Annotated in this window: 103 protein-coding genes and 3 pseudogenes (1 of these 106 cut by a window edge); 59 read left to right on the forward strand and 47 right to left on the reverse strand. The window is 70.7% G+C overall.

Annotated features, from left to right (window positions below; genetic code table 11):
- The first annotated feature begins 858 nt into the window (after positions 1–858).
- From ACGF7U_RS16910 to ACGF7U_RS16920, 3 genes are all read left to right on the forward strand, one after another.
- Positions 859–1464, forward strand: a complete 606-nt coding sequence (locus tag ACGF7U_RS16910; protein ID WP_393107466.1) for a LuxR C-terminal-related transcriptional regulator — start codon at positions 859–861, stop codon at positions 1462–1464.
- 142 nt (positions 1465–1606) lie between these two features.
- Positions 1607–2185, forward strand: coding sequence for a response regulator transcription factor (locus tag ACGF7U_RS16915; protein ID WP_393107468.1), 579 nt, complete (start codon positions 1607–1609; stop codon positions 2183–2185).
- A gap of 243 nt (positions 2186–2428) precedes the next feature.
- A complete protein-coding gene (locus ACGF7U_RS16920; protein WP_393107470.1) occupies positions 2429–2875 on the forward strand; it encodes an OsmC family protein in 447 nt (148 codons plus the stop codon).
- 100 nt (positions 2876–2975) lie between these two features.
- Here the strand turns inward: ACGF7U_RS16920 and ACGF7U_RS16925 are convergent, their stop codons facing one another.
- The 5 genes from ACGF7U_RS16925 to ACGF7U_RS16945 all read right to left on the reverse strand — a co-directional run bounded on the left by ACGF7U_RS16925 (position 2976) and on the right by ACGF7U_RS16945 (position 8342).
- Positions 2976–3758: a DUF899 domain-containing protein gene (locus ACGF7U_RS16925; RefSeq protein WP_393107472.1), complete on the reverse strand. Its 783-nt coding sequence runs from the start codon at positions 3756–3758 to the stop codon at positions 2976–2978.
- A gap of 199 nt (positions 3759–3957) precedes the next feature.
- Positions 3958–5199 carry an RNA polymerase sigma factor gene (locus tag ACGF7U_RS16930; protein WP_393107990.1) on the reverse strand — a complete coding sequence of 414 codons (1242 nt, stop codon included), beginning with the start codon at positions 5197–5199 and terminating at the stop codon, positions 3958–3960.
- Between the two features lie 71 nt (positions 5200–5270).
- A complete protein-coding gene (locus tag ACGF7U_RS16935) occupies positions 5271–5621 on the reverse strand; it encodes a YciI family protein (protein WP_393107474.1) in 351 nt (116 codons plus the stop codon).
- 347 nt (positions 5622–5968) lie between these two features.
- Positions 5969–7144 (reverse strand): erythromycin esterase family protein, encoded by a 1176-nt coding sequence (locus ACGF7U_RS16940; RefSeq protein ID WP_393107477.1) that lies wholly within the window; start codon positions 7142–7144, stop codon positions 5969–5971.
- A 232-nt stretch (positions 7145–7376) separates the two neighbouring features.
- The gene (locus ACGF7U_RS16945) at positions 7377–8342 is read right to left on the reverse strand and encodes a LuxR C-terminal-related transcriptional regulator (RefSeq protein WP_393107479.1); all 966 of its coding nucleotides are present in this window, start codon (positions 8340–8342) and stop codon (positions 7377–7379) included.
- 149 nt (positions 8343–8491) lie between these two features.
- Here ACGF7U_RS16945 and ACGF7U_RS16950 point away from each other — a divergent pair, with 149 nt between their 5' ends.
- Positions 8492–12523: a S8 family serine peptidase gene (locus ACGF7U_RS16950; protein ID WP_393107481.1), complete on the forward strand. Its 4032-nt coding sequence runs from the start codon at positions 8492–8494 to the stop codon at positions 12521–12523.
- A gap of 155 nt (positions 12524–12678) precedes the next feature.
- On the opposite strand, the gene ACGF7U_RS16955 is transcribed toward ACGF7U_RS16950, so the two are convergent.
- Positions 12679–13155, reverse strand: coding sequence for an anthrone oxygenase family protein (locus tag ACGF7U_RS16955; protein ID WP_393107483.1), 477 nt, complete (start codon positions 13153–13155; stop codon positions 12679–12681).
- Entirely contained in the window at positions 13148–14167 is a 1020-nt protein-coding gene (locus ACGF7U_RS16960) for a hypothetical protein (protein ID WP_393107485.1), read from the reverse strand. The genes ACGF7U_RS16955 and ACGF7U_RS16960 overlap by 8 nt, the downstream gene beginning before the upstream one ends.
- 768 nt (positions 14168–14935) lie before the next feature.
- On the opposite strand from ACGF7U_RS16960, the gene ACGF7U_RS16965 reads away from it, so the two are divergent.
- Entirely contained in the window at positions 14936–15184 is a 249-nt protein-coding gene (locus tag ACGF7U_RS16965; RefSeq protein ID WP_393107487.1) for a hypothetical protein, read from the forward strand.
- Positions 15185–15277: 93 nt separating this feature from the next.
- Here ACGF7U_RS16965 and ACGF7U_RS16970 read toward each other — a convergent pair whose 3' ends face one another.
- Positions 15278–16243, reverse strand: a complete 966-nt coding sequence (locus tag ACGF7U_RS16970) for an NADP-dependent oxidoreductase (protein WP_393107489.1) — start codon at positions 16241–16243, stop codon at positions 15278–15280.
- 93 nt (positions 16244–16336) lie between these two features.
- Here ACGF7U_RS16970 and ACGF7U_RS16975 point away from each other — a divergent pair, with 93 nt between their 5' ends.
- Positions 16337–16936, forward strand: coding sequence for a TetR/AcrR family transcriptional regulator (locus ACGF7U_RS16975; protein WP_393107491.1), 600 nt, complete (start codon positions 16337–16339; stop codon positions 16934–16936).
- 120 nt (positions 16937–17056) lie between these two features.
- On the opposite strand, the gene ACGF7U_RS16980 is transcribed toward ACGF7U_RS16975, so the two are convergent.
- Positions 17057–17932, reverse strand: a complete 876-nt coding sequence (locus tag ACGF7U_RS16980; protein WP_393107493.1) for an alpha/beta fold hydrolase — start codon at positions 17930–17932, stop codon at positions 17057–17059.
- Between the two features lie 84 nt (positions 17933–18016).
- On the opposite strand from ACGF7U_RS16980, the gene ACGF7U_RS16985 reads away from it, so the two are divergent.
- Positions 18017–18577, forward strand: coding sequence for a CGNR zinc finger domain-containing protein (locus ACGF7U_RS16985; protein ID WP_393107495.1), 561 nt, complete (start codon positions 18017–18019; stop codon positions 18575–18577).
- Between the two features lie 390 nt (positions 18578–18967).
- On the opposite strand, the gene ACGF7U_RS16990 is transcribed toward ACGF7U_RS16985, so the two are convergent.
- Positions 18968–20191 (reverse strand): glycosyltransferase, encoded by a 1224-nt coding sequence (locus ACGF7U_RS16990; protein WP_393107497.1) that lies wholly within the window; start codon positions 20189–20191, stop codon positions 18968–18970.
- A 125-nt stretch (positions 20192–20316) separates the two neighbouring features.
- On the opposite strand from ACGF7U_RS16990, the gene ACGF7U_RS16995 reads away from it, so the two are divergent.
- From ACGF7U_RS16995 to ACGF7U_RS17015, 5 genes are all read left to right on the forward strand, one after another.
- On the forward strand, positions 20317–21021 hold the full coding sequence (locus tag ACGF7U_RS16995) for a TetR/AcrR family transcriptional regulator (RefSeq protein WP_393107500.1): 705 nt from the start codon (positions 20317–20319) through the stop codon (positions 21019–21021).
- A 173-nt stretch (positions 21022–21194) separates the two neighbouring features.
- Positions 21195–22151 carry a DMT family transporter gene (locus ACGF7U_RS17000; protein ID WP_393107502.1) on the forward strand — a complete coding sequence of 319 codons (957 nt, stop codon included), beginning with the start codon at positions 21195–21197 and terminating at the stop codon, positions 22149–22151.
- Entirely contained in the window at positions 22148–23641 is a 1494-nt protein-coding gene (locus ACGF7U_RS17005) for a leucyl aminopeptidase (RefSeq protein ID WP_393107504.1), read from the forward strand. The genes ACGF7U_RS17000 and ACGF7U_RS17005 overlap by 4 nt, the downstream gene beginning before the upstream one ends.
- Complete coding sequence (locus ACGF7U_RS17010) at positions 23638–24021, forward strand: RidA family protein (protein ID WP_393107506.1); 384 nt, start codon at positions 23638–23640, stop codon at positions 24019–24021. The genes ACGF7U_RS17005 and ACGF7U_RS17010 overlap by 4 nt, the downstream gene beginning before the upstream one ends.
- Positions 24018–24917: a PhzF family phenazine biosynthesis isomerase gene (locus tag ACGF7U_RS17015; protein WP_393107509.1), complete on the forward strand. Its 900-nt coding sequence runs from the start codon at positions 24018–24020 to the stop codon at positions 24915–24917. The genes ACGF7U_RS17010 and ACGF7U_RS17015 overlap by 4 nt, the downstream gene beginning before the upstream one ends.
- A 158-nt stretch (positions 24918–25075) precedes the next feature.
- Here the strand turns inward: ACGF7U_RS17015 and ACGF7U_RS17020 are convergent, their stop codons facing one another.
- Positions 25076–25438, reverse strand: a complete 363-nt coding sequence (locus tag ACGF7U_RS17020; RefSeq protein WP_393107511.1) for a MerR family transcriptional regulator — start codon at positions 25436–25438, stop codon at positions 25076–25078.
- A gap of 57 nt (positions 25439–25495) precedes the next feature.
- On the opposite strand from ACGF7U_RS17020, the gene ACGF7U_RS17025 reads away from it, so the two are divergent.
- On the forward strand, positions 25496–26665 hold the full coding sequence (locus ACGF7U_RS17025) for an MFS transporter (protein WP_393107513.1): 1170 nt from the start codon (positions 25496–25498) through the stop codon (positions 26663–26665).
- 309 nt (positions 26666–26974) lie between these two features.
- On the opposite strand, the gene ACGF7U_RS17030 is transcribed toward ACGF7U_RS17025, so the two are convergent.
- Together ACGF7U_RS17030 and ACGF7U_RS17035 are read right to left on the reverse strand one after the other, a co-directional pair.
- Complete coding sequence (locus tag ACGF7U_RS17030) at positions 26975–28042, reverse strand: MerR family transcriptional regulator (RefSeq protein ID WP_393107515.1); 1068 nt, start codon at positions 28040–28042, stop codon at positions 26975–26977.
- Positions 28043–28285: 243 nt separating this feature from the next.
- Positions 28286–28807, reverse strand: a complete 522-nt coding sequence (locus tag ACGF7U_RS17035) for a GNAT family N-acetyltransferase (protein ID WP_393107517.1) — start codon at positions 28805–28807, stop codon at positions 28286–28288.
- A gap of 49 nt (positions 28808–28856) precedes the next feature.
- Between ACGF7U_RS17035 and ACGF7U_RS17040 the strand changes: the two genes are divergently transcribed.
- On the forward strand, positions 28857–29435 hold the full coding sequence (locus ACGF7U_RS17040) for a helix-turn-helix domain-containing protein (RefSeq protein ID WP_393107519.1): 579 nt from the start codon (positions 28857–28859) through the stop codon (positions 29433–29435).
- Between the two features lie 175 nt (positions 29436–29610).
- Here ACGF7U_RS17040 and ACGF7U_RS17045 read toward each other — a convergent pair whose 3' ends face one another.
- Positions 29611–30783, reverse strand: coding sequence for an MFS transporter (locus ACGF7U_RS17045; protein WP_393107521.1), 1173 nt, complete (start codon positions 30781–30783; stop codon positions 29611–29613).
- A gap of 48 nt (positions 30784–30831) precedes the next feature.
- On the opposite strand from ACGF7U_RS17045, the gene ACGF7U_RS17050 reads away from it, so the two are divergent.
- The 3 genes from ACGF7U_RS17050 to ACGF7U_RS17060 all read left to right on the forward strand — a co-directional run bounded on the left by ACGF7U_RS17050 (position 30832) and on the right by ACGF7U_RS17060 (position 33933).
- The gene (locus tag ACGF7U_RS17050; RefSeq protein ID WP_393107523.1) at positions 30832–32247 is read left to right on the forward strand and encodes a PLP-dependent aminotransferase family protein; all 1416 of its coding nucleotides are present in this window, start codon (positions 30832–30834) and stop codon (positions 32245–32247) included.
- Positions 32248–32267: 20 nt separating this feature from the next.
- Positions 32268–32504, forward strand: a complete 237-nt coding sequence (locus ACGF7U_RS17055; protein WP_393107525.1) for a hypothetical protein — start codon at positions 32268–32270, stop codon at positions 32502–32504.
- A 277-nt stretch (positions 32505–32781) separates the two neighbouring features.
- Positions 32782–33933, forward strand: coding sequence for an epoxide hydrolase family protein (locus tag ACGF7U_RS17060; protein WP_393107527.1), 1152 nt, complete (start codon positions 32782–32784; stop codon positions 33931–33933).
- A 112-nt stretch (positions 33934–34045) separates the two neighbouring features.
- Here ACGF7U_RS17060 and ACGF7U_RS17065 read toward each other — a convergent pair whose 3' ends face one another.
- Entirely contained in the window at positions 34046–34951 is a 906-nt protein-coding gene (locus tag ACGF7U_RS17065) for a LysR substrate-binding domain-containing protein (RefSeq protein ID WP_393107529.1), read from the reverse strand.
- A gap of 86 nt (positions 34952–35037) precedes the next feature.
- Between ACGF7U_RS17065 and ACGF7U_RS17070 the strand changes: the two genes are divergently transcribed.
- Positions 35038–36360 (forward strand): aspartate aminotransferase family protein, encoded by a 1323-nt coding sequence (locus ACGF7U_RS17070; RefSeq protein WP_393107531.1) that lies wholly within the window; start codon positions 35038–35040, stop codon positions 36358–36360.
- A 232-nt stretch (positions 36361–36592) separates the two neighbouring features.
- Here ACGF7U_RS17070 and ACGF7U_RS17075 read toward each other — a convergent pair whose 3' ends face one another.
- Complete coding sequence (locus ACGF7U_RS17075) at positions 36593–37243, reverse strand: formylglycine-generating enzyme family protein (RefSeq protein WP_393107991.1); 651 nt, start codon at positions 37241–37243, stop codon at positions 36593–36595.
- Between the two features lie 264 nt (positions 37244–37507).
- On the opposite strand from ACGF7U_RS17075, the gene ACGF7U_RS17080 reads away from it, so the two are divergent.
- A complete protein-coding gene (locus ACGF7U_RS17080) occupies positions 37508–37987 on the forward strand; it encodes an SRPBCC family protein (protein WP_393107533.1) in 480 nt (159 codons plus the stop codon).
- Between the two features lie 127 nt (positions 37988–38114).
- On the opposite strand, the gene ACGF7U_RS17085 is transcribed toward ACGF7U_RS17080, so the two are convergent.
- Both ACGF7U_RS17085 and ACGF7U_RS17090 read right to left on the reverse strand, forming a co-directional pair.
- Positions 38115–38936 (reverse strand): Ada metal-binding domain-containing protein, encoded by an 822-nt coding sequence (locus tag ACGF7U_RS17085; protein ID WP_393107535.1) that lies wholly within the window; start codon positions 38934–38936, stop codon positions 38115–38117.
- Positions 38933–39514 carry an RNA polymerase sigma factor gene (locus ACGF7U_RS17090; protein ID WP_393107537.1) on the reverse strand — a complete coding sequence of 194 codons (582 nt, stop codon included), beginning with the start codon at positions 39512–39514 and terminating at the stop codon, positions 38933–38935. Before ACGF7U_RS17090 ends, ACGF7U_RS17085 begins: the two co-directional genes overlap by 4 nt.
- A gap of 217 nt (positions 39515–39731) precedes the next feature.
- Here ACGF7U_RS17090 and ACGF7U_RS17095 point away from each other — a divergent pair, with 217 nt between their 5' ends.
- The 3 genes from ACGF7U_RS17095 to ACGF7U_RS17105 all read left to right on the forward strand — a co-directional run bounded on the left by ACGF7U_RS17095 (position 39732) and on the right by ACGF7U_RS17105 (position 41638).
- The gene (locus ACGF7U_RS17095) at positions 39732–40235 is read left to right on the forward strand and encodes a methylated-DNA--[protein]-cysteine S-methyltransferase (RefSeq protein WP_393107539.1); all 504 of its coding nucleotides are present in this window, start codon (positions 39732–39734) and stop codon (positions 40233–40235) included.
- Between the two features lie 13 nt (positions 40236–40248).
- A complete protein-coding gene (locus tag ACGF7U_RS17100) occupies positions 40249–40974 on the forward strand; it encodes a 2OG-Fe(II) oxygenase (protein WP_393107541.1) in 726 nt (241 codons plus the stop codon).
- A 190-nt stretch (positions 40975–41164) separates the two neighbouring features.
- Positions 41165–41638, forward strand: coding sequence for a hypothetical protein (locus tag ACGF7U_RS17105; protein WP_393107543.1), 474 nt, complete (start codon positions 41165–41167; stop codon positions 41636–41638).
- Here the strand turns inward: ACGF7U_RS17105 and ACGF7U_RS17110 are convergent.
- Together ACGF7U_RS17110 and ACGF7U_RS17115 are read right to left on the reverse strand one after the other, a co-directional pair.
- Positions 41607–43145, reverse strand: a complete 1539-nt coding sequence (locus ACGF7U_RS17110; protein ID WP_393107544.1) for an FAD-dependent oxidoreductase — start codon at positions 43143–43145, stop codon at positions 41607–41609. The two genes, ACGF7U_RS17105 and ACGF7U_RS17110, sit on opposite strands and share 32 nt — an antisense overlap.
- Positions 43146–43336: 191 nt before the next feature.
- Positions 43337–44143 (reverse strand): SDR family NAD(P)-dependent oxidoreductase, encoded by an 807-nt coding sequence (locus ACGF7U_RS17115; RefSeq protein ID WP_393107546.1) that lies wholly within the window; start codon positions 44141–44143, stop codon positions 43337–43339.
- A gap of 31 nt (positions 44144–44174) precedes the next feature.
- On the opposite strand from ACGF7U_RS17115, the gene ACGF7U_RS17120 reads away from it, so the two are divergent.
- Complete coding sequence (locus tag ACGF7U_RS17120; protein WP_393107548.1) at positions 44175–45791, forward strand: MFS transporter; 1617 nt, start codon at positions 44175–44177, stop codon at positions 45789–45791.
- Positions 45792–45868: 77 nt separating this feature from the next.
- Here the strand turns inward: ACGF7U_RS17120 and ACGF7U_RS17125 are convergent, their stop codons facing one another.
- The 3 genes from ACGF7U_RS17125 to ACGF7U_RS17135 all read right to left on the reverse strand — a co-directional run bounded on the left by ACGF7U_RS17125 (position 45869) and on the right by ACGF7U_RS17135 (position 48832).
- Positions 45869–46459 carry a LysR substrate-binding domain-containing protein gene (locus tag ACGF7U_RS17125; protein ID WP_393107992.1) on the reverse strand — a complete coding sequence of 197 codons (591 nt, stop codon included), beginning with the start codon at positions 46457–46459 and terminating at the stop codon, positions 45869–45871.
- A gap of 251 nt (positions 46460–46710) precedes the next feature.
- A complete protein-coding gene (locus ACGF7U_RS17130; RefSeq protein ID WP_393107550.1) occupies positions 46711–47655 on the reverse strand; it encodes a hypothetical protein in 945 nt (314 codons plus the stop codon).
- 202 nt (positions 47656–47857) lie between these two features.
- Complete coding sequence (locus ACGF7U_RS17135) at positions 47858–48832, reverse strand: GlxA family transcriptional regulator (RefSeq protein ID WP_393107552.1); 975 nt, start codon at positions 48830–48832, stop codon at positions 47858–47860.
- Positions 48833–48932: 100 nt separating this feature from the next.
- On the opposite strand from ACGF7U_RS17135, the gene ACGF7U_RS17140 reads away from it, so the two are divergent.
- Entirely contained in the window at positions 48933–49859 is a 927-nt protein-coding gene (locus ACGF7U_RS17140; RefSeq protein ID WP_393107554.1) for an NADP-dependent oxidoreductase, read from the forward strand.
- 445 nt (positions 49860–50304) lie between these two features.
- Here the strand turns inward: ACGF7U_RS17140 and ACGF7U_RS17145 are convergent, their stop codons facing one another.
- Entirely contained in the window at positions 50305–50991 is a 687-nt protein-coding gene (locus ACGF7U_RS17145; protein WP_393107556.1) for a TetR/AcrR family transcriptional regulator, read from the reverse strand.
- A gap of 329 nt (positions 50992–51320) precedes the next feature.
- Between ACGF7U_RS17145 and ACGF7U_RS17150 the strand changes: the two genes are divergently transcribed.
- From ACGF7U_RS17150 to ACGF7U_RS17170, 5 genes are all read left to right on the forward strand, one after another.
- Positions 51321–52757, forward strand: coding sequence for an MFS transporter (locus ACGF7U_RS17150; protein WP_393107558.1), 1437 nt, complete (start codon positions 51321–51323; stop codon positions 52755–52757).
- A 1158-nt stretch (positions 52758–53915) separates the two neighbouring features.
- Positions 53916–55112: a serine hydrolase domain-containing protein gene (locus tag ACGF7U_RS17155; RefSeq protein WP_393107560.1), complete on the forward strand. Its 1197-nt coding sequence runs from the start codon at positions 53916–53918 to the stop codon at positions 55110–55112.
- 366 nt (positions 55113–55478) lie between these two features.
- A complete protein-coding gene (locus ACGF7U_RS17160; RefSeq protein WP_393107562.1) occupies positions 55479–57317 on the forward strand; it encodes an ABC transporter ATP-binding protein in 1839 nt (612 codons plus the stop codon).
- Between the two features lie 5 nt (positions 57318–57322).
- On the forward strand, positions 57323–59023 hold the full coding sequence (locus ACGF7U_RS17165) for an ABC transporter ATP-binding protein (RefSeq protein WP_393107565.1): 1701 nt from the start codon (positions 57323–57325) through the stop codon (positions 59021–59023).
- A gap of 396 nt (positions 59024–59419) precedes the next feature.
- Entirely contained in the window at positions 59420–60310 is an 891-nt protein-coding gene (locus tag ACGF7U_RS17170; protein ID WP_393107567.1) for a LysR family transcriptional regulator, read from the forward strand.
- An 85-nt stretch (positions 60311–60395) separates the two neighbouring features.
- Here ACGF7U_RS17170 and ACGF7U_RS17175 read toward each other — a convergent pair whose 3' ends face one another.
- A complete protein-coding gene (locus ACGF7U_RS17175) occupies positions 60396–61223 on the reverse strand; it encodes an NAD(P)H-binding protein (protein ID WP_393107569.1) in 828 nt (275 codons plus the stop codon).
- 129 nt (positions 61224–61352) lie between these two features.
- The gene (locus ACGF7U_RS17180; protein ID WP_393107571.1) at positions 61353–61757 is read right to left on the reverse strand and encodes a hypothetical protein; all 405 of its coding nucleotides are present in this window, start codon (positions 61755–61757) and stop codon (positions 61353–61355) included.
- 630 nt (positions 61758–62387) lie between these two features.
- On the opposite strand from ACGF7U_RS17180, the gene ACGF7U_RS17185 reads away from it, so the two are divergent.
- The gene (locus tag ACGF7U_RS17185; protein ID WP_393107573.1) at positions 62388–63614 is read left to right on the forward strand and encodes an MFS transporter; all 1227 of its coding nucleotides are present in this window, start codon (positions 62388–62390) and stop codon (positions 63612–63614) included.
- A gap of 435 nt (positions 63615–64049) precedes the next feature.
- On the opposite strand, the gene ACGF7U_RS17190 is transcribed toward ACGF7U_RS17185, so the two are convergent.
- The gene (locus ACGF7U_RS17190) at positions 64050–64595 is read right to left on the reverse strand and encodes an alpha/beta hydrolase (protein ID WP_393107575.1); all 546 of its coding nucleotides are present in this window, start codon (positions 64593–64595) and stop codon (positions 64050–64052) included.
- 378 nt (positions 64596–64973) lie between these two features.
- Complete coding sequence (locus tag ACGF7U_RS17195; RefSeq protein ID WP_393107577.1) at positions 64974–65606, reverse strand: MOSC domain-containing protein; 633 nt, start codon at positions 65604–65606, stop codon at positions 64974–64976.
- 147 nt (positions 65607–65753) lie between these two features.
- On the opposite strand from ACGF7U_RS17195, the gene ACGF7U_RS17200 reads away from it, so the two are divergent.
- The 3 genes from ACGF7U_RS17200 to ACGF7U_RS17210 all read left to right on the forward strand — a co-directional run bounded on the left by ACGF7U_RS17200 (position 65754) and on the right by ACGF7U_RS17210 (position 67765).
- Complete coding sequence (locus ACGF7U_RS17200; RefSeq protein WP_393107579.1) at positions 65754–66593, forward strand: helix-turn-helix domain-containing protein; 840 nt, start codon at positions 65754–65756, stop codon at positions 66591–66593.
- A 66-nt stretch (positions 66594–66659) separates the two neighbouring features.
- The gene (locus ACGF7U_RS17205) at positions 66660–67241 is read left to right on the forward strand and encodes a dihydrofolate reductase family protein (RefSeq protein WP_393107581.1); all 582 of its coding nucleotides are present in this window, start codon (positions 66660–66662) and stop codon (positions 67239–67241) included.
- A 182-nt stretch (positions 67242–67423) separates the two neighbouring features.
- The gene (locus ACGF7U_RS17210; RefSeq protein ID WP_393107583.1) at positions 67424–67765 is read left to right on the forward strand and encodes a DUF5713 family protein; all 342 of its coding nucleotides are present in this window, start codon (positions 67424–67426) and stop codon (positions 67763–67765) included.
- A gap of 157 nt (positions 67766–67922) precedes the next feature.
- On the opposite strand, the gene ACGF7U_RS17215 is transcribed toward ACGF7U_RS17210, so the two are convergent.
- Both ACGF7U_RS17215 and ACGF7U_RS17220 read right to left on the reverse strand, forming a co-directional pair.
- The gene (locus ACGF7U_RS17215; RefSeq protein WP_393107585.1) at positions 67923–68978 is read right to left on the reverse strand and encodes a winged helix DNA-binding domain-containing protein; all 1056 of its coding nucleotides are present in this window, start codon (positions 68976–68978) and stop codon (positions 67923–67925) included.
- Complete coding sequence (locus ACGF7U_RS17220) at positions 68975–69961, reverse strand: zinc-binding dehydrogenase (RefSeq protein WP_393107587.1); 987 nt, start codon at positions 69959–69961, stop codon at positions 68975–68977. Before ACGF7U_RS17220 ends, ACGF7U_RS17215 begins: the two co-directional genes overlap by 4 nt.
- Before the next feature lie 62 nt (positions 69962–70023).
- On the opposite strand from ACGF7U_RS17220, the gene ACGF7U_RS17225 reads away from it, so the two are divergent.
- From ACGF7U_RS17225 to ACGF7U_RS17235, 3 genes are all read left to right on the forward strand, one after another.
- Positions 70024–71103, forward strand: coding sequence for a helix-turn-helix transcriptional regulator (locus tag ACGF7U_RS17225; protein WP_393107589.1), 1080 nt, complete (start codon positions 70024–70026; stop codon positions 71101–71103).
- Between the two features lie 112 nt (positions 71104–71215).
- Entirely contained in the window at positions 71216–71422 is a 207-nt protein-coding gene (locus ACGF7U_RS17230; RefSeq protein WP_393107591.1) for a hypothetical protein, read from the forward strand.
- Positions 71423–71609: 187 nt separating this feature from the next.
- On the forward strand, positions 71610–72050 hold the full coding sequence (locus ACGF7U_RS17235; RefSeq protein ID WP_393107592.1) for a VOC family protein: 441 nt from the start codon (positions 71610–71612) through the stop codon (positions 72048–72050).
- A 557-nt stretch (positions 72051–72607) separates the two neighbouring features.
- Here the strand turns inward: ACGF7U_RS17235 and ACGF7U_RS17240 are convergent.
- Both ACGF7U_RS17240 and ACGF7U_RS17245 read right to left on the reverse strand, forming a co-directional pair.
- On the reverse strand, positions 72608–74665 hold the full coding sequence (locus ACGF7U_RS17240) for a glycogen debranching N-terminal domain-containing protein (RefSeq protein ID WP_393107594.1): 2058 nt from the start codon (positions 74663–74665) through the stop codon (positions 72608–72610).
- Positions 74662–75048 (reverse strand): SCP2 sterol-binding domain-containing protein, encoded by a 387-nt coding sequence (locus tag ACGF7U_RS17245; protein WP_393107596.1) that lies wholly within the window; start codon positions 75046–75048, stop codon positions 74662–74664. Before ACGF7U_RS17245 ends, ACGF7U_RS17240 begins: the two co-directional genes overlap by 4 nt.
- A 509-nt stretch (positions 75049–75557) precedes the next feature.
- Here ACGF7U_RS17245 and ACGF7U_RS17250 point away from each other — a divergent pair.
- The 5 genes and pseudogenes from ACGF7U_RS17250 (at position 75558) to ACGF7U_RS17270 (ending at position 80463) form a co-directional block, all read left to right on the forward strand.
- Positions 75558–75995, forward strand: coding sequence for a hypothetical protein (locus ACGF7U_RS17250; RefSeq protein WP_393107598.1), 438 nt, complete (start codon positions 75558–75560; stop codon positions 75993–75995).
- Between the two features lie 620 nt (positions 75996–76615).
- Positions 76616–76816, forward strand: a complete 201-nt coding sequence (locus tag ACGF7U_RS17255; protein WP_393107600.1) for a hypothetical protein — start codon at positions 76616–76618, stop codon at positions 76814–76816.
- A gap of 237 nt (positions 76817–77053) precedes the next feature.
- Positions 77054–78385, forward strand: a complete 1332-nt coding sequence (locus ACGF7U_RS17260; protein ID WP_393107602.1) for a serine hydrolase domain-containing protein — start codon at positions 77054–77056, stop codon at positions 78383–78385.
- A 400-nt stretch (positions 78386–78785) separates the two neighbouring features.
- Positions 78786–79636 (forward strand): annotated as a pseudogene (locus tag ACGF7U_RS17265) (IS5 family transposase).
- A gap of 62 nt (positions 79637–79698) precedes the next feature.
- Positions 79699–80463 carry a maleylpyruvate isomerase family mycothiol-dependent enzyme gene (locus ACGF7U_RS17270; RefSeq protein ID WP_393107604.1) on the forward strand — a complete coding sequence of 255 codons (765 nt, stop codon included), beginning with the start codon at positions 79699–79701 and terminating at the stop codon, positions 80461–80463.
- 18 nt (positions 80464–80481) lie between these two features.
- On the opposite strand, the pseudogene ACGF7U_RS17275 reads toward ACGF7U_RS17270, so the two are convergent.
- Positions 80482–80598 (reverse strand): annotated as a pseudogene (locus tag ACGF7U_RS17275) (IS5/IS1182 family transposase); the annotation flags it as partial.
- 373 nt (positions 80599–80971) lie between these two features.
- Positions 80972–81379 (reverse strand): MarR family winged helix-turn-helix transcriptional regulator, encoded by a 408-nt coding sequence (locus tag ACGF7U_RS17280; protein ID WP_393107606.1) that lies wholly within the window; start codon positions 81377–81379, stop codon positions 80972–80974.
- A gap of 100 nt (positions 81380–81479) precedes the next feature.
- On the opposite strand from ACGF7U_RS17280, the gene ACGF7U_RS17285 reads away from it, so the two are divergent.
- Both ACGF7U_RS17285 and ACGF7U_RS17290 read left to right on the forward strand, forming a co-directional pair.
- Positions 81480–82913 carry an MFS transporter gene (locus ACGF7U_RS17285; RefSeq protein ID WP_393107608.1) on the forward strand — a complete coding sequence of 478 codons (1434 nt, stop codon included), beginning with the start codon at positions 81480–81482 and terminating at the stop codon, positions 82911–82913.
- Positions 82914–83072: 159 nt separating this feature from the next.
- On the forward strand, positions 83073–83438 hold the full coding sequence (locus ACGF7U_RS17290; protein ID WP_393107610.1) for a helix-turn-helix domain-containing protein: 366 nt from the start codon (positions 83073–83075) through the stop codon (positions 83436–83438).
- On the opposite strand, the gene ACGF7U_RS17295 is transcribed toward ACGF7U_RS17290, so the two are convergent.
- A complete protein-coding gene (locus tag ACGF7U_RS17295; RefSeq protein ID WP_393108012.1) occupies positions 83363–85015 on the reverse strand; it encodes a hypothetical protein in 1653 nt (550 codons plus the stop codon). The two genes, ACGF7U_RS17290 and ACGF7U_RS17295, sit on opposite strands and share 76 nt — an antisense overlap.
- Here ACGF7U_RS17295 and ACGF7U_RS17300 point away from each other — a divergent pair.
- The 4 genes and pseudogenes from ACGF7U_RS17300 to ACGF7U_RS17315 form a co-directional block, all read left to right on the forward strand.
- Positions 84954–85178: pseudogene (locus ACGF7U_RS17300) on the forward strand (IS701 family transposase); the annotation flags it as partial. The gene ACGF7U_RS17295 and the pseudogene ACGF7U_RS17300 overlap by 62 nt on opposite strands.
- Positions 85179–85941: 763 nt before the next feature.
- Positions 85942–86775 carry a CPBP family intramembrane glutamic endopeptidase gene (locus ACGF7U_RS17305; RefSeq protein WP_393107612.1) on the forward strand — a complete coding sequence of 278 codons (834 nt, stop codon included), beginning with the start codon at positions 85942–85944 and terminating at the stop codon, positions 86773–86775.
- Entirely contained in the window at positions 86775–87929 is a 1155-nt protein-coding gene (locus ACGF7U_RS17310) for a sensor histidine kinase (protein ID WP_393107614.1), read from the forward strand. The genes ACGF7U_RS17305 and ACGF7U_RS17310 overlap by 1 nt, the downstream gene beginning before the upstream one ends.
- Positions 87926–88585 carry a response regulator gene (locus ACGF7U_RS17315; RefSeq protein WP_393107616.1) on the forward strand — a complete coding sequence of 220 codons (660 nt, stop codon included), beginning with the start codon at positions 87926–87928 and terminating at the stop codon, positions 88583–88585. The genes ACGF7U_RS17310 and ACGF7U_RS17315 overlap by 4 nt, the downstream gene beginning before the upstream one ends.
- A 309-nt stretch (positions 88586–88894) precedes the next feature.
- Here ACGF7U_RS17315 and ACGF7U_RS17320 read toward each other — a convergent pair whose 3' ends face one another.
- Entirely contained in the window at positions 88895–89767 is an 873-nt protein-coding gene (locus ACGF7U_RS17320) for an aldo/keto reductase family oxidoreductase (protein ID WP_366640442.1), read from the reverse strand.
- Between the two features lie 133 nt (positions 89768–89900).
- Between ACGF7U_RS17320 and ACGF7U_RS17325 the strand changes: the two genes are divergently transcribed.
- The gene (locus ACGF7U_RS17325) at positions 89901–90347 is read left to right on the forward strand and encodes a winged helix-turn-helix transcriptional regulator (RefSeq protein WP_393107618.1); all 447 of its coding nucleotides are present in this window, start codon (positions 89901–89903) and stop codon (positions 90345–90347) included.
- A gap of 850 nt (positions 90348–91197) precedes the next feature.
- Positions 91198–93420 carry a HelD family protein gene (locus ACGF7U_RS17330; RefSeq protein WP_393107620.1) on the forward strand — a complete coding sequence of 741 codons (2223 nt, stop codon included), beginning with the start codon at positions 91198–91200 and terminating at the stop codon, positions 93418–93420.
- Positions 93421–93784: 364 nt separating this feature from the next.
- Here the strand turns inward: ACGF7U_RS17330 and ACGF7U_RS17335 are convergent, their stop codons facing one another.
- Positions 93785–94465, reverse strand: coding sequence for a lytic polysaccharide monooxygenase (locus ACGF7U_RS17335; RefSeq protein ID WP_393107622.1), 681 nt, complete (start codon positions 94463–94465; stop codon positions 93785–93787).
- Between the two features lie 692 nt (positions 94466–95157).
- Between ACGF7U_RS17335 and ACGF7U_RS17340 the strand changes: the two genes are divergently transcribed.
- A complete protein-coding gene (locus ACGF7U_RS17340) occupies positions 95158–95739 on the forward strand; it encodes a hypothetical protein (RefSeq protein ID WP_393107624.1) in 582 nt (193 codons plus the stop codon).
- 290 nt (positions 95740–96029) lie between these two features.
- Entirely contained in the window at positions 96030–96479 is a 450-nt protein-coding gene (locus ACGF7U_RS17345) for a DUF1877 family protein (protein WP_393107626.1), read from the forward strand.
- Positions 96480–96671: 192 nt separating this feature from the next.
- Here the strand turns inward: ACGF7U_RS17345 and ACGF7U_RS17350 are convergent, their stop codons facing one another.
- Together ACGF7U_RS17350 and ACGF7U_RS17355 are read right to left on the reverse strand one after the other, a co-directional pair.
- Positions 96672–97550, reverse strand: coding sequence for an alpha/beta fold hydrolase (locus ACGF7U_RS17350; RefSeq protein ID WP_393107628.1), 879 nt, complete (start codon positions 97548–97550; stop codon positions 96672–96674).
- 575 nt (positions 97551–98125) lie between these two features.
- A complete protein-coding gene (locus ACGF7U_RS17355; protein ID WP_393107630.1) occupies positions 98126–98743 on the reverse strand; it encodes a hypothetical protein in 618 nt (205 codons plus the stop codon).
- A gap of 582 nt (positions 98744–99325) precedes the next feature.
- Here ACGF7U_RS17355 and ACGF7U_RS17360 point away from each other — a divergent pair.
- The 6 genes from ACGF7U_RS17360 to ACGF7U_RS17385 all read left to right on the forward strand — a co-directional run bounded on the left by ACGF7U_RS17360 (position 99326) and on the right by ACGF7U_RS17385 (position 103839).
- Complete coding sequence (locus tag ACGF7U_RS17360) at positions 99326–99763, forward strand: SRPBCC family protein (protein ID WP_393107632.1); 438 nt, start codon at positions 99326–99328, stop codon at positions 99761–99763.
- Positions 99760–100152, forward strand: coding sequence for a hypothetical protein (locus tag ACGF7U_RS17365; protein ID WP_393107634.1), 393 nt, complete (start codon positions 99760–99762; stop codon positions 100150–100152). Before ACGF7U_RS17360 ends, ACGF7U_RS17365 begins: the two co-directional genes overlap by 4 nt.
- A gap of 539 nt (positions 100153–100691) precedes the next feature.
- Positions 100692–101693 (forward strand): GlxA family transcriptional regulator, encoded by a 1002-nt coding sequence (locus ACGF7U_RS17370; RefSeq protein WP_393107636.1) that lies wholly within the window; start codon positions 100692–100694, stop codon positions 101691–101693.
- A gap of 202 nt (positions 101694–101895) precedes the next feature.
- Positions 101896–102432 carry a hypothetical protein gene (locus ACGF7U_RS17375; RefSeq protein WP_393107638.1) on the forward strand — a complete coding sequence of 179 codons (537 nt, stop codon included), beginning with the start codon at positions 101896–101898 and terminating at the stop codon, positions 102430–102432.
- Positions 102433–102847: 415 nt separating this feature from the next.
- Positions 102848–103084 carry a hypothetical protein gene (locus ACGF7U_RS17380; protein WP_393107640.1) on the forward strand — a complete coding sequence of 79 codons (237 nt, stop codon included), beginning with the start codon at positions 102848–102850 and terminating at the stop codon, positions 103082–103084.
- A gap of 509 nt (positions 103085–103593) precedes the next feature.
- Positions 103594–103839 carry a GNAT family N-acetyltransferase gene (locus ACGF7U_RS17385; protein ID WP_393107994.1) on the forward strand — a complete coding sequence of 82 codons (246 nt, stop codon included), beginning with the start codon at positions 103594–103596 and terminating at the stop codon, positions 103837–103839.
- A 306-nt stretch (positions 103840–104145) separates the two neighbouring features.
- On the opposite strand, the gene ACGF7U_RS17390 is transcribed toward ACGF7U_RS17385, so the two are convergent.
- The 4 genes from ACGF7U_RS17390 to ACGF7U_RS17405 all read right to left on the reverse strand — a co-directional run bounded on the left by ACGF7U_RS17390 (position 104146) and on the right by ACGF7U_RS17405 (position 106962).
- Positions 104146–104460 carry a chorismate mutase gene (locus ACGF7U_RS17390; protein WP_393107642.1) on the reverse strand — a complete coding sequence of 105 codons (315 nt, stop codon included), beginning with the start codon at positions 104458–104460 and terminating at the stop codon, positions 104146–104148.
- A 354-nt stretch (positions 104461–104814) separates the two neighbouring features.
- Entirely contained in the window at positions 104815–105294 is a 480-nt protein-coding gene (locus ACGF7U_RS17395) for an SRPBCC family protein (protein WP_393107643.1), read from the reverse strand.
- Positions 105291–105653, reverse strand: a complete 363-nt coding sequence (locus tag ACGF7U_RS17400) for a metalloregulator ArsR/SmtB family transcription factor (protein WP_393107645.1) — start codon at positions 105651–105653, stop codon at positions 105291–105293. Before ACGF7U_RS17400 ends, ACGF7U_RS17395 begins: the two co-directional genes overlap by 4 nt.
- A gap of 97 nt (positions 105654–105750) precedes the next feature.
- Positions 105751–106962, reverse strand: a complete 1212-nt coding sequence (locus ACGF7U_RS17405) for a sensor histidine kinase (protein WP_393107647.1) — start codon at positions 106960–106962, stop codon at positions 105751–105753.
- A gap of 35 nt (positions 106963–106997) precedes the next feature.
- On the opposite strand from ACGF7U_RS17405, the gene ACGF7U_RS17410 reads away from it, so the two are divergent.
- Positions 106998–107678, forward strand: coding sequence for a response regulator (locus tag ACGF7U_RS17410; protein ID WP_393107649.1), 681 nt, complete (start codon positions 106998–107000; stop codon positions 107676–107678).
- A gap of 130 nt (positions 107679–107808) precedes the next feature.
- Positions 107809–108822: a glycerophosphodiester phosphodiesterase family protein gene (locus ACGF7U_RS17415; RefSeq protein ID WP_393107651.1), complete on the forward strand. Its 1014-nt coding sequence runs from the start codon at positions 107809–107811 to the stop codon at positions 108820–108822.
- Positions 108823–108930: 108 nt separating this feature from the next.
- On the opposite strand, the gene ACGF7U_RS17420 is transcribed toward ACGF7U_RS17415, so the two are convergent.
- The 4 genes from ACGF7U_RS17420 to lanKC form a co-directional block, all read right to left on the reverse strand.
- A complete protein-coding gene (locus tag ACGF7U_RS17420; RefSeq protein WP_393107653.1) occupies positions 108931–110688 on the reverse strand; it encodes an ATP-binding cassette domain-containing protein in 1758 nt (585 codons plus the stop codon).
- Positions 110685–112412: an ATP-binding cassette domain-containing protein gene (locus tag ACGF7U_RS17425; protein WP_393107655.1), complete on the reverse strand. Its 1728-nt coding sequence runs from the start codon at positions 112410–112412 to the stop codon at positions 110685–110687. Before ACGF7U_RS17425 ends, ACGF7U_RS17420 begins: the two co-directional genes overlap by 4 nt.
- 71 nt (positions 112413–112483) lie before the next feature.
- Positions 112484–112603 (reverse strand): SapB/AmfS family lanthipeptide, encoded by a 120-nt coding sequence (locus tag ACGF7U_RS17430; RefSeq protein ID WP_013734295.1) that lies wholly within the window; start codon positions 112601–112603, stop codon positions 112484–112486.
- 6 nt (positions 112604–112609) lie between these two features.
- Positions 112610–114289 carry the 3' portion of a class III lanthionine synthetase LanKC gene (gene lanKC / locus ACGF7U_RS17435; RefSeq protein WP_393107657.1) on the reverse strand. Its footprint extends 927 nt past the window's final position, so only the last 1680 of its 2607 coding nucleotides appear in the window; its start codon lies beyond the right edge, outside the window; it ends in the stop codon at positions 112610–112612.

Here is a 114289-nt window from a genome sequence, read left to right on the forward strand (position 1 = left end):
GGGCCGCGGGGGGGGGGGGGGGGTGGGGGGGGGGGGGGGGGGGGGGGGGGGGGGGGGGGGGGGGGGGGGGGGGGGGGGGGGGGGGGGGGGCGGGCGCCCCGGGCCGGCGCGGGCGCCAGCCGCCGGCGGGAAGGTCGCCGTCCAGCTCGTCGGGGACGGTCCCCGGCAGGCCCCCGCGCCGGTGCCACGGTCGCGCGTCGGCGCCGTACCGCCGTCACCCTGACGCGTCGCGTCGGCGCGCCCAGCGCACGGCGCGGGCCGTCCGGCGATCCAGTCGGTAATCCGTCACCGGGCATCCACGAGCTGCGATCAGGTAATCAGGTCTTTACGATGTGTCGACGTTCCCGACAAGGAAGGTCGATGCCCAGTGCGTCGCCCGACGTTCCGCCCCCCGCCCGTCACCGTGCCGGAGGCCGTCCCCTCGCCGGGGCGGCGCGGGCTGCCGGTTGCCCGGTCGACCCTCCTGCCGGCGCCTCTGCCGGCAGGGTCCCCGTCCGGCCGTCCCGCGCCCGGCGACGACCGCACCGCCACCGTGGACGCCGGCGCGATCGGGTCCGGGCCGATCCTCGACGCGCAGTGGCCGACGACGGTCGGCCACGGCTTCGTCCCACCACCCGTGCCACCTGGCGACCGGCTGCCCGGGGCGAGCGTGCGCCCCGGCTGAGTCCCGGCGGACCCGCCCGCGCGGTCATCCGGCTCGTCCGGCCGCACCGCCCGGCGCGTGGTCACACGTGCCCGTGCCCGTCACTCGCCAGCCGACGCGTCACGGGCGGGACCCCGTCCGTCCACGCGGCCGGCCCGCGAAGTCCCGTCCAAGGGACCCGATCGCCACCGCGTACCCCAGATCGGAGCTCCGCGTTGATCCGCGTTGTCGTCGCCGAGGAGATGCGCCTGTTGCGCACCGCGCTGTGCGCCGCGTTGTCGAGCGAGGAGGAGATCGAGGTCGTCGCCGAGGTGGCCGGAACGACGGACCTGTCCGACGTGGTGCGCCGGCACCGGCCCGACGTGGTGTTGGTCGACCTGGCGTCGGACGTGCCGCAGCCGGTCGACGTCGTCGCGACCATCACCGAGGCGGGGCCGGACACGGCCGTGCTCGCCATGGGACGCCGGTGGAGCCCGGCGGTGGTCGGGGACCTCCTAGCCGCCGGGGTGCGGGGCCTGATCGGCAAGGACGCCCCGTTGGAGGCGCTGGTCGACGCCGTGCGGGAACTCGCCGCCGGCGGCAAGGTCATCGACGCGGAGGCCGCCGCGACGGCGCTGCGTCCGCCGTCCAGCCCGCTGACCCGCCGGGAGGTGGAGGTGCTGCGGGTGGCCGCCGAGGGTCTGCCGCTCAAGGAGATCGCCCGCAGGCTCTTCCTGGCGCACGGGACGGTACGCAACCACCTGTCGGCGATCATGCGCAAGACGGGTGCGCGCAACCGGATGGAGGCGGTGTGGCGCGCCCGCCGCGACGGTTGGATGTGACCGGTGGAGCCGGTCTGGCAGGCACCCCGTGCGCCTGTCTCCAGGAGGGGAGGTGCTCTCCGCTCGCCGAGCGATACCGATTGGTATGTGTTTGAATGCGGACGGTCCGTGATCCACCTGACGATGCTCGGGAAGGTCCACCGTGATCCGTACCCTGCTCGCCCTCGACGGTGCCCTGGTCCGCGGCGCCCTCTCGCTCGTCCTCGCCGCCGAGGAGGACATCAGTGTGGTGGCGGAGCTGGACCGGGGCGACGCGCTCCCACAGGCGGTGCGGGCGCAACGGCCCGACGTGGCGGTCGTGGACCTCGATCTCGTCGGTGGGAACGGGATGGCGGGGCAGTGCCCCCTGCTGGTGCTCGCGGACCGCCGCCGCGCGCGCAGCCTGCACCGGGTCCTCGCGCCCGGACGGACGGTCGGCGTCCTCGGCAGCGACGTCTCGCCGCAGCGGGTCGTGGACGGGATCCGACGGTTGGCCCGGCGGGAGTCGGTGATCGACGCGGATCTGGTGATGGCGGCGCTGACCCGGGACAGCCCACTGACCTCGCGGGAGACGCAGATCCTCGACCTGACCGCGGCCGGGGCGCCGGTGGTGGAGGTCGCCCGGGCGCTCGGCCTCGCCGCGGGGACGGTGCGCAACCACCTCGGGCGGATCGCCCGCAAGGCGGGCGCGCGGACCAGGGTGGAGGCGGTGCGGGTAGCCCGCGAGGCCGGCTGGATCTGACGGCGGTAGGCACGACAGAGGCAGGGCGGGGCGCCGGTGGTGTGGCGAGGTCGCCACGCCACCGGCGTCGCCGGGCCCGTGCCGGGGGCCGGGGCCGGTGCATCCCTGGGCGCTCCAGCCAGATCAGCCTCCGGGCGGTGGTGGACCACTGGTGGGCGCCCTTCCCCGACGGTTGCGGCGAGCGCCCGTCGGCCGGGCAGGCCGGTTTCCCAGGGACGAGAGGGCCTGGGTAGCGTGCCCGTCATGAGTGCGGACACCTTCCGCTCGGTCGAGATCGAGCGCACCAGCGTCGGACGGTACGTCGTGCGGAACGTCCGCGGCGGATCGATGTCGATGGGCACGGGCGAGGACGCCAGCTTCACGCCGGTGGAGCTGCTCCTGGCGGCCATCGGCGGCTGCACCGCGGTCGACGTGGACCTCGTCACGAGCCGCCGCGCCGAGCCGATCCAGTTCTCGGTCGAGGTCACCGGCGACAAGATCCGGGACGAGGCCGGAGCAAACCGGATGCAGAACCTCGAGGCCCGGTTCACCGTGACGTTCCCGGTGGGCGCGGACGGCGACCGGGCACGTGAGGCGCTGCCCCGGTCGTTGCGGCAGTCGCACGACCGGCTCTGCACCGTCTCCCGCACCGTCGAACTCGGCACTCCCGTCTCGATCGTCGAGGCTGCCGGCTCCGCCGGTGACGTCTGAAGGACGTCACCCGGCGGAGCCGGGCGGTGAGGCGTTCGATCATCAGCCCGGGCGCTGAGAGCGTGCCGACGCCGACGCCGACGCCGTCGACGGAGGCGGGTCAGTGGTGGTGGCCGTGCCGGCCGAGGGTCTCCACGGGGGTTGCGCCGGGGCGGGTCCACTGGGGCACGGGGCGGCTGGTCGGGCCCCAGGTGGCGTTTCCGTCCGCGTCCGTGCGCCAGTACCAGCACGCGTTGCGCCCCTCGGGCCAGCCCTCGGGGTTGTCCTCCCACGCCTCGCCGCGGCCGTAGGGCGTCATGTCGAGCAGGCCGAAGGAGCCGTTGACCGGCTCGTTGCCACGGCTTGTCGTGGAATAGGTGAGGAACGCGCGGTCGCCGTCCCGTAGGAAGCAGGTGATGGACCCCATGCTGCCGCCGACGGGGGCGTCCACGTCGCGCACCGAGTACCAGGGCTGGGTGTAGCCCATGAACTCGACGTAGGGGGCGACCTCGTCCCACCGGCCGACGGTCAGGATGGCGAACGAGACGCCGCGGGCGTTGAGGTAGGCGGCGTCCTTCAGGTGCCAGGCGGTGGTGGTGCAGCCCTCGCACTGTCCCTGGTGCGGAGCGCCGTCCCACCACATGTGCTTGTAGACCACGAGTTCGTCGCGGCCCTGGAACAGGTCGAGGAACGGGGTCGGGCCGTCGGGCCCGACGACCTCGACCGTCGCGTCGAGCTCGACCATCGGCAGCCGGCGGCGGGCCGCGGCGATGGCATCGCCCTCGCGGGTGTGGGCCTTCTCGCGGACCAGGAGCTCGTCGCGGGCGGCCTGCCAGGTGGCCAGGTCGACCACGGGCGGGCGGCCGGGCAGCGCGCTGGTCGGGGCGTCGGGCGTGGTCGTCATGGTGTCCTCCGTGGTGTCTCGTGCCAGGCGGCGTCGTACGACGTACTACGACACCGGGACAGACGCGGAACGCGGCCGAAACTCATCGCTGCGGGGGCCTCGGCCGATCCTGCACCCGCGGCGCTCGTCGGGAGGACGGGCGTGCGGTGTCCAGCCGAATCTCCCGGGGGATGCGGTGAGCGGGTTACGGACCGGCAGGTCAGCCGAAGGACTGCTGCCCGCATTCGGTGAGCCTGCGCCGGAGGAGGTCCCGTTCGGGTGCGGTGCCGGCCAGGTCGAGCGCCTCCCGGTAGGCGGCGGCCGCCTCGGCGTGACGGCCGGCCCGGTGCAGCAGGTCGGCCCGGGCGACGGTGTAGGGGTGGTAGCCGCGCAGCAGCGCCTCGTCGGCGAGCTCGTCCAGCAGCGCCAGGCCGGCCTGCGGGCCGTCGCGCATCGCCACGGCCACCGCCCGGTTCACCGCGACGATGGGGGAGTCGGTCAGTGCCAGCAGCACGTCGTAGAGCGCCACGATCTGGGGCCAGTCGGTGGTGGCCACGTCGGCCGCCTCGTCGTGCAGCGCGGCGATCGCCGCCTGCACTCCGTACCGGCCGGGCGGCCCGCCGGTCAACGCGGCCCGGACCAGCCCGATCCCCTCGGCGATCATGGCGCGGTCCCAGCGGCCGCGGTCCTGATCGTCGAGCAGGACCAGTTCGCCGTCCGGCCCGGTGCGCGCGTCGCGTCGGGCGTGGACGAGCAACATCAGGGCGAGCAGCCCGGCCACCTCCCGCTCGGTGGGCAGCAGTTGGCGCAGTATCCGGGCCAGCCGGATGGCCTCCTCGGCGAGGTCGACGCGTTGCAGCCGCGGGCCCGCGCTGGCCGCGTACCCCTCGGTGAAGATCGAGTACACCGCTTGCAGGACCCCCGGCAGCCGCTGCGGCAACTCGTCGGCGGGCGGCACCCGGAACGGGATCCGCGCTTGCCTGATCTTCTGCTTCGCCCGCGTGATCCGCTTGGCCATCGTCTGCGCCGGTACCAGGAACGCCCGCGCCACCTCGGTGGTGGTCAGCCCGGCCAGAAAGCGCAGGGTCAGCGCGCCACGGTCCTCCGCCGCCAGCGCCGGGTGCGCGCAGGTGAAGAACAGCAGCAGCCGCTCGTCCGGGAGGTCGCCGCCGGGCTCCGGGGGTGGGACCGGACCGGCACGGTCGGCCTCCGCCTGGAGGATGGCCAGCCGCGCCGCGTACGCCTGGTCGCGGCGCAACCGGTCGATCGCCCGGCGCCGCGCCGTGGTCATCAGCCACGCTCCCGGCCGGGGCGGAACCCCGTCGACCGGCCACGACGCCAGCGCCGCCTCGACCGCTTCGGAGGTGACCTCCTCCGCGAGGTCCAGGTCGCCGAAGCGGCGCACCAGGGCGGCCAGCAGCCGGCCGCGTTCCTCGCGGAACACCGCCGCCACCAACGCCATCGGCGTCTCGGGCGACGCCGCCGATGACCTGTCCGGCGCCGCGGCGCCGGCCGCCAGTGCGTCCATCGCGGTCAGGCCCCGAACTCGGCCACCGGCCGGATCACGACCGAGCCGTCACCCCAGGCGCCGGGGCAGCGGGCGGCCCAGTCCAACGCGGCGTCGAGGTCCGGCACGTCGATCACGTAGAAGCCGCCGAGCACCTCGCGCGTCTCGGCGAACGGCCCGTCGGTCACGATCCGCTGGCCGTCCGACCCGACCCGCACCGTCGTGGCGGTCACCAGATCGGCCAGCGACTCTCCGCAGACGAAGATGCCGGCATCCCTGACCTCCTTGTCGTAGGCGATCCAGTCCTCGACCGTGCAGCCGGTGTTCACACCGTTCCCGTCCACCGCGCCAGCATTGATCAACAGTAGGTACTTCACGATTTGTCTCCTGTCCGTCCCTGCCCTCGTGCGGCGGCGGCCGCACGCAATCTCTACGGACGAGACCCCGCCAGATGGACACCCCCGCCGGAAATAATCCACCCGGACCGCTCCGACTCCCGGCTGCGGAGCCCTCTCCCTCGTACCGCCCGCCAGCCGAGGGACCCGCGCGTGCCGATCGCGCACCTGCCCCCGCCTGCCGACACCGCCATCGCCGACCGTCCGTCCACCAGGATCCGTACGACCGGCGATCGCGTCACTGCCGTCGGCCAGCCTCACCGTCAGACCGCCCCCCGGCTCGGGGTCGTGACCTGTCTGTCGGCCCACACCGACGCGCACGCGCCCCGTCAACCCAGCGCACTCAGTCTGACAGCCCGCTTGAGGAAGACGACGCCGTCGATCATGTCGAGGTGTGCCGGGTCGAGCGGGAAGTAGGCGAAATCGTGGGAGACGCGGCGGGTGGGTTCCGTGACGGCCCGGGCCAGGCGGCGGGCGTCGACGAGACAGCGGTTCCACGGCAGCGTGGACAGGATGCCCTCGACGGTGTCCGGGGGCGGGGTGTCGTCGCCGGCCGTGCCGAGGGCTGAGGCCAGGAAGGCGTACCGGTCGCCCAGGTGCGTCGCGGTTATCGCCCCCGCGCTCCACCATTCCAGCTGTTGGTCGCCGAACGACATGGAGCTCCTGTTCCGCTGCAGGTGGAGATTGCTGGCGGAGACCAGTGCCGGGCCGTGCTCGGCGACCGCACGCAGGTTGGCGGCCATCAGCGCGTCCCGCAGGGCAGACAGCCGCGTCCACCGTGCCGGGGACGCGTCGGCCATCCAGTAGTGGTAGCGGAGCAGGCCGGTGGCGGTGCGCGCGTACAGTGCCGCCCGCGCCCTGTCCTCCGCGCTCAGCTGCGGTGCCTGCGTGTCCAGCAGCGCCACCAGGTCGTCGGCGACCAGCCGCAGCCGCTGGGCGTCGACGGACCGGCCGATCGACTGGGCGGGATCCATGGCTGCGGCCTCGGTCGACCACCGGTCGTCGGGGCCCAGCAGCGCATCGAGGGTTTCTCTGGTCACCACGGTGCGGGGGAGCGGGCCGTCGAGGAGGTCGTAGAGGGCGGTGAGCGCCTGACGCGGGCTCGCCGCCCAATACTCCAGCGGACCGTCGAACCCGAAGAACCGCAGCTTTTCGTCGTGCTCCTCGTTGTATGCCCGCATCCAGCGCACGAGCTCCCGGTTGGCCGGTGACGCGCCGAAGCCGTGGCTGAAGCCACGCTCCATGACGTCATCGAGGGTGCCCGCGCCCGTCCTGATGTAGCCGTCCACCACGAGGCCCCTGAGGCAGTCGCTCTCGATGGCGAACGACCGGTAGCCCTCGTGCTCGACCAGGTGCCGGAAGACCTCGTTGCGCAACTCGCCCAGCTCTTCGACGAAGTGCCGGGCCTCGCCCAGGCCGAGCAGCAGGGGGCGGGCGGGAAGCGAGCGGAGGAACGCCGAGACGCCCGCGCCATCGAGTGGCCGGGCCGAGTCCACGATATTCATTCCGTCAACGGTATCGTTGAACTCTCGGTTGAGACTTTCACCCAGAATCCTCGCGACTGGAGCGGACGAACCTTCAATCGGCGATGAACCGGCCGTGTCGGTGGACCCGGCCGGTGGTCCGGCCGCCGCACCGCACTCGGCCCTTGTCGAACGGCGGTGGCCGGCCGCGCCCCGCGTGATCCCATCGACGCGCGGGTGCCGCCGAACGACCCGTGGACGCCCGAAGGCGAGATCAGAGCCAGCCGCGGCGGACGGCCGCCACGCCGGCCTCGAATCGGGTCGTCGCCCCCAGCCGCTCCATCACCATGGCGATACGGCGGCGCGCGGTGCGTGAGCTGACCCCCAACTGCCGGGCGATCGCCTGGTCGGTCAGGCCGGCGCCCAGCAGCCGGGCGACCACCGTCTCCTGCTCGGTCAGCTCGTCGGCGCCGGTGCCGTGTGAGTCGGGCACGATGGGACTGGCGAGGGACCAGTGCGCCTCGAAGAGCGCGATCAGCGCGTCCAGCAGCGACGATCGGTGGATGATGGCGGCGGCTTCGGTCTCCACCGTGCCGGCGACGAGCATGATGACGCCGACCTGGTCGTCATAGACCCTGAGTTTGACCGGCACCGTCGGCAGGGCACGGGCCTGCTCGCCGAGCCGGACCAGCTCGGTGATGACGGCCAGTCGGCCCGGCAGTTCCAGTGCCGCGGTGTCGTAGATGGCCCGGATCTCGACGCCGGACTCAAGCAGCGGGCGCTCGACGCCGACCTCGTCGAACTCCCCGAACTGCTGGGTGTACGGGGGACGGTCGAAGGTCATGATCGAGGTTGTCGTCAGCCGCTCCAACTCGGACAGACGCAGGGAGATCGCGGCGGCGCCGACGACGGTCTCGATCAGCCCGGACGGGTGTGCCTGCAGGTTGCCGAGCCGGAAGTCGTCGACCAGCTCGGCCACGGCGGCGCGTGCCTGCGCCAGGCCGGCCCGGTGCTGGAAGATGAGCCTCTCGATGGTGGCTTCGGGCGACGCTGGCCGGTAGCGGCCCCGACCCGTGCTGCGGATCAGACCCAGCGACTCCAGCCGGGACAGCGTCCGGCCGAGCATGCGGGCTGTCGCGTCGAGCACCGTGGCGAGTTCGGCGGAGGACACCTCGGCGCGCCGCAGCACCGCTCGATACACCTGTTCCTCGAACGGGCTGATGCCCAGCGCCTCGAGCACCCGTCCTCCCCTGAGCGACCCGGCTCGCTGGCCAGATGTGGAACCTTCCACATTCGGCCAGCTCGAAGTCTAGACCACGATGATCACTCACGTTTGACTCTCTCCCACTGGGACGACCTGTTCGACCACGAGCCGAGGGAGCACCGAGGATGAGACGAACGTTCCATGGCCGATGGTTCGGGCCGGTACTGGCGGCCGTGACCGTCGGGGCCCTGACCGCGACGCCGGGCGCCGGCGTCGCCGCACCGGGACCCGGGGGCGACGCCGGCGCCGCCCGTGACGCGACGCCGGGTGGCGGCGTGCCCGTCGCCTTCGCCGGACCCGAGTCGACGTCGATCACGCTGATCACCGGGGACACGGTCGAGTACACCAGGTTCGGCGACGGCCGGGTGGCTGCGACGATCGACCCCGTCCCGGGCCGGGAGGGCGTGAGCTACCGCCTCCGCACCGCCGAGGACGGCCACTACTACGCGCTGCCCAGCGACGGGCAGGCGGCGATCGCCTCGGGGTTGCTCGACGAGCGGTTGTTCGACCTCACCTACCTGGCCGAGAACGCGTACGCCGATGCCAGTACCGCCGAGGTCCCGGTGATCGTGCGGTACGAGCAGGACATCTCGGCCGCCCGGCTCACCGCCAAGGCGAAGACCCTGCGCGGCGCCAGCAAGTCGCGGGGCCTGGACAGCGTCAACGGCGCCGCCGTGGCGGTGGCGAAGAAGAAGGCCAACGACTTCTGGCAGGACGTGACCGACCCGAGGTCCGGTCTGGAGAAGGTCTGGCTGGACGGCCGGGTCAGGGCGCTGGACGACGTCAGCAACGGGCAGATCGGCGCGCCGACCGCCTGGCAGGCGGGATACACCGGCAAGGGCGTCAAGGTCGCGATCATCGACACCGGCATCGACGACACCCACCCCGACCTCGCTGGCACGGTGGTGCGCGAGCGCAACTTCATCCCGGCCGGCCGCCCGGGAGGCGGCACGCCGGACGACGCCAAGGACGGCCACGGCCACGGCACCCACGTCGCCTCGATCGTCACCGGGTCGGGCGCGGCGTCCGCCGGCCGGTACCGGGGAGTCGCCGCCGGCGTCGACCTCGCCATCGCCAAAGCGCTCGACGACAACGGTGGCGGTACCGACTCGGAGATCATCGCGGCCATGGAGTGGGCGGCGGGTCCGCAGGACGCGGCGATCGTGAGCATGAGCCTGGGCGGCGGCGCGACGGACGGAACGGACCCGCTCAGCCTGGCGGTCAACGACCTCACCGCGAAACACGGCACGTTGTTCGTGATCGCCGCCGGCAACGACGGTCCCGGCGCCGGCACGGTCGCCGCACCGGGCGCGGCGGACGCGGCGCTGACCGTGGGCGCGGTCGACGCGAACGACCAGCTCGCCAGCTTCTCCAGCCGCGGCCCCCGCCTCGGTGACTTCGCGATCAAGCCGGAGATCACTGCGCCCGGGGTGAACACCGTGGCGGCCCGCGCGGCGGGCACCACGATGGGCACCCCGCTCAACGACCGGTACACCGCCGCGTCCGGCACCTCGATGGCCACCCCGCACGTGGCGGCCGCGGCGGCGATCCTGGCCCAGCAGCACCCGGACTGGACCAACAGCCAGCTCAAGACGGCGCTGGTCGGCAGCGCGGCCAGCGTCAGCGGCACCGTCTACGAGCACGGCGCCGGACGGCTCGACGTGGGGCGGGCGGTGACCCAGCCGATCACCGTCGACACGCCGAAGGTGTCCGGGCGATTCGACCACCCGTACACCGGCCAGACCCTGACCCGCACCATCACCTACCACAACGCCGGCAGCAGTCCCGTCGAGCTTGACCTGGACCTGTCGATGACCGGAGAGAACGGCAGCCCCGCCCCCTCCGGGTTCGCCACCCTCGATCGGGACAGGATCACCGTGCCCGCCTCCGGGTCGGCGAGCGTGACGCTCACCATGGAACCGACCGCCGGTGCCGCCGGCGTGTTCACCGGTCGGCTGCGCGCCCGCAACGCCGCCGGCAACCAGGTCGTCGTGCCGCTCAGCGCGCGGTTGGGGGCCAAGATGGCCACCCTGACCGTCCGCCTCGTCGGCCGCCCCGGGCAGCCCATCGAGCCCGCCGCCGCGTACACGGTCGGCGCCGTGATGCTCAACGACACCGACCCGAAGCTGGAGGGAGCGCCGCGCGGCTACACGAGCGACTGGAACGGCTGGCGGCGCGTCGAGGGGACGCAGGACACCTGGGAGGTGAAGATGCGGGTGGCCGAGGGCGGCGTCTACGGAGTCGAGACCATCGCCAACGACCGGGCGGCCGGCAGCCCGCCGAACTCGTACGTCCACACGAACCTGTTGTTCGAGCCCGAGGTCCCGGTGCCGGGCGACGCCACCGTGACGTTCGACCTTGCCGAGACGACCCCCGTCACGTTCCGGACCGAGCAGCCGAGCGTCCCGCACACCGCGAACTTCGCATGGGGCTACGTCGCCGCGTCCGGCCGTGCGTACAACGGCGCACAGACCGCAGCGGGTTACCTGAGCGCCGGCTACTACCGGGTGTCGCCGACCAAGCCGGGCGCCATCGGTAGGTTCTGGTTCTCGCCCGACGTCATCCAGATCGCGCCCCAGGCGCTCCTCGATCTGGGCGGCCGGCAGGGACCCATGCCCGCACGGTACGCCGACGACTACGGCAGCCTGCTCCAGCCGCAGGTGGCGGCCTTCGAGACCGACCGGCGTTCCCGGTTGGTCGGGGCGGACGTCCTGGACGCCGGAGGTGATGTCCGCGGCGCGCTGGTGTTCGTCCCGGCCAGGTCCCAGCAGGAGATGTTCGCCGCCACCGACGCGGCCATCGCCGGCCGGGCGGCGGGGCTGGTCACCGACATGACGCTGCCCACCGACCCGCTGAGGTACGACGAGATCGACCTGCCCGTGTTGATCGTCGACACCGCCACCGCGGGGAAACTGGCGGTGGCGGTCGCCGAGAAGGCCAGCCCGCCCGTCACGATCCGCGCCCAGATGCAGGCACCGTACGAATACAAGATCGTCCACTACTTCAACGACGGCATTCCCGAGTCGATGCCGCAACCCGCACGGGACGCGGACCTCGCTCAGGTGCGGGCGACCTACCACGCCGACCAGCCCGCCGTGAACGGGAGCCGTCGACCGCTGCCGGACACGGTGGAGGTCAGCCACGCCTACAACCCCTGGCAGTTCTTCTCCTTCAAGGCCGGCCACGCGTTCGTCGGCCGCACGACGCGGACCGACTACCACACGGTCACCGGCCCGGACGTGGTCTGGGACCGCACCCTCCACTCGGGGGACCTGGCCACCACCAGCCTGTACACCGTGGTGTCGAGCCGGGCCTTCAGCGCACCCGAGCGCAGCGAGGAGTCCTGGAACGAGCTGCGGATACCGGGCAACAGCCAGCGCGGGCCGGGGATCCGTCCGGAGATCTACCGGAGCCACGCCATGCCGTGCGACAGCTGCCGTACCGGCGACGTGCTGCGGATCCGCTCGCTGCACGCCGTCGGCGCCGGGCAGTACACCGACGCGGGCGACCCGACCCACCTCGCGCTGGAAGGCGAGCAGGCCGAGCAGGCCCGCCTCTACCGGCTGGACGCGATGGGCAACGCCACCGAGCTCACCCCGGCGTACGACGCGTACCAGTTGCCCTACTACACGCTGCCCGCCGAGGCGAGCACGTACCGGGCGACCAGCAGCTACAAGCCCGACCGGGTGGGCCAGCGGTACGGCAGGCAGATCGACACCACCTGGACGTTCCGCTCGCAACGCCCGACCACCTCGACGGTCCAGCAGCCGAACACCTGCCTGGAACACGTGCTGTACGGCAAGACCGACCCGTGTGTGTGGGAGCCGATGATCATGCCGAGTTACCAGCTCGGCCTGTCGGCGAACAACACCGCGCCCGTCGGTCGGCACGGGATCACCGTCAGCGCGCAGTCCGGGGCCGGCATCACGACGAAACTCGCCGGCGTGAAGATGTGGACCTCACCCGACGGCGGCCGGACCTGGAAGCCGGCATCGGTGAAGGCCGGGCCGGACCACACGTTCCAGGTCACGTACCAGAACCCGAAGGCGGCCGACACCACCAACGCGACCGTCAGCCTCAAGCTCGAGGCGTGGGACACCGACGGTAACCGGGTAGAGCAGGTCGTCCGCGACGCGTACGGGCTCACCAGGAACTGACAGCGACGGTGACCTGACCGACGCGCCGGGACAGCGCCCGGGCGACCGCCGGTTCACGGCGACGCTCGGGGCTGTCCCGGCTCGGGTCGCACGCCCTGCACGCGCGGGTTGCGGTACGCCTGACCTGGGAGGGCGCCTGCACCGCCTGCGGCAGGTCAGCGGGCCGACGCCGCCGTGACCCTGCGGGTCTTGTCTACGAGGACGATCAGCAGTACGAACGCCGCGACGGCGGTAGCGGTACGGATGTCGTGGTAGACCTCCCAGCGTTGCAGGATCTCGGCGTGGTCGGGCGGAAGCGAGGACGACCACGTCTTGATCTTTCCGTTGATGGGGACGTTTCCGAAGCGGGTGACGAGCAGGGAGGTGAGTGCGAGCACGCCCGCCGCGACGGCGTACCACCGGGCCGCGACGCGCAGTGTGATCGCGAGCCAGAACGAGCTGAGCAGGCTGACCGCCATCAGCGCCTGCATGAAGATGCCGTTCATGTACATGAGCGCTGTGCGGTATTGCAGGTGGACGTCCAGGGGGACCGCGTCGAAGGTGGGAACGACGGAGACGAGGGCGTAGGCGAACGCGCCGGCGAGCAGCCCGGTGGACAGCACGGCGAGTGCCTGGGCGATCCGGCTAGGCACTCTTCGCTCCGGACGTGTGGGCTTCGGCGAGGTCTGCTTCGATGTGGCCGACGGCGGCCATGGCCCCATAGGCGAGCAGGTAGACGGTGCAGTGGTCGGAGTACCGCCGGTCCGTTGCCCGCCAGGCGGCCACCTCGTCGTCGGTGAGGGCTTCCGGTAGGAGTCCGGCGAGGACGGCCAGGTGCGCTCCGATCCGTTCCTGTTCGGGCAGCCTCGACAGCGGCTCGTCCAGATGGCCGGCGTCGGCGGGGCGGCGGCCCCGATGCGCACTGATGACGTCACGTACGGCTTGGCAGGCCGCGGGGGTGAGCAGCCCGGCTCCCTGCCCGGCTACGGCGGCGAGGGTGGCGTACGCCGTGCCCGCCGGGGTGCCGTCGCCCCACTGCGGTGGTCGCCCTTCGGGCAGGCCGGCCAGCAGGGGCAGGCTGGCTCCGGGTGCCCGGTCGGTTCGCCATTGCCGGAACACCGGGGCGCCCTCGAAGGCCGGCTCGTCGGCGGGGTCCAGCGTGCCGGGCGTGAGTCCGGCAGGCAGCATGGCGAGCACCATGCGGTTGATGAAGTGGCTGATCAGTGCTGTGCCGAAATATTCGGCGACCGGTTCGTCGGGCAGGGGCGCGGGGGCGCCCGGGGTGGCGGTTGACCGGGCCCAGTCCAGCAGTGCCGCGTGCCGCGCGTCGGCAGGCGGTTCACCCCGGTCGACGGCGTCGGCCAGGTCCGGCCGGCCGAGAAGCCGCAGGGCGCCCAGCCAGGCGAGCGTGTCGTAGCGGCAGTGGTTCGCCTGTGACACGCCGAGCGCCACCAGCGTCTTGTCCAGGACGGGCGCGGCTCCGACGAGGTGCGCTTCGCGGGTGAGGCTCCAGCCGGCGGCAAGGACCTCCGGCGCAGGTGAGGTCATCCGCACGGCGGGGCCGATGCTGCTTGCCTCGGTGTCGGCCTGCTCGTAGACCCTGGCCACCAGTCCGTTGGCCCGCTCTGGCGCGACGGGAGTGACGTGCCGTACGTACGTTGACACTGTTGGTCCTTTCGATGGGGTGGGAGCTCGCAGGCGACCAGCGCTCTGTCGGTGGGCATCGGCGACGCAGGACTCCCCGGGGGCATTCCGGCCGGGTTTCTCGGTGGCGGGGCACTCGGCGGGCGAAGCCGTGGCAGCGAGCGGCGGCGGTCGCGCCGGCGGCACGGCTCCGGGCGTCTCGTCCCTGGCCGACTGTTCGATGTCGGCCAGCGCCATGCCCGGCCCGCGGCGGTGGCGGGGCGACGCGTCGACGCCGGAGCCGCTGCCGCCGCAGCCGTGACCACCGCGGCCCCCAGGGCGTGTCGTCGAGTCAGCTCACGCACGGAGGCCTCCCACGATCAGGTCGGCGTTCGCCGATGCCCAGATACTGGCCGCGAATCAGCCGCCGGTCGTCCCGCCGACGTGGGCACTTTCCTCTGCTGCGCCCGCGGTACGCGCCTCCCGTGTCCGCCGCACGTCTACTGCGTTCGCGGTACGCCGCCGCTCGTCCCCGCGGGCGACGTCGCCACGGAGGCGAACCGGTTGGGGCGCCCGCATGAGCAAGATCGCGGCCGGGGCCGGGCGGCGGGGACTCCCCGTGTGCGTGGCGGCGATGCTCCTGGTCGCCGGAGCCTCCGTCGGACCCGGGCGGATCGATCCGCGCCCGCTGGGCCACGTGCTGCTCGCGGTCGATGGGCCGGTCCTGGCCTGTCGCCTTCGTGGTCCTGGTGTCGCCTGACGGCCCCGGCGGGTGAGGCTTTCGCCCAAGGCGTCCCCGGGCCGGGTTGGGTGCTCGGCGACGAGCAGCATTCCCCGCACGGGCTCGAGCACATCGACAAGCCCCAGCCTAGACTCACCCGGCAGGTCGCCGAGCTGCGAGAGCAGCTCGGCGCTGCGCAGGGGGCACCAGTGACAGCCGTGCCGGACGTGCCGGTCGATCCACTGCCGTTCGTCCAGCCGCTCGCCGATCGACACGAGGTCATCCGGCAGCAGGATGTCCGAACGGTCGGTGCCGGCACGCGATTCGGCGTCGTCTAACGCATGCTGGAGTACGTCAGCTGTCACAGGAGGTGCGGTCCTCCGTGGATCGTCGGCGATCAGGTCGCCGGGAGGCGCCGATGGCAGTGTGTTTTACACGGTGACGACGAGCTTGCCGGTCGTGTGCCGGCGGACGAAGTCGACGCATGCTTGAGCGCCCTGGTCGAGGGTGTAGCGGCGGCCGATCGTGGCTCGTAGTTCTCCGCGGGTTGCCAACTCGCCGACATCGCGCATCCCGCCGAAGGTGCCGTCCATGTCCAGCACGAAGTGCAGACGGACGTCGCGGCCGATCCGCTCCTGCTGCGGTACGGGGTAGGTGATCGTGAGGAGGCGTCCACCCGGGCGGATGGCGCCAGCGACTCCGGCAAGGTGGTCACTCGGTAGGGTCAGGTTGAAGGCGACGTCGACGTCGTAGGGGTACCCGGACTCCGCGTACCCGATGGTCTCGTCGGCGCCGAGTGCTCGCAGCATGGCGGCGTCAGCGGTCGTCGCGGTGGCGATCACTCGCGCCTGCGCGGCGGCCAGCAGGGGGATCACGGCAGTTCCGACGCCGCCGGTCGCGCCGACGACCAGGACGGTCTCGCCGGGCCGCACTCCGGCGGTGGCCATCAGTGCGCGTGCGGTCAGGCCGACGGTGGGCAGCGCGGCCGCCTGCTCGATGTCGAGGCCCGCTGGGCGGTGCGCCAGGAACGGGGTGTCGGCCTCGAAGACCGCGTACTCGGCCAGCGAGCCGGTGCTCAGCGACGGCCGGGTCGCACCGGCCATCGCCCGCAGCGCCCGCGGCACAGCCTGACCGAAGATCTCGTCGCCCACCTGATAGGCCGTCACGCCGGCGCCGACCTCGCTGACCGTGCCCGCGAAGTCGTTGCCGGGCACGTGCGGAAACCCCAGCGGCACGACGTCGCGGAAGTCCCCGCTGGGCAGCCGGACGTCCGCCGGATTGATCGAGGCGGCGGCGATCCGGACCTGGATCTGCCCCGGGCCGGGCCGAGGCACCGGCACGTCCCCCACGGTGTACTGCTCGGGCGGTCCGTAGCCGGTCACGACGACTGCCTTCATGCGCTCCTCCAAAAAAACGGACCGGACGGTCATGTTATCGGTCGCGAAGCTAGCAACAAGCGGACCGCGCGGTCAACTTGTTAGGGTGGCGTCGTGACCTCGACCCGTCCGTTGCGTGCCGACGCCGCCCGCAACCGACGGCTGCTGCTGGCAGCCGCCGCCGACGAGTTCGCGGAGCGTGGCCTGGACGTCTCGGTCGCCGACATCGCCCGCCGGGCCGGCCTCGGCAAGGGCACCCTGTTCCGTCACTTCGCCACGAAGGACGAGTTGCTCGCCGCGATCGTCCTCGACCGGGTCGACGGGCTCAACGCCGTCGGCGAACAGTTGCTCGAGGCGGCGGACCCGGGCGCCGCGCTGCTGGAGTTCCTCACCGTCGCCGCGGCCCAACAACAGCAACGCGACCTGTCGTTCCTGCAGGAAGCCGGCGAACTGACCGCGGACGTCACCAGGGCCCGCGAGCAGATGTTCCGCACCGTGCACAAGCTTGTCGATCGGGCACGTGAACACGGCGCCCTGCGGGCCGACGTCACCGGCGCCGACGTCATCCTGCTGATGTGCGCACCCAACTACGTCACCAGCTACGTGCCGGAGGCCCCGACCGACCTGTGGCAGCGATACCTCGCCATCATCTTCGACGGCCTACGCCCAGAAGGCGCCCATCCGCTGCCGCACCCGCCGCCGCCCGCTCTTTGACGCCGCGGAGTTGCGGGGCCGCCTCGATGCCCGACAGCGATCACAGGCGGCGGCGGTGAACAGCACGGTCAGGCCGAGGTCGGTCGGCGGGGTGCGGGGCGGCGCGCATGCCGTGTCCGCCTAGCTCCAGGTGCGGTCCAGGAAGTCGGCGATGAGCGGCGCGACCTCCGGCAGGTGGTCTTCGAGGGCGAAGTGGCCGGTGTCGAGAAGGTGAAGTTCGGCGTCGGGCAGGTCGCGGCGGTAGGCATGGGCACCGGGCTCGGGGAAGAACGGGTCGTTGCTTCCCCAGGTGATGAGCGTGGGCGGGGTGTGCCTGCGCAGCCATGCCTGCCAGCGCTCGTAGCGCTCGAGGTTGGAGTGGTAGTCGAACGCCAGGGCCACCTGCGCCTCCTTGCGGCCCGGTAGATCCAGGAAGTGCTGGTCGAGGGTCCAGCCGTCCGGGGCGAGCGACTCGGGGTCGGCGACGCCGGTCTCGTACTGGCTGCGGGTGCCGGGCAGGGTGAGTAGGTCGCGGATGGCGTCCTCGGCGCCGGGTGTCTCGGGGCGCAGGGCGATGAAGTCCCGGGCGCCGTCCGACAGCCCCTCGGCATAGGCGTTGCCGTTCTGCACGACCAGTCCCGCGATCCACTCGGGGTGCCGCTCGGCGAGCCGGAAGCCGACCGGCGCTCCGAAGTCGAAGACGTACATCACGAACCGATCGAGTCCGAGCCGCTGGACGAAGCCCTCGGTGATGTCGGCGAGCCGGTCGAAGGAGTGGGTGAAGCCGTCGGGAGTCCGGGTGTGGCCGAAGCCGGGGTAGTCCGGAGCGATCAGCCGGTATCGGGAGCCGAGGGCGTCGATGAGGCGGCGGAACTGGTGCGAGGCCGACGGGAAGCCGTGCAGAAGCAGCAGCACCGGCGCGTTGGGGCGATCGGGGAGCGACTCGCGGTAGAAGACCTGGACGCCGTCGACATCGAGGTGGCGGTGGCGGGTGCGGGTGATCGGGAGGGTCGACATGCTAATGCCCTTCTGGTGCAGATATCCATTAGGAGTAGCAGTCGTCCGCCTAATGTGTCAACCCCGAGGTGTAGCATTAGCGTCATGGATCTCGTCCCCCTGACCGGGGAGCCGCTGGCGCTGGACCTGGTCAACACCCGCCCGGCCACCGGCGATCTGCTGGCCACCCCCGACGACCTGCGCGCCTGGCTGGGCCTCCAGGCCGACCGGCTACCGGAGGCGCGGGAGCTCGCCACCGAGCTCACCCCCGCGGACCTGGCCGCCGTCCATGCGGTCCGCGAGCACACTGCCCAGGCCGTCGATCATGCGCGCCGGGGGACGCCACCATCCGCGACCGCCCTGGAGTCCCTCAACCAGGCCCAGCGTGCCGCACCCGCCATCAGCGAGCTGGCCTGGAACGGCACCTCGGTCACGGCCGTCCGTCGACGCGCCGGTGGCGGCGGGGCGCGCCTGGCGGCCTGGCTCGCCGAGGCCGCCGCCGAGCTGCTGGCCGACCCGGCGGTCTCCAAGATCCGCCAGTGCGAGGCCGACGACTGCGTGATGCTGTTCCTGCCCGCCCACCCCCGCCGCCGCTGGTGCTCGGCCGCCCGCTGCGGCAACCGCGTCCGCGTCGCCCGCCACTACCAGCGCCACAGGCCCGCCTGAACTCACGCGTAGGCATACTCGGACTGGTCCGGCGATGTCGTCCTTGGCCATGGCAACCCAGATGCTCGGGTCAGGTTGCGTTGGTGAGGTTCGCGCCGGCCAGGTCCGCGCTGCTCAGATCGTATGAGTCAGATCCGCATCCTTCAGATTCACGTACGACCCGCGACATGCGCGCTGCAAATCCGCGCGGCGAGCGGGCGGGGACAGCGGGCCGACAGCCGGAGCCGACCACCCGAAGCCGCAGGCCCGAGCGGCCCGGTCCGATCTCGACGTCCGGGCGGCGACCCGCCGGAGGGCTGTCAGGTGCCGTGCATCGCAGGGGGAGCGCGGACGACGGTTCTCGCGTGGGTGGTGCGCGCGTCGGCAGGCGGCAGCCCCGACGCGCGGTGGTCACAGCCGACGGGCCTGCACGTCGTCGAGCCAGGCGAGGACGGGCGCAGCGCCATCCTCGTCTGCGAGGCGGCGGGCTACGGCCCGCGCGCGTTCGCGGTATGCGGGGTTGGCGACGGCCTCGCCGAGCGCGGCAGCCAGCCGGTCCACCGTGAGCCGACGGTGGGGGATCGGGGCGGGCCCGGCACCGAGTTCGGTGATCCTGCGCGCCCAGAAGCGCTGGTCGGTGTACGCCGGCACGGTTACCGCAGGCACGCCGGCGCGCAGCCCGGCGGCAGCGGTCCCGGCGCCGGCGTGGTGGACCACGGCCGCCATGCGAGGGAAGAGCCAGTCGTGCGGGGCCTCGCCGATGCTCAGGATGTCGTCACCGGCGACGTCGACCTCGCCCTGGACCACCCCCCGCAGACCGGCGCGGCGGACGGCGCATCGCACGAGGTCGGCGTCGCGGGTGCCGGTGCTGCCGAAGCCGACGAAGACCGGGGGCGGGCCGGCCTGGAGGAAGTCGACCAGCGCCGGCGGCGGCCTCCACTCGGACGACGGCACGGGCCACCAGTATCCGGCCAGGATCAGGCCGTCGCGCCAGTCCTTGGGGCGGGGCAGCACGGTCGGGCTGATCCCGTGGTGGACGGGCCACCCTTCGCGCGCCCGCCGTCGCTCGGCGGCCTGCCGGCTCTCCTTGGGCAGACCCCACTCTCGGCGGAGTCGGGCGCAGGCGCTGTCGTACGGCGCTGGCGCGGCGCGCAGGGCGGCGCCGGCGATGCGGTTGCCCCATCGGCCCAGGCCGCGCGAGAGCCCCAGGAGCATCGGCGGATAGGCCGCGCTGGGCTCCATGGGCTGTAGGAAGATCCCGGCGCTCGGCACGCCGAGCCCTTCGGCGACGTCGCACCCGAAGGGCGCCACCGAGTTGACCAGCACCAGATCCGTCCCGGCGCGGGCCGCGGCAGAGGTGCCCGTCGCCGCCTGCTCCATGTAGTCGCCCAGTTCCCGCAGATAGTCGCGCATCCCCCGGGCCGGGGCGTCGGCGTCGGTCGGGGCGGAGTTGGCCAGATGCCGCATGTCGCCGGGCAACTCACGGAATTCGCAGCCGGCGGCCCTGACGATGGGGGCGTACGGCGCGTTCGCGGCGATCGCCACCTGGTGTCCATGCGCCCGCAGCCGCGCGCCCAGCCCGGCGGCCGGCGCGACGTCGCCCCGCGTACCCGGTGTGACCATCAGAACTCGCACACGTCTCTCCCTACTGCGCGTCCTTGTTTGCGATCGGCGTTCGCAAACTACATTAGCGGGCGGAGCCGTTGTCGCACAGAAGGGGTGCCGCCGCGATGGTGAGCCGGGCGGAGCAGCCGATCTGGATGAGACCCGAGTCAGTGCCGGCAGGTCGCCCAGCCGAGCGCAGCCGCGCCGAGATCACCGCGGCGGCGGTCGCCCTCGCCGACCGTGAAGGGCTGGACGCGGTGACCATGCGCCGGGTGGCCACGGCCCTCGGCACGGGTCCCGCGTCGCTCTACCGCTACGTCGCCGCCCGCGACGAGCTCCTCGAACTCATGGTCGACGCCACCGCAGGGGAGTACGAGCTGTCTCCACCCAGCGGCGACTGGCTCGCGGATCTCGTCGCCTTCGCCCGGCAGACCCGTACGGTCATGCATCGCCACCCCTGGCTGGTTCCCCTTGTGTCCGGCCGGCCCAACCTCGGCCCGCGCTCGCTCGACCTGGTCGAGCACGTCCTCGCCGTGCTCGCCGGGCACCCGGCGGCGGCCGGCGCCAAGCTGCAGGCCTTCGCCCTGGTCAACGGGATCGCCGCGCTGTTCGTGCAGGCGGAACTCGGCGGTGGCGGCGGCCCGCGCGACGGCCGGACCCTGGGGCAGTGGCAGGCCGCCCAGGCGGCGTACCTGCGCCACGTCGCCGCCCAGGGGCGGCACCCGCACCTCGCGCGGGCGCTCGCCGCGAGCCCGACAGAGGACCTCGACCCCGAGGTGTCGTTCGACCGCACCGTCTCGCGCACCATGGCCGGCGTCCTCGGCCCGGCCGCGCCCGGCCGCGAGGTCCCCAGCCCGTAGCCGGGCAGTAGGGTCGCCGGCCATCACCCACGGCCGCGACGGCCTGCCGGTCCGGCTCGCGGTGACGATGTAGCAGAACTTAACGGACGTACAAAATCTTTCGCTTGTCCTACCGCGTCGGCTGCGGCACCGTTTCCGACGGGTGCGCCAACAGACGACGGTGGGACGGTGTCATGAGCAAGTCCTGGGCATGGGCGAGGGTGGGCCTGCTGGCCCTGTTGTGGGGCTCGACCTTCCTCTGGATCGAGTTGGCCCTGCACGCGCTGACCCCGGTGCAGGTCACCCTCAGCCGTTGCGTGCTCGGCGCGGTCACCCTGCTGGTCGCCTGCCTGGCCTCGGGTCGACGGCTGCCGGGGAACCGGAGGACCTGGGGACACGTCCTCGTCGCCGCCTTCTTCTGCAACGCCCTGCCGTTCGCCATGTTCAGCCTCGGTCAACAGACCGTCGACTCGGGGATCGCCGGGGTGTTGAACGCGACGACCCCGCTGTGGTCGCTGCTGATCGGCCTCGCCGTCGGAACCGAACGTGGTCTCCAGCCCGCCCGGCTGGGCGGGCTGCTGCTCGGGTTCGCCGGGGTCGTGCTGATCTTCGCCCCGTGGCAGGCGACGACGGCGGGCGGCTGGGGCGTGCTCGCCCTCCTCGTGGCGACGGCGAGCTACGCCGCCGGCTTCGCCTACATGGGCCGCTTCCTGGTGGGCCGGGGAATCCCCACCATCTCGCTGTCGGCGGCACAGCTCATCGCGGCAAGCGCCCTGACCGCGCTGACCCTGCCGGCCGGCGGCCTGGAACCGATCGAGATCGGGCCGAAGACGCTGATCGCCGTCGTGGTCCTCGGCGTCGTCGCCACGGGCGCCACCTTCCACCTCACCTACCGGAACATCGCCGCGGAGGGTGCCACGAACACGGCGACCGTCAGCTACCTGCTGCCGGTGGTCTCGGTGGCACTGGGGGTCGTCGTGCTCGACGAGCAGTTCGCCCTCCGGACCGCCGTCGGGATGCTCGTCGTGCTCGTCGGGGTCGCCTTGGCCCGCCGACACCACCCGGCGTCGTCGACACCGGCGCCGGCCGCAGCTCCCGCCGGGGACCCGACCCGCGGCCTCTCGCGACAGGAACAGGACGTACGACAGTGACGGCACTGACGGTAACCACCACCTTCCCCGCTTCGCTGACCGCGGAGTGCCTCGTCATCGGCGTCGCCAGGGGCCCCGAGGGGCCGGTGCCGGTCCTCGGCGCCGCGGCCGTCGACGGGGCGGTCGTCGGCGCGCTGACCGACCTGCTCACCACCCTCGGCGCGACCGGTGCCGAGGGCGAGACGGTCAGGCTTCCCGCACCCGCCGGTATCGGGGCCGGACTGGTTCTCGCGGTCGGCCTCGGTGACGCCGACGACGGCGACTACGACGACGAGGCGCTGCGACGGGCCGCCGGGGTGGCCGCCCGGGACCTGGCCGGGGCCGGCAGGGTCGCCCTGGCGTTGCCGACGCCGACCGCCGACGCGGTGGAGGCGGTGGCGCTGGGCGCCCTGCTCGGCTCGTACACCTTCACCGCCTACCGCACCGACGACGGACCGGCCGCGGTCCGCGAGCTGACGATCCTCGCGGACGACCCCCGGTCGCACGCCAGCGCCCTGCGGCGCGCCGACGTGCTCGGCGAAGAGGTGAACCGGGCTCGCGACCTGATCAACACGCCCCCCAACGACCTCCACCCGGAGAGCTTCGCCGCCGCAGTGGCCGCGGCCGGCCGGACGTACGGACTGGCGGTCGAGGTGTACGACGAGGAGGCGCTCGCGGCGAACGGCTTCGGCGGCATTCTCGGCGTCGGGCAGGGGTCGGTACGGGCGCCGCGGCTGGTGCGGATCGCCCACACCCACGCCGGGGCGACGACGCGCCTCGCCTTCGTCGGCAAAGGCATCACCTACGACTCGGGTGGCATCTCGCTGAAGCCGGTCGGCGCCAATGAGATCATGAAGCGCGACATGTCCGGCGCGGCGGCGGTGTTCGCCGCGGTGCTGGCCGTCGCCCGGCTCGACCTGCCGGTCGACGTCACCGGGTGGCTGGCGCTGGCCGAGAACATGCCGTCCGGCTCCGCCCTGCGCCCGGGTGACGTGCTGCGAACGTACGGCGGCCGGACCGTCGAGGTGCTCAACACCGACGCCGAGGGTCGCCTGGTGCTCGCCGACGCCCTCGTACGCGCGGGCGAGGAACGGCCCGACGCCATCGTGGACGTGGCCACGCTGACCGCGGCCATGCGGTTCGGCCTGGGCAACCACGTGTTCGGGGTGATGGCCAACGACGACGCCTTCCGGGACAGGGTCGTGGCAGCCGCCCGGGCGGCCGGCGAGCAGGCCTGGCCGATGCCGCTGCCGGCGGAGCTGCGCCGCAGCCTGAACTCGCGGGTGGCCGACATCGCCAACTTCGGCGAACGGATGGGCGGCGGGCTGGTCGCGGGCCTGTTTCTGCGGGAGTTCGTGCCGGCCGGCGTCCCCTGGGCGCACCTGGACATCGCCGGCCCCGCCTTCAACGAGGGCCAGCCCCACGGCTACACCCCCGACGGCGGCACCGGGTGCGCGGTCCGGACCCTGGTGCGGCTCGCGCAGGACACGGCGATCGGAGGTGTCCGGTGACCCTGCGGCCCGTCGCGACCGACGAGGCGCCCCCGCCGTTCGGCCACTACGCACAGGCGACCGTCACACCCGACGGCACGATCTGGGTGTCCGCGCAGCTTCCGGTCGGCGTCAGCGCCCACGCCACCGTCGCCGAGCAGGCGCGGCAGGCGCTGTCCAACGCGCTGTCCGTCGTCCGGGCCGGTGGTGGCCGCAGCGACACCGTCGCCAGGGTCACCCTCTATCTCACGGACATCGCCGACTGGGCGGCGGTCGACGCCGCCTTCGCCGCCGTGTTCGGCGAGCACCGGCCCGCCCGAGGAGTGCTCCAGGTCGCGGGCCTGCACCACGGCTTCCGGGTGGCTGTCGACGCCGTCGGCTGGCGCGTGGGGGGCCGATGAGAGTCCTCTACCAGGTCGACGCCTTCACCCGCACCGCGTTCGTCGGCAACCCCGCAGGTGTGGTGCTGGCGGCCGAGGGCCTGACGGATGCGCGGATGCTCGCGGTCGCGCGGGAGCTGAACAACTCCGAGACAGCCTTCGTGCTGCCTCCCGACGGCGCGGACCACGACGTACGCGTGCGGTTCTTCACGCCGACGACGGAGGTCCCGACGTGTGGGCACGCCACGGTGGGAGCGCACTTCGCCCGGGCCGTCGAGTACGCCCTGCCGTCGGGCTTCCTGGTGCAGAAGACGGGCGGCGGGCTCCTGCAACCGGTGGAAGTCCACCGCGACGGCGACCGGGTGCGCATCGGCATGCGGCAGGGCACGGCCGTGTTCGGGCCGGAGCTCGGCGGCGGCCAGATCGACCGGCTGCTGCGGGCCCTGGGTGCCGACCCTCGCGATCTCGCCGACGACGGCCCCGTCCAGGTCGTGTCCACCGGGCACTCGAAGGTGCTGGTGCAACTGCGCGACCGGGGCGTCGTGGACGGTCTGCGGCCGGACCCGGTCGCGTTGACGGCTCTCAGCCGCGAGGTCGGCAGCAACGGCTACTTCGTCTTCACCCGCGCCACCGGCGAAGAGCACCTGCTCACCTGGTCCCGGATGTTCGCGCCCGCGATCGGGATCGTCGAGGACCCGGTGACCGGCAACGGTCACGGCCCGCTCGGGGCGTACCTGGTGCGCCACGGCATCGTTCCCGCACCGGGCGGCCGGCTGCGCTTCACGGGGCGACAGGGGTCGGCCATGGGGCGGCCCGGCGACGTCCACGTCCGCGTCGAGATTCGGTCGGACGGAGAACCTCTGGTCTCGATCACCGGCGACGCCGTGACGGTGTTTCGGGCGGAGCTGCGGGCCTGACCGGCACGCGCCTTGACCGACCGTCACCTCCGACGCGCCGGCGGGCAGCGGCAGCCGGATCGGCGCACCGGCCGGGGCGCCGCCGTCCTCGCGGCGGCGGCGCGGGCCCGACCTCCGTGGCCCGTCGGCCATTTTGCGCAGGGAAAGACGCCGCGGGCTCAGGGGTGGCCGGCGGCCCGCTCGCCCGCGGCAACGGCGAGGAGGCTGTCCAGCATGGAGCGGGCGGCGCTGATCCGTTCGATCTCGTCGGTCATGCGCTGGCGCTCACGGCCGAGTCGCTCCCGGCAGTCGTCGAGAAGCAACGTCTCACCGTTCAGGCAGGACAGGATCTCACCGATGACGTCCAGGCCCAGCCCCGCCGCGAGTAGCGTCTGGACGTGCTGGACCGTGCGTACGTCGGTCTCCCGGAAGATCCGGTATCCGCTCCGCGTCCGCTCGGGCGTGAGCACGCCCCTCTCCTCGTAGTACCGCAGCGCCCGCACACTCACGCCGGTGCGATCCGCCAGCTCCCCGATCCGCACGAAGCCGTACCTCTGCCCTTGACTCTCACGCCGACGTCAGACTTTAGCGTTCGGCCCATGAACCGTCTCGCGATCCTCATGTTCTGTGTATTCAGCATCACCACGGGCGAGTTCGTCATCGCGGGGATCCTCCCCGAGGTGGCCGCCGACCTCCACGTCTCGGCGGGGACGGCGGGGCTGCTGGTGACCGCCTATGCGATCGGGATGACCATCGGTGGGCCGGTGCTGACCGCGCTGACGACCCACATCGACCGGAAGCGGCTGATGCTGGCCCTGCTCGTCGTCGCGGTCGCGGGGAACGCGGTATCGGCCATCGCGCCGGACTTCCGCGTGTTGCTGGCCGCTCGGGTGGTGACCGCGCTGATCACCTCGACCTTCTTTGCACAGGCCGTCGTTGTCGTCGTCCGCTCGGCGGCGCCCGACCGCGCCGCCACCGCGGTCGCCAGGCTCGCGCTCGGGATGAACCTGGCAATGGTCCTGGGCGCACCGCTGGGCACGGTCATCGGCAGGACGTGGGGCTGGCAGGCCACGTTCGCTGCGATCAGTGCGGCGTGCCTCCTCGGTGCCGCGCTCGTCGCCGGGTTCATCACCGCGCCGCCCGAGCCGGCCCGCTCCTCGGCCGTGGCCGAGTTCCGGGTGCTGGGCCGGCGGGCGGTGCTGCTCGCCTTGGCGGTCACCGCCGTGGGCAACGTCGGAGTGCTCATGGTGTTCAGCTACCTCGCCCCGCTGCTTACCGACGTCGCCGGTCATGCCGCGGCCCGCCTACCGGTGCTGCTGCTCGGCTACGGCGTCGGTGCCACGATCGGCGGCCTGCTCGGTGGGGCTCTGTTCGACCGGCACCCCCACACAGCTCAGCCGATCCTGCTGGGTTGCCTCGCGGCCGTGCTCGCCCTCGCCGGGGCTGCCGCGACGAGCCCCGCACCCAGTGCCGTGGCGGTGGTGGTGATCGGCGCGCTGGGCTTCGCGATCATCCCGGGCATGCAGACCCGCGTCATGTCCGCCGCCCGGGACGCTCCCACCCTCGCGATGGCCGTGAACGCCTCCGGCTATCAGGTCGCCGCGGGCACCGCCGGCCTGGTGGGCGGCACGATCGTCGACTCGACCGCCGGGCCCCGAGCGGTCTACCTCGCGGCCGCCGGTCTCACCCTCGGTGGGCTGGCGTTGACCTGGCTGACCATCCGCGCCGCGCGCCCGGCCACGAGGCAGCCTGCCGCGACGGGGAGCTGACCCGCGCCGCGCGCCCGACCACGAGAGGACCCGCTGCGACCGGGAGCTGATCCGGTCGCCACCAGGGACCGCTGCCGGCAGGGCGGTCCGGCCGTGACGAGGACGAGGACGGGGGCCGGGCGCACGGGAGCGCCGTCCGGACCCGCGCCGATCGGGGCGACGGCGGCGCGAGGGCAGACGGCCGACTGCCCCACCACACGGTGGGAGTCGCTCGCTCACACGGCGATGGTCCACTGACGTTCACCGCAATCCCGGTGAACGTCAGTGGACACAGCGCTTGGCGAAGGGAGCAATCCAGAGCGGCGGCGTCTACACCGCGACGATATCGGCGATGACGCAGGCGACATTGTCCGGCGCCCCTTCGGCCTGAGCCAGACCGATCAGTTGCTGCACTGTGTGTTCGGGGGCGGTTGCTGCACTCAGCGCCGATTGCAGGGCGGCACGCCCGACGACGGCAGACAGCCCGTCGGAGCAGAGCAGATACCGGTCATCGGGCAGGGCGGTGCGTAGCGCGAGGTCGGCCTCGACCTGTTGCCTGCCGCCGAGGGCGCGCAGAAGCACAGCGCGCCGGGGATGCGCGGCAGCCTGTTCCCGGTCGAGTTTGCCTTGGTCGACCTGGGTCTGGACCCAGGTGTGGTCCTGGGTGAGCAGGGACAGTTCGCCGCCGCGCAGCAGGTATGCCCGGGTGTCGCCGATGTGCACCAGGGCCAGTTGGGAGCCGCTGCGTAGCAGCGCGGTCAGCGTGGTGACCGGCTGGTGATCCTCGGTGGCCAGGGCGCGTACGGTGCGGTCGGCGGCGGTGACCGCGCCGGCCAGCAGCGTCAGCAGGTCGGTGGCAGGTACGTCGGCGAGTTCTATCGCCTTGAGAGCGTCGATGGCGGCTGTGCTGGCTGCGGCGCCGCCGGGGCCCCGCATGCCGTCGGCGACGGCCAGCAGTCGTTCGCTGGCGTACGCGGCGTCCTCGTTGCTGTCGCGTACGGTGCCGGTGTCGCAGCCGGCGGCGTAGCGGACGGCAAGGGTGGGATTCGCTTGAGACACGGTGGTGCCCCCTTCCGAGAGGTGGTTCACGAGGAAGGTGGCGAGCCGCGCGCGGGCCGCGGTGTCGGCGGTGACCTGCTGCCAGTACGCGGTTATCGCCTCAGCCGCCGCGGCTGGCTCCAGGCCGCACACGGTGCGGATCTTCGCCAGTGGCATGCCGATGCGACGTAGCTGGGCGACCAGCCGGGCCAGCGGCAGCTGCTCCGGGTCGTAGAGCCGGTATCCGGACTCCGGATCGACCGCGGCCGGCGGCAGGAGCCCGATCTGGTCGTACAGGCGCAACGCCTTCGGCGTCAGTCCCGCCGCCTGGGCGAACGCCCCGATGGTCAGCAGCTCCACGTCGACATCCTCCTCGTGCCGGCCGCAGCGACCGGCACGCACCAGGCTGGGGCCTACCCAAAGGTCAAGGTCAAGAACGTGGCGTGGCGGGCGTCGACTCGTGATGGCCCGCCTTACCGGGATGGCGTGGTGGGTGAGGCCCGTGCTGATCCCACGCCGCTGTGGCGAGGGCGGGGACGGCGTCGTAGAGCACGCCTCAACTGGTGATCTCGGTGCCGTACGGTGCGACCATCGGTGTGCCCGTCACGCGTCGGTGGCGGGGAGCGTGTGTTGCATGAGGACGGTGTCGATCCAGCGGCCATGTTTGTGGCCCACGGCCGTGAGCCGACCGGCGTGGACGAAGCCGTGACGGTGGTGCAGGGCGGCGGAGACATCGCTGCCGCTGTCGGCGATGACGGCGATGACCTGCCGGACCCCGGCCCGCGCGCAGTCGCCGAGCAGCCTTTCCAGCAGGGCGCTGCCCAGCCCACGGCCTGTCCAGCCAGGGGCCAGGTAGATCGTGTCCTCGACGGTGTGTCGGTACGCCGGCTTGGGACGCCATGGACTGGCGTAGGCGTACCCCACGGCCTCGCCGCCGATCTTCGCGACCAGGAACGGCAGGCCGCGCCCGGACAGGTCGTCGAGCCGCTGCCGCCAGTGGTCGACCGTCGGTGGCACCTCTTCGAATGTGGTGACCGTGTCGGTGACGTAGTGGGCGAAGATCGTGGTGACGGCGTCCAGGTCAGCGGGGGTGGCCGGGGCGATGGCGACTGCTTCGGCGGGCATGACATCCGTCCAATTTCTCTATAGCGAATCTAAAAGCTACCATAGCGAAATGATGGATCTCGTGAAGCTGGGAGGTCGTATCCAGGCGCTCCGGCTCGACCGTGACCTCACCCTGCAGGCGCTGGCCGCCGCGGCGGGGGTGAGCGTCAGCATGCTGTCGTCGGTCGAGCGCGGGCAGAAGGCGCCGACAATCGTCGTGCTCGCCCGCATCGCCGACGGGCTCGGCGTGCCGCTGACCGCGCTGGTCGCCCCCGCCGACGACCAGCGGGTCGTCGTGCGCCGCGCAGCCGACCAGGACGTTGTCGACGAGCCCGGTGGCTGGCAGCGCACGATCCTGACACCGGTCGTGCCGGGGGTGAACTTCGAGTGGATCCGCTCCACGCTGCCGCCCGGCTGCGACGCCGGCGAGTTCCCCGCCTATGCGCCCGGGTCACACGAGTTCGTCTCGGTCCACAGCGGAACGCTGAGACTGGCCGTCGGGGAAACTGTCGTGGACCTGGCGGCCGGCGATTCGGTGTACTTCGCCGCCGACGTCTTGCACGCCTACGCCAATCCAGGCACCGAGCCGTGCGTCTACTACGTCGCCGCCCTCATCATGCGCTCCCGGGCTGCCGGATCGCTCCCATGAAGACGGCTCGGCGCAGCCGTGGCCGACCGCGATGCCGATATGCCCCTGCCGCCATGGCGATGCGTCGATAGTAAGGGGGGCCCAGTTCCTCAGGCATCCGGACGGCGTGTGGTTTCACGACGGGGTTCGCTGTCGACGCGGACGCCCTCCTTGTCGAAGATGACCAGCTCAGGTTTCATGCGTTCTCCGTTCTGGTGAACACCGGGGCGAGGGCGATCGTGAGGAATGCGGCGCCGAGCAGGCAGGTCGCGGTCCAGCCGCCGACCGTGTAGGCGAACGGTCCGGCGGCGGCGCCGACGACACCGCCGAGGGTGTAGCCGGTCATGTAGACGGAGGCGAGGCGGGCACGGGCGTCGTCGATGCCGTAGACGACGGTCATGTTCAGCAGGTGGGTGGCGTTGACGGCGGTGTTCATGGCCAGGAGCCCGATGGTGAGCCAGGCGAGGTGGTGCCCGCCGGCCCACAGGGCGGCGAAGGACGCGGCACCGATGGCCAGCGCCACCGTGGTCAACCGATCGGGGTCTGTTCGGTCGGCGGCGCCGCCGAGAGGGCGGGCGGCGACTGCTCCGGCGGCGCCGACCAGGGCCAGCAGTCCGATCTGGGCGGGGCCGTACTCGTAGGGCGGTTCGGTGAGACGGAAGGCGACCGTCGACCAGAACACGCCGAAGGCGGCGAAGGAGCAGGCCCCGATGAAGGAGCGTCGTCGCAGCAGGCGGTGGGTGCCGGCGAGTCGGAGGGCGGCGCGCAGCTGGGCCCGGTAGGGGAGAGTCAGGTCTGGGGGAGCCGGCGGCATGACGCGGGTGAGGACGACGGCCAGGAGCAGGGTGACGACCGCCGCCGCCGCGAACAGGGCCCTCCAGCCGGCAACCTGCGAGACCAGACCAGCGACCGTACGGGACAGCAGGACGCCGGTGAGGCCACCGGTGAGCATCGTCCCGATGGCGCGTCCGCGTTCATCGGGTGCGGCCAGGGCCGCGACGTAGGGAACGAGGGTATTGACGACGGCGGCAGCGGTGAGCCCGATGAGTGCCCCGGCTGCCAGGAGGACGCCGGCCGTGCGGGCGGCGGCGGTCAGGGCGAGGGCCGCGGCGTCGGAGCAGAGCAGGACCGCCAGGAGGGGGCGCCGGGGAACGATGTCGCCGAGTGGGACGACGAGGACCAGGGCGAGGGCGTAGCCGAGCTGACCGACGGCGATCACGTGGTCGGCGGCGTGCGGGCCGAGGGATCGGGATACCTCCGGCAGGAGAGGCTGGCAGTAGTAGAGGTTCGCGATCGTCAGTCCGTAGGCCACCGCGAGTAGCCGGACAGTCTTGCGGGAGACGGCCCGCGGAGGTCGAACCGTGGTCACCCGGATGACCCTAGGAGCATAATTGGGCTGCTTGTAAGATCCACTTTCATGGCAGGCGAGTGGCCCAATCCTGGGATGGACCTGCACCTGGAACTGGACGCCGCCGAGGGGCTGCGCACAGGGCTGGAGCGGGCGCTGCGGGAGGCGGTACGGTCGGGACGCCTGGCAACCGGGACGCGGCTACCGGCGACCCGCAGACTCGCGGGGGACCTGGGGCTGGCGCGGGGCACGGTGCGGGCGGCCTACGACCAACTCGTCGCCGAGGGATATCTGGCCGCACGGCAGGGCTCGGGCACCGTGGTCGCGCTGCCGGCGCAGGCGGCGTCGGCGCCCTCAGCCACACCGGCGGCGACGGAGCAGTCCCGGCACGATCTGCGCCCGGGGAGTGCGGACGCATCGGCGTTCCCGGTTGCGGCGTGGCTCGAGTCGTCGCGACGCGCCCTGAAATCGGCTCCGGCCGACGCCTTCGGCTACGGCGATCCGCGAGGCCGCCCGGAACTGCGGGCCGCGCTGGCCGGATACCTGGGGCGGACCCGAGGCGTGTCGGCCCACCCGGACTCGATCATGATCACCAACGGCTACCTGCAGGGACTGACGCTGCTCGCCGCGGTCGTCGGTGGGACGTTCGCGATGGAGGACCCTGGTGTCCCGATGCACCGCGAGGCGGTCCGTCGCTCCGGCGCCCGGGTGGTCCCGCTGCCAGTCGACGATCTCGGCGCCCGTACCGACCTCCTCGGCGGCCTGGGCGCGAACGCGGTGGAGGTCACCCCGGCCCACCAGTACCCGACCGGCCGGACCCTCCACCCCGACCGGCGGCGCGCCCTGCTGGACTGGGCGCGTTCGTCCGGCGGCCTCATCGTCGAGAACGACTACGACGCCGAATTTCGCTATGACCGCAAGCCCGTCGGCGCGGTGCAGGGCGCCGCCCCGGACCACGTGGCCTACCTGGGTACGACGTCCAAGACGCTCGGTCCGGCCCTGCGGATCGGCTGGATGGTCCTGCCGCCCCGCCTGATCGCTGCGGTCGCCGACGCCAAACTGCACACCGACCACCACACCGAGCACCTCGGCCAGCTGGCACTGGCCGACCTGATCGCCCGCCACGGCTACGACCGTCACATCCGCACGTCGCGCCAGCGGTACCTCCGCCGCCGCAACCAACTCCGCCACCGCCTCGCAGGCTTTCCGATGGCGCTGACCGGCATCGCCGCCGGCCTGCACGCCCTGGCCCTCCTCCCTCCGGACGGCCCCACCGAGACGGACATCCGGGCGGCAGCGCAGGCCCACGGACTCGCCCTCGGCTACCTGTCGGAGCGCAGCGAACTGCCGTCCACTCGCCAGGGCGTCATCATCGGCTACGGCCGTCCCCCCGAGCACGCCTACACCCTGGCCCTCAACGCCCTGACCGCGACGTTCGCCGCCTGCCCTCGGCTGTCTCCTGGGAACGCGACTGGGCGCGCCTGACCGGATGGAAGCGTTGGCTCGTGGTGACCGGCGCCCAACACGCGTCCTTCACCGACATCGGGCTCCTCGCCGAACAGGTCGGCCTCGACATCGGCGCCGACCTGCCCGCGATCCGCGCCGTGAAAGTCACCCGCGCGTACGTGCGCGCATTCTTCGACCTGCACCTGCGGCACGCGAACCATTCCATGCTGGACGGGCCGTCGCCTCGCTACCCCGAGGTCACGTTCTGCGTACCGGACACGAAAACCTGCCGGTAGCAGTTGCATCCGGCGTCGCCGTGGACGACGTCCAGGGCGACGCCGGGCGGCGTCGAACGCCGTACGCCGGTTCGGGCGAAGCCCCGCCACCTGCCACCAGCGCCGGGAACCCGTGGGGGCACATCGCGACAGCGGAGTGCGTGTAAGATCAACCACGTCAGCAGCGATGAGGGGGAGGTGATCCCGGTGAACACCCAATGTCACGTCTGGGCGCTCCACCCGGCCATCCCCGTCCGCTGACCCCGCGTCGGGGAGCGCCCTCCTGACCGGAGGAACAATGACCTTCTCCCCGTTCCGTATCGACGTATCCGACGAGGTACTCGACGACCTGCGGACCCGACTGACCCGTACGCGCTTCACCGGCCGCAGCGGCGACCAGCCGTGGCAGGCCGGCGCCGACCCGGACTACCTGCGGCGCCTGGTGTCCTACTGGGTCGATGGGTTCGACTGGCGCGCTCGCGAAGCCGAACTCAACGCACTGCCGCACTACCAGGCCCAGATCGGTGGCCGGCGTCTGCACTTCCTGCGGGTAACCGGGGCGCGTCCGCAAGGCGCACCCGCACCGCTGCCGCTGATCCTGAGTCACGGCTGGCCCAGCAGCTTCGTGGAGATGCTGCCGCTGGTCGACCGTCTGACCAACCCCGCTCGCCACGGTGGCGATCCCGCCGACGCGTTCGACGTGGTGGTTCCCTCGCTGCCCGGGTTCCTGTACTCGGAGCTGCCGAAGGGTCCGCTCACCCGCGCCGCGATGGCGCAGACGATGCACCTGTTGATGACCGATGTCCTCGGCTACCAGCGTTACGGCGCCTTCGGCGGCGATGTCGGCGGCGTGGTCACCGGTTGGCTGGGCGCTCTGTATCCCGAGCAGGTGGTCGGCATCCACATGATCCACCCACCGTTCCCGGCCAGCTTCGACTCCCGTCCGCTGTCGCCCGCCGAGCAGGCGTTTCTCGACGCCGAGGCGGTGTACGACCAGACTGACGGCGGGTACAGCGCCATCATGGGCACCCGGCCGGACACCATCGCCGCGGCATTGGTCGACTCGCCGGCCGGACTGGCCGCCTGGCTCGTCGACAAGTATCGGGACTGGAGTGACAACGACGGAGACCTGGAAAGCCGGTTCGACCGGGACACTCTGCTGACGATCATCACCCTGTACTGGGCGAGCGGCACGATCGGTTCCTCGTTCCGCCAGTACTTCGACTACGCCCGCAACAGTCCACGACCCGACATCACGGTGCCCGCCGCGTTCACGCTGAGCACCGAACCGTCGATGGCCGACTTCCCGCGCGAGATCACCGAACGCGCCTGCACCGACATCCGGCATTGGAGTGAACCAGGTAGGGGAGGACACTTCATGCCGCTGGAGGAACCGGACCTGCTCGCCGGCGAACTGAGGCAGTTCTTCACGTCGCTCCGCCCGTACTGACCAGCAAGGGAGCCGGGCCACACCGGCCCGGCTCCGCTGGCTGTCGCAAACGCCGCAACTCGCTACCCCGACCGACCAGCCTGAACCGCGGTCTGTACTGCTGAAGCATCCCCTAGTGGGGAGCGGACGCCGTGGAGAGGTCGATCAGTTCGTCCAGGACGATCTGGCACGCCGCGGTGAGAGCCGATCGGCTGCGAACGGCCGCGTAGACGTGACGGGTCAACGGCCGGCGTAGCGGACGGGTGGCGACTCGGTAGCGACGGTCCACGGCCAGCTCGGGCAGGAGCGACACGGACAGGCCCGCCTCGATGTGCGCCAGAAGCGATTCGAAGCTGGCGAAGCGGCCAGCCACGGTCGGCTCGAAGCCGGCCTGTCGGCAGGTGCTCGTCACGAGGTTGGACAGGTACGTGCCGGGCATATCGACGGACCATGCCGCGTCGGCGAAGTCGGGCAGGTCTGCCGGTGCGTCCGACGCGGCCTGCGACCGCGGCGTCACGAGCACGATGGCGTCGGTAAGCAGAGGGATGGTGTGCACGTCAGGATGCAGCGGCAGGGATCCGTCGATGAAGTCTGCGGTCACGATGATGTCGTGGTCGCCGCGGCGTAGGGCCGGATGGCTGGCCTGCGGATCGAGCTCCGAGACCTCTAGGTCGATCTTCGGATGCGTCTGTCGCAGCCGCGCGGCGAGCGGAATGACGAGGGCGCGTATGGCACTGGAGAATGCCGCGAGCCGAACCGGCCCCGTCGGTTGTCCGGAGAGATCCTGCAGATCGGCCTCGGCGGCCTTGAGCTGGTCGAGGATGAGGCGGGCGTGCCGGGCGAGCGTACGACCGGCGGTCGTGAGCTGTACGCGGCGGCCGGCGCGGCGCAGGAGTTCGGTGCGGGACTCGGCCTCCAGGACCGCCAGTTGCGCCGACACCGCTGACGGACTCATTTGCAGGGCCGCGGCGACGGCCCGGATGGTGCCGAGGGTGTCCAGCAGGCTGAGCATTTCCAGGCGTGCGGTGTGCAGCCGCATCGGGCAGCTCCTTGTGCGGAATTTCCGCACAGCCTAACCAGAAACTTCAGCTTTTCGCGCACAGTGAACGGTCCTATCGTGAGCGCATGACGCTGACTGATGATCAGGTTGCCGCCGATTGGTTCTGGTCCGACGCGGACCGCCACCTGGTGCGCTACGGGGCTCCCTTCACGTCCGAGATCATCGAGCGTGCGGCCGGAAGCTTTGTCTACACCGCCGACGGCCGGCGGATCCTGGACTTCACCTCGGGTCAGATGAGCGCTATTCTCGGCCACTGCCATCCCGCGATCGTTCAGACAGTGCAGCGGCAGATCGCCAGACTGGACCACCTGTTCAGCGGCATGTTGTCGCGCCCCGTCGTCGATCTCGCGCGTCGGCTCGCCGAGTCGCTTCCCCCGCCACTTGAAAAGGCTCTGCTGCTGACCACCGGCGCCGAGTCGAACGAAGCGGCCATCCGAATGGCCAAGCTCGTGACAGGCAGACACGAGATCGTCGCCTTCGCCCAGTCGTGGCACGGCATGACGCACGCCGCGGCCGCCGCGACGTACAGCGCCGGCCACAAGGGGTACGGGCCGACGTCACCGGGAAACTTCGTGATCCCCACGCCCAACCCGTACCGTCCCGACTTCACCACCCCCGACGGCGAGTTGGACTGGCAGCGGCAGCTCGACCACGGCTTTGCGCTCGTCGATGCACAGTCGTCGGGGAGCCTCGCGGCGTGCATCGTCGAGCCGATCCTCAGCTCCGGCGGCGTCATCGAGCCACCGCCGGGCTACTTCGCCGCCCTGGCGCGCAAATGCCGCGAGCGCGGCATGCTGCTGATCGTCGACGAAGCGCAGACCGGCCTGTGCCGCACGGGCACGTGGTACGCCTTCCAGCGCGACGGCATCGTGCCCGACATCCTCACGCTCTCCAAGACGCTGGGCGCCGGCCTACCGCTCGCCGCGGTGGTGACGACCGAAGAGATCGAACAGCGGGCACACGAGCTGAACTACCTCTTCTACACCACACACGTGTCCGACCCGCTGGTCGCCGCCGTCGGCAACACCGTGCTCGACGTGCTCCAGCAGGAGCAGATGGACGTACGGGCGCGAGACCTCGGCGAGTTCCTGCGCGCCGGGCTGCTCGAGATCCGAGACCGGCACGACGTGGTGGGAGACGTCCGGGGACGCGGCCTGATGCAGGGGATCGAGCTGGTCGTCGACCGCGAGACGCGGGAGGGCTCTGACGCCCTCGGCGCCCGTGTCACCCGTCGCTGCCTCGAACTCGGCCTCCACATGAACGTCGTGCAACTGCCCGGCATGGGCGGCACCTTCCGGATCGCGCCGCCGCTGACCACGACACGGGAGGAGCTGACCCTGGGTCTGGAGATCCTGGACCAGGCGCTCGGCGAGGTGGCGCCGACCTGAGAGGCCGGTGAGTGTGTCGTGACATCGCCGCCGGCACGCCCGACGAGCCTACGTGTCAAGCGCGCCGAAGCCGCCGGCCCCTCACCCACCTCGGCATACCGTGGGCGAGGGGAGCCGACGGCTGATGCGCGCAGCCCTCACCCACCCCCACTCGTGGCCGGCATCACACGGTTGTGGCACCCGAGACGCCGTCCTCACCCGCCGGCTGGCGGAACCGTGGCGACGGCTGACATCAGCGCGGGCCGGAGCGCGCGACGCGGAAACCCACGTCGTCGACGCGAAAGGTCGGGTGGCTACGGCGCCGCACGGAGGCCCGGCAACTCCAGTGCTCGTCGAACCAGCCGCCACCCCGCAGCACCCGATAGGTGCCGTAGACCTCAGCGTCGTAGATGTCCCAGCACCAGTCCCACGCGTTGCCCAGCATGTCGTGCAGACCCCAGGTGTTCGGCTGCCTGCCGCCCACCTCGTGGATTCGGTCCTGCGAGTTGCCGCGGTACCACGCGATCTCATCAAGCGGTCCGTAGCGCGGGCCGGTCGTGCCGGCACGGCACGCGTACTCCCACTCGGCTTCGGTCGGTAGCCGGTACCCGTCGGCGGAGAGGTCCCACTCGATGCCCGCGCCGCCGCTGTGCAACTGGTAGGCCGGCGCCAACCCTTCGCGTTGCGACAGGGCGTTGCAGAACCGGACCGCGTCCCACCACGAAACGCCCTCGACAGGCAACTGATCTCCGCGAACCGCGCTGGGCCGCTCGCCAGTGACCAGGGCGTACTGGGCCTGCGTAATCGGGTATGTCCCGAGCTGGTATGGCTCGAGCTCGACCGACCATCGGCGCTGCGTCCGCCGGTCCGACAGCGTCACCTGTCCCGGCGCGACAGCGGTCATCAAAATCTCCACGAGGAGCCCATTTTATCCGGGGCCGTCCCGACCACCGTGCGGTGGTCGGCCCGGGGTGGGGCCGCGGCGGCCAGTGAGGCGCCCCGGCGTGGCACCACGTCCCGGAGACGGCGGGCGGTGCGTCAGCGCGGACGCGGGGGAGGGCTTCGACTCCTTCCGGCAGCGACGCGTTCCGGCCTCGACCGGGCGGGTCAGCAGCGACCCTGCCCGACCACCTCCCGTGGAGGAACGGATGACGCCTATGGTTGCGGCATGAATGCGCGGGCGGCCGGGCGCGGCCCGGAAATCGCCGAACAGATCACCGTCGCGGCACCGGCGGGGACGGTCTACGCGGCGGTTGCCGACGTACGACGGATGGCCCGGTGGAGCCCGGAGTGCGTCGCGGTCTGGGTCACCCGGCGCGACGGCGGGCAGCCCCGACGGTTCGTCGGCTGGAACCGTCGGGGCCTGCTGCTGTGGTTCACCACCTGCCGGGTCGTCACCGCGACGCCGGGCAGCGAGTTCGCCTTCGACGTCACCACCTTCGGCCAGCCGGTGGCCCGCTGGGGCTACCGGTTCAGGGAGACCGACGGCACCCAGGTGACCGAGTACTGGCAGGACCGGCGCAACGGGGTGGCCCACGTTCTCGGCCGGATCTTCACCGGCAGGTCGTCGGGCGACCGGCCGACGGTGAACCGGGACGGCATGCGGGAGACCTTGCGCCGGCTGAAGCGGGAGCTGGAAGTGGCCTGACCCCGGAGCGCGGCCGACCGCGTCACGGCACGGCCGCGGTCACCCCGCGCGGCGAGTCTCGGCCGACCTGTCCGCTCGGCGGGACCGGTTCGGTTTCCGGCCCTGACGTCCCTCCGATCGGCGGTGCTCAGGCCGTTACGGGCCGGCAGCTCTTGCAGGCGCGGTAGCCCGCGCGGCGGGCCTCTCGGGCGTTGGTGAACGGCACCCGGTGCGCCGGCGTGATCCGCCGGGCGTGGGCACACGTCGGGTGGCAGTAGATCTGGGTGGTGTCGCTGCCGAGGAACACCGCGCCGCTGCGCGACCACTGGTGCACCTCGGCCATGTCGATGCCCTCCGCCGACCGCAGCGCGTCTCCGGCGGCCGGTAGGTACGCCGCGTCGCAGGGCGCCCCGTGCTCGTACGTCACCCGGTGGCAGGGGACCAGCACGACGAACGGATTGTGCGCCAGCACGCTCAGCACGATGTCCGCGCCCTGCGCGGGCGGCAGCGAGGCCTCCCGCGCGAGCCAGGACAGGGGACGCAGTTGTCGAGCGGGGATGGCTTGGACCGCCCGCAGCACCCGGGCACCCACCGGGTCGACCGGACCGAAGTCCAGCGACAGCGTCCTGGCCCGGCCCGTACGCAGGGCCGTCACCAGCCCGGGCAGCGGCGTACCGGTGGGGATGGCGGACCGGCCGGTACGCGAGCGGTGCAGTTCCTCGAACCTCTCGGCCGTGAGCCCTCCGGTCGCCAGCACGGCCCCGGTGACGAGCTTCGGTGTGAAGGCCACGAACAGGCCGCCCGCTGCCGTGTCCAGGCGTACGTACGTGTCGTAGTGATCACGCGGGATGCCCACGCGTTGCAGGATCCTCAGCGCGAAGTCCACCGGCGCCGGGGGTTCGCCCAGCTCGCCGGGCGAATCCGACCCGACCTGCGACGCGGGTAGCTGGTTGTGGTCCGACCCGCTCATGTCGCCACCTTTCCTTCTTCCTCACAGGTCAGCAGCCGGCGCAGGTCGCTCATGCCTCGTGACACCTGCGCCTTGGCCGTCCCCACGGGACAACCCTGGATCTGGGCCACCTCCGCATAGCTCATTCCCACCACGTGCCTCAGCACCACCGGTACGCGGTAATACTCCGGCAGCCGGGACAACGCGGCGACCAGACGGCCCCGGTCGTCCGCGTTCAGAGCACATTCCGCCGGACCCGGATCCGCATCCGACCACATGTCCGGTGCGTCGTCCACCCGCATGACGGACAACGGACGGCGCGAACTGCTGCGCACGTGATTGCGCCATACGTTCGCCGCGATCGTCATCAGCCACGCGCGCGGCTGCAACGCCCGGCGCCGCTCCGGCGGGTAGCCCTGCAACGCCGTGTAGGCCCGCAGGAAAGCGTCCTGCCCCAGATCGTCCGCCTCCGCGGCCGACCCGGATACGCGCAGCAGGAACGCGTGCACAGCTCTGGCGTGGACCCGGACCAGCTCGGTGAAGCCGGCGTCCAGGTCCTGCGCCAGCAGGTCGGTCAACTGCTCGGCAAGCTCGTCCATCGTTGGTAGAACACCGTCTCCGGAGAAAGGGTTGCCGAATGCGGCGGGGCCCGACAGGTGGGGTCCCAGCCTACGAGTTCGCCGGAGACGCGGGATGTCTGGTCGTCCCCGGCAGTACCGATCGTGGGATGCCACGACCGAGTCGCCGCCGGGTCCTGCAACCCGAGGGACGCATCCGGTGTTTCAAGGGCATGCGACGACGTCCCGAGGAGGCACGGTGATCTACACGACCCTCGACAGTCCGCTGGGTGGGCTGCTGATGGTCGGCGAGCGGATGGCGGCCGCCCCCGGCGGCACCGCCCTCGCCTCCCTCTCCTTTCCGGACCAGAGGGGCGGTGCGACCGTACGACCCGGTTGGGTCCGGGACGAAGGGGCCTTCACCGCGATCGCCGACCAACTGGCCGCCTACTTCGCGGGCACACTGAACCGCTTCGACATCCGGTACGTCCCCTCGGGCTCCGGCTTCCAGCGCCGGGTCTGGGCAACGCTGGACGGCATCGCGTACGGGACGACAGTCAGCTACGGCGAGGTCGCCGCCCGGCTCGGTGAGCCGCCCAGCGCGGCGCGCGCTGTCGGTGCGGCGATCGGCGCCAACCCGCTGCTGGTCGTCCGCCCCTGCCACCGGGTGGTCGGCGCGAACGGCGCACTCACGGGCTACGCCGGTGGTCTGCGGCGCAAGCGGATGTTGCTCGCGCTCGAAGGCACCACGCTCGCCGTCTGACTCCGGGAGAGACATGAACACCGACATCGCGCCGTGGAACGCGCGCCGGCGCGTCGACGAGACGGACTGGACCGCGCTCGCCGATGCACTGGACGCGCACGGCTGCGCCCTGACGTCCCCGCTACTCGATCCCGAGCAGTGCCGGGCCATCGCCGCCCTCTACGAGCGGACCGAGCTGTTCCGCACCACCGTCGACATGGCCCGGCACCGATTCGGCTCGGGAACGTACCGCTACTTCACCCACGAGCTACCTCCCGTGGTCACCGAACTGCGCGAGGCCCTCTACCCCCGTCTGCTGGCCGTGGCCCGTGACTGGGCCGAGCGGCTCGGCCGCCCGGCGCCCTGGCCCGACGACCTGAACGAGTGGCTGGCGACGTGCCACGAGGCGGGACAGGACCGCTCCGCGCAGATCCTGCTGCGCTACCAGGAGGGCGACTGGAACGCTCTGCACCGCGACGTCTTCGGCGACCTGGTCTTCCCGCTCCAGGTCGTGATCGGGCTGGACACGTACGGCGCCGACTACACCGGGGGCGAGTTCCTGCTCGTCGAACAACGACCTCGGGCCCAGTCACGCGGCACCACCGTCGCCTTGCCCCAAGGGCACGGCCTCGTCTTCACGACCCGTGACCGGCCGGTACGCACCAGGCGCGGCTGGTCCGCCGGCTCCGTCCGGCACGGGGTCAGCACCGTGCGCTCAGGCCGACGGCACGCCCTCGGCCTGGTCTTCCACGACGCATAGCGACCCCGTCCCCGACCGTCTCCCGTCGGCCGTCCCGGATGGGCGAGGGACCACCCTGGAGAGCCAGGCCGAGAAAGGCACACCGATGCGACCCCTCGACCGACACCGGACCGATGCCGGCGACGAGGCCGGCCGTTCCCCGCTCGTCGACCCGGCCGCGTGGAGGTCGCACGGGCGATCGCCGTGGCCCGTGCCGCACACGGCGGCCGAGCTGGCCGCACTCGCCGGCCTGCTGGCGGTGCCCCGGTCCGGAATCACGACCGTGACGGTCGGCCACAGCCGGGACGCCGCCTCCACGACGTCCGCGGCGGCCTTCACCGCGATGTGGGAGGCACGCGGCGGCGTGGTCCTCGCGGTCGTCGACTGGCCCGAGACCGCAGCGTCATGGCTGCGGGCTGCCCGTCGGATGACCGCGCAGACTCCCGACGCCTGGGTCGTGGCCGCCGCCATGACCGGCTTCGTTCCGCTCGCCCGACGGCTTTCGACCAGCACCGCCTGGGAGCCGTCCCGTACCTACGCCTTCGGTTCGCTGTGCGATCCGCGCCTGCCGGCGCTCACCGGCCCCGGTGTCCTGGACGGCCTGCGCGGCGCGAGCGCGGACGGTGGCACGTGGGAGGTCCGCGGTCGCGGCGTCACCACGTTTCCGGCCCGAACCAGCGGGTGAGGGCGGCGCGCAGGGCGGCGGTGTCACCGCTGTCACCGCGCGTCGACCAGACGGCGTAGCCGCCCGGACGGACCAGCAGCGCCTGCGCGTCCCACGCGTCGCCGCCCGCGACTGCCGTCACGATGTTCACCCGATCCGCCCACGGGCCGGCCACGGCACGCAGACCGGAGTCCCCGACCAGGTCGAGCAGGAGCGGTCGGCCGTCGCGCAGCAGCGCGGCCAGGGTTGTGCGACCGTCGGCCGTCATCAGCGGCCGACTCGGCACCATGCGTCCGGCCAACGGGTCGTCGTCGCGCGCCCCCACCGGGTACGTCACTCCCACGCCCGTGATCATCGTGCTCAGGTGGGTGTTCACCTCGTCGATGCGCATCAGCCGGGCGAACAGTTCCCGCAGCGCGTCGGTGCGCGGGTCGGGATCCATCAGGGCGACCTGGGCCCGCACGTTGCGCAGCACGTCGGCCGCCACTGGGTACCGCTCCGCGTGATAGGTGTCGAGCAGTCCGTCCGGCGCCCAGCCACGGATCTCGGCAGCCAGCTTCCAGCCCAGGTTGACGGCGTCCTGCAGGCCGAGGTTCACGCCCTGTCCGCCCGCCGGGAAGTGCACGTGCGCGGCGTCGCCGGCCAGGAAGACGCGGCCCTTGCAGTAGTGCTCCGCCTGCAGCGAGGCGTCGCTGAACCGGGAGATCCAGGCCGGGCTGTCCATCGGTACCGGCCGACCCGCGATGCGCTCCACCTCGCCCCGCAACTCCTCCAGCGTCGGACGGGAGTGCCGGTTCGGATGCGGACCCCGGTAGTCGTAGGTGCACACGCGGCTCAGCCCGTGCGGGTCGACCCACAGCAGGGTCCAGCCGCGCGGGGTGCGCCGCCATCCGCCGGGTGCGGCGGCGGGCTCCAGCAGCCGTACCTCGCCCATGAGCGCGGCGACAGTCGGTCCATCGCCCAGGAATCTGATGCCGGCCAACTTGCGCACGGCGCTGCGCGCACCGTCGGCGCCCACCACCCAGCGGGCCGTCAGCGTCGACTCGACGCCCGAGGCGGCCCGCAGGTGTAGCCGCACATGGTCGTCGTGTGCCACCAGGCCGACCAGTTCCGCGTCACGCCGCAACCGCCCGCCGAGCCGGACGGCGTCCGCGGCGAAGATCTCCTGGGCGTAGGCCTGTGGGCTGCCGACGAGCACCGGCCCCTCCTCGACGACGCGGGACAGGTCGAGCTCGAAGATCGAGGCGAAGTGGAACCGCACCGGCTGGCGCGTGTCACGCGAGGCGGCGTACCAGCCTGGCTGGACCGCCTCCAGCAGCCCCCGACGGTCGAGGGTTTGCGCGGTGCGCGCGTGCAGCGTGCTCGCCTTGGAGATGCCGTCCGGCTCGGGCAGCTTCTCGAGGATCGTCACGTCGATGCCCAGCAGGGCGAGTTCGCGTGCGACGAGGGTGCCCACGGGGCCGCCGCCCACCACCGCGACCTCGGTGTCGATGCCGCCGCCGGCTGGCGGCTCGAACCTGGCATGCACAGTTTTCCTCCTCGATAGGCGGTGCCGCCTCGGACAATCGGCATTGGGTCCGTCCGGCCGGGTGGACCCGGAAGAACCCCGGCGGCGCGGTGCGCCGCCGGGGTTCCGGTGCCGTCGGTGCGACCCGCCGGGTCGTGGCGGGCGCACAGGTCAGCCCCACCGTCACGGCCGGTGAGGTTCTGCGCTTCCGATCAGACGCTCTTGTGGAAGCCGGCGTCGACCGCGTAGTCCGACCCGGTGGTGCTCGCCGACCGCGGGGAGGCCAGCAGCAGCACCGCGTCGGCGACCTCCTGCGGGTCGACGAGGCGGCCGGTGACCTGGCCCATCATCTGCGGGGCGATGCTGTCCATGACGCTGTCGCGGTCGGCACCCGCCATCGCGGCGATAATGTCGGCCGCACCGCCCTCCTCGGTCCACCAGGCGGTGCGCACGGCACCCGGGGAGACGGTGTTGACGCGGATCCCCTTGGGGCCGAACTCCTCCGACAGGGCCTTGGTCAGGTTGGACAGGGCCGCCTTCGCGGCGCCGTACTCGATGTTGACCGGTGCCGGCTGACGGGCCATGCCGGTGGAGATGTTGATGATGGAGCCGCCACCGCGTTCGATCATCCGAGGAATGGCCGCGCGGATCGCGCGGACGGCGGAGAACAGGTTGAACTCGAAGATCGAGGCCCACTGCTCGTCGCTGCTGTCGAAGAAGCCGGTGCGCGGCATGGTGATGCCGGGCGGCGGGCCACCCGCGTTGTTCACCAGGACATCCAGTCCGCCGAAGTGCTCGACCGCGCGCGCCACGACCTGCCCGGGAGCCTCGGGGTCCATCAGGTCCGCCGACACGTGCAGCAGGTTCGGGCCGGCCAGCTGCTCCAGCTCCGGCGTGGTCTTGCGGGAGACCGCCACGACCTTGGCGCCCTCTTCGAGCAGGGAGCGGGTCACGGCCAGGCCGATGCCCTTGGAGGCGCCGGTCACCACGGCCACGCGACCGGAGAGGTTGAGATCCATCACTGTCCTTCTGGGTTGAGGCTCTCACCCGGTGGAGCCTTGCGGTGCGCTGTCGGTGGTTGAACCCCGACGGTTGCGAACGGGTTGCACGGGCTCGGCTGCAACCGGCCACCGGAGCGCGGGGTTCTCATCGGCAACGCATCCCGCCTTCTCCCAGGAGCTCCGCATGCCCGCCGCCGTGACCCGGCCGCGCAGATTTCTGCTGCCGCTGGTCTGTCTCGCCCCGCTACTGGCCAACGCGGACGCGGGACTCGTCGTCCTCGCCCTGCCGGACATTCAGCGCGAACTGTCCATGAGCCTGACCGAGGCGCACTGGGTGACCAATGTGTACGTGCTCCTCGTCGGCGGACTGCAACTGCTTGGCGGCCGGCTCTGCGACCGCCACGCGGCGCGCGGCCTGCTGCGCGGCTCACTCATGGCGTTCGCCGTCACATCGGCGTGCTGCGCGGTGGCACCCACCGGATGGGTGCTCCTGTCGGCCCGTGCCGGCCAGGCGGTGGCGGCGGCGGTACTGGTGCCGGCGGCCATGTGCGTGCTGCTGACGGTGGCGACCGAGGACGCGCAGCGGCGGGCTGGACTTGCCCTGTGGGCCGCCTCCGGGGGAATCGGGTCGGTCGCGGGCGTGCTGGTGGGCGGCCTCGCGGCGACACACCTGGGCTGGCGCTGGGCCTTCCTGCTCAATGTGCCGCTCGCCCTGGGCGCCCTCGCGGGGAGCCGCCGGTTGGAACCGGGTGAGCAGCGGCGCCCCCGGGGCACGTCGGTGGCAGCGCCGGGGGCGCTGCTCCTGGTCGGTACGTTGCTGACCCTGGTGTACGCGCTGGTGAGCATCGCGGACCAGGGATTCGGGCTGTCCACCTGCGCGCTGTTGGCCGTCGCGGTGGTGCTGGGCGGATCGTTGGTACGGTGCGAGGCCCGGTCCGGTCAGCCACTCATTCCGGTGGTGCTGCTCAGGAATCGCTCGCTGGCCGCGGGTGCCCTGGGAATCCTGTTCGTCGCCGCGGCGACCGGTCCGGTCGTGTTCATGGGCAGTGTGTACCTCCGAGAGGCACGCGGGTACACCGCCTGGACGGCAGGATGCGCCCTGCTACCGGTGGTCGGCGGGGTGCTCGTGGTCGGCAGGTCGTCTTCACGCCTGTTGGGGCGGTGCGGGCCGCATCTGTCGTGTCTGGTCGGCTGCGGGTTGACCGGCTCGGGCCTGGTCTGGCTCGCCTCGCTGGCCCCGGATTCGGGATATGCGACCGGGGTGTTGCCCGGGCTCGCGCTGATCGGGTCGGGCCTGCCGGTCCTCTGGATGTCGTGCGAGCTGGCCGCGGTGTCGACGGTGGGCCGGCCGGCGGTCGGCACCGCCGCCGACGTGGTGCAGAGCGCCGGTCAGATCGGCGCCTCCCTGGGGCTGGCGCTGGCGGTGACGGTGTACGGCCGCACCGTGCACGGTGTGGACGTTTCGACGGATCCGGCGGCGCTGACCGAGGGCGCGACGCGGACCTTCTGGTGTTGTGCGGTGCTGCTGCTCTGCGTGGCGCTCACCGCGCAGTGGGGCCTGCGGCCGGGCCGGTCGCCTCGAGTCGGTCCGACCCACACGTCCGGCGGCCCCGGGCCCTTCCGATCGTCGGGGCGTGGTGCGACGGCGGCAGAAGCGTCTCGGTGATCGCCCAACCAATGGCCTGCTCTGGTTTGCGACACGAAGTAGGACGGCGCGCGGATGTCGCACGCGTCTCCCGTCAGCTACCTCGTACCGCGAAATGCCTCCCGGCAATGCCGCAGGAAGACTGTCAGGGCCGGGCTGGTGCGTTCCGGCCAGACCAACGCAAGCAGCGCCGGGATCTCGGCACCATCGATCGGAACCGCCGCCAGGTCCGGGTAGGCGTCTGCCATCGATGCGCCCAGGACGGCCACCCACGGGCCCCGCCGGGCCAGCCCGGCGACGGTGTCCGGAGAGGTCGCCACCAGGGCGACCGCCGGGTCGATGTTCAGCGCGGCGCACGCTTGGTCGAGCACGTTTCGGATGCCGGTTCCGACCGGCAGAGAGAGAACGGAGTACTCGAAAAGATCGGCCAACGCAGTCCGGCCTCGGTGAGCCAGCTCACTGCCTGGTGGGGTCAGAGCGATCAGGCGGTCGTTGGTGATCACCTGCGTCGTGAGGCGTTCCGGTGGGTCACCGGCGAGGCCGACCAGGGCCACGTCGAGGCTGCCCGAGCGGACGCGGGCGACCGGCTGATCGTAGTTCTCCTCGACCGGTTCGAGTTCGCTGTGGGGATGGTCCCGGTGGAACGCGGCCAGCGCGTCGAAGAGCGGCGCCGCCGCCAGCGCATTCAGCCAGCTCGCGGTTCTGCTTGCGGTGCAGCGCTACCAGCGGCTGTGTACGGCCGAGCAGCCGTCAGACAGGGGAGTGCCTGGAAGCGCGTCTGATTGACGTGTCGGGGGTGGTTCGTGGGTGATCCGTCATCGGGGTGAGCAGCCGGTGCCGGAGTGCCGGAAGACACCACCGTTGCTGTCCGGGTGACCGGCCGCCCGTGGCCACCGCTTCGGGCATCACGATCGGTGCTCGGGGGTGCTGTGCGGAAGACTCAGTAGATGACACTTTTCCGTCCGTTGTGGTGCGCGATCCGGAGCTTGACGGTCGACGTCGATTCGTCGTGCCGTAGTTGGACGCACAGTTCGTAGGGGTTGAGCCAGCCGATCCGTCGGCAGGGGAACTGGACGGTGGACGGGTCGTACCATGTGGCCGGCCAGCCCTTGGTGCGCTGCAGATGCTCGCCGAGCCGCCGGGTCAGCTCTCGCGCGTTCGCCCCGTCGGTGGCGGCGATCGTGAATTCGCGTGAGCAGGAGCGGGGACCGTAACCGACGGTTTCGGGCAGGGCGCACCGCGCTTCCTCGTGGGTCACGGTCATCGTCGGAGGCAGCGGGAGGATCGCGTCGCGCGGCGGCACCTGCTGGTCGCCGACGACCGGTATCGCGAAGGTGGCGGCCACGCCGATCATCCACACGAGCGCGCCGATCGCCCAGTGCATGGTCAACAGTTGCCTTGGCCGCCTCTGCCGCGACTCGACTGCGGTCGCGGACGCGACGATGGCGCCTGTCGCCACCAGGTACCAGCGCAGTCCGTCATCGATGGTGGGCGGGGTGTCGTAGCTGCCGAACGTGACGGTCCACAGCGACCACCCGGCGACACACGCGGCGAGCCCGACAGCGACGCGCCAGGCAGATGGCCTGGACCGGCCCAGCAGGGCCCATGCGACCGGGAACACGAGGACCACAGGAACGATGACGGCGACCTCTGCCGGCTCCAACATCTCGTCCGCGACGGGATCTCCGGGCTGGATGATCGGCCACACCGGCGCCGTGGCGGCGAGCGCACCTGCCGCGAGCAGCAGCCGTGACCGCCAACGCCACGGTCCTGACGGTCGAACCACGGCCGCGCGGTATCGACTGCCCCACCGGCTGATCCGCCCACCCAGATGCGGGAAGCGTTGCCCCGTGAGATATCCGACCAGTGCCACCGCGAGAAACATGAGCGCGTTTGCTAGCAGATCCACGTGCCTTGGACGGCAGTCGCCGCGAGATGGTTGCCGGCCCGCGGCAGTTCCTCACGCCACAGACGTGACACTACGCAACGTCACCGTGACCTGTCCGGAGTGGCTCGTTGTCGGCGACCGCCTGCCGGCGCTCCGGCCGGTCGGTCTGGCCCCTGCGCCGGGCAGGTCGGGCCACCGGTCACGACGCGCGGGCCTCCGGCACCGTCGTGCGAAACGTCTGCCGGTACGCCGTCGGCGAGACGCCGATCGCGCTGGCCAAGTGCTGACGCAGTGACGCGGCGGTGCCGAAGCCGGCCTCGGCGGCGACCGAGTCCACCGGCAGGTCGGTGGTCTCCAGCAGACGCCGGGCGTACTCGACCCGCTGCCGCGTGAGCCACTGCCCCGGTGTCATGCCGACCTCGGCGCGGAAGCGGCGCGAGAATGTCCGTACGCTCATCCGCGCGTGCCGGGCCAGCTCAGCGAGGGTGACTGGACGGTACAACTGACTCAGTGCCCACTGCCGGGTCTCGGAGGTGGTCGCGCTCGTCGGCTCGGGCATCGGACGGTCGATGAACTGCGCCTGGCCGCCTTCGCGCCACGGTGGCACGACGCACAGCCGGGCCACCCGGTTGGCCGCGGCGCTGCCATGGTCGCGGCGCACGAGGTGCAGGCACAGGTCGACGCCGGATGCGACGCCCGCCGCGGTGAGCACATTCCCGTCGTCGATGAAGAGCACGTCCGCCTCGACCCTCACGTTCGGGAACGTGCTCTGGAAGTGCATGGCGTTGTTCCAGTGGGTGGTCGCCGGCCGGCCGTCGAGCAGCCCGGCGGCGGCCAGCGCGTAGGAGGCGGTGCAGATGGAGACGATCCGGGCACCCGGCCGCAGCCGGCGCAGCGCCGCCGCGACCGGTTCGGGTAGCCAGTCCCGGTCGCCGGGCTCACAGGTGAAGGGTGGCAGCACGAGGGTGTCCGCCGTGTCGATCGCCTCGGCGCCGTGCCGCACGGCAACGGCGAAGTCGGCGCTCGTGGCGACTGGTTTGCCGTCGACACTGCAGGTGATGACCTCGTAGAGCGGCTCGCCGTCGGGACCTACGGCGGTGCCGAAGATGCGGACGGGGATGCTCAACTCGAACGGGTACACGCCGTCGAGCGCCAGGACAACCACGCGATGCATGGCCAGATCCTTCCACATATTGGCGATCTGGCCACTCGAACCCCGACAGCGACTTCGGCAAAGTGATCGCGCACATCGAAAATGAACAGAAAGGCATGCGATGCGTGCGATCGAACAGGACCGGTTCGGCGGGCCCGAAGTTCTCAAGCTGGTGGAGGTCGACCGTCCCGAGCCCGGCCCGGCGGAGGTGCTCGTCCGGGTCCACGCGACCGGCGTCAACCCGACCGACTTCTGGCACCGCGCGACCGGCGGCCTGCTCGGCCGGCCGGTGCGGCTGGGCTGGGACCTGTCCGGCGTGGTCGAAGCCGTCGGTGTCGGCGCCGCGCTGTTCCGGCCCGGTGATGAGGTCTTCGGCATGCCACTGCTACCGCGGGCGGCCGGCACCTACGCCGAGTACGTCACGGCACCGTCGCGGCACCTTGCCCGCAAGCCCGCCGGACTGTCCCACGTCGAGGCAGCCGGCCTGGGGCTCGCCGGACTAACTGCCTGGCAGGCCCTCGTCGACATCGCCGACGTCCGTCCGGGCCAGCGTGTACTGGTTCACGCGGCCGCGGGCGGCGTCGGCCACCTCGCCGTGCAGATCGCCAAGGCGCGCGGCGCGTACGTCATCGGCACCGCGAGCGCCGCCAAGCACGCGTTCGTCCGTGGGTTGGGCGCCGACGAGGTTATCGACTACACGACGACGGACTTCGCCGAGCGCCTCCACGACCTCGACGTGGTCATAGACTCGATCGGCGGCGAGTATGGGCCTCGCTCGCTGCGGACCCTGCGCCCGGGCGGCATCCTGGTCGCCCTTGCCTCGCCGGCCGAGACGTACCTGGAGGAGGAGGCAGCCCGGGAGGGCAAGCGTGCCCGATTCATGATCGTCGAGCCGGACAGCGCCGGGCTCACGTCCCTCGCCGGCCTGGTCGGCACGGGACAACTCCGCGTCGAGGTGGACACGGTGCTGCCCCTCGAACAGGTTGTTACGGCCCACGAGATCGGCCAGGCCGGCCGCGCCAAGGGAAAGATCATCCTGACGCTCTGACGCCCCGCTCGATCCGGCAGCCCGACCGTATGCGAGCGCAGCCGCGCTGTCGCACCGCGTCGTCCGCCACGCATGAGCACTCACCTCGCCGTCGACACCGACGGGACTGGCCGTACGCGGCATCGACGTTCGGCTTCGCCCCGGCCTTGGCGAGCCAGCCGTTGAACCGCTGCGGTACGGACCGCATCAGGCGCCCTGGCCGAGTGCCTTGTGCCACCACCCGAGCCGGCCGGCCCGGGCGGTGGCACAAGGGTGCCGCGGCGCGAACGACAGACAGGGACCACTCGACAGGTCTGTCGGACAGTTCCTGACCGTCTGCTCGAGCCGTCGCTGTTCGGGGCACCTGCGCCAGCGGCCCAACGAACCGATCAATGCGAACCTGAGCTCCACATTCGGCCAGTCGCCGGACCGCGACTCTGGTGGCACCAGCCACCGGCCGGCATGGTCAAGTGGGAGGCGGGGTCTTCGGAAGCAGTCCGTCAACGAACTGGCGGAGTCCCTGGGGGTAAGTGTTTCGCGAAGCCAGTGCTGGCCATTGGTCACCGATTTCGGCCAGGCGTGGCAGCTGAGACTTGTCGACGTCGGCGAAGAAGGTGTCGAGGTGGGCGGCTGAGCCCCCGCCGGCCCGCTGGCCGCCGGAGTGGGCGCGAACCAGGATTTCGCCCACGGTGTAGTACCAGATGCTGCGGAAGACGTGGACGGCCTGCTCGGGCGCGCATCCGTGGTCAATCGCCCCGGAGACGATGGCCTCGACCATCCACAGAGCGGAACCGCCGAGGCGGCCGAGGAAACCGTCAGCCGTGAGGACCTCTGCCGCCCATGGCCAGGCGGCGAGCGAATCGTGGATCGCGGTGGCTGCCGCGATGATGCGGTCTCGCGGCTCGCTCGGCAGTTCGCGGTGCAGGGTCTGATCGGCGTGTTCGTTGAGCAGTTGGATGAGCAGATCTTCCCGGTCCCGTACGTGGTGGTACAGGGTCGTGGCCCCGATGCCCAGCTCGGCGGCCAGTCGACGAATGCTCAGCTTCTCCCACCCGTCGCGATCGATGATGTGGCGGGCCGCGGCCAGGATCTGCGTACGGGATGTCACCGGTGGCCGGCCGGTGCGGCCGTGCGGTGCGTCAGGTCGAGGCATTGTCCCATCATGCTGTCCCGAATCGGCGCCAGCGATTTGGGTGGGTCTGCGTGTTGGCGACGCCCGGTCCCGTGCTACTTTCGGAACATGTTCCTAAAGCTGCGTGCGCCATCGACCCGATCTTGTCGGAGGGCGTTGGCCGCCGGTGTGCCGAACATGCGGCCAGCCGGTGCGGATCCTTCGTCGTCGAACTGGACGGCGCATCGGGTCGACAACCACCAGGCGCTGCGCCCGGCGAGCCCGAGAATCCGCAGACCATCGCCGCTCGCGCCCGAGACCGGGCACCCGCAAGCCACGAGCGACAGAAACGGCCCGGAGGACTGAGACAGTTGACCAGCACGGGATCGGCAAGCGAAGAAAAGGTCATCGACCCGGATGTCCGGCCAGAACCTACCCTCGCCGCGGTAGCCCTGGTGCAGTTCCTGGTGTCGCTGGACCTCTCTGTCGTCAACGTCGGACTCCCGCAGATCGCTGAGGGCCTCGGCTTCAGCGCGGTGAACCTGACCTGGGTGATCCACGCCTACGCTCTCACCTTCGGCGGGCTGCTCCTGCTCGGCGGCAAGACGGCCGACCGATACGGCCACAAGCGGGTACTGCTGCTCGGGCTCGCCGTGTTCGGCCTCGCCTCCCTGGCTGGCGGCTTCGCCCAGGAGCCGGGACATCTGATAGCTGCCCGCGCCGCGCAGGGGATCGGGGCGGCCGCGCTGGCGCCGGCCGCGCTGGCGCTCCTGACCCGGGCGTACCCCGCAGGGAAGGCTCGCATCCGGGCGTTCGGCGTATGGAGCGCGATGAACGCCGCCGGCGGCGCCCTCGGCGTCCTGATCGGCGGCCTGCTCACCGAGTACGCCGGCTGGCGCTGGGTGATGTTCGTGAACCTGCCGATCGCCGCTTGCGCGCTGGCCTTGGCCTGGCGCGGTGTCCCCGTTGACGCACCCCCTGCTCGAGGAAGCCGTCCCGACGTCCTGGGTCCGATTCTGGCGACAGCCGGAATGACCCTGCTCGTGTTCGGCGTCGTCCGCACCGAACGGTATGCGTGGACCTCGCCGGTCACCCTGACGACCCTGGCGACTGCCGTCGTGCTGCTGGCCCTGTTCATCTTCATCCAGCGGACCACCACCCGGGAACCGCTGATCAGGTTGGGCCTGCTCGCCAGCCGCTCGGTTGCTGGCGCGAACGCCTACAACCTCCTGGTCGGCGCCGCCATGGCCTCGGCTTTCTACTTCATGTCCCTCTACCTGCAACGAGTCCTCGGGACCGGGCCGGCCCTGACCGGAGTCCAGTTCCTGCCGTTCGCCCTCGGCGTGATCGCCGGGTCCGTGCTCGCCATCAAGCTCGGCTATCGTTTCGCTCCCCGTGCTCTTCTGGTCGGCGGTGGGCTGCTGACCGCGGCCGGTTTCGCCTGGTTCGGCCTGATCAGCCCGGACGGCACCTTCACCGCCGACGTCCTGGGGCCCTCGATCGTCGCGAGCATCGGCTTCGGGCTCTGCCTCGGGCCCGTGGTCTCGACCGCCACCGTCGGCGTCGCGCCCAGCGAGACCGGCACCGCATCGGGGCTGCTCAACAGCTCACGCCAGATCGGGGCCTCGCTCGGGCTGGCCGCTCTCGGCACCGCCGCCCACCACCGCACCGGCCAGTCCGTCTCGCGGGATGCCCTCAACGACGGGTACGCGCTCGGCCTGACCCTCAGCGCCGCGCTCCTGGTCGCCGCTGCCCTGATCGCCCTCGTCGTCCTGCGGCGGGCTGGCCAGACACCCTCGGCAGACTAGTGCCCTGTCTTTGAACGTCGACCGTGTAACCGGCCGATGTCGACCTCGGGTCCGGTCGTGTTCGCCGGGTGGGACTCGACCGGGCGCGCTCGGTCGGCGACGGTCACGGACGGCGGGAACAACGCCACGACGTACCGCGTGACAGCGACCCCGTCGACCACGTCCGCAGAAACGCGGAGGTCCGGTTGGATCGACTCTCCGGATGAACCCAGCGCCTCGTCGTGCGGCCTTGAACGGGTGGTCCGGGTGGCAGACCTTGGAGTTGATCGCGAATCCGGACTCTTGTCGGGCGCGGTGGTTGTGCCAGCGGATGTAGCCGCCGAGGGCAGCGTGCTGCTCGGCGTGGTTGCGGTGGCCGGTGCCCGCCTGTCGGGCGGCGTGGACGACGGGTGGCGGGCCGGCGGTCCACTGTGGTGCTCCGACGTCGTGCTTCGCGGCTACGCGGCAAGCGCCGCCACGCGTGCGGGACCGGACTGGCACTGGCCCTGGCCCTGGCGAGCATGCCGGCGATGGGTCGGTCGCATCCAGGCGCCAGGTCTGCGAGCCGGGGTGGCGCTGAGTATGTCGGGCGCGCCTCGGATGCGAGGTCGGTTGCCCAGCGCGCCGGTCGTGGGGTGTGGCGCTGACTCCTCGTGCCCGGAGCCGTCCGGGCCGCCTCGACCGGTCGCCATGTGACCAGTGGTTCGACAAGATCCCATGCCCGTGCTAAATTTCGGAACGCGTTCCTAAAGCCCCTCTCGGAGGAGCTTCCGATGGCGCTCGAGGCGGAGTTCTTGCTGGCGCGGTTGCATGCGCGTCAGCTTGGGCCGCCGACGCCGACCGCCTTCGATCGCGACCGGTGCGCTTGCCGCGATCGATGGGCTGGGGTGGCCGCGTGGGTGAGGGCTGCCGGATTCGTCCGGGTGTGTTGCTCTGGCTCGCCCGACGGCGATCCGTGAATCGGATGCCAACCGGAGGGGCTCAGGGACTCGAGCCGGTGCGAAGGGACCGGGTTCGTGACGGGGGATATGAGCCTGGGGCGACTCGGCGAGCCCTGCACCATGCACAGGCTGACGGGGCGGAGATGGCCAGAGGATCGGGGAAGTGCCCGGCGCACCCACAAGTAGGAGAGGACAGGGTGTTTTGAAGATTCAACTAACGGCATGGGCTAGTGCTGCCGTGCTGAGTGTCAGCGCGGGCGTGGTGGCGGCGGGCTCGGTGCCCGCAGACCGAGGAAGCGTGCTGGCCGGCAGCACGGTCGGGTCGTCCAGCATCGACGCTGGAAGGCTGAAGTCCGCCCTGGACGGTGTCCACCGCGCGGGGATGCCGGGCGTGTTTGCCGAGGTGCGCCACGGTGGCCAGGTATGGCGCGACGCCTCCGGGGTCGCCGACGTCAAGACTGGCCGCCCCGTCAGGCCCGACATGCGACACCGTGTCGGCAGCATCACGAAGACCTTCACCGCCGTTGCGGTGATGCAGGAGGTCGAGAAGGGGCGGATCGAGCTCGACGCGCCGATCGGCCGCTACCTGCCGCAGATGGTGCCGGGACAACGGGGCGACAGGATCACGGTTCGAATGCTGCTCAACCACACCAGCGGCTTCCCCGAATACCTGCCCTACGCGTTTCCCTCCCTGCAGGAGTTCCCGTCCGCCACGGCGGCCAAGAGCCTTGACGACAACCGGTCCAGGCAGTTCAGCCCAGCCGAGCTGATCAAGATGGGGGTCGAGGCGCCACCCGCCGGCGAGCCCGGCGGCCCCACGGGTGTGTACTCCAACACCAACTACCTCCTCCTCGGCGAACTCCTGGAGCAGGTGACCGGTGACACGGCGGAGGGATATATCACCCGGAATGTCATTGAACGCGCGGGGCTGCGGAACACCGAATTCCCGACGGGGATGCGCGTCAAGGGGCCGCACTCGCGGATGTACGAGGGGCTGTTCGGCGTGATCGACCCGCCGCGCGACTACAGCGTCTACAACATGTCCTGGGTAGGTACGGGGGCCGCCCTGGTATCGACCGTCGAGGACATGAACCGCTTCTACCGGCTGCTCTTCAGCGGCAAGCTGGTCAAGCCGTCGTCACTTGCGCAGATGCAGCGCACCAATCCGGTTCTCGGTCAGGACGGCTACAGGATGAAGGACTACGGCCTGGGTCTCCTTCGAGTCACGATCCCCGACTGCGGCACCTTCTGGGGTCACGACGGCACCGTCTGGGGGGCCGAGACCATGGTCCTGACCAGCTCCGACGGCAAGCGGCAGTTGTCCGTGGCGATGAACCTCGTGAGGTGGAACAAGCTGGACTCCTCGGGAAAGCCGCAGCCCCACCCGATCGACGATGCGCTGTCGGCCCTCTACCAGCGGGCGATGTGCGGGTAGCACAAACGCCCAGGCAGGGCATGCCTTCGGCAGCGACGTCCGTAGCCAGAGCGCGCACGCTGGTTGATCGAGGTCGCTGATCGACCGGGACAGGGTCACGGCGGCGCGACGGCACCACCTGGGCTGCACGCCCGCCTTCGGCTACGCGCTGCGCCCGCCGAGGGCGGGCGTGCCCGGCGAGGGCGGGCGTGCCCGGCATGCCGCACCAGCGGCCCGGCAGGCACGTACGCGCGGCCGCCGGCACTTTTGTCCGGCCGAGATGTCACCGGGGTGGAACGCGGGACTCGGCACGCAGCGCCGTGTGCAACGAGTGGGTGGTCGCGGCCGGCCACGATTCACGACGAGATTGACGAAGACGGGAGAGTGATGACCAGCACCGGCCTTGCCGAGGCGGAAGTGCGGTCCGCGCCGCTGCCGGATGCCGGCTCCGCGGCGGGGCACAGCGTGGCGCGGTTGCTGCGCCGACATCTGTGGAGTTTCGCAGCTGTGGTAGTCCTACAGGTGATCGGCGCCGTCGCGGGTCTGGCGCCGCTGCTGGCGGTCGTCGAACTGGGCCGCACCCTGTTGGCGCCCGGCCCGCTCGCTGAGGGAAACGTCTGGCACGTCGTGATCCTGGGTGCGGCCGGTCTGTTCGTCCGGCTGCTGTTCACGACCGCATCCTCCGGGATCGGGCATCTCGTGGACAACCAGGTACAACTGTCGTTTCGACGGGCTCTGGCCGCGCGGCTGGGACGCGTGCCGATCGGGTGGTTCTCACAACGCCGGACCGGCGAGCTGACGAAGCTGGTCGGGGAAGACGTGAGTGCCGTGCATCCCTTCATCGCGCACACCCCCGGCGAGCTCGTCTCCGCGTTCGTGGTGCCGCTGGTGTCGCTGGCCTATCTCGTCACCGTGGACTGGCGGCTCACGCTGATCACGCTGATTCCGGTGATCCTGGCAATGGCACTGGTTCCCCTGATGATGACCCCGGCCCGGCAGCGCGAGGAGAAGGAGTTCGATCGCGGTATGGGCCGCATCGCGAACTCCGTCGTCGAGTTCGTGCAGGGCATCGCAGTCATCAAGGCGTTCGGCGGATCCGGGCGCGCCCACCGGAAGTTCTCCACGGCCGTGGAGGACTTCGTCAGCACCTTCTTCAAGTGGGTTATCGGCCTCTCGCCGATCGCCGCAGGGATGGCGTTGGCACTGTCGCCGCCCTTCGTGCTTCTGGTGGTGCTGATCGGTGGTGCGGCTCTCATCATCCGGGGCGATATGCCCCCGGCCGACCTGCTGCCCTTCCTACTGCTCGGACTCGGCCTGACCGCACCGTTGGCCGCCCTCGGGCACGGCTTCGATGACATGCGGGCCGCCGCACGCGCGCTCGGCCGGATCCGGGAGGTGTTCTCGGTGGAGTCACTGCCGGAGCCCGCCCGCCCGGTCACGCCGAAGGGTCACCGGGTGGAACTGCGCGACGTCCGGTTCGGTTACGAGAACGATCACGAGGTGCTCCACGGGATAGATCTGGTGCTCGAGCCGGGGACGGTGACCGCGGTCGTGGGGCCGTCGGGGAGCGGGAAGTCCACGCTGGTTCAGCTGTTACCGCGGTTCTTCGACCCGACGCACGGTTCGGTCACCCTTGGTGGGGTGGATCTGCGCGAGATCGCCAGCGAGGAGCTCTACCGGAGAGTTTCCTTCGTCTTCCAGGAGGTCCGCCTGCTGCGCGCGTCGGTCGCGGACAACATAGCCCTGGCGGTGCCGCGTGCCGGCCTCGACGACGTGGTTCGCGCCGCCCGGCTCGCGAACATCCACGATCGTATCCTCGAGTTGCCGCGCGGGTACGAGACGGTGATCGGCGAAGACGTCAAGCTGTCAGGCGGCGAGGCGCAGCGGATCTCGATCGCCCGAGCGTTGCTCGCCGACACGCCGGTGCTGGTTCTCGACGAGGCGACCGCCTTCGTCGACCCGCAGACCGAGCAGGCGGTGCGCCAGGCACTGGCAACGTTGTCGGCCGATCGGACGATTCTGGTCATCGCGCATCGGCTGGAGACGATCGCCGATGCCGACACCGTCGTCGTGCTCGAGAACGGATCGATCGCCGAGCGCGGCCGACCCGCCGATCTGCTGGCCCGGGGCGGAAAGTTCGCGGCGTTCTGGCAAGCCCACCAATCCGCGCTCGCCGGCGAGAGCGAGAACCGCGGTGGCGTACTGCGAGGAGACGAGCCCCGATGATTCGAATGCTGCTGCGCGTGCTGGGGGAGGGGTACGCCCCGAGGATGCGCCGCACCGTGGCCCTGATGGCGACGACCGCGATCGTGGAGGGCCTGTCCTACGCACTACTGGTGCCCGTCCTGCGGGCACTCTTCGGCAGCAGCCCGGCGGATGCGTGGCCCTGGCTGATCGCGTTCGGAGCGGCGGTCGCGGTCTACGCGGTACTGCAATACCTCAGCAACCTGTCCGGATTCCGCGTCGGGACCACGATGCTGCGGGGCATGTACCACCGGCTCGGTGAGCACCTGGCCCGGCTTCCGATGGGCTGGTACAGCGCCGGGCGGGTCGGGGAGGTGTCCATCCTGGCCAGCCGAGGTCTCCTACAGGCGATGAGCGTGGCGGCGCATCTGCTCGGACCGCTCATCACCGCCTGCGTGACGCCCCTGACCATCGTCGTCGTGATGCTCGCCTTCAACTGGCGGATGGGCCTGGCCGCGCTGGTCGCCGTACCGATCGTGGCAGCGGTCCAGATCTGGACGGGACGCTCGACGGCTGCCACCGACGCCGAGCGCGGCGCGCGCGACCGTGAGGCCACCGGGCGAGTCATCGAGTACCTGCAGGCACAGCCGGTGCTGCGCGCCGGTGGCCGGACCGGCGAGCGCTTCCGGCTGCTCGACGACTCGTTGCGTGAGGTCCAGCGTGCGGCCCGCCGTTCCTCGCTCAAGGCCCTGCCCGGAGCCTTGGGGTCGGCGTTCACGGTGCAGGCCATGTTTACCGCTCTGCTGGCCCTGGGCGCCTATCTCGTGCTCAGCGAGAACATCGGCGCGGCGGAGGTCCTGACGATCCTGGTGCTGGCCGCGCGCTGCGCGGATCCGCTGCTGTCGCTGGCGGAGTTCGGTGGCAAGATTCGCGCCGCACGTGCGGAGCTGACGCGGCTCGATACGGTGTTGAGCACCGAGCCGCTCCCGGAGCCTCGTCAACCGGTCCAGCCGGTCGGCCATGGCCTGGAGTTCACCTCCGTCGTCTTTCGGCACGGCGACCGTACGGTGCTCGACGGCGTGTCGCTGTCCGTGCCGGAAGGGCAGCGGCTCGCCGTTGTCGGACCATCGGGTGCGGGCAAGACCACGCTGCTGCAGTTGCTCGCGCGGTCCTACGACGTACACGCGGGCGCGGTGCGCGTGGGTGGCGCGGACGTGCGCGCTATCGACACCGAGGTGTTGATGGCGCAGATGGCCATCGTCTTCCAGGACGTCTATCTCTTCGACGGCACTATCGAGGAGAACGTGCGTCTCGGTCGTCCAGACGCCGGCGAAGACGAGGTGCGGGCAGCCGCGACCGCAGCGCGGCTGGACGAGGTGATCGAGAGACTGCCCGACGGGTGGGCGACGAATGTCGGTGAGGGCGGCGCACTCCTCTCGGGTGGTGAGCGCCAGCGGGTCTCGATTGCGCGAGCGCTGCTGAAGGACGCCCCGATCGTGCTCCTCGACGAGGTGACCTCCGCACTGGACCCGGTGAACGAGGCGGCCGTCCACGAGGGCATTGACCGTCTGATGGCGGGCCGGACGGTGGTGATGGTTGCGCATCGGCTGCGTACCGTCCGACGCGCCGACCGTGTCGTGTTTCTCGATGGTGGTCGGGTTGTGGAGGACGGCAGCCACGACGATCTGCTGCGCCGCGGTGGCCGCTACGCCGACTTCTGGGCGATCTCCATGAGGCCGGTGGGTTAAGAATGAATCGACATCTACCAGACTCATTCGACCCTTGGACCGGCTTGCCTGCCTCGGCCTCATCGGCGGTTCGCGCGAGGGCGACGGTGAGACCGCGGGCGGGGCCGACACGAGAGTCGTTTCCTTCCCTGTGCGCCCGCCGCGCCTGCGGGCGGCATCCGTCGTCGACACCCGCAGAGGTCCACCGCCATCACCCGCCCAGGCGTACGGCCGGGCCCACAGTTCGTGGCGCCCAGGCCGATCGGGCCGGCCGAGCCCACCCACGGCAGTCGATGACACACCGTGAACTCGGCGAGGCTGGACGGAACTGCCGGGACATGCCCCCGGGCCGAGACACGCCAGCGGCTCCTTTCGGCATCGCTGGTTGACACCGTGGTTCACGACTAGGGAGGCGTGATGGAGCTGCGCGACGTCGAGATATTTCTGACGCTCGCCGAGGAGCTGCATTTCGGCAGGACCGCTGACCGGCTGCATGTGAGCCCGGCGCGGGTCAGCCAGGCGATCAAGAGGCAGGAGCGCGAGATCGGCGCGAGGTTGTTCGATCGCACCAGCCGCAGCGTTCGTCTCACCGCGATCGGCGAACGGCTGTACGCCGATCTGCTACCCGCCTACCGGGGGCTGCACGACAGCGTGCAGCGAGCCAGGCTGACCGCGCAGGGCGCGACCGCCGTCCTGCGCCTCGGCATGCTGCCCGGCAACGCCTACGACCTGCGCTGCTACTGGCAGGCATTCCGCGCCCGCCATCCGCAGTGGGGACTGCAGATCCGCCACAACCCGTTCATCAGCCCGTTCGAGCCGTTGCGCAACGGATCCGTGGACGTGCTGCTCTCCTGGCTGCCGGTGCAGGAGCCCGACCTCACCGTCGGCCCCGCGGTCTTCACCGAGCCTCGGGTACTGCTCGCCGCACCCGGCCACGAACTGGCCGTGCACCAGTCCGTCTCGATCGAAGCCCTGGGCGACTTCGCCGTACTCGGCCCCTCTGCGCCCCTGCCGGACTATTGGGAGGATGCCTTCCTGCCGTTCCACACTCCCCGCGGTCGCCGCGTCGAGCGCGGCCCGGCCGCCCGGGGTATGGACGACATCCTCACCACCGTCGGCTCCGGGGAGGCTGTGCACCACCTGGGTGCCCACGCCGCCCGGTACTACGCCCGCCCGGACATCCGCTACCTGCCCATCCACGATGCTCCCCGCCTGCGCTGGGGCCTCGTCTGGCGAAGCGACTCCGACTCCGAACAGATTCGCGCCCTGGCCCGAGTGGTCCGTGACCTCGGCACCGCGACCCTCTGAATCCGCCACCGTTCTCGGAGCTGGGAGCGGCTGTGGTGAGGCGCCGCACTCTGCTTGCCTCTCATCAGGTCAGCGTCGGGAAGGCTCACCGGAAATCGTCGGCGTGGAGGAGCGCCCACTCCTCGTAAGAGCGCGCTGGGCGTCCAGTCACCTCCTCGACGTCGGGGAGAACGCGCGACTCGTCGAGGATGCCGTCCCGATGGAAGCGGAAGAAGGCGTCGACGTACTCGGCGGGCATGTCTTTCTCCATGTCGGCGTGAGCCTCGGCGTCCGAGAGGCCGACACAGTGCAGGTCGCGACCGAGCACCTCGGCCAGCACGGCGATCTGGTCGGCGGGCGTCAGCGCGCGAGGACCGGTCAGCTCGTAGACGCGCCCCTCGTGCCCCTCGCCCGTGAGCGCTGTCGCGGCGACCGCGGCGATGTCCTCGGGGGCGATGCAGGCGGTCCGCACTGCCGCGAACGGCACGCGTACGATGTCGCCTTCGCGCAGTTGCGGCAGCCAGCGCAGCGTGTTGGACATGAAGGCCCGTGGCCGCAGTATCGTCCAGGCCAGGCCGGAGGCGCGTACTGCGCGTTCGGACAGCGTCATGTACCGGGAGATCGCGTTGGTCATATCCTCGAGCGCGGCCGACCCGGCGGTCATCAGCACCACGTGCCGCACTCCCGCAGATCTGGCCCGCGCGAGCATGCCTGGCATGTCTGCGTAGCCGGGCAGCAGGAACATCGCGCGAACGCCGTGGAACGCGTCGGTCAGGGTCTCGGGATGGTTGAGGTCACCGAGGACGCTTTCGACTCCGTCCGGCCACGCCGCAATGTGTCGGCGGACCAATGCTCGTGCCGGTGCGCCGGCCGCAGCCAGTGCCCGGGTCAATGCCGCGCCCACGTTGCCGGTAGCGCCGGTGATCAGATACATCATGGTCCTCGTCGTGTCGAGAAGGAACCGATCGCCGGCGCGATCGACGCTGCGGCGATCAGCAGGGTCTCATCCGTGCCGGGCGAGCGGCAATGCCGGGTTACGTGCCGGCCAAGCGCACCGGACCTGTCATGCGGCCCGGATGAGGCCTGCCGCCAAGGCCACGAGAGCGACAGCGAGCAGCAGGGCGCCACTGCGGGTGAGCATCGTGCCCGGCGAGCGACCGCCCTCCTTGCCGACACCCAGGTGGAGGAAGAACCCGCCCGACTGTGCGAGTACCCCCGTCAGCAGAACCACCCCGCACAGCCATTCCCCAGCGTCGGAGAATCCGGCACGGGGCAGGTAGAGCAGGTACACGAGCGAGAGCACCAGCAGCACTCCGGCGTGCGCATGGCCAGCCCGGAAGAATCGTTCGCGGAAAGCTCCCAGCCGATCCCGGTCAGTGGTGATGAAGCGCAGCAGCGCGTGCCCGCCGAACTCGACAGTGACGATCGACAGGATCGCGACGATCGGCAGGATGTCCGTGGGTTCCATCAGTGCCGCCGCGCGCCCACGCCGTGCCGCGCGGCGGCAGCCAGCTCAAGCCGAGCGAGGTCCTCGCCAGCGGACAGATCATGGTAAGCCGGCCGCGTCTCGCGATCGGCGCAAAAATCAGGCAGGTGCATGTCACGGTCTTTCGGGATAGTGGCCCTGGCCACGGTCTTCCGTAGCAAGGTTCACCCTCTTCGCCCGACCAGGTGGAAACAACGGCCGTGTGCGCAACGCCGGTTAACACAGCGGTTCACGAACGGGCGGGCGTGGCGAGGCTGCGCGAGGGTCACCGCTTTCTTACGCTCGCCGAAGAGCCACGTCATCAGGGCCGCCGACCGGCCGTACGCGCGTCCGCTGTCCTCGAACAGCGGGGTACCGACGTCACGCTTCTGCCCTCTGATCGCCCGGCCGGCCCGCGTCGGACTCGCGTGCAGACGCTGCTCCACCACGCCCACCCGACCGTGAACCGCTGTGTTAACCGGCGTTGCGCACACGGCCGTTGTTCCCCTCGGACCGAATCACAAGGATGGCTCTTGCCGCGGCGGGCCGGTGACCCACCCCGCCGATCATCGCGACGCCAGGGCGGGCCCATGTGGCCGGCGCCGCCCATACCCCGGGACCAGCAACGGGAGCGTGAACGTGCATCCATCCCAAGCCGTGAGCCGAGTTCGAGGCAACCTGGCACTGACGGCGTTGTTCTTTGCCACGTTTGTCCTCGGCAGCACCGAACTGGTGATCGTCGGTGTCCTGGACCTCATCGCCGCGGACACCGGCGTGACCGTCAGCGCGGCCGGTGCCCTGGTCACCGCGTACGCCCTCGGCCTGTCGATCGGCGGACCCGTGCTGACCGCGCTGACCATCCGCGTGCAGCGGCAGACCCTGTTGTGGGCTTCCATGCTGGTCTTTCTGCTTGCCACCGTGGCGATGGTCGCCACCGCCAGCTTCGAGCTGCTGCTCGCCGCTCGAGTTGTGGCCGGGTCGCTGCACGGTGTCTTCATCGCTGCGGCCTTCGCCACGCTCGGCTCCCTCGTTCCCGCCGACCGCATGGGCCAGGCCATCTCCGTCGTCATAGGCGGGATCGCCGTCTCCACCGCCATGGGCGTCCCGGTGGGAACCATGGTGGGCAGGACGCTCGGCTGGCGCGGCTCCTTCATCATGATCGCCGGAGTGGGAGTCGTCGTCCTCGTGGGCCTGCTGCTGCTGATACCGAAGGTCGCCGCCAACCAGGCATTGGGGCTACGCAGCCAGGCCCGATCCGCGTTCGCGCCCCGCGTCCTGGTCATGCTAGCCATCGGGATGCTGCTGCTGGGCGGGCAGTTCACTGTCTTCACCTACATCACGCCCTTCCTGCTCGAAGTGACCGGCATCTCCGGTGCCCAGGTCAGCGGCTTCCTGCTCGCCTACGGCGTCGCGACGGCGATCGGCACGTTCGTCGGCGGCTGGGCAGCCGACCGCGACGCCTCTCGTACGCTGCTGACGGCCAACGTCGTACTCCTGCTGTCTCTCGGCCTGCTCTACCTGACCGGGACCGTGCCAGCCGTCGTCGCCGTGGCGCTGCTGGCGTGGGGCCTGGTCGGCTTCGGACTGGTTCCGGCGTTGCAGTACCGGGTGGCCACGCTGGCCGGCCCGGCGCGCGATCTGGCGGCCAGCCTGCCCGCCTCCGCGGTCAACGCCGGCATCGCGGCCGGTGCCTTGCTCGGCGGCTGGACCCTCACCAGCAACGGCCTGTCGGCGGTCGTTGCCGCCGGCCTGCTCATGTGCCTTGCCGGGCTGCCGCTGACCTGGCTGACCGCCCGGTGGGGTACCCCGTCGACCGATTCCGGGCCGACAACGAACATCCCAGTCGGGACCACCCTTTGAGCGCACGACGTCAGCAGGCCACGTCTTGGTCATGACGCGGTGCGCAGCTCGCCGAGCCGTCCGTGCTGGCCGCGACGGAGGCGGATGGCGGGCCGGCGGCCTGCGTCATGGCTGTCGCCGGTACGCGCGGGCCCCGCGCGCCAGGACGGGCCGGTCGTGCTCCCCGGCATCGTGAGCGGCGACCGGGTCAACGCCGCCCCCATCCAGCGGCGCTGGGCGAGCTCCACCCACCAGTGGAGGAGGGCGGAACCGTCACCGCCGATGGCGATCTCGATCTGCTGTGCGCCGGCCGCAGCTGCGGCGGGCCACCGAGGACATCGTCGACTCGGGGTGCATCGGGGTGCAGTTGCGGGTCCGCGACGCGCAGGGCGAGTGGGTCGGCAGCGCAGGTGCCGGTGGGATCGGCGGGTCGACGACGTCTGTGGCCACCAACGTTCACCGGGTCGAGCTCGGCCAACCGATCGTGTCGAGGAACTCCTCCACAGCGAGTACAACCTGACTGAGCACTGCGATCGACTCGGTGAGCGGGCCGGGTACGTACATACCGTGATCGGCGCCTTCCACCTCCAGCACGTGGGGTGACAGCCGGCGGGCCAGGCCGCTGTCCCAAACTTTGTCGGCAGTGCCACCCACGAGCAGGAACGGCGCGGTCGCGCGGCCCAACGCATCAGCCACCCACGGCAGGGTAAGCAGGGGCGTGAGCCACACGGCGGGCAGATCTCTTTCGGCGGCGATCGCTGCCGCGTTCGTGCCGAGAGACTTGCCGATCAACAGTGAGCGACCGCCAATGGCGTCGACCAACGGGTCGATCTCACCGCGGACCCAGCTCTCGATCTCCGGCTGATCGAGCTTCGGAAACTCCTGAGACCACGAGTGTCGATGTACCGTCGCGCCCCGTTGTTCCGCCACGTCGCCGGCGTACATCAGCAGGGGAGCGCCCGGTCCGAACATCGCGCCGGGAATCACGACAGCGTCAGTCATGCGACGACCCTACCTAACATGATCTTGATCCTGTCCGGCGTGGGCGTGGTTCGCAGGTCGTCTTCGGTTCCGTTTCACCTTGCCTGACGGGGACCGTACATGCAGCGGCGGATCGACCGATCAAGGGAGAGACGCCAGGTGCCGACCGAACTCACCTCGGGTCAGGAGCCAGCGCGCCGTGGCCGAAGTGGGCGCTGGTGGTGCAGATGCTCGACGAGCTGGCCGGCCACGGGCTGCGTCCGCCGTTGCTGGCCGTGGACGCCGGCGCCGACAGCCGGTTCCGCAGCGCCCTGGACAACGCGGGATCGGCTACCCCGTCGAACCGTTACACCGCAACAAACGCCACACGACCTGACAAGGCACTGCTGGATGTCGATGTCACCTCGGCAGAAGCTCGACGGCATCCCGCAGGGCGATACGACCAGGGCGTTCGACTGTTGCCCACACGCCGAGGGTCATGTCGTTGTGCTCCGCGACAGTCCTCAGGAGCTGTCCGTGTGCCGGTAGGGCCTCCTGGGCAAGGTCGACCATGACGCATCGCGTAAGCCGTTGGCGGGGTCGCAACACGACGTCGGATCCGATACGGATGGCTCGGCCGAGCCAACCGTCTTCAACGAAATCGCTCCCCGATACGTCGACGAGGAGGTTGGCCCGGAATCGCACCGGGTCAACCGGTGCCCCGAGGAGATCATGGAGTCTTCGCAGGGCTGCCGTGCTGATCAGGCTTACGGGCCCCTCGTCATGGTGCATGACCTCCGCCTCGCGCTCGATGGTGACGCGACGAGCGAGCACATCGCTGACCGCCTCGTGGCCGGCCCGCTCATCAGCACCGAATCGGCGCCCATCAGGCAACTCGACGACCGGCACCGGGTCACCGAAGTGCCCGCGGAGCATGAACAGACCCGGCATCCGGCGAAAGCGACGGGTGTTCTTCCCGCTGCCCAGCTTCCCGTCTGCGTCCCGCACCGCCCACAACCGTTCACCAACCAATCCGCGCTGCTCGACCTCCACGGTTGTCAGCTGCTCGCCGACCGCCCGCAGCCGCGATGTGCTCGAAGGTGGCGTCGCAGTTGACGGTCACGAAGACGATGCGGCCCAGCAGGCCGTCCTCGTTCCACCTCACCCGGTGACGCTGATGGCGTCTGCGATGCTGGGGGCGTGCAGTACGTGTCCAGAGTGCCGCGACCGCCGCTGGACGGGCTGATCGACGACCTCTACTACCTGCAGGGTGCGTCGCCGTACTCCCGGCTGACGCTGCCGCCGATGCCGTCGGCGTTGCTCATCGTCAACCTCGGGGCGCCGTTCCGCATCCGCGCCGGCACCGACATCGAGACGGCCGAGTACGCCGACGGCTGCGTGGTCACCACGCCCACCCGCGCGTTGGAGTTCGGCTACCCGCTCTGGACCCGGTCCGTCGGCGTGCACTTCAAGCCGTGGGGGCTGGCGCCGTTCCTGTCGATGCCCGCGGCCGAGCTGTGTGACCGGCCGGTGACGGTAGAGCAGGTTTGGGGCCGGCCCGCCGTAGCTGAGCTGCGAGACCGGCTGGCCACGGCGGACGGGCCGCACGAGATGCTGACGCTGCTCGAGGAGGAGCTGACACGACGGCTGTGCGAGACCGCCGGCCTGGGGCTGGTGCGCCATACGAGCAGCGTCATCGCGGCGACCAGCGGGGCGGTGGCGATCGGCGACCTGAGGGTGGCAGCCGGTGTCAGCAGCACTCATCTGGCACAGCGGTTCAAGGAGCTCGTCGGCGTCACGCCGAAGCGGCTGGCCCGCACCTACCGCTTCGCCGCCACCGTGTTCTCGATCAACCCCGCCGGACCGGTCGACTGGGGCGACCTCGCCGGTCGCGCAGGCTACTTCGACCAGGCCCACTTCGGCCACGAGTTCCGGGCGTTCACCGGGCTCACGCCGACCCGGTACGTCGAAGTGCGGCGGCGGTTCCTGCGCGAGCATCCCGGCCACGTGCTGGACAGCTGGCCGCTGCCGGCCGATTGATTTCTTACAAGAGCGACAGCGCACGACACGCCAATATGGGGGCATCCCGAAGCAGAGGAGCGCCACATGGGCGAAGTAGTCATGTACAGCTCGGTGTCGGTGGACGGCTTCGTCGCGGACGACAATGACCAGCCCGGGCCGCTGTTCGACTGGTTGGCCAGCGGTGACGTGCCGTTGGACTCCAGCGGCGCGCTGAAGGTGTCGCAGACGTCCTACGACTACACCCGGCCGTACTGGGACCAGATCGGGGCGACAATCGTCGGCCGCCACGTCTTCGACCTGACGGACGGCTGGGACGGGAAGCCTCCCGGCGGCGTCGACCACGTGGTCGTCGTAACCCACCGGGGCAGGCCCGAGGGCTGGTATCCCGAGGCGCCGTTCCACTTCGTCGACGGCGTCGAGGCAGCCGTGGCCAAGGCTCGGGAGCTTGCCGGTGACCGCATCGTCGAGGTCGCCGCTGGCGACGTCGGTGGCCAGGTGCTTGCCGCGGGCCTGGTCGACGAGGTGCGCATGGACGTCGTACCCGTGGTGTTCGGGTCCGGCAAGCGCTACTTCGGGTCGGTCGACGCGCAGCACCTGTTGGAGGATCCTGACGTGGTGCTTAAGGGCAACCGGGTGCTTCACCTGCGCTACCGGGTGCGTCGTTGACCGTACGCGAAGAAGTCCACTCGAACGGTGACACAAGATCGGCCTCCGGCTGCTGCGCATCGCCGTCCCTGGTCGGGCAGCCGGCGCCGATCGCTCCGGTACCTGACCTGCTACGCGCTCGGGTTGTCGGCCGGGTGGTGCATGATCGGCGGGTTCGACCATGGGAGGGGGACGGGGGCACGATGCCGATCACCAATCAGCAGGTGGCGGGGTACGCCTTTCTGCGGGAGCTGTACGCGGACGGGTACTTTCCGGATCACGTCGTCGACAAGGGCCGCGCGATCCTACTGCGGTTGTGCGAGCGCATAGAGGTCGAGCGTCCGAAGGATCTGGCAGCCCTGTACGCGCTCACAGACCCGGCGACGGAGGAGTTCAACCTGTTGGAGGCGGAGTTCGAGGCGGCCGGCAGCGAGATCGAGACTGTCGCGCGTGAAGCGATAGGAGAGGACTTCTGGTTCATCGCGACGAGCTACGGGTTCGCGGCGGCGGATCCCGAACGGCTGATCGCCAATCGGGACTGGTGAGCGGACCCTGCCGGGGAACGATGCGCGGCAACTCGAATCGGGAGCGTCAGGATGAAGGGTGAGGGGAGTGCTGGTCGACCGCCGCCGCGACGAGATGGGCCGCGGGACCGCGGTGTTGGACGGGGCGACGCAGAAGGAGCCCTTGGCGAGCTTCCACTCATTGATCACATCGTAGGAAGGGCAGCATCCGGTTCGCCTCGTCGTCGACGGCTCGCTGTTCGGCGGTGGTGAGAGGCCGGAATGGCGCGAGTCGTATGTCGTCTCCGGTGAAGGACCAGGTGCCACGGACGAAGCCGTCCATGAGGATGGTGGGGCGGACCAGGGCCTGGCCGGGCATGACCCGCTTGCGGTCTTCGTCGCTGATGATGCGGGTGCGGTCGGCGTGGCCCAGCAGGATGTTGTCGTAGGCGGGCAGCAGTCGCACGGGCGCTGGGAGGTGCGGGTCGGGCAGGTGCGCGTCGGGCAGGTCGAGCAGGGTCTGGCCGTCGGGTCCGGTGTAGCGGCGTAGTTCGATGCCCGAGTCCGCGACGCCCTGCTTCATTCGCCTCAGCCCGCTCCACGCCTGGAAGTCGGCCACCGTGGCCGGTCCGAAAGCGGCGAGGTAGCGGCGGAACAACTCGTAGATCGGCGTGGAATCGACAGTTTCGACAGGAATGGCGGTGACGGTGATGGCGGATCGGTTGCCCCAGCTGCCCCAGGAGGCGGTGGCGGGATCGTGGACGAGCGGAGTGCGTAGTTCGAACTCGCCAGCGAGGATCCGGCCGTCGCGGCCGGGGTGGCGTGCGGTGAGGCGCCCGGCGAGTTCTTTGCGCGCCAGTGGTCCGGCGTCCAGTAGCGCGCGTCCGTCGGCGATCAGCGTCCCGGTGGGCAGCCCGTTGCTGTTGCGGCGGAAGTACGCCGAGTTCGCGGTGCGGTCGAGGACGGGTTGCAGCAGGGGCCGCAGCCGACGGAAGTCGTCGGCCGCGGCGATGTGCTGAGTGCTACGCAGGAGACCGGAGCGCACGACCTGCCGGTCGACCAGCAGGGTGGTCAGATCGGCGTGGGTGAATCCGTGGATCCGGCTCCACAGGCCGAGGTAGGGCCAGTTCGGTTCCTGTGCCTGCAGGGCGACCAGACGCCGGATCACGTCGAGCGGCGCCTGGCCGGTGCGCTCCAGCAGGAATTGGCGCTGCAACAGCGCCCGGTTGAGGGCGCGACGCGACAGCAGCGTCATGCCAACCGCACCGAAACGTTGCCGCGGTAGTCGCCTCGCAACAGCGACAGGAAGGCATCGGGCACGGTGTCGATGCCGGCCTGGACGACCGTCTGCGGGAAGACGAACGTGTTCTGGTCGAGCCAGGTTCTGAAGTGAGAGTGCCATGCGGCGATCTGGTCGGGCGTGTGGTGGCAGGAGAACGGCAGCAGCTCGATCCCCCTTTCTGTTGCGGCGGCCCGGTCGGGCTCGGGGAAGCGCTGCGCCGCTGCACCCAGTTGGGTGGACAGCGATCCGCACAACGCGAACCGCGCTCCCGGCGCGGCGGCCGCGAGCGCAGCCTCGTAGAGCGGGCCACCGACGGTGTCGAAGAACACCGTGATGCCCTCAGGTGCCAGTTCGTTCAGCGCCGCGACCGGGTCCTGGTGATAGTCGAACGCGGCGTCGAAACCGAGCTCACCGACCAGGTAATCCACCTTGGCTTGGCTGCCCGCGCTGCCGATCACCTTCGATGCGCCCAGATTGCGGGCAATTTGCCCCGCGAGCGAGCCGACGCCGCCGGCCGCACCGGAGACGAACACGACATCACCGGGGCCGACCTTGGCCACGTTCGCCATGCCGTAGTACGCGGTCGGCCCTTGGCCGAGATGGTAGGTGGGGTCCGGGTACGCGTTGCGGTCCAGCTTGACGTACGAGGTGGCCGGCCCGGCGGAATGGGTGCTCCAACCGCTCATCGACTGGACGAGGTCGCCCTCGTGCAGGTCCGGGCTGGCCGACCGTAGCACCGTGCCAATGGCCATCACGCCGATGCGCTGGCCCGGCTGCCAGGCGGGGACCGGCAGGTGGCAGTCGGAGCGCATGAGTTCGAGGTATGTGGCAGCAAGCCCCAGGTGGTCGGTGCGGACGAGGACCTCGCCGTCGATCTCGGCCTCGACAACGGTGAAATGCTCCCGGCTCGGTACGCCGGCGATCTGGGTGGTCAACTGAATCTCACGAGTGATCATGCCGATGACGCTAGATCGGCTTCCGGTCACTTCTTGACCGGAAGTGGTGCGAAGATCAGAACATGGCCAACACCAGTTCCCGAACGCTCCGGTTGCTGTCGTTGCTGCAGACCCACCGCCACTGGTCCGGCACCGATCTGGCCGACCGCCTCGGTGTGTCGGAGCGCACCCTGCGCCGCGATGTCGACCGGCTGCGGGAACTCGGCTACCCGGTCCACGCCTCCCGAGGTACGGACGGCGGCTACCAGTTGGCGCCCGGTGCGATCCTGCCGCCGCTACTGCTTGACGACGAGGAAGGCGTCGCGCTGGCGGTCGGCATGGGCGACGCCACCCAGAGCGGAATCGCCGGGATCGAAGATGCCGCGGTGCGCGCGCTCACCAAAGTGGTGCAGGTACTCCCGCCGAGGCTGCGTGCCCGGGTGAACGCGTTACGCGCGATGACCATCTCACCCGCGGCTGCGGGGCCGGTCGTGCCCGCCGAGGTGCTGACGGTGATCGCTCAGGCGTGCCGGGACGAGGAGCGGCTGCGGTTCCGCTACACCGCCCGCGGCGGCCCCGACACTGACCGGGAAGTCGAACCGCACCGCCTGGTGCCCCTCGGCGGGCGCTGGTACCTGGTGGCCTACGACCTGACCCGACACGACTGGCGCAGCTTCCGCCTCGACCGACTGACCGACCCGCGCAGCGCCGGAACGAGCTTCCGCCCACGACCCCTTCCCGCCGACGACGCCGCCCAGTTCGTGCGCAGCTCCACCGGAGGCCACGCAGGACACGTCGTACAGGCGCTGGTCCACGCATCCGCCGAACACGTCCGCCGGGTCGTCGGTCGGTGGGGCACGATCGAGGCCATCGATGGCGACCGCTGCCGCCTCACCATGGTGTCCACCACCCTCGACTGGCCCACCCAGGCGCTGGGCATCATCGGCGCGGAATTCGAGGTGCTCGGCCCACCGGAGTTCGTCGACCACCTCCGGGAGTGGGGAAGCCGGTTCCTCCTGGCCGCACAACACCAGCGGCCCCAACCCGCTTCCCCTAAAGAGCACACCAACCCGGTGCCGCAAACCCGGCCGAAGAAAGCGGCAGGAGCTTGCGGCGAACCGCGTGACATCGACGGACCACTCCCGACTTGGCTGCCCCGCTGAGCTGGGCCAACGCGACGCTGGTCGATCAGGACGCCGCGGAGGTGGTCCGGTCGATGAAGCAGGACGGTCGGTTTCCGCTGCGGACCATCGGCAGCCCGGCCTGTGCCGGTCAGTGCCGAAAGCAGGGCTGGTCGACCGGTACCGGGTGGTGGTGTTCCCCGTCGTCAACGGCGTAACCGGCAGGGACTGGATCTACGACGGATGGCCGGACGTGGCGCTGCAGATGGTCGACTCGCGCACCTTCGACGGCAGGCTCCAGCTCCTGGAGTTCGGTCCCACCGTCCTGACCGGCCCTCCGCGGTCGTCGGCGAGGGACTGACAACCGCACTATTCACGAATACGCCAAACGGCTACGCCAGACCTGGCCGCTGGCGACACCTGCACGGAAGCCCTCCGCCACCGCAAACGACCGCCTCGCCCGTCATGTTCTTCAGTACCGTCGAAACACAGCCCTTCGATCACGGCAGGCGGCTCGTGCCGGCCGCGGCTTGAAATAGGAGAAACCAATGTCCGTCAGACTCGACAACATCGGCATCGCCGTCCGCGACCTAGAAGCCGCCATCGCCTTCTTCACCGACCTCGGCCTGACGGTGCTCGGACGCGCCCGGATCAGCGGCGAGTGGGCTGACACCGCCGTCGGTCTGGACGGCAACACCGCCGACATCGCCGTGCTCCAGACGCCCGATGGCAACGGTCGCATCGAGATGTTCCAGTACGTGCATCCGGACGCGATCGAGGCCGAGCCCGTCCAACCGAACACCATCGGCATGCACCGCGTCTGCTTTGCCGTGGACAACATCGACGCCGCCCTCGAGGTCGCCGCCAGGCACGGCTGTCACCCGCTCCGCGGCGTCGCCACCTACGAGGATGTCTACAAGCTCACCTATCTCCGCGGTCCCAGCGGCATTCTCGTGATGTTCGCCGAAGAGCAGCGGAAAGCGGACTGACCGCGAGTCCCTGTGTCCGCATTCGTCCTCCGCCGGATGACGGCACCCATCGTTCGGACGGCCCGGCCCCCGGGCCGGGGCAGAGTGTCTGTGACGTACCGGGTCGGGGGTAGGCGGCGACGAGCCGGTAGGCCAGCCGGGCGTCGATGGTGCGCTGGGCGTCGGCCGGGCCGTGGTGGCCCAGGGTGCCTCTACCTCCGCGAGGTCGCGAACTACCGGCCGCCCGGCGGGGGCGTCACCTGCGGGCTCGTCTACGAGCGGTGGCGCGGGGTGGACGCCGCAACCGCCGGCCGCGTCGTGCGCGTCGACGGGGTGTCGGTCCCGTCCCCGGACTGGACGGGAGATCAGCGGCTTCCTCGCCGGCCGAGGCGGTTGGTAAGGCGATGATCGCCGACGGCAACGGTCGTCCGACCGCCGGGGAGGCGTTGGAGCCTGCCGGGCCGATCGAGCGCCCAGACAGCGAAGATCGTGCGCCGCCGCCGTACCACCCGGTTGCACGCTCCGAGCAGGATCGAGTCTCGCGAACCGGTCGACCGCCCGCACCGGTCCGACCTGAGTCAGAGGCGTTGCCGCTTGTGTCGGCCGCCGCGAAGACCGAACGCGTTGGCTCGTCCCCAGCGGCCAGGGATGTCGGAGAGTTCGATGCGATTGATGGAGGGTGGCAGGACGGGGTCGCTCGCGAGGTGGTTCTCGTGAGGGTTGAGGCCGAGGATGGTGCGGAGGAACAGCAGAGGGGCTCCGGCGGACCAGCCTTGCGGGCTGCACGCGGTCGGGTACTCGACCGGATAGCTGGTCAACGCGCGGTCATAGCCGGCGAATGCCTCGGGGAGTCGGCCTTGGAAGTAGGTTGACGCTTGGATGACTGCCTCCGCGATGCGTGCCGCCTCATCGCGGAAGCCGTAGCGCCACAGTCCCCAGGCGATGATGGAGTTGTCGAACGGCCAGACGGTGCCGACGTGGTAGCCGACGGGGTTGTAGCGGGCTTCGGTGTCGGCGAGGGTGCGCACGCCCCACCCGGAGAACATGGCGGGGCTCAGCAGGTGTTGAGCGACCTTTTTTGCCCGGGCGGGTTCGACGATGCCGCTCCACAGCAGGTGTCCGATGTTGGAGGCGAGGGCGTCGACGGGTTTGCCGTCCGGGTCGACCGCCAGCGCGTAGTACTCCCGGTCCGGGATCCAGAAGTCGCGGTTGAACCGTTCCCTGAGTTCGGCGGCCTCGCGTTCGAGACGCTCGGCGTAGGCCGGGTCGTTCCAGAACTGGCGGGCCAGGCGGGCGCCGCGGATCTTCGCGTCGTAGGCGTACCCCTGCAATTCACAGGTGGCGCGGGGCGGGTGGGGGAGCCGTCCGTCGTGGTACGAGATCGAGTCCGGGGAGTCTTTCCAGCACTGGTTCTCCAGACCCTGCACCTTGTTGCGACGCCAGTAGGAGATGTAGCCGTTGCCGAGCAGGTCGCCGTACTCGTCGATCCAGTTCAATGCCTCCCGGGCGTCGTGCTCGAGGAACCGCACCAGCTTGGCGTCTCCGGTCCACCGTTCGTACTCGTCGAGTAGGATCACGAAGAGCGGGGTGGCGTCAGCCGATCCGTAGTAGGGACTGTGCGGCTGCTCCCCGAACGCGGCGGACTCCCCGTACCGGAGTTCGTGAGAAATCTTCCCCGGCTCCTCCTCGCGGAAGTTGTTGAGTCGGCTGCCCTGCAAGGCGGTCAGCAGGTGCAGCACGGGTGGAACCAACTGCGGTGTGAACGGCAGAGCCTGCAGGCTGATGAAGATGCTGTCCCGCCCAAAGGAGGTCATGAACCAGGGCAGGCCGGCCGTGGGGATCGGCGCTCCGCCGGACAGTGTGCTGAACCGCATGGCGGCCAGGTCGACGAGGCTCCGCTCGTACGCACTCTGGAGGGGTTCGTAATCGCATGCCAGCGTCGGCGCATTCTGAATCCAGCGCTCCAGATCTGGTCGCAACCGTTGCCCAAGGCGTCTCTTCCGGTGGGCACCCCAGACGCCCCCGCCGGCCTCGTTCCGGGCTCCGTGGATGATGGGCTGCGCACGCAGTTCGGTGTGCCATGATCCGCGCGGGTCGAGTTGGATGTCGAAACACATCCCATCCTCGTCGACATGCGCGGGCGCAGTACTGGAAATAATCGTCTCGCGCCGGAACTTGCCTCGCGTGTAGCGCAGGCGCAAGCGGCCATCTTCCCTTTCTTTGGACGTTATGCCGATTTTCCTCCGCGCGTCTTTGACCTCGAACAGATCGGCGAAGTCGCTGTCCACGTTCAACCGCAGCCTGAAGCGGGCCGGCTTGATGTCGTGGTTCAGAACGGTCAGGCGCTCGACGAAATCTGCAGAGATCGACTGTTCCCGAATGACCGACACCTTCGCATCGATGTAGTGCGTCGGCTCGCCGGGCACGAGAAAGAAGTGCGTCTCGAAGTACTGCACTTCGTCTCTTGACAGGGCGTTGAGTCGCTGTCCGTTGATGCTGAGAACCCAGGTCGACAGGAAACGGGTGTCGAAATAGAAAAGCCCGGCCGGATGGGCCGGCGAAGGACTGACGTCACCCCGCTCGTCGGTGACGATGAACGTGTTGCCGTCCAGAATGCTGACGGTTTTTTCGATCATTCCTTTCGCCTCTCCTCGAGAACGAACTCTCGCGGATGGAGCGCGGACCTAGGGCTGGGGAAGAGCCGAGAGAACCGGTCCACCAGCTGGATGTTGCCCTCGACCAGAATGTCGTTGCGGAGAAGTAACGCGACGAAGGTCTCTTCACCGCTGGCCAGCCGGTCGAACGCCGGCCGGCTACCACGCATGACCGCCTCGGGCTCCCGACCCATACGCGCCACCTGCGCATGCCCCTTCCGCAGGGTCACAAACCACTGCTCAATCCGCTTGTCGCACTCGATGTCGAGGCGGACGGTGCCGCGGACCGTCGCCGGCAGAAACTCCACCCCCGCGACCTCTTGACGACTCAGCCGGTCAAGGAACTCACCAATCACACCAGCCATCCGCGCCACTTCCCTTCACGGTTCACTGTCTTGAGCAAACTAGAAGCGCCGGTGATGACGGGGCCTCACCCGAAACGGGTGGGATCATTCCGGGCTCCTCATTGTTGTGGCCGTGCGCCCGAGTTGACGCACGAACTCCAGCCGTCTCTGACCCGGCTCCGGTGCCAGCCACGGAACAGATGGCGTCGCGATCAACGTCTCGCAACTGGAATGAAGCGTCCGCACTCGGGGCTCTTCGCCAACGCGGGATGCGGCACGCGATCCCCGAACGCTCGAACCAGGTTGGGCGCCGGGCCGCCAAGGGCCGCGCCGGGGGCCGACCACCCGCCCTTCGGCAAGGCGATTGAGCCAAGCGCAACGTCGTGGAACGCTGCCTTGACCGCCTTACGATGGCGTGACGTGGCCACCCGAAACGGCATGCGTAGGAGCGGCCCGGCCTGTCGTTGGCACATTGGACGGTCGGTGCTCGACTGCTCGATCGCTGCCCTGCAACGGTCAGTGAGCGGGCGGTGCGCGACGACGTGCTCGATCACCGCCCGGTCCACCTCGAGCTCGTAGTAGTCCTCGGCGAACTCGACGTACCGGTCGCTGATGTCGTCGAGCAGGATTTCAAGCAGCCCGGAGCCGTCCGGGGCGTTGTCGTCGTACGGCCCGGTGAGCGGAGGGAAGACGATGCCTTCGCCGGCGTGCCAGCGGTCATCACCGAGGGCCGCCACAGCACGGCGGTGGCGAGGAACTGTCCCTCCTCGTCGCCGAACGCCGACGCACGCCCGGTGGCGGTCACCGGCTCGCAAGGCGGCGTGATCCGGGTGTGGGACCTCACCGATGGCCGGATGCTGCACCGCATCCCGGTCGAGGACGTGGCGAAGCTGGTCGCCCTCGCCGACGACGACAGCATCTTCGCCGAGCTGAAGGCCCCTCGCGGTGTTCCGGCTCGAACCGGCTGACCCGCATGCCGCCGTTACTGCTCTGCCGTGAGAGGCATGCCGTGCGGGCTGTCGGCCGGTAGCACGTGGCTAATCGGCGTTGCTAGGTACCGGTAGTCAGTGTTACTGTCTACCGGTAGTAAGCAGTACTGAATAGCTGAGAGGGGAACCCATGGGCAGGCAGATGACGGAGATGCTCAAGGGAACGCCGGAGGGCATTGTCCTCGCGATCCTGTCCGGCCGGCCCGCGTACGGTTACGGGATCACGGCGTGACCGCGGGGTCAGGGCTTCTCCGGCACCGCCGAGGGCGCCATCTGCGCGCTGCTCGTCAGGATCGAGCAGCGCCGGCTCGTCGATGTGGAGAAGAAACGGCCGAGAAGAGGCCGCCGCGCAAGGTGTAGTCGCTCAACGCTCAAGGACAGGAATACCTCGAAGAAGCCTGGAGGACCTGGAGCTTCCTGGCAGCACGGCTTGAGCATCTCCACAACGGAGGGAAGAGTCATGCCCGGCACTGACGAGGGCGGCTCCATCGCCAAGGTGATCGGCCCCAAGCGGCGATGGCGGCAGTGCAAGGCACGCGTGGAGCAACTTCCGCCGAACTGCCGCACGGCCGTCGAAGCGATCGAGCGATACCTGATTCGTGCCCACCGACACCATGCCCGGCCCAGTGCGCGCCTTCGCCGAGCACCAGCCGGCGACAACCATCGTCAACACGATCCGCGACCTGCTCACCCAGCAGCCGTGCGGCACCGACATCTCAATCGCCCCCGCACGGTGCGTCGGCATCCTCGTCATCACGTGCATCTTCGCCACAGCCATCTACCGCCGCGATATCAACTAGTAAGGCGCGGCAGGGCAACAGCACCCCCGAGGCACGAATCCACGCGTCCAACATGGCGGACCAGCTGACGGAACGCCTGTTCATCGACTGCCTGCACTGCGTTTGCGCGCCCGCCTGGGACTTCCTGATACGCGAGCTGACGGGCACGCAGCCGCTCGCCTACCGCCCGCCCCATCCCCATCGCCCCGAGCTGTTCGACGAACTGCTCGCTGAACGCCACACCAGAGAAGAGGAATCATGGAAACTCAATCAGAAACCGCCAGGAGCACCAAGAACAACAGGCTTCGGATGCCGCGGGTCTCCCGGCGATTGGGGGTCACGGCGTTGGCGGTCACACTGCTGGTGGGGGCAGCACCCGGGGCCGCCACCCCGGCCAGCGGGGCCCCGTCGAAGGCCGCCGTCGGGCAGGATCGCCCGGAGCTGCAGAGGGCCATCCAGGCGACAGTCGATGCCGGTTTCCTCGGGGTGCAGCTGCGCGTGCACGATGAGCGGGGCGACTGGGTCGGTAGCGCCGGGGTGAGCAGGCTGGGCAAGGCCGCGAAGCCGCCGACGAACGGGCGGTTCCGGGCGGGCAGCGTCACCAAGACCTTCGTCGCGACCGTGGTGCTGCAACTGGTCGCGGAGGGCAAGATCGGGCTCGACGCCTCGGCGGCCGACTACCTGCCCGCTTTCGGGCTGGACCGGCGGATCACGGTGCGGATGCTGTTACAGCACACCAGCGGGGTGTTCAACTACACCGGCGAGTACTACCCCGATGGAACGGTCGTGCCAGGGATCCCGTGGTCAGGCAAGGAATGGGTGGAAAACAGGTTCAGGACCTACCGGCCGGAGGACCTGGTCCGGTTCGCGTTGTCCAAGCCGGCGCGGTTCGCGCCGGGGACGGACTGGAGCTACTCGAACACGAACTACACGCTGGCCATGCTGCTGATCGAGAAGATCACCGGCAGTTCGTACGCCGACGAGGTCCAGCGGCGGATCGTGCGGCCGCTCCGGATGTCGGGCACCGTGGCGCCGGGTACCTGGCCGCAGATCCCCGGGCCGCACGCCCACGCCTACTACCGGTACGAGGACGGCGGCCAGCAGAAGACGGTCGACGTCACCCGCCAGAACCCATCCTGGGCGCCCGGCGCCGGCGACATGATCTCGACCACCCGGGATCTTCACACGTTCATCTCCGCGCTGACGGGCGGGAAGCTCCTCCCGGATCCGCTGCTGGCCGAGATGCGCAAGCCGCACCCGACCAGCGGCTATGGCCTCGGGTTGTTCGTACTGGACTTGGGTCCGAACTGCGGCGGCACCATTCTCAACCACAACGGCGGCGTCCAGGGCTACGCGACGCTGATGTACAGCACGCCCGGCGGCAGTAGGACCCTGGAGGCCTCGCTGACCTACACGGCGGACGCCGCCGACCCATCGTCCCTGCAGGAGGCGTTCCAGAAGGCGGTCCAGACGCTCACCACCGAGGTGTTCTGCGGCGAACAGGCCGGTTCGCCTGACAGGGCCGAGCCGGCTCGGTCCACGCCGCCGAACACTGTGGACCCGTACACCTTGAGGATGGGCTCCATCTGAGCGTGCGCGAGGCGGAGCGCGAACTGGGTCACGCCGAGCTCGTGAAGCCCGGCGTGACCGGTTCGCAGGCGTAGTCGACGTTTGATTCCGTGCCGCAGGTTGCGGGAGAGGCCAACCAGCAGAATTCCCGGGTCCACTGGTCGGGTGGGCCGGAACCGACCGTCGATCCGAGTGGCCACGCCGACGCCGGCGCCGACCATCGCGCGTGACTTCGCCTGGGCGGGCGGGCACGGATACGTAGCACCCCGGCCACGTCCCCGTGGGCGTTGATCGCGGTTGCTCCCGCGCCGGCGCAGGGCGACCGGCAATAGGTATCGGCGAAGTTGGCCTGGGCGGCAGAATGGGCACGGGTCCAGGTGATCATGGAGTCGTCTACGCTCAGTGATCACGAAGGACGGCCGTGCCCGCGCTGCCATCTTGTCTGGTCGAACCCCTCTGGGACCAGTTCGCCGCACTCCTACCCACACGGCCGGGAGTTCGCCGCGGGGCACCCGCTCGGCTGCCACCGCCGCAGAATCCCCGACCGGACCGTGTACGAACACGTGGTGCTCGCGCTGGTCCACGGCTCGGGTTGCGAGCGCCTGTCCAGTCCCGGATGCTCCGACCGCACCATCCGCCGACGGCTCAAAGAGTGGGCCGCGCAAGGCAATTCCGAGGCCGTCCACGCCATCGCGCTCCAGGCGTACGACCGCATGATCGGCCTGGAGCTGTCCGAGATATCTGTCGACGGCTGCATCACCAAGGCCCCGTGCGGCGGCGAATGCGCAGGCCGGTCCCCGGTCGACGGGGGAAGCAGGGCCTGAAGCGCTCGCTCGCCTCCGACGCGTGCGGCGTCCCGATTGGCCTGGTCGCCGCAGGGGCCAACCGCCACGACTCGCCTCTCCTCGGCCCGACCCTCGAAGCGGCCATCGGACAGGTGGGTCCCTTGCCCGAGGACGTGAACATCAACCTCGACCGGGCTACGACAGCAACAAGTCCCGCACTCTGCTCCGGGAGTCGGGCTTCACCGGTGAGATCTCCCGCAAGGGTGTACCCGCCCCGATCCAGCCCGGTAAGCGGTGGACCGTGGAACGGACGCACTCGTGGATGAACGGCTAGGGCAAGATCCGGCGCTGCACCGAGAGGAACGGCGCCGTTATCGAGTTCTACCTCCACCTCGCCGCGACTCTCGTCAGGCTCCGCGTGCTCATCCGACGCTCGACGAGCCGCTACCGCTGGGACGGCCGCCCCACCACCCGGCGCCTCAAGTGATCCATCTGCCGATCGGTCTTAAACGAGTGCGAGAGTCCCGGTCCGGGTGATACAAGGTCCGCGTGACTGATCATCTCTATTTCCCCACCCTGCTGCGGAGGATTGACGAGCGTTCCGCCGCGTTCCGCGCCGCTGTCGCCGCGGCCCCCAGCCTCGACGCCGACGTCCCGTCCTGCCCGGGCTGGACGCTGTACGACCTGGCGAACCACCTCAGTGAGGGCGACCGCTTCTGGGCCTACATCGTGCTGAACACCGCGCCGGGCGACGAGCGGCCGAGCAAGGACGGCCTGGCGGCGCCCAGGGAGCGCGAGGCCCTCATAACCTGGCTGGCTGACTCGACGGACCAGCTGCTCACTGCTCTGCGCGAGGCCGGCCCGGACCGGGGCTGCTGGGCCTGGTGGGAGCCGCTGGCCTCGCCGCATACGGTGGCCGCCGTGGCCCGCCGCCGCGTCCCGGAATCGCTGATCCACACCTACGACGCCCAGCTGGCCTCCGGTACCCCGCAGGAGCTGCCGACGACCGAGGCGGTCGACGCCATCGAGGAGTTCCTCGCCACCGTCTGCACCGGCACAGTCCCGTGGCCGGGCGAGCCCGCCACCATGGACTACCACGCAGCCGAGGCCGGCTCCTGGCGCCAGACAGTGGACGCCGCCGGTTCCCGCTTCACCCGCCTCACCGGGGCGGAGGCGGCCGAGAGCAAGCCCACCGCCGCCATCTACGGCACGGCAAGCGAGATGGCCCTGCTCATGTACATGCGCATCCCGGCTGGCTCGCTGCGGATCGAGGGCGACGCCGACCTGCTCCAGCAGCTGCAGGACTGGGGCTGAGGCCGACCGGCAGCTGGATCACTTGAGGCATCGGGTGGTGGGGCGGCCGTCCCAGCGGTAGCGGCTCGTCGAGCGTCGGATGAGCACGCGGAGCCTGACGAGAGTGGCGGCGAGGTAGAGGTGGAAGTCCACGACGCATAGCCGGAGCCGTGGACCCAGCGCGATCACGATGTACTCAAAGACGGTCCGGTCTGGAACCTGTCGCCGGTGGCAACCCAGCGGACGGCTCTCCGCGTATCCGGTCCGCACCGCAGCAGACCGGGGGCGCCGCGTTCGCAGGTGATGCGGCGCGCGGTCCTCGACAGTGTCGGTCAGCCCCAACCTCCCCGTCGCCGGCTCGCCGGGCGGCGAAGTCGCCGCCCGGCGCATGACCACCGCGCAGGCTTCCTGGAGCGGGAGGCGCTCCCGACCGATCTGCGGCGGCCGACCAACGCCAGCTACGTTGACCCCGGCCGCATCAACCTGCAGGGTCAGGGGTCAAGCTCCTCCTGCGTGTTTCGGCTTCTCGTCAGGACGTGGCCTTGCGCAGGAGTTCCGCGAGAGCGCGCTGCTCGTCAGGGGAGAGGGCATCGATCGGCGCTTTGCGTGAGAGGGCGTCGAGCACGTTGCTGCGGCATTTCTGCCCGTCCTCGGTGAGGGTGAGGATCTTCGCTCGGCGATCCGTGGGGTGAGGCTGCCGTCGCACCAGCCCTTGTTTCTCCATGCGATCGATCACGTAGCCGGCGTTCGACGCCTCGCAGCTCATGCGATCGGCGAGCTCGGTCAGCGTGATCGGCTCCGACATCTCGCGAAGCGCGATCGCCTGCGATGCCGTGATCCCCAGCGCGTCTGCGACACCTCGGATGTGCGAGTCCATGCGCTGGTTCAGGCGCGCAACAAGCCCGCACAACTCCACGCCACCCACCGAAGCACTCATGACAACAGGGTACCTCAAGTGTTCCGAGTTGTGATAGTTCTAGTTCAGCGCATATAGTCTCAACTCGGAATATCAAAACTCGGACTAGCTGAAGGATGCCATGACTACTCCACCACAGCGCAGCGCCACCGGGGCGCTGCTCCTGGCCGCGCTCGCCACAGCTCAACTGCTGATCGGCCTGGATTACAACATCGTCTTCGTCGCGCTGCCCGAGATCGCCGGCCTCGGGTTCTCACCCGAGACGCTGCAGTGGGTCGTCAGCGCCTACGCGATCGCCTTCGGGGGGTTCCTGCTGCTGTGCGGCAGGCTCACCGACGCGATCGGCAGACGACGTATGTTCTTCGCCGGCCTCACCCTGTTCGCCATCGGCTCGGTCCTGGGAGCGGTCGCGGTCTCGGAGTGGATGCTCATCCTCGGCCGCGGCATCCAAGGGCTCGGCGGTGCGGCACTGGCACCGTCGACGCTGGCACTGCTGAGCGTCGGGTTCGCAGAGGGCGCGGCCCGCAACAAGGCTCTCGGTATCTGGGGCGCTGCCGGCTCCTCCGGCATGGTGCTCGGCTCCATCCTCGGCGGCGTACTCACCGACGCGCTCGGGTGGCGGTCGGTCTTCGCGATCAACATCCCCCTCATCCTGGTCGTCCTCGTCCTCGCGCTGCGCGCGGTGCCGCTCGACGAGGCACGCCTCGCACTCCGTCGCCTCGACGTCCCCGGCGCGATCCTCACAACAACAGCGGCGATCCTGATCGTGATGGGCTTCACCTTCGCCGCAGAACACGGGTGGGGCGCGCCCGCGACGCTGAGCGCCCTTGCCGCCGGCATCGTCGCTGCCGTTGCGTTGCTCATCGTCGAGGGCCGCACCCGCGACCCGCTGCTTGACATCCGCCGCTTCACCAACCGGCATCTGGCCACCGGTACCGGATCGACGTTCCTGTTCATGGCCGGGTTCGGTGCCACCGCCTACTTCCTGACGCTGTACTTCCAGCAGACCCGCGGTCTGAGCCCGCTCATCACCGGACTCGCCTTCGTCATCCCATGCGTGGGCGTGCTCATCGGCACCAACATCGGCGGACGCCTCGCCACCAAGGCCGGCCTCCGTACGGCGATGGCCACGGGACAGGTCATCGGTCTTGTTGGGGTCGGCACCTTCGCGCTCCTCGTCGGCGAAAACACAAGCTGGATCACCGTGTTCGTCCCCGCGGCGTTCTTCAGCCTTGGGCAGGGCATCGTGTTCACCACGATGTTCGCCACCGCCACCACCGGCACCCCCGAGGGCGAGCAGGGAACGGCCAGTGGCATGGCCACCGCTGGTCAGCAACTCGGCGGAGCGATCGGCCTCGCCGTCCTCATCAATCTCACCTCGGCGCTTAGCGGATCGACATTAACGACCGCGATGACCGGCATCACCGTCGTCATCGCCATCGGCCTCGCCGTCGCACTCCTCATCCCCGGCGAAACACGACAGGTAGGAAGCCAGTCGAGCGCGGAACCGCTCATGTCCGCCGCTTCTCAAGCAGCACGAGACACGAGCCAGTAGCCCATCGCTCATGCCTGATGCCCGGCAGCACACAAGCTGCCGGGCGTCAACACTCCGGAGAACCGCTCGCTATCTGTGGTAGTACTCCCAACGTCACTTGGCCTGTCTGCGCTGGTGGTGGGATCGTCGGGCTCGGGACGATCGTCGCCAGGTTGACCAGTGCAGGCAGGTTGCCTACGCCCGCCGTTGCTCGCCGAGCCGGAGCGGTTGATCAGCGCGATCGCCAAGCTTGTCGGCGTTTCGCGCAGCACCATCTACAACGTGCTGCCTGCTGCCGCCGCAGTTGGCTCAGCAGCGCCACGTCGCACAGATCGCCACCCTGCCCGCTGGAAGCGATGCCGTTCGAGCGGTGACGTCGACTCGGCGCCGGCCATCGCCGTCACGGGGCTGGCCACCTCGCCGACGGCCGGTCCGCCGGACCGGTACGGCAACGAGGATCGGCCTCGGGGTCACCCGAGGAAATCGGACACCGATTCCACGGCCTCGAACCTGCGCGCGGCGAGGTCCTCCCGGGAGCACATGTAGAACACCGTGGTGTAGTCGGTTCCGAAGTCGTCGCCGACGTCACCGCGGTCCAGGAAGAACTCGGCCAGCAGCAGGTGGGTCTCGAAGTCGTCGACCGGCACGCCCAGACCGCCGGTGTTGGAGCGGCCGAACCCGCCAAGAACGAGCAGCCCGTAGCTCGGCAGGTCCCAGCTGATCTCGGCAAAGAGGTCTTCGTCGTCGCGGGCGCCGTCGGCCAGGTAGCGCGGGTTGGCGCCGGCGTGAACCGGCAGGCTCCAATCCGGGGTGGCGTGGAGGGCGGCGCGGTCGTAGACCGAGGTGTGGTCATCGGGCGGCTCGGCCTCCGTGCATTCCTCGCCGGCCGGCACGTAGACGACCCGGCCCTCGTCCGAGCCGATCTCCGGCACCGCGAAGAACACCAGTTTGCCGGCTGTGGGAAGGTCGAGGTCCGTCGTGTACTTACCGATCGCGGCGAGGTCGATTGTGGCCAGGTGGGCGTGGTGCAGCGGCCAGGCGACGGACGCCGGCAGCGACGGGTAGCCACCGAAGTGACCCACGACCGGGCCGATCCCCTCCGTGTCGAGAGCGATGCAGGCACGCGCGAGGCTCACCCAGTAGTCGATCGCGTCGTCGGGCATGCCCCTCCTGCGGGCGGCTTCCCGGAAGTCGTCGAGCATGGTGGATTTGTCGAAGTCGGTCGCCATCCGTGCGGCCGCGAAGTCGCGAGCACCCAGGTCGTCGCGGCCGATCACGTAGAACACCCTGGCGTACTCGGTCTCGAAATCGGCGCCGACCTCGCTCGGGTCAAGACAGAACTCGGCCAGCAACACCTCGCCGGCGCCGGTCGGAACGCCTGTCTCTGTGCCGTTCCAGGTGCCGAAGCCGCCCAGGCGCAGCACCGCACTCAGGCCGTCCAGATCATCCGAGATCCGTTCGAAGAGTGCCCGGTCGTCGCGCGGCTCTGCGCTCGCGTAGCGCGGGCTGTCGGCGGCGTTCTCCGGCAGGCTCACATTGAGGACGCCGTGCAGGGGAAAGCGGGCGTACACGGTGACGCCGTCCGGCGGTTCCGCCTCCGCCACCGCCGCGTCGGCCGGCACGTGAACGACCCGCCCGACCGTCGAGGTCTTCCCGGGCACCGCGAAGAACACCAGCGTTCCGTCCGCCGGAAGGTCGAGATCCGTGGCGTTCCCGGGGATCGCGGCGAGGTCGACCGAGGCGAGGTGCGCGTGGCCCGCAGGCCAGGGTGCGGACGCCGGCAGCGCCGGCCGGCCACCGAAATAACCCATGACCGGGCCATTGCCGTCGCCGTCCAAGGAGAGACACGGACGTGCGAGGCTTACCCAGTAGTCGATGGCATCCTGCGGCATGCCGTGCTCCAGGGCGGTCTTCCGGAACTCCGTCAACGTGTACACAGCAGGCATGATCCCAAATGGATGCCCAGCCCGACCTGCCGAGTCGGCGCGACCGCCGGTCGCCGTGGCGCCATCGGCCACCGGCACCCCTCTCACCTCATGACCCGTGGCCCGCATGCGTCCCGACAAAGCATATGTGGTGGCGATCCGCCGCAACGACGACATGATCACCACCAGCATGGGCACCGCCGACGAGTAGATCGCCGCTCTGCCCGGCCAGGCATGGTCCCGCATCTCCGCCGGTCCCGGCGCCCACGGACCCCGCGAATACGACTGGGCCCGGGTCCCGGTCCGGATCTGCTGGCAGCCCGGCCGCGGGCACTGGCTGCTGGCCCGCCGCAACCGCACCACCGGCGAGTGACACCCGCGCCCGCGCTCGATCCGCCGTCGCCGAGCTGGGCGAGGTCCTGCGGTGGAGCCGCTCGCTGCTGAGCCCTGATGCTCACGACAGGATCCAGCGCATCGGGGACCTCGCGCGCCTGGCGTACTGAACTGCCGCTGCTCGCCGCCACCCTGCACCGGGGACTGCGCAGCGCTGTGCAGCGACGCGACCTGTTCGTCCAGGGAGAGGCTGCCCTACAGCGTCCCGCCCGGTCGTTGGTCTACCCGTGCGGCCCCACGCTGGCGGCCGACGACCGCCGACGATGACCCGGTGCGCGACCTCTGCCGAGCGTTGTCGCAGAGGCCTCAGGCCGAGTGCCGCCAGCGTCGCCCCCCAGCCCGGCACGGCCAGGAGCGCCGGCAGCGCACAGCCGTCCGAGCCGGGCGCCGCGGCCTTCGCCCGGTAGGGCGGCCGGGCAAGCACGGTGATGCACGCCGCCGGGTGCCGAGCGGCGAAGGCCCGTCGAGCAGGTTGGGGCCAGACTGCCGCCTCCATGCTGATGCCTGCGTAGCGTCCGGGGTAGTTCGGGTCGCTGGCGGCGGGGCCACCGGCGGCAGGCCCCGCTGAGCCCCTTGTACGCCTGCGGTCTGGCTCTGCACAGCACCACGCTCGTCCCCCGCGAGAGCTACCCGCAAGTGTCCACCGCACGGTGACGAATCCCGGTCCGCGAATCCATAGCGTTCCAGGTGGACCGCGGCGCTCCGGCCGCGCACCTCCCGAAGGAAGCATCATGCGTGTGATGAAGCAGATCTTGGCCGTCCTGGCGGTCAGTCTCGTCGGCAGCCTGGCCGTCGCGACGGTGAAGAACAACCCCTGGCTCACCCTGGCCCTCGGGATGGCGACCGCCGTGGCCGCGCTCCTCGTGTACGGGTGGGTGGTGCGCCGTACCGAACGACGTGAGGTCACGGAGCTGGCCCGGGCCGGGGCCGGCACCCGGATCGCCCGAGGGACGTTGATCGGGTTCGCCATGTTCGCCGCCGTCATCGTCAACATCGCCCTGCTGGGCGGCTACCACGTGCACGGCATGGGCTCGGTGACCGGCGTGGTGGGGCTGTTCGGGTTCATGGCCGCCGTGGCCGTGACCGAGGAGTTGCTCTACCGGGGCCTGCTGTTCCGTCTCGTCGAGGAACGCCTCGGGACCTGGCTCTCGCTGCTGCTGACCGGCGTGCTGTTCGGCCTGATCCACCTGCTCAACCCGGACGCCAGCCTGTGGGGCGCGACCGCCATCGCCGTCGAGGCGGGCTTCATGCTCGCCGCCTGCTACGCCGCCACCCGCAACCTCTGGGTGCCGATCGGGCTGCACTTCGGCTGGAACTTCGCCGCCGGGGGGATCTTCAGCGTCGTGGTCTCCGGGAACGGCGAGTCCAAGGGGCTGCTGGACGCCACGATGTCGGGCCCGACGCTGCTCAGCGGCGGCGACTTCGGGCCGGAGGGTAGCCTGTGTACGGTGCTGGCAGGGCTGGTATTGACCGTAGTGTTTCTGCGGCTGGCCCATCGCCGCGGTCGCATCGTCCCGCGTCGCCGCGCGGTCGACGCGCCGGCTGCAGGCGTTACCGTCTCCTGATGGTCGACCTGCGGACGCTCCCGGACCTGTGGCGGCGCTGGCCCGTCACGGCCCGGGATTTCCCGCTGGCGCTGCTGATCGCCCTCGCCTCCGCGGTGCCGGTACTGCACGACCGCGGTACGCAACTCGGCAACCTGCCGGGCCGTCCGTTCGACGAGCTGGCCGTGGTGGCGATCGCCCTGGAGTGCCTCCCGCTCGCCATGCGCCGGCGCTGGCCCGGGATCTGCCTCGCCCTGGTGTCACTCGGCTTCGCCATCGACCAGGTCCGCGCCTACCACACGGTCGCGGGCATCGCGTTGGTCGTCGCGTTGCTGAGCGCTGGAGTCCACCTGGAACGTCGTCGGCGCACCACCCTGGTCCTGGGCTCCGCCGCGTACGTCGCACTGGCCGTCGCCCTGCACCGGCAGGGGTCGACGGAGGGCGTGGGTGGTTTCCTCACCTTCTACCTGGTGTTGGCCCTCGCCTGGGGAGCCGGGGCCTGGCTGCGGCAGACCCGGGCCGCGGAGGCCGAGCGCCGCCACCACGCCGCCACGGCCGCCCGCGCCGCCGAACGCGCCCGCATCGCCGGTGAACTGCACGACGTCGTGACCCATCACGTGACGGCGATGGTCGTGCAGGCCGAGGCGGCGCGCTACCTGACGGCCAACCCGGACAGCCTCGACACCACCCTCACCGCCATCACCGACACCGGCCGGCGGGCCATCACCGACCTGCGGATTCTGCTCGACCTGCTCAACCCCGACCACGACACCGAGCCGCGCGTGCCGTCCGTCGGCGAGCTGCACGCCCTGATCGAGCAGACCCGGCAGGCCGGGCAGCCGGTGGAGTTCACCCAGGAAGGCAACCGGGCGGCAACGACAGGCGGCGCGGAGGCCGCCGCCTACCGAGTCGTGCAGGAGGCGCTGACGAACGCCCTGAAGTACGCCCACGGCAGCCGCACCGCCGTGCACGTTCGCCACGGGGGGAAGGAGATCACGGTGGAGATCAGCACCGACGGCTCGGGCGCGCACGCCGCAAGCCCAGGTGGGAGCGGACGCGGCCTGGCCGGGCTGCGCGAACGCGTCACCGTGCTCGGCGGCGAGTTCAGCGCGGAGAGCCGGGAGGATGACGGCTTTGTCGTCCGGGCACGCATCCCCACCGGGAGCGCGTCGTGACCGCGCCGATCCGGGTGCTGGTCTGCGACGACCAGGCGCTGATCCGTACCGGCTTCGCGACGATCATCGGCGCTCAACCCGACCTGGAGGTGGTGGGCGAGTGCGGGAACGGGCGCGAGGCGGTCGACCTCGCCGGCCGGCTGTGCCCGGACGTGGTGGTGATGGACGTACGGATGCCGGTACTCGACGGCATCGAGGCGACCCGTTTGCTGGCTGGCGTCGGGGCGGCCCACCCGATCAAGGTGCTCGTGGTGACGACGTTCAACCTCGACGAGTACGTCTACGAGGCGCTGCGCGCCGGAGCGAGCGGCTTCCTGCTCAAGGACGCCCCACCGGCGCAGCTGCTGCACGGCATCCGCACCGTCGCCAGCGGGGCCGCGCTGCTGGCGCCCGAGGTGACCCGGCAACTCGTCGGCAGGTACGCGGCGCGCATCCGCCCCGCCGAGGGCACGCCGGACGACGTGGGACTGACCCCGCGCGAGTTGGAGGTGCTGCGCCTGATCGCCGACGGCCTGTCCAACGGCGAGATCGCGGCCCGGCTGGTGATCAGTCAGGAGACCGTCAAGACGTACGTGTCGCGCATCCTCACCAAGCTCGGCCTGCGCGACCGCGTGCAGGCGGTGGTGTACGCGTACCGGACCGGGCTGGTGACGTGAACGCCGTCACGTGACACCACACCGATCTGCCGCCGAGCGGGCGCCAGGGGCCGCACCTGCGACACGGACACCGTCAGGCGACCGCTCGCGCCGAGAACAGTGCGTCGTGCTCGGCGGGTCACGGGTCAAGCGGCGATACCTCCACCGGTTCGGAGGTACGTCACGCCGTTGCGTGGCAGTATCGCTTGGCCGTTCTCCCGGTAGTACGCGAATCGTCCTGCTCCGGTCCCGGTCGCGCGAAGGCGACCGGGACCGAGACATGAACGGTGGCACTGGTCGTGGCTTGTGGGCCGTTCGGCTACGGGGTATTCAGCGGCCGATGTCATCCAGCTCGGTCAAGTCCTCATGCGAGAGGGAGAGTCCCGCGCCGGCGATGTTCTCGCGCAGGTGCGCTGTCGATGACGTGCCGGGGATGAGCAGGATGTTCGGTGATCGCTGCAGCAGCCAGGCAAGCGCGACGGACATCTGTGTCGCCTCCCGTCGAGCGGCGACCGCCGAGAGAGCCGAGGACTGAAGCGGGGTAAAGCCCCCAAGGGGGAAGAAGGGCACGTACGCGATGCCTTCGGTGGCGAGCCGGTCGATGAGCTTGTCGTCGTGGCGGTGGGCGAGGTTGTACATGTTCTGCACGCACACGATCGGCGCGATGCTCTGTGCCTCGGTGACCTGCTCCTCGGTGGCGTTGCTGACCCCGAGGTGGCGGACCAGACCCTGCTGCTGGAGTTCCACGAGCGTGGCGAACGCGTCGGCGAGCGAGCCGGGCTGGGGACCTTCGGCGTTGCCGAGTCGGAGGTTGACCAGGTCGAGTACGTCGAGCCGGAGGGACTTGAGGTTGTCGTGGACCTGGCGGCGCAGATCTTCGGGTCGCCGGGCCGTGGGCCAGCCACCCTGTTCGTCGCGGGTCGCGCCCACCTTGGTCACGATGTGCAGCGACTCGGGATAGGGATGCAGTGCCTCGCGGATCAACTCGTTGGTGACGCGCGGCCCGTAGGCGTCGCTGGTGTCGATGTGGGTGATACCGAGGTCGACCGCTTCACGCAGAACGGCCAGGGCACCCTCGCGATCGGTGGGCGGCCCCATGACCCACGGGCCGGCCAGTTGCATGGCGCCGTAGCCGAACCGTGTGACGGTCAGGTCACCCAGAGTCCAGGTGCCGCCGGGAAGAGAGAAGGAGGGTGTGCTCATCCTGTTGCCTTTCGTCGTGCGAACTTGGGGGTGGCGCCTGCTGCCTCCCTGCATCAGCATTGGAGAGAAACTTCCTGTCGGGAAGTAGGCACTTGGGAGTGCGTAACCCATCCATCGGTGAGAGGTGCGATCATTGACGACGACGAAGGCGGCCCAGAAGAGGGCTCAGGCCAAGGTGGAGTACAACGCGTTCCTGGCAGGGTGCCCCAGCCGGCAGCTGCTCGACCGAATCTCGGACAAGTGGGTCGTCCTGATCCTGTGTGCGCTGGGCGGCGACAACAACCCTGGCCAGCCCGGTGCGGCACACGCAGACGCTCCGAAGGCGATGCGTTACTCCGAGATCTCTCGTCTTCTGGCCGGGGTGAGCCAGAAGATGCTGACCCAGACGCTACGGTCGCTGGAGCGCGATGGCCTGCTCACCCGTACCGTGACGCCAACCGTCCCTGTCACCGTCTCCTACGAGCTGACCGACCTCGGCCTCTCGCTTCATCACATGACGCGCGGGCTCAGAAACTGGGCGCAGACACACATGGCCGAGGTCCTCGTAAACCGCGAGAACCACGACTCTCGCACCTCCTGACGACTCACATCCAACCGTCCAACAGCTCTATGTTCTCGGCGCCACACCCTCAACTGCGAAGAGCCGGCAAACCCTGTCGGCATCATCCGAGCATGATGATGTTGTGGAGGTGGGCGATGCCGGAAGCGGTTTCGGTCAATGTGCCGGCGGCACGCCGGTAGCCCCGCAGGATCTTGAAGGTCTTCATGCGGTCAGGGCGTGTTCGACCTGCGCCCGGACCCCTACTGGGTGACGATCGGGACGGACAGCGATGGACGAGCACGACCAAAACCGACCATGTCCGCAGAGAGCAAGCGGAGCGGCAGGCAAGCGCGCTGTATTATGTCTTGACGGGCGTGTGCGATTTACCGTGCGTTCTCGCCCCAGCGCTCGTCGTGCAGTCGATGTAGCGGTGAGGGAACTGGACGAGGGTGGCAGCGGCCATTTCACCCGCGGCGAAGTCCGGCCAGCTCTCACCACGACCTGTGTCGGGTGTCGTGCTGGCCGCGACAACATTGGCGCCGTGGTCGTCGTCGAGGAGTCGAACGTGTCAGGGCCAGGTGTGGCAGCTACCGCTCGTTCTTCGATGGCCGCTGGCTCTTCCTCGGTGATGGCATTGTCTCGCTGACTCACGCTGCCACCTCCTGTGGTCCGGCCGGGCGGGCACCTCGCAGCCGGATCACCTCGTCGGGAGATGAGCGGGCATTGCCACCGTCGGCATGCAGATCAGACAAGGACCGAACTGTCAATAGGCGAATCACGTTAGGGTTGGGCCACAAGCGGCCCCGGACTGCAAGGCATTGAGATTCCCGTCTCCGTTCACAGGGTTCCTGGGTGGCGAGGAAAAACGAACCCTATGCTTGCCGCCGGAATGCCTGCGGCCATCCGGGCCGAGGGAAAGCGCCAATACAAGGATTTGCGTATGCGGCGAAATTCTGCTCTGAGCAACGGCACTGCCGGCGTCGGCGAGATGACGCCCGACGGCGAACCGCCAACTCCCACCGCGGAGGGCGTCGCGCGCCGATCCGCGGTTGCTGAGGAACAGGAGTTTCTCGACCTGGCCACGGCCCGGCGCGACAGGCTTGCCGACCACCTACAGGCCGAGCTCTCGTCGGACGCCCTGGACGCGTTGGGACGGGCGCGGCTGCGCATGCTCCGCCAGCAGTACGAAGAGCTACGGCGAGCACGGGAGGGGCTGGTCTTCGGCCGCCTCGACGGCCTTGACGGCACCGTGCGGCACATAGGCCGTGTCGGTCTGCGCAACGACGGCGAGGACGAGGAGCCGCTGCTGGTGGACTGGCGCGCTCCCGCAGCTCGGCCGTTCTACACCGCGACGGCTGTCGACCCACAAGGTCAGGCACGACGCCGCCACATACGCACGACGGGATCGGTCGTCGTCGGCGTGGACGACGAGCCACTGGACGGGATCATAACGGCGGAGCTCGTCGGTGAAGGCGCTCTACTGGCGGCCCTGGACCAGCGGCGCACCGGTCTCATGTCGACGGCGATCTCCACGCTGCAACGCGAACAGGACGACATCATCCGGGCCGAGGCGACCGGCCCGCTGATCGTTCAGGGAGGTCCCGGCACCGGCAAGACCGTGGTTGCCCTGCACCGTGTCGCCTACCTGCTGTTCACCCACCGGAACATGGCCGACCAGGCGGTCCTGGTCCTCGGCCCTTCGCCGCGGTTCCTCCAGTACATCGGCCAGGTGCTGCCCGCGCTCGGTGAGACCGCCGTCGTCTCGGCGACCTGCGACACGCTGCTGCCCGAGATCCGCGTGGGCCGCGACGAGAGCCGGCTTCTCGCCGAGATCAAGGGCCGCGCCCTCTGGCAACCCGCGCTCGAAAGTTACGTCGCGTCGCTGCTTCCCCGGCCTCGCGAGCTGAAGCTGCGCTGGGAGGGCGATTTCTACGTCATCTCAGCCGCAACAGTGGCACAGGCGCTCGCCTCGGCGGTGCAGGGGCGCCCGTACCACCGCGCCCGCCAGGCGTTCGCCGAGCAGTTGCACCATCTCCTCACCGAAGCCGTCGCCGAGCAGCGCGAGGCGCTGATGGACAAGATGGAGGAGGGCTTCGAGGACATCCTCGCCCGCGTCGACAAGGGTATGCAGCATGACCACCACTTCGGCAGGAGGTCCACCGGCAGTGACGTCGACGGATTGCTCTCCGAGGAAGAGATCGAAGACCTTCGGACCCGTATCACCGAGAACGCCACCATCGCCCGGTTCATCGAGGCATGGTGGCCCACCCTCGACGCCGAAACCCTGCTGGGTGATCTCCTGACCGACCGCACCCTGCTCGCCCGGTTTGCCCCGCAGTTGTCCCCGGAGGAGATCACCGCGGTCTCGGCCGAGCCCGCCCCGTGGGCATCGAGCGACATTCCCCTGCTCGACGCCCTCGCCGACCTACTCGGCGAGGTCGACGCCCCGCAACCACAGGGTGAGTTCGTCGCCGACCACGCTCGCCGGCAGCGCGGCTGGGTGTACGGCCACGTCGTCATCGACGAGGCGCAAGAGCTGTCCGAAATGCAGTGGCAGATGGTCCTGCGGCGCTGTCCCAGTCGCTCCATCACCGCCGTGGGCGACATTGACCAGGCGGAGGCAGCGCACCGGCACACCAGCTGGGCACAGGCGGTGCACGCTGTTTTCGGGGACCGCTGGACCGCCGCAGAACTGACCATCTGCTACCGGACCCCGCGCGAGGTCATGGACCTCACCGAACCCGTGTTGAAAAAGGCTGGCAGCCACAACGCGCCGCCCCGGGCGGTACGTTCCTCCGGCATCGCCCCCTGGGTGCGCACGACCACGCCCACCGAGCTTGCCAGCGCCGCCGCCCAAGCTGTGCGACAGCTACAGCAACGGTGGCATGGCGGTACGGTTGGGGTCATCGCCCCCGCCGACCGCATCGCCGAACTCCTAGCCGTGCTGAGCGAGGTGCCGGTGCTCACCGCGACCCAGTCCAAGGGATTGGAATGGGACGCGACGCTGCTCATTGACCCCCAGGGCATCGCCGCTGAACCGCGCGGCTGGAACGGCCTCTACGTCGCGCTCACCCGATGCACCCAGGAACTCGGACAGCTGGTGCTCACGTAGCAGATCGCGAACACCCACAGACAGAATCGTCAAGGTCGTTTTGCGCGGACCGGGCGATTTGCGGGCGTGGTGGGCGAAACGGTCTGGGTGGGAACCGGCGCGCCGTTGGCTGCGCGTGTTGGCGAGTGCGTCATCGCCAGACGCTGACTCGGCTGCGGCTCGGCGGGCCCCCGACGCTGCACTCAAGGGTCTGAATGGCTGTCCGCGCGGTTCGCAAACCGGTTCGGCCGTGCGGAGCCGCGCCGACAGACGGATGTCCGCCCGGCGATGACATGCTGCCGCACTGCCTGCCGGTCCCCAGTGCTACTCCGGCCCAGGTCGTCGTCCTGGGCCGGAGTAGTGCTGCGAATGTCGGCCGTCCTGGTCAGACGAAGTTCACGTCGCTGCACCACATGTAGGCCTGGTCGAGGTGTGATGCCTGCCAGATGACGAAGACGATGTGGTGTCCGGTGTATCCGGATGTGGAGACGTTGAACGAGATGTTTTGCGCGGGCGCGTATCTCCCGGTCTGCGTGATGAAGTCGAGGTTTCCCCATCCGAGGCGCTGGGTGGCCGGGTTGAACCCGTTCTTGCTGACGTAGACCCGGAAGAAGTCGGCACCGTGGCTGGCCTGGTCGTACAGGTGGATCGTGAAGTTGCGGCTGACGTTGGTCGTCTTCCACGCTCCGGGCTGGTTCAAGCTGTCGTTCCTGGACAGGGCGTTGCTGCACAACTGTCCGTCCGGCGTACGGCCTTGGAAGTTTCCGCCGAGACCGTCCCGCAGCGCGCTCATCCAGTTCCACATGGTGTCGGGGTTGGCCTGAAATGCCCGCCAGCACATGGGGTCTTGCTGCTGCATGGCCGGGTTCGTGTGGTTGCTTCCCCACGTCTGCCAGCACTTGTATGCCCGAGTTGCCGGGTTGATGACCGTCCCATGGGCCTGGGCCGCACCGGCCCAGGGCAGCATGCCGACCATCATGGTGAGCAGCAGGACAACCGCTCGAAGGGGCTGGCGTAGGACCGGCCGGGATCGTCCGCCGGATTGATCGGGCTTGCGTGAACGCATGGTGCTTCCTCCGTTCTTCGGCGCCAAGGTCCGCATGGGAGCGCTTCCAAGACGAGCTTGACACCTACTGCTCCACATATCAACGGACTTCGATGAGATTGATGGATTGGATTGGTCGGCACCGTCGAGTGCGGCTCGCGGTCCGTCCGCCTCCGACTCCAGCCGGGGTCGCCGCTGCGGGACAGGGGTTGGGCAGAGGCGTCGGGCGGCTGGTGCAGCGCCTTCAGGACGCTGTTGATCCAGTCGCTCTGCCTCAGCTCGAGCGAGCTGAGGACCGGCCGCCCCACTCGGAGTCCGGCTACCTCCAGCGCAACCTCGTCGGCACTCGGCAGCAACGTCCCTTACCTGCGGCGGCAGGTCGACCCGGCCGCCGCCACGCTGAGGATCGTCGATGTTGCCGGAGCGGTCCAGGCGTGCTGAAATGGCTCACATCGCCGCAGCGCGGGGGCAACCGCGCTGGGAACGGCCAGCACGGGAGCATCGCAGTGCCGGTAGCGCGCCGCTTTGGCAGACGCTCGCGCGCCGCATCGCCGGGCCATCTCCACGACGGGCACATATCCCGGGCAGATGTCCCCGCCGTTTGTATCCCCGGTGGGTGTCTCGCGAAAGCCGACGCGCTCAACGTCTGACACGCCGGGCGCCCGATGTGGTCTGCCAACGCACCAGAACCGGTGACGAGGTGAGAAGCAATCATGACTTCCCGAGAGACTCTCGCGGGGTGGTACCGGAACCGCTTCGTGTGGGTGGCGGCGATCCTGGCGATGACGGCCGGCGCAGTCGTGCTGGCCGGCTCCGCCGGTTCCGAGGCGGAGCCGGCGGATCTGCAAGCGCAGATCATGACCCGGATGCGGACGACGCTCGAACGAGCGGATCCGGGGCAGCACAACCACGCTGGGCACAACGTCCAGCAGGCGTCCACCGGGCAGGAGGCGAAGCCGACGGTGATCTGCGGGGTCCGCGTCTACGGCTACGAGCCGGCCGAGGCCACCGCGCTCGCCGACGTGCAGACGGTCTACGGCTTTCACCTCTGCGGCATCGCCGAGCCGAAGCGCCCCTGGGACTGGGCAGTCAAACTGGCCGGCCCGGTGATCATGGACATGTCCACCGAACCCCTGGGCATTCGGGTGGTCGAGGCGACCGCCGACGTCATGTTCGTCGACCGGCTCCGGGAGATGTTTCCGAGCAAGTACGCGGATCTGGCGCTGAAGGAAGCGCTGGCCGGCCCGGAAATGGCCGACCTGCGCCGCCGGTACGACGCCGCGGCCGGGCTCTGACCATCTCCGCGAAGGGCACCCAAATCCGCCCGGTGGTCCACCCTCCGGCATACCGCGACAACACGACCTCGTCGGCCCGGCGAAGCGCCGTAGATCCAGGCGGCCCTTCCAGCATCGAATCCGTGCTCTTGCTGCCAGGGGCGGGCACGCGGCTGCGTGCCGGTGGCGCCCGGGTCGGCACCCGTTACGACCGTGGCGACGCAGAGCGACCTACACCTGCCCTCGGACTGTCAGGGGCGGCTGCCAGAATCGCGGCCGTTCGACCGTGCGGCGCGAGAATGGTGGGTTTCATGGGCATGGTGCTGTCGTTCACCCGGGTCACCCCGGAGGAACTGGACCGGGCGATGGCCGACCCGGAGTGGGCGATGGAACACGTGGTCGACGACGAGGACCGGCCGGGCTGCTTCCTGGAGAAGGCCTGGGCCGGCATCCAGTTCCTGCTGGACGAGGCCGAGGTGAGGGCCGATCTCTATGAGGACGGCGAATCGATCGACGAGGAGGGTCTCCTCGCGTGGGACGGCGCCCTGGTCGCCCACGCCGCCCGGGCGCTGAGCGCGGCGCCGTTCGAGGTGCTGGCCCATCACTACGACCCGAAGCGCATGATCGAGCGGAACGTCTACCCTCCCGTCTGGGGCGACGACGACCTTGGATACCTCGATTTCCACCACGCCGGGCTGGTCGAGTTCTTCGTGGCGACGGCCGCGGCGGGCGACGCCGCGATCCGGGACTTCAGCTTCTGACGCCGCCCCCGTCGGAGGTCTGGAAACTGGTGCGCCGCTACGGCTCCGCGCACACCAGCGAGCAACTCGGGTCGGCGTCGGTGTACCGGGCGGCGGCGCTTCGTCAGGACCGCCACCGGCTGCGCTGCCCCCGCAGCGCGCCGCTGTCCGGGGCGAGATCCGATGCGGGGCCGGCCGGGTGAAGCGGCGGGATCAGCCCACGTTGTCGAGCACGAACGCCCGCATGAGCTCGGCGCACTCCGCCGCGTGCGTCTCCAGCAACAGGTGCCCGCCGTCGTAGATGTGCGCGTCCATGCGATCGAGGGCACGATGGTAGGCGAGGACCTCGTCGACGTCGAAGTACGGATCGTGCCGTCCCCACAGCACGAGCGCGGGCGGCTGGTGAGCGCGGTGGTACTCCGCGAGTTCGTCGAAGCGGGCGACGTGGTTGGCGTAGTCGGTGAACAGGGCGAACTGTGCGTCGACGTTGCCGGGTCGGCGCATGCGCTCCCAGTCGAGGTGCCACGACTCCGGAGCGTGCAGGGCCCGCAGGTGTTCGGGCAGGCCGGCGAGGTACTGGTCGCGGGTGCCGGCGAAGTTCAACCAGTCTGGCAGTTCGGCGCGCCTGTCGTCGGTCGGGTCGGCCCAGTACGCCCTGGCGCTGTCCCACTGCTCGCCGAGGCCGTCGTGGTGGGCGTTGCCGCTCTGCACGATGAGGCCACGGATGCGAGCCGGAGCCCGGGTGGCCAGGTGGTATCCCACTGGTGCGCCGAAGTCGTGCAGGTAGACGAAGAAGCGCTCGATCCCGAGTTGGTCGAGGAGGCTCTCGATCGTCCACGAGAGGTTCTCGAACGTGTAGTCGTAGGTGTCGATGGTGGGCGACGAGGACATGCCGAAGCCGGGAAGATCGGGTGCGATCACGTGCGCGACGTCGGCGAGGGTGGGCATGATCTGGCGGAACGTGTGCGACGAGCTGGGGAATCCGTGCAGCAGCAGCACCGCCGGCTGGCCGGGGCGCCCGGCCTCGCGGAAGAACACTTCCAGGCCGTCGACGTCGGCCTGTCGATGGCGGACCTTCTGGATAGTCTGCATTCCGTCCTCCAGTTGGCTGTCTGACGGCGGTCATCGCCGGTATCGGCGCCGAGCCTGGCGACCATCGAGCGGATGATCACCGTCGCGGCCCCCGCGAGGGCTGTGACGACCAGTCGTACGCCGAGCAGCGGCGCGAGCGCCGCCCGCGCTCACTCACCAGCCCATCGTGCCCGATGCAGACCGCTGTCGGTCGACCGTTTCCACACCCGCGTCGCAGGCTGCCGCCGGCGACGCGCGGCCCTGCCGGCGGCGGAGGCGCTCGGCGGTGCCCGGGTCGGGTCGTACGCTCCGGCGGGTGGGCGGGCGGGCCGACGAGCGTGCGTGGCGGATCGCGCCACCACGCACGCCTGTCATCGGATCTCGATGACGACCTTTCCGAACGGGCGGGCCCATTCGGGGGAGCGCAACGCCGCCGGCACGAGTTGGCCAGCGAAGGTTGCTGTCAGCCTCTGCCGGAGCAGGGGGCGTCCGTCAGGGCTGACGATCGCCGGTTTGCGGGTCCTCCGCCGCCGACGAGCACCCCACCGACGACATCGCCCTGGTCATCCGCCGCTCACCGAAATCGACCGTGCCGGTCAGGACAGGAACTTTTCCATGGCCGCCACGATGGCAGCGGTGTCCGGCGAGGCGTACGCCGTCATGGTGTTCTTGTTGTAGGACGAGATGAAGGTCGGGCACCGCTTCGCCGGCGTGCTCACCGTGCCGCCGTCGCCGATCTTCTCGGCGGTCTTCGCTGCGTAGAAGGTCAGCTTGTAACGCGACGCAGTGTAGTCGATGGTGATTCGCTGACCGGCGCCCGTGTATTTGCACTCGAGGGGCGTGCCCTCACCGCCCCCCACGAACTCCAGGCAGCCGACCACCGACACCGACTCCGTGTTCTCGGCGTAGTACGGCCTGTTCGACGCGATCGACGTCGATGACCAGAACGCCGGCCGGTCGGGGGAGTTCGCGAAGACGTACGCTCTCGCACCCGTCGCCCCGCTGTAGAGGGCCGCGTTCAAGATCTGGCGGCCCTCGCAGACGTTGCCAAAGTCGTTGATGGAGCGGGCGGTCACCGCGTTGTCGCCGGGCCCGGATGCCGGCGGGGTGGGTATGACGTCCGCGCCCGGCTCGCTGCTGGCTGCCCTCGGGGCGCCATCCTCGTCGTTGAGCAGGACGACCCCGACCCCGACGCCACAGAGCAGGAGCAGCACGGCGGCGCACAGGCCGACGATCCGGCGTCTGGTCGACCTTCGCGGCGGCGGAAGCGGGGCCGTGAACCGCGGTCGCTGCCCTGGCCGGCCGTATCCGCCCTGCCGCGCCGATGGGCCACCCGAAGGGGGGAGGTTCGGATCAGGCTGCCCTCCGTGCGGAGGGTGGCTGTCGGTCATCTGAAACCCTTATCGCTGTGGACGTGTACCAGGCACGGGGATCGTGCAACAGGGTAGTGAGCGCTCCAAAATCGCCTGGATTCGACACCCCAGCGGTGCGTCGTCCCGCGCGCCGTACGCCGGTGCCGCGTCCACTAAGGACCCACTGTACCGAGGCCGGCGAGGCGCGGCGGGTCGTACGGGCAGCGTCTCGCAGCACTACAGCCCCGGAGGGACTGTCACGCCCGCTCGCGCAGCAGGGCGTCCCGGTCCGGTAGAGCTCCGGGCGCAGCTCGGTGCCGGCGCGGGTGCGGCGGTAGCAGGTACTCGGCGTTATCAGTTCCGGGCGACTCGCAGGTGCTGGAACCCCAGGGTCGTCCCACCGATCCACCGATGCCATGATCGAACCTGCTGAAGGGGGGAGCGATGCGCGAGATCTCGACGCAGGTACAGATCGACGCGACGCCGCAGCGGGTCTGGGAGGTGTTGACCGACTTTCCCCGCTACGCGCAGTGGAATCCCTTCATCCGGGAGGCGGCCGGTGAGGCCCGGGTCGGCAGCACCCTGAATTTGCGCATGTTCCCGGCCGCCGGGCGTCCGATGTCGTTCACGCCGCGCGTCCTGGTGGCGCGGGAGGCGGCCGAGTTGCGCTGGCTGGGCCGGCTGATCCTGCCCGGGATTTTCGACGGGGAGCACCTGTTCGTCCTCACCCCGCCCGACGGGGGCACGCGGGTGGTGCAGCGCGAGAGGTTCTCCGGGATTCTGGTGCCGCTGTTCGGGAAGGTCGTTGACGGCGCGGTGGCGGACTTCGAACGGCTCAACGAGGCGCTCAAGCGCCGGGCGGAGAACGAGAAGCGGGCGTGAACCGATCCCCGAACCGGACTGGGCCGGCCTCCGCGCTGCGCTTCGCCACCGAACTGGTGGCCTGGGTGGCCACCCCGTGGGCGCTCGCCGGTCATTCGGTGCTGCTGGCCGTGGCATCGGTGGTAGTGCTCGTCGCGCTGCCCACGATCTTCGCGACACCAGGGGACAAGAAGCACGTCGTCGTCGCGGTACCCGGACACGTGACGATCGGACTGGTGCTTCTGCACATGGTGGCCGCGGTCGTGGCATCCTGGCTGGCTTGGCCGTTGCCGGCGGCGATCGCCGTCTGGATCCTCGTAACCGCCTCGTTCCTGGCGGAACTATCACGGTGGCGCCGGCTGGTCTCGACTGGCCGGCCAGAGCCCGAGCCTCCCGCATCGCGGGCGTGATCTGGACGGCGGCCCGCAAGGAGCCAGATGGCCGCCGCCGGCATACCGGGCCAACCGATGGATGGTCTGCCACGTCCGCGTCGGCCTGTGGCTACCGGCGACCGACATGTCAAACGCGTTGACCGACGACGCCTGCACCTTCACCAGCGCCGGCCTGCGGCTTCGGGACCTCGATGGCCTGAGGCATCGCGCGTGCGGCCGTGCCCTTCGGCACCGCCGCTCGCATTCGTCGAAGACCACAACCACAGATCTCAGCCACCCGGCGCCGCGACAACCCCTCAAACGGAGGTCCGCCGCCAGCTCGGCTACCCGCACGCCGCGACGCGGGCCCTGGGGCGCGGGAGACTTCGTCGGCCTGCCTTCGCACTGCAACCGGTCGAGCGATCGGTGAGGGTGCAGGGTGTAGCCGGTGAGCCGGAGGCCAGATGAGGGCGGGTCGGGCAGATCCTGACGGCCGCCGACCATGACCCGGGAACACCGGCTGGCGGCGGGGCAAACTGCCGGTTCAGGTGCTGGTGTCCGTCTGACAGGATGCGGCCATGGCGACCACGGCATCGAGCGGAGAGGGCACACGACGGGTCGTGGTGGTCGGGTACGAAGGCTCCGAACTGCTCGACATCGCCTGCGTCACCTCCACGCTCGCCCTGGCTGGTCGGATCGCCGGGCGGACGCTGTACCGCACGGAACTGGTCTCTCCGCACGGACAGGCAATCCGGTGCGACTCGGGTCTGGAGGTGCACAGCAGCGGATCGCTGCAGCGCGCGACGGGACCGATCGACACCCTGGTCGTATCCGGGGGACAGGGACACGAGGCCGCCGCCGCCGAACCGACGGTCGTCGCGCACGTCCGACGGCTCGCCGCGCTTGCCCGACGCACAGCCTCGGTGTGCACCGGCGCCACCGTGCTCGCCGCCGCTGGCCTGCTCGACGGCCGTCGGGCGACCACCCACTGGCACTACGCCGAGGTGCTCGCGCGCCGATACCCTTCCGTCCACGTCGACCCCCGGCCGATCTTCATCCGGGACGGACACGTCGCCACGTCCGCCGGCGTCACCAGCGCGCTCGACCTGACCCTGGCACTGGTGACCGAGGACCACGGGCCTGACCTGGCTCGCGTCGTCGCGCAGGCTCTGGTCACCTATCTGCAGCGACCTGGCAACCAGGCGCAGATGAGTGTCTTCGCCGCGCCCAACCCGGACCACGTCCTGGTACGCGAGGCCGTCGCCTACGTCGCCGCACACCTCGCGACGACACTCGACACCGCGACGCTGGCCAGACACTGCGGAGTCAGCACCCGGCAACTGCACCGGCTGTTCGTCGAGCACCTGGGAACGCCGCCCGGTCGCTTCGTACGTCGCACCCGGTTGGACACCGCCGCACGTCTCCTGTCGACCACCGGTCACCCGATGGGCATGATCGCGCGCTGGTGCGGGTTCACCTCCCTGGAAACCCTTCGACAGGCATTCGTCGCGCAGTACGGAGTTTCGCCGTCGCAGTACCGGGCGGTGTCGTCGACGCTCGGCGCGGGCACGGACTCTTGAGGAAGTCGTCCCTGTGCCAGGAGTGCCAGGATTTCTGACGCGACGTCGGGCCAGCCTCGTCTCCCTGCCCGCCGTGCGGTCACAGTGAGCCCATGAAGTCATCTCGGGCCGCGAGCCGCCCCGGCGGCGCCGCGTCGATCACTGTCTCGGCGCCACCAGCGGACGCCCGTCGTGAGCACCTCCCGATCCTCAAGGAGTCACCATGAACAACGCTGAAGCGACACCGCGCCGGCGAGGCAGGGGCGTGCTCCTCGCCCTGTCCCTCGTGACCACCACAATCGTGCTCTCCGCCACCTCGGCGGCGCCCGCCACCGCGTCACCGCCGAACACCCTCGCCGAGGACCGGATCGCCAGGATCCTGGCCACCGATCCCCACGCGACCCGGCTGTCCGCCAACCAGGTCGCCTGGCCGAACGACGGCGTCGTCCTCACCGTCACGGACGCGGACGCCACTGGCAGCTGGTGTGGAACCGGCCGCGCATGCATCCACGCCGACGCCAACCGCGCCGGCTACGGCTACGCCTTCTACCGGTGCGGGACATACCGACTCCCGGAGTACGGGTTCCCGACCGGCCAGCGCGGTGGCGCCTCCTCCTGGTACAACAACCAGACCGGCGGTGCGAAGATCAGATTCGAGGACGAGTGGTTCACCCTGGCACCCGTCACGGCCGGGTACGGGTTCGGCAACATGCCGAGCTACATGAACGACCGCGCCTACTGGCTCAGCCTGCTGTGCTGACGACACCGTCGCACACCGAAACCTGATCGCAGACTCGCGGTCGGCAGCTGGACGCGCAGGAAGCGCTTGCCTACCCGTCGTCGAGGTCGTCGCTCGGCTGGGGCGGCGGCTGCTGGAGGCGACCGGCGGTCCGGACGGGCCGAGAGCCCGGCCCGGGCCGCCGGTCGTCGCGGCGCGGCGACCGGCTGACCGACCGGGCGGGCTGCGGCGACGGGTGCACACCGATCCATCCCTAGGCGCAAACTGGCGGCGGCCTCGCGCAGGTTCCCGCCCTCCCACGGCAGCCCGGCGACCTCACGCCTGGCGACCGAGCGTGTGAGCTCAACCCGCCGGTAAGGATCCGCGGTCTCCGCGTGACGCCATCCTCGTCGACAATGTGATGCGCTGGGGCGTAGTCTCCGTCATCCTCGGGTTCATGGCGCCCTACGTCGCACAAGTCGACGTGACCACTCTCGATGACGAAGGTGAGCTGCTCTTCACGCTTTTTCTTTGCTCTGCCCTGCTTGCCCCCTTCGTCACGATCGGGGTGGCGTTCATGGCGGTGTTCGAGAGCGACAAGACACCGACCCAAGTGCTCGTCCACCTTCTCGAAGCCATTGCGGCGGCCGCGATACTGATCATGGTAATGACGGTGATCCCGTGGCAGCCGTAGAACTGTCGTCCTCCTCGCAGTGACGAGGCGGACCGAGACGGCCGGCGAACGCCCCGGAAGGTCCCGGGCACGCGGGCCAGGCGCTCGTCGGCATCGGTATCGCCGTCACCGCGATCCAGGCGGTCGAGCAGAGCCACGTCCTCGACTCGCCCGCCCAGCCGCCCCAACATCAGGAACAGCCGCACCAGCGGCGACAACTGCTGCTCGACGAACGGTTCCACCTCAGCCGCGACGGCCACCGTTACCGCTGGACGGCCGACCGGCAACTGCCGCTCGCCGACGACCGGCTGCGCTGGCGATCGCTTGCCGACCTCGGGCCCGAGCCGTTCCTGGGCCTGCTCACCGACCTCGTCGCGGACACCCGCGACGCCCTGATCGCCGCCGCCGTCGCCGAACGTGGCCCGCGCGGCGCCGCCGAACTACCGTGGACAGAGCCAGTCGCCTTCCATCACGAACCGCACTGGTACGAAATCGGCCACGACACCGACGGCAGCGCCGCCGCGATCAGCCTGCCGGCCCACAGCCCGACCCACGCGGTCATCGGCTTCGTCGGCGTCGCACCCCGCCACCGCGGCAACGGGTACGCCGCCGCCGTGGTCGCCCGCGGCACCCATCTCCTGGCCGCCGCCGGCGCCGCCGAGATCCGGGGTGACTGCGACGCGGACAACATCGCGATGGTCAAGGGCTTCGAACGAGCAGGCTATGACGCCTTCGCGCAGCGACTGGAGTTCCGGCGCCGACTCGTGACCCGCTGACCCGGAAGCCCTCACACCCTTCGAGGTCCCGCGCCCGGGTCCAGCATCGTCGGACTGGACGACGTGCACATGTTGCCAACCGCGTGAAGGAGCACCGGAAACGGGGGTGGTGGCGACAGCGTGGCGGGGCGGATGAGCCCGACCCGTCGTGGGGCGGAGGCCCGGGCAACCATGATGCCCGGGCCTCCGCCCTCCCAACAAGCCGACCGCCCGCCTCGTCGTCGCCCTCGGGCGACCCGCAACCCGACAACCAGAACGACACCATCGCCTACCGCACCAGCGGCATCGACCAGAAGCCTACGTAGCTCAGGCTCCCGTGTTCCGGCGGTGCTCGTCGGTCTCCATGTCGATGAACGTCTGGATGATGCCGCGGTAGATCCGCTCCATGACGTCGGGGGTCGCGCCCGCCTCGGCGGCCGACGTGCGGATCCGGGCGATCACCTGGGCGACCCGGTCCGGCGCGCGGACCGCCGCCAGGTCGGTCTTGAGTGGCGCGGCACGGCGGACCAGACTCTCGCGCCGCGCCAGCAGTCGAACGATCTCATCGTCCAACTGGTCGATCGCAGCACGGATCTCAGCAAGCGCTGTCGCCGTTTCTGCCATGCCGAAATCCTCGCACACCTGTTCCGTGAGGGCTGGCGCGACGGGCCGTCAACCGGTTCCGTACCGCGGGACCACGCTGTCCGTCACCAGGATGCTCGTCGGCTCGGGATCGCCCGCGACACCGTGCGGGCGGCACTGTCCTCCGGCCGTCGCCAAAGTACGAGCGTCGTCCCCGTGGTTCGCCCCGTACGGCCGCAGATCAGGGCGTTGCTGGCCGAGTGGCCGTGGATGCCCCGCACCCGGTGATCGCCGAGCGGATCGGGTGGCCGCACTCGATGCCACTGCGCACGCGGCCGGCAATCATCCGGCCGGAGTACGTGGGCGTTGGCCCGGCCGCCGACCGCGCCGACCGGCATCCTCTGACACACGTCTCTATCGCTGTGCCTCGTAGTGCTCCTTCATCGCGGGGTAGTAGTCGTCGAAGTCCGGCGCCGGCTGGCCATCGCGCGAGGCTGTCAACGCGTCCAGGTAGTACTCCCAGCCTGGTCCGATCTCGCCGACGCCCTCCGTGCCGGTCAGGTGCTGCGTGAATCTCAGCTCGGTCCCGCCCGCACTTTCGACCAGCACCAGATCCAGATGCCAGCCGCCGTGCTCGTCCACCGCGGAAACCGCCAGCCGGCGCGGTGGTTCGCACGCGTCGATGGTCATGTCCAGCCAGGGCTTGCCATCTTCGTGCACCATCTGGACCTTGATCGTGTGTCCCGGCGCGGCGTCGCCTTGCCACGGGCCGAACCATCGTGCCGTACGCGCCGGATCGGTGAGGCTGGCCCAGACGTCGGCCATGGGAGCGCGGAATGTCCGGGTCAGCACGAGGTCGTCGCCGATCAGTCGGCCGGTGGGTGTCGGGCTCATGCGGTCTCCTTCTGGGATGGGTGCCGCCCGGCAGCCGTCTGCCGCTCGCGGCGGGTGCGGTAGACCTCGGTCTCCAGCGCGTCGAGGCGGTGTTGCCAGCCGGACGGGCGCAACAGCCGCCCCAGCCACCCGGCCAACTCGTCCAGCGGCGCGGCGACCAGTGTGTAGACGCGCCTGCGTCCGTCGGCCGTGTCGCGTACCAGGCCGGCCTCGCGTAACACGCGCAGGTGGCGGCTGACGGCCGGCCGGCTGATCACGAACCGGTCGGCGATCTGGCCGGCCGAGAGCGGTTCGTCGCGCAGCATCAGCAGGATTTCTCGCCGAATTGGATCGGCGATCGCGCCCGCCACCTCGTCCACGGCAGAAGCGTAACCACATGGTTACGCTTCTGGCAACGTCGCGCCCATCGACGCCTGAGTACGGGGCGCCGTCGTGGGTTCCGGCACGGGCACGGTCTCACCCCGAACGCCCACGACCCGCGGTGAGCACACCGCCGGCGTGGGGGAACGCGGCGACCACCTGCCACTGGCCGGCGGTCACGGGGCCGTAGTCGAGTGTGCCGCCGTACGCCTCGACGTCCGCGGCGAGGCTGCGAAGGCCGAATCCGGCGATGCCGTCGGGTGGTAACGCCGGGTGTGCGGCGCCGGCGTCCGCGGGGCGGGTGCTCAGCACCGACAGCCGGGTGCGATCGGCGTCCCGCTCCACCCTGATCGCCAGCCGGGTGCCGGGGCCGGCGTGACGCAGCGCGTTGGTGGCTGCCTCACCGATCAGTCGATGGGCGACCACCAGCACCGGCTCGGGAAGCGCGGCCAGCGTCTGGGGCAACCCGTCCGGCACGTCGAGGCCGGCCGCACGCAACCGGTCCAGCCGCTCGGTGAGATCATCCCCGGTCGCCACCGCCACCTGACGGTCGAGGGCGGCGACCGTCTGCCGGATCTCGCCGAGGGCGGCCCGCCCCGCGCCGAGCACCCGTTCCACCCGGTCCCGCTGCGATCCGGTCAGTCCACCGCCGACCCGCAACACCTCGGTCTGCACCAGCATGACCGTCAAGGTGTGGGCGAGCGTGTCGTGCAGCCGGCGCGCCAGGCGTTCCCGCTCCTGCGCCGCCGCGCGTTCCCTCGCCGCAATTCGCCGCTCCAGCCGTAGCCGGATCTGCTCCGCCACCAGTGCCGTACGCTGCCGCAACTGCCTGCCCCGCTCGATGCCGGCCAACCAGGCGACGGTGAAGGTTACGACGACGAGCAGGGCGCCCTCGACCGGGCCCCGGTGCGGGAGGCTCGCGACCGCCACACCCACCGTCACCGCCGCGCACAGGCCCCACCGCACCGTCGCCGACCGGCCGTTGGCCGCGGCCGTGTAGAGCGCCAGCAGCACGGGCAGGTAGCCGATCGTGCGGGACACCCCGGCCAGCATGTGCGCCGAGGTGGCCACCCCCACCACGGCCAGCACCAGGCCCGGGGCCGCGCGCCGCACCACCAGCGGAAGGATCTGCTCCACCGCCAGCACCACGGACAGCGGCTCCCCGGAGACGACGCCGCCCGCCAGGAACAGGCCGCCGGTCAGTGCGGGCAGCGCGAGGTCCACCACGAGCTGCCAGTGGCGCCGTGCCCAGCGGGTCGCGCGGCTCCGGCGTTGGCCGACCCCGTGGGGTCGAGCGCCCGTCAGCATCAGGTCTCCTTCCACCGGATCGGTACGATCTGCTGGTGATCCGGCTTGCCATCGTCGATGATCAGGCCCTGGTCCGGGAAGGGCTGGCGTTGATCCTCGACGCCCAACCGGACATCCAGGTGGTGTCCGTGTTGCCGGACGGTCCGGCCCTGCTGGACCTCGTGCGGCAGTCCGACGAGCCCGCCGACGTGATCCTGTTGGATCTCTTCCTGCCGGGCCCGGACGGCGTCCAGGTGTTGCGTCAGCTCCGGTCGCGCGATCCCGCGCCGGCCTCACGGGTGCTGATGCTGACCACCATCGGCCGGGCCACCGACATCCAGCGAGCGCTGGCCGCCGGGGCGGATGGTTTCGTGCTCAAGGACGCCACCGGGGACGAGTTGGCCGCTGCCGTCCGAGGCGTCTTCGCGGGGGTCACCGCGCTGAGCTCATCGGCCACCCAGGCGCTCTGGCCGCAGCGCCACCGCGACGCGGCGGTGACCACGGAGGGCGCGGCGGGGCGCGGGATGGACTCGCCCGCCGCGCGGGTCGCCTCGCTCACCGCCCGGGAACGCGAGATCCTCGACCTGCTCGGCCAGGGGCTGGCGAACCAGGACATCGCCCGCACCCTGAGTCTCGCCGAGCGGACAGTCAAGACGCACGTCAGCAGCGTGCTGGCGAAACTGGGGGTGACCAGCCGCACCCAGGCCGCCCTGCTGGTCCGCGACGTGCCGGGCTGAGTCGCCAGCCGGATCGGCGTCCGAAGGGTCCGGCCCGAAAGGCGTAGACCGACTGTGACCTTCGCCGGTTCCGGAGAGTGTCGGGGAGCGGAAAGCTGACCGGGTCCGTTGACGACGCGTGAGGAGAACCGTGTCCCCGTTCGACCCGATCCATCGTCGCCCGGTCTCCCGCCGGCGGCGAGTCCTGCGTGGCCTGTTGGTCGGCGTACTGGTGTTGACGACCTTCTGCTACGTCAACAACACCAACCTGTGGGCCGGCGCCGACGGAGCCCGCCCGGCGCTGCTGGCGCACCGAGGGCTGGCCCAGACCTTCGGATTCGAGGGGATGACCAACGACACCTGCACCGCGCAGCGGATCCACGCGCCCGAGCACCCCTACCTGGAGAACACCATCACGTCGATGCGGGCGGCCTTCGACGAGGGCGCCGACATCGTCGAGTTCGACGTCCAGCTCACCAAGGACGACCGGCTGGTGGTCTTCCACGACCACACGCTCGAGTGCCGGACCAACGGGACCGGCAAGGTCCGCGACCACACCCTCGCCGAGCTGCGCCGGCTTGACATCGGCTACAACTACACCTCCGACGGGGGCGCCACCTACCCGTTCCGGGGCAAGGGTGTCGGCCTGATGCCCACCATCGACGAGGTGACGGCGGCCTTCCCCGAGCGGGAGCTGCTGATCGACGTCAAGAGCAGCGACGCGGTCGAGGGGGAACGACTCGCCGACCACCTGGCCACCCTGCCCGCCGAGCGACTCAAGACGCTCACCGTCTACGGCGGCGACGAGCCGATCGCCGCGCTGGCGAGCCGGCTGCCCCAGGTGCGGGTGCTGTCGATGGCCACCCTCAAGGACTGCCTGTACCGGTACATCGCGGTCGGCTGGACCGGACACGTGCCGGCGGCCTGCGAGAACCGGCAGCTGCACATCCCCGAGACGTACGCCCCGTGGCTGTGGGGCTGGCCGCACAAGTTCGTCGAGCGGATGGCCGAGCACCACAGCCGGGTCGTCATCGTGGCCGGCGACGGCGGTTTCTCGGAGGGCTTCGACAGCGCGGACGACTGGGCGCGGCTGCCGGACGGGTACACCGGGGTGGTCTGGACGAACCGCGTCGACCGGGCCGCGGCACTACGCGACGGCAGCTGACCGGCATTCGCTGTCAGGTCCGTACGGTGCCGAGCCGAGGCAAGGACGGTGCACGCGCGGCGTGTACGTGACGCTCAGCCCACTGGGTGCCAGCGCACTGCTGGTCGATCACGCGCGGGCGAGAGGCACGCGCGGCGGCGGCGCCACGTCCTGCCAGTGGCCCACCAGCTCCCGGTAGGTGGGCGAGCGCCGCAGCAACTCGTCGTGGGTGCCGACGATCGGCCGGTCGCCGTCGAACACGAGCACCCGGCGGGCCCTGGTCGCCGAGCTGATCCGGTGCGCGATCACGATCAGCGTGCCGGGGCGGCGGGCGAAGGCGCGCTCGACGGTCGCCTCCAGCGTCGGGTCCAGGTGGCACGTGGCCTCGTCGAGGATAACCAGCGGCGCCGGGGCGAGGTAGGCCCGGACCGCGGCGACGAGCTGTCGTTCCCCGGCGGACAGAGCGCCGGGGTCGATCTCGGCGGCGAGGCCCCCGAGTCGGGTCACCAGGGGGCGCGCCCCGAGGGCGTCCACGGCGGCCGCGACGGTCGCGTCGTCCACCTCCGGGTGCAGGTAGCGCAGGTTGTCGGCGAGGGTGCCGCTGCGCACGTACGCCTCCTGCGGCACCAGCACCCGCAGCCGGGCCAGCGCGTCCGGCGCGGCGGTGGCCACGGGTGCGCCGGCCAGGTGCACCGTGCCGGACTCCGCGGGCACCAGCCCCGCGACCAGGGCGGCCAGGGTGGACTTGCCGGCGCCGCTGGGCCCCACCACGGCGAGGTGCTCGCCGTCGGCCACGGTCAGGGTGAAGTCGGCCAGGACGGGCCGGGCGTGCGGGCCGTACCGGAAGGTGAGCCCGCGCACCCGCACGGCCGGCGCGCCGGCGCCGGCGGGGCGCGGCGCCGGGCCCAGGAGCGCGGCCGGGCGCGGCGCCGGCCCGGGCGGCGGGCAGGTGCGCAGGACCCGGCCCAGGGTGACGGCGTAGCGCAGCCCGCCGCCGCCCACGCCCTGCACGACCGAGTGCAGCGCGGGTTGCAGGCCGGTGGTGACGTAGACCAGCGCGCCGAGCACCGCGCCGGTGCTGAGCCCCTGCCGCACCAGCCACGGCGCGGCCAGCAACAGCACCACCACCGGCAGCCAGCCGCCCAGCCCGAGGCTGAGGCTGCGCAGCGCCGCCATCCGCGCGAGGGTCCGCTCGGCGTCGGCCTGCGCGGTGACCCGCCGGTCGACCCCGGTCACCATTCGGTCCTGCGCGCCGCAGGCGACCACGTCGCGGTGCCCGGCCAGCGCGGACGCCGCCGCCCGGCCGAGTTCCTCGCCGGCGGTGACCTGGGCCCGCTGGTGCGCCACCATCGCCGGCAGCGCGGCCGCGAACACGGCCAGCCCGAGCACCAGCGGCGCGGCCACCGCGCCCGCCAGCGGCGGCGCCAGGGCGAGCAGGCCGAGCAGCGCCGCGCCGGCGGTGAACAGGAACCCGCGGACCACCAGCAGCAGCCCGCCGAAGGTGTCCCGGACGACCTCCACCTGGTGGGTTAGCCGGGCCACGGCGGCGCTGTCGGGCCGGCCGCCGGCCCGGATGGCGTCGTGCAGCGCGGCCTGCACCACGCGGGCGGCCAGCTCGTCGCGGAACGGCTCCACCACGGCCCCGAGGCTGCGGTACACCTGCCCGGTGGCGGCCGCGCCGACCAGCACGGCCGCGGCGAGCCCCGCCAGCCAGGCCAGGCCGGTGGCGAACTGGCCGGCCAGGAAGCCCCGGTCGACCGCTCGGGCCACCAGCAGCCCGCTGAGCAGCGCCGGCAGGGACTCGGCCACCGACCAGGCGGCGAGCCGGCCCAGCGCCCGACGGCGGGCCCGCAGCGCCGCCCAGGTCGTGCGGCGTACGCCGCTCACCGGGCGTCACCGCCGGGCGCGAAGACGGCCCGGTAGTCCGGGTCGGTCCACAGCCGCCGGTGCGGCGCGAGGGCCCGCAACCGGCCGCCGTCGAGCCAGGCGACGAGGTCGGCCGCCGCCGCCGTCGTCGCGCGGTGGGTCACCACGAGCCGGGTACGGCCACCGCCCCCGTCGGCCACCGCACGGGCGATCCGGTGTTCGGTGGCGGTGTCCAGGCTGGACGTCGCGTCGTCCAGGATCAGCAGCCGTTCGGCGGGAAACGCGCGGGCCAGACCCAACCGCTGCGCCTCGCCCCCGGACAGCGGCGCGTCCGCCAGCGGGGTGCGGAAGCCCTCGGGCAGCCGGGCGACGACGTCGGCGACCTGCGCCGCCCGCGCCGCGGCCAGCACCGGCGCCGTGGCCGGGGCGTCGTCGGCGGGCGGGCGCGCCGACTCCTCGGGCAGGGCGAGTCCGATCGCGTCGTGCACCGTCTCGCCGACCAGGACCGGCCGGTCGAAGGCGTGCCCGACGGCCCGGCGCAGCGCCGCCGGAGTCAACCGGCGCAGGGGCGTGCCGTCGAGCAGCACGTCACCGGCGTCCGGGTCGTGCAGCCGGCCGGCCACGGCGGCGAGGGTCGACTTGCCGGCGCCGGAGCGCCCGACGACGGCCACGGTGGCGCCGGGCGGGACGGTCAGATCCACCCCGTCGAGGACCGCCCGCCCGTCCCCGGCGCGCACGCCGACGCCGCGCAGCCGCAGCTCGCCGCGCCCGGGCGGCAGCGGGTCGGTGCCGTCGCGGCGTGCCGGGTGGGCCAGTGGCTCCGCGATCCGGCCCGCCGCCGCGCGGGCGCGGACCAGCCGGTTGAGGGTGGCCAGCATCGCGCCGAGCCCGGCGCCGAGGGCGGCGTACTGGACCGCGGCGACCAGTTGACCGGGGGTGAGCCAACCGGCCGTGAGCGCGTACCCGCCGACGGCCACGACGGCCACCTGCAGCAGCGGGCCGACGGCGGCGGTGCGGGCGCTCGCCCGGGCCAGCAGCCGCCAGCCGAGCAGCCCGTACCCGCGCAGTTCCGGCAGGGCCGCCAGCACCCGGTCGCGTTCCCGGTCGGCGGTGGCCGCGGCGGCGATGGTGCGGGCGCCGCCGAGCGCCTCCAGCAGCCGGCCGGCGATGGCGCCCAGCACCCGCTGGTATCCGCCGACGGCGGCGGAGGCGTCGGTGACGAAGGCGCGCATGAGCACCGCGAGCAGGGCCAGCCCGCCGAGGAGGGTGACGCCGAGCAGCGGCTCGATCAGGGTGAGCGCCACGACGCTGCCGATCGGGGGGAGCAGGGCGACGACGCCCAGCACCACGGCGGTGCCGGCCTGCCCGGCGTCGGCGGCCTGGCCGACGAGCCGGCCCACCAGGTCGCCCACCGGGTACCGGCGGACGGTGCGCACGTCGCAGGCGAACAGGTGACGCAGCAGCCGCCGGCGCAGCAGGGCGGTGGCCCGGGCCGCGCCGTAGCCGCCGGCGAGGTCGGCGAGGACGTCGGTGACCATGAGTGCAGCGACCAGGGCGCAGGCGGCGGCCGGCCACCAGGAGCCGTCGCCGCGCACGGCGGCGTCGACGGCGAGCCCGAGCGTCGCCGGAAGCGCCAGTTCGGCGGCCGCGCCGGTGAGCGCGACCGCCGCGAGCAGGACCGTCCAGCCGCCGCCGTCGCGGACCACCCGGCGCAGCAGCCGGTCGGGGCCGGTCAGCGTCGGCATCGGACCTCCCACGAAGACGTGCGGCCCCGGGCGGGTACGTCTACCCGCCCAGGGCCTCGCGTGCGACCTGATCAGTTGCAGGTCGTGACGGACAGCGAGCTGTCGCCGCAGAGCAGCAGGCTCGCCCGGCTGCCGCCGCCGGTGCGGTCGGCGGGGGCCATCTCCAGGCCCTGAAGGTCCAGAAGCGCCATGTCGTGTCACCTCCTTCCGTGCTGGTCGGTCGGGTCGGTCGCCCTCGCATCGGCGAGGGAGTCGGGGGCGCCCGTCAGGGGCGCGAGGAACGGCAGGCCCACCGGCGCGTCGTGCCGCGCGGCGGCGAGTGCCAGCAGCACGCCGGCGGTGCCGGTGCCGAGGTCCATGGACAGCCGCAGTAGCTGCTCGCCGGGGAACGCGGTGCCGTCCCGGTACGGCAGGGCGTGCCAGGCCAGGCATTGCACCTGCGTCGCCAGTTCCCGCCGCAGTCCCGGGTCGTCCGGGTACGCCGCGAGGTAGGCGACGATGCCCGCCCGGCCGGCGAACAGGCCCGACTGCGCGTAGAACGGGGACCGGGCGGCGCGGCGCACGCCGGCGCTCGCCTCGGCGAACCGCTCGTCGGCGCGGTGGCGCAGGTACTGGTCGAGCACCAGCCCGATGCCGACGCTGCCCTGCCCGAGGTACGGCATGGTGCGCCAGCCCTCGTTGACCTCCAGCGCGCCGTCGGGGCGGACCACGCAGCGACGCAGGTCCTGACGCAGGGCGGTGGCGGCGTGCTCCAGCAGGGCCTGCTCGCCGGTCAGCTCGTGCAGCCGCACCAGCAGCAGCGCCGGCCCGCTCCGGCCGCGCAACAGCCCGGCGTACGGGTGCCGCCCGCCGCTGACGTCCGGTCCCGGGTCGTCGCCGAGCTGGTCGACGACCCGCTCGGCGACCCGCCAGGCCGCGTCGCGCAGGGCCGTCTCGCCGGTGCGCCCGGCCAGCTCGGCGAGGTTGAGCGCGATCCCGGACAGGCCGCCCGCGAGGCTGTGGTCCAGCCCGTCGACCGGCTGCCGGAGGCAGATGTCGAGCACGTCGAGGGCGTCCTGCCGGCGGCCGAGCAGCTCCAGGGCGTACGCGACGCCGTGCAGGCCGTCGTAGAAGCCGCACCGGGTGCCGGCGGCGGGCGACGTGGCCCGGCGCACCAGCCACTGCTCGTGTTCGGGCCAGCGCCCGGCCCCGCTGACGTGCAGGGCGTACAGCACGCCGGCGGCGCCGTGGGCGAGGTTCAGCCCGCCGCTGCGGAACTGTTCGATGTCGCCGGGGAAGAGCCGGTCGTCGCGCTCGGGGGTCGCGCTGGCGAGGATCGCCCGGGCGAGCCGCTCCCGGTGGGCGGGGCCGACGTCGACGGTGAGGTCCGCCGCCGGTTCGACGGCCGGCGCGCCGGCGGGGGCGCCGGTGATCTCCCGCACGGCGGCGTCGAGGAGTTCCCTCGGCACCGGGAAGTGCGCGGCGATCACGTCGGCGAGGTGCGCGGCCTTGGCCGGCGCCAGCCGGACCAGCTGGGTCAGCGGCAGGAACAGCGCCAGCCGCAGGCAGGCCAGGGCGTACCGGTCGACGGCGGGACCGGTGCGGTCCCGGGGCGCGGCGAAGCCCTGGTTGCGCAGGCCCGGCCGGCGGTGCCCCTCGATCGGGGCGGCGACCTCGAAGTCGACCAGCGCGATCCGGTCGTCCGGGCGGACCATGACGTTGAACAGGTGCAGGTCGCCGTAGACGAGGCCGCGCTCGTGGATGGCGTGCACGACCTCCTCGACCTGCCGGTGCACGTCCAGCGCCCACCGGGTGTAGTCGGCGCGGTCGGCGTCCGTGGCGTCGGCGTCGATCAGCGGGTACCGGTCGACCAGGACCTTGTTCAGCGCGCGGCCCTC

The sequence above is a fragment of the Micromonospora sp. NPDC047670 genome, from assembly GCF_043204915.1.
Taxonomy (GTDB): Bacteria; Actinomycetota; Actinomycetes; order Mycobacteriales; family Micromonosporaceae; genus Micromonospora.

Coding starts and splice junctions, on each gene's coding strand:
- ACGF7U_RS16920 (WP_393107470.1), top strand. CDS start 2,429: ATGAGTGCGGACACCTTCCGCTCGGTCGAGATCGAGCGCACCAGCGTC.
- ACGF7U_RS16925 (WP_393107472.1), bottom strand. CDS start 3,758: ATGACGACCACGCCCGACGCCCCGACCAGCGCGCTGCCCGGCCGCCCG.
- ACGF7U_RS16930 (WP_393107990.1), bottom strand. CDS start 5,199: ATGGCGTTGGTGGCGGCGGTGTTCCGCGAGGAACGCGGCCGGCTGCTG.
- ACGF7U_RS16940 (WP_393107477.1), bottom strand. CDS start 7,144: ATGAATATCGTGGACTCGGCCCGGCCACTCGATGGCGCGGGCGTCTCG.
- ACGF7U_RS16950 (WP_393107481.1), top strand. CDS start 8,492: ATGAGACGAACGTTCCATGGCCGATGGTTCGGGCCGGTACTGGCGGCC.
- ACGF7U_RS16970 (WP_393107489.1), bottom strand. CDS start 16,243: ATGAAGGCAGTCGTCGTGACCGGCTACGGACCGCCCGAGCAGTACACC.
- ACGF7U_RS16980 (WP_393107493.1), bottom strand. CDS start 17,932: ATGTCGACCCTCCCGATCACCCGCACCCGCCACCGCCACCTCGATGTC.
- ACGF7U_RS16985 (WP_393107495.1), top strand. CDS start 18,017: ATGGATCTCGTCCCCCTGACCGGGGAGCCGCTGGCGCTGGACCTGGTC.
- ACGF7U_RS16995 (WP_393107500.1), top strand. CDS start 20,317: ATGAGACCCGAGTCAGTGCCGGCAGGTCGCCCAGCCGAGCGCAGCCGC.
- ACGF7U_RS17000 (WP_393107502.1), top strand. CDS start 21,195: ATGAGCAAGTCCTGGGCATGGGCGAGGGTGGGCCTGCTGGCCCTGTTG.
- ACGF7U_RS17015 (WP_393107509.1), top strand. CDS start 24,018: ATGAGAGTCCTCTACCAGGTCGACGCCTTCACCCGCACCGCGTTCGTC.
- ACGF7U_RS17025 (WP_393107513.1), top strand. CDS start 25,496: ATGAACCGTCTCGCGATCCTCATGTTCTGTGTATTCAGCATCACCACG.
- ACGF7U_RS17035 (WP_393107517.1), bottom strand. CDS start 28,807: ATGCCCGCCGAAGCAGTCGCCATCGCCCCGGCCACCCCCGCTGACCTG.
- ACGF7U_RS17040 (WP_393107519.1), top strand. CDS start 28,857: ATGATGGATCTCGTGAAGCTGGGAGGTCGTATCCAGGCGCTCCGGCTC.
- ACGF7U_RS17050 (WP_393107523.1), top strand. CDS start 30,832: ATGGCAGGCGAGTGGCCCAATCCTGGGATGGACCTGCACCTGGAACTG.
- ACGF7U_RS17060 (WP_393107527.1), top strand. CDS start 32,782: ATGACCTTCTCCCCGTTCCGTATCGACGTATCCGACGAGGTACTCGAC.
- ACGF7U_RS17065 (WP_393107529.1), bottom strand. CDS start 34,951: ATGCGGCTGCACACCGCACGCCTGGAAATGCTCAGCCTGCTGGACACC.
- ACGF7U_RS17070 (WP_393107531.1), top strand. CDS start 35,038: ATGACGCTGACTGATGATCAGGTTGCCGCCGATTGGTTCTGGTCCGAC.
- ACGF7U_RS17075 (WP_393107991.1), bottom strand. CDS start 37,243: ATGACCGCTGTCGCGCCGGGACAGGTGACGCTGTCGGACCGGCGGACG.
- ACGF7U_RS17080 (WP_393107533.1), top strand. CDS start 37,508: ATGAATGCGCGGGCGGCCGGGCGCGGCCCGGAAATCGCCGAACAGATC.
- ACGF7U_RS17085 (WP_393107535.1), bottom strand. CDS start 38,936: ATGAGCGGGTCGGACCACAACCAGCTACCCGCGTCGCAGGTCGGGTCG.
- ACGF7U_RS17090 (WP_393107537.1), bottom strand. CDS start 39,514: ATGGACGAGCTTGCCGAGCAGTTGACCGACCTGCTGGCGCAGGACCTG.
- ACGF7U_RS17100 (WP_393107541.1), top strand. CDS start 40,249: ATGAACACCGACATCGCGCCGTGGAACGCGCGCCGGCGCGTCGACGAG.
- ACGF7U_RS17115 (WP_393107546.1), bottom strand. CDS start 44,143: ATGGATCTCAACCTCTCCGGTCGCGTGGCCGTGGTGACCGGCGCCTCC.
- ACGF7U_RS17130 (WP_393107550.1), bottom strand. CDS start 47,655: ATGTTTCTCGCGGTGGCACTGGTCGGATATCTCACGGGGCAACGCTTC.
- ACGF7U_RS17135 (WP_393107552.1), bottom strand. CDS start 48,832: ATGCATCGCGTGGTTGTCCTGGCGCTCGACGGCGTGTACCCGTTCGAG.
- ACGF7U_RS17140 (WP_393107554.1), top strand. CDS start 48,933: ATGCGTGCGATCGAACAGGACCGGTTCGGCGGGCCCGAAGTTCTCAAG.
- ACGF7U_RS17145 (WP_393107556.1), bottom strand. CDS start 50,991: ATGCCTCGACCTGACGCACCGCACGGCCGCACCGGCCGGCCACCGGTG.
- ACGF7U_RS17160 (WP_393107562.1), top strand. CDS start 55,479: ATGACCAGCACCGGCCTTGCCGAGGCGGAAGTGCGGTCCGCGCCGCTG.
- ACGF7U_RS17165 (WP_393107565.1), top strand. CDS start 57,323: ATGCTGCTGCGCGTGCTGGGGGAGGGGTACGCCCCGAGGATGCGCCGC.
- ACGF7U_RS17170 (WP_393107567.1), top strand. CDS start 59,420: ATGGAGCTGCGCGACGTCGAGATATTTCTGACGCTCGCCGAGGAGCTG.
- ACGF7U_RS17175 (WP_393107569.1), bottom strand. CDS start 61,223: ATGTATCTGATCACCGGCGCTACCGGCAACGTGGGCGCGGCATTGACC.
- ACGF7U_RS17180 (WP_393107571.1), bottom strand. CDS start 61,757: ATGGAACCCACGGACATCCTGCCGATCGTCGCGATCCTGTCGATCGTC.
- ACGF7U_RS17190 (WP_393107575.1), bottom strand. CDS start 64,595: ATGACTGACGCTGTCGTGATTCCCGGCGCGATGTTCGGACCGGGCGCT.
- ACGF7U_RS17205 (WP_393107581.1), top strand. CDS start 66,660: ATGGGCGAAGTAGTCATGTACAGCTCGGTGTCGGTGGACGGCTTCGTC.
- ACGF7U_RS17210 (WP_393107583.1), top strand. CDS start 67,424: ATGCCGATCACCAATCAGCAGGTGGCGGGGTACGCCTTTCTGCGGGAG.
- ACGF7U_RS17215 (WP_393107585.1), bottom strand. CDS start 68,978: ATGACGCTGCTGTCGCGTCGCGCCCTCAACCGGGCGCTGTTGCAGCGC.
- ACGF7U_RS17220 (WP_393107587.1), bottom strand. CDS start 69,961: ATGATCACTCGTGAGATTCAGTTGACCACCCAGATCGCCGGCGTACCG.
- ACGF7U_RS17225 (WP_393107589.1), top strand. CDS start 70,024: ATGGCCAACACCAGTTCCCGAACGCTCCGGTTGCTGTCGTTGCTGCAG.
- ACGF7U_RS17235 (WP_393107592.1), top strand. CDS start 71,610: ATGTCCGTCAGACTCGACAACATCGGCATCGCCGTCCGCGACCTAGAA.
- ACGF7U_RS17240 (WP_393107594.1), bottom strand. CDS start 74,665: ATGATCGAAAAAACCGTCAGCATTCTGGACGGCAACACGTTCATCGTC.
- ACGF7U_RS17245 (WP_393107596.1), bottom strand. CDS start 75,048: ATGGCTGGTGTGATTGGTGAGTTCCTTGACCGGCTGAGTCGTCAAGAG.
- ACGF7U_RS17260 (WP_393107602.1), top strand. CDS start 77,054: ATGGAAACTCAATCAGAAACCGCCAGGAGCACCAAGAACAACAGGCTT.
- ACGF7U_RS17280 (WP_393107606.1), bottom strand. CDS start 81,379: ATGAGTGCTTCGGTGGGTGGCGTGGAGTTGTGCGGGCTTGTTGCGCGC.
- ACGF7U_RS17285 (WP_393107608.1), top strand. CDS start 81,480: ATGACTACTCCACCACAGCGCAGCGCCACCGGGGCGCTGCTCCTGGCC.
- ACGF7U_RS17305 (WP_393107612.1), top strand. CDS start 85,942: ATGCGTGTGATGAAGCAGATCTTGGCCGTCCTGGCGGTCAGTCTCGTC.
- ACGF7U_RS17310 (WP_393107614.1), top strand. CDS start 86,775: ATGGTCGACCTGCGGACGCTCCCGGACCTGTGGCGGCGCTGGCCCGTC.
- ACGF7U_RS17320 (WP_366640442.1), bottom strand. CDS start 89,767: ATGAGCACACCCTCCTTCTCTCTTCCCGGCGGCACCTGGACTCTGGGT.
- ACGF7U_RS17330 (WP_393107620.1), top strand. CDS start 91,198: ATGCCTGCGGCCATCCGGGCCGAGGGAAAGCGCCAATACAAGGATTTG.
- ACGF7U_RS17335 (WP_393107622.1), bottom strand. CDS start 94,465: ATGCGTTCACGCAAGCCCGATCAATCCGGCGGACGATCCCGGCCGGTC.
- ACGF7U_RS17340 (WP_393107624.1), top strand. CDS start 95,158: ATGACTTCCCGAGAGACTCTCGCGGGGTGGTACCGGAACCGCTTCGTG.
- ACGF7U_RS17345 (WP_393107626.1), top strand. CDS start 96,030: ATGGGCATGGTGCTGTCGTTCACCCGGGTCACCCCGGAGGAACTGGAC.
- ACGF7U_RS17350 (WP_393107628.1), bottom strand. CDS start 97,550: ATGCAGACTATCCAGAAGGTCCGCCATCGACAGGCCGACGTCGACGGC.
- ACGF7U_RS17360 (WP_393107632.1), top strand. CDS start 99,326: ATGCGCGAGATCTCGACGCAGGTACAGATCGACGCGACGCCGCAGCGG.
- ACGF7U_RS17370 (WP_393107636.1), top strand. CDS start 100,692: ATGGCGACCACGGCATCGAGCGGAGAGGGCACACGACGGGTCGTGGTG.
- ACGF7U_RS17375 (WP_393107638.1), top strand. CDS start 101,896: ATGAACAACGCTGAAGCGACACCGCGCCGGCGAGGCAGGGGCGTGCTC.
- ACGF7U_RS17380 (WP_393107640.1), top strand. CDS start 102,848: ATGGCGCCCTACGTCGCACAAGTCGACGTGACCACTCTCGATGACGAA.
- ACGF7U_RS17395 (WP_393107643.1), bottom strand. CDS start 105,294: ATGAGCCCGACACCCACCGGCCGACTGATCGGCGACGACCTCGTGCTG.
- ACGF7U_RS17405 (WP_393107647.1), bottom strand. CDS start 106,962: ATGCTGACGGGCGCTCGACCCCACGGGGTCGGCCAACGCCGGAGCCGC.
- ACGF7U_RS17425 (WP_393107655.1), bottom strand. CDS start 112,412: ATGCCGACGCTGACCGGCCCCGACCGGCTGCTGCGCCGGGTGGTCCGC.
- ACGF7U_RS17430 (WP_013734295.1), bottom strand. CDS start 112,603: ATGGCGCTTCTGGACCTTCAGGGCCTGGAGATGGCCCCCGCCGACCGC.